General features: G+C 64.9%; 106 protein-coding genes and 2 pseudogenes (1 of these 108 running past the window's edge). 48 read left to right on the top strand and 60 right to left on the bottom strand.

What is annotated here, in order from left to right:
• Positions 1-564, bottom strand: the 5' portion of a protein-coding gene (locus tag HDG37_RS22925; RefSeq protein ID WP_184051551.1) for a sigma-70 family RNA polymerase sigma factor. The gene continues 492 nt to the left of window position 1, outside the view; the window shows 564 of its 1,056 coding nt (coding positions 1-564); its start codon is at positions 562-564; its stop codon lies off the left edge, out of view.
• Positions 565-588: 24 nt separating this feature from the next.
• Between HDG37_RS22925 and HDG37_RS22920 the strand changes: the two genes are divergently transcribed.
• From HDG37_RS22920 to HDG37_RS22910, 3 genes are all read left to right on the top strand, one after another.
• Entirely contained in the window at positions 589-735 is a 147-nt protein-coding gene (locus HDG37_RS22920) for a hypothetical protein (RefSeq protein WP_184051549.1), read from the top strand.
• A gap of 90 nt (positions 736-825) precedes the next feature.
• A complete protein-coding gene (clpP, locus tag HDG37_RS22915) occupies positions 826-1,473 on the top strand; it encodes an ATP-dependent Clp endopeptidase proteolytic subunit ClpP (RefSeq protein WP_184051547.1) in 648 nt (215 codons plus the stop codon).
• Positions 1,474-1,637: 164 nt separating this feature from the next.
• Entirely contained in the window at positions 1,638-3,191 is a 1,554-nt protein-coding gene (locus HDG37_RS22910; RefSeq protein ID WP_184051658.1) for an NYN domain-containing protein, read from the top strand.
• A gap of 121 nt (positions 3,192-3,312) precedes the next feature.
• Here the strand turns inward: HDG37_RS22910 and HDG37_RS22905 are convergent, their stop codons facing one another.
• The 3 genes from HDG37_RS22905 to xseA all read right to left on the bottom strand — a co-directional run bounded on the left by HDG37_RS22905 (position 3,313) and on the right by xseA (position 6,494).
• A complete protein-coding gene (locus HDG37_RS22905; protein ID WP_184051545.1) occupies positions 3,313-3,864 on the bottom strand; it encodes a glycine zipper family protein in 552 nt (183 codons plus the stop codon).
• A 456-nt stretch (positions 3,865-4,320) separates the two neighbouring features.
• Positions 4,321-4,899 (bottom strand): superoxide dismutase [Fe], encoded by a 579-nt coding sequence (gene sodB / locus HDG37_RS22900; protein ID WP_013090345.1) that lies wholly within the window; start codon positions 4,897-4,899, stop codon positions 4,321-4,323.
• Positions 4,900-5,114: 215 nt separating this feature from the next.
• Entirely contained in the window at positions 5,115-6,494 is a 1,380-nt protein-coding gene (xseA, locus tag HDG37_RS22895) for an exodeoxyribonuclease VII large subunit (protein ID WP_184051543.1), read from the bottom strand.
• A gap of 548 nt (positions 6,495-7,042) precedes the next feature.
• Between xseA and lpxK the strand changes: the two genes are divergently transcribed.
• The 5 genes from lpxK (at position 7,043) to HDG37_RS22870 (ending at position 11,137) form a co-directional block, all read left to right on the top strand.
• Complete coding sequence (gene lpxK, locus HDG37_RS22890) at positions 7,043-8,059, top strand: tetraacyldisaccharide 4'-kinase (protein WP_184051541.1); 1,017 nt, start codon at positions 7,043-7,045, stop codon at positions 8,057-8,059.
• Positions 8,040-8,243, top strand: coding sequence for a Trm112 family protein (locus HDG37_RS22885; RefSeq protein ID WP_007180583.1), 204 nt, complete (start codon positions 8,040-8,042; stop codon positions 8,241-8,243). Before lpxK ends, HDG37_RS22885 begins: the two co-directional genes overlap by 20 nt.
• 206 nt (positions 8,244-8,449) lie before the next feature.
• Positions 8,450-9,244 carry a 3-deoxy-manno-octulosonate cytidylyltransferase gene (kdsB, locus tag HDG37_RS22880; RefSeq protein ID WP_184051539.1) on the top strand — a complete coding sequence of 265 codons (795 nt, stop codon included), beginning with the start codon at positions 8,450-8,452 and terminating at the stop codon, positions 9,242-9,244.
• A 211-nt stretch (positions 9,245-9,455) separates the two neighbouring features.
• A complete protein-coding gene (gene adk, locus HDG37_RS22875) occupies positions 9,456-10,121 on the top strand; it encodes an adenylate kinase (RefSeq protein ID WP_184051537.1) in 666 nt (221 codons plus the stop codon).
• Positions 10,122-10,378: 257 nt separating this feature from the next.
• On the top strand, positions 10,379-11,137 hold the full coding sequence (locus HDG37_RS22870) for a 3-hydroxyacyl-CoA dehydrogenase (protein WP_184051535.1): 759 nt from the start codon (positions 10,379-10,381) through the stop codon (positions 11,135-11,137).
• 127 nt (positions 11,138-11,264) lie between these two features.
• On the opposite strand, the gene HDG37_RS22865 is transcribed toward HDG37_RS22870, so the two are convergent.
• Together HDG37_RS22865 and murJ are read right to left on the bottom strand one after the other, a co-directional pair.
• On the bottom strand, positions 11,265-12,107 hold the full coding sequence (locus tag HDG37_RS22865) for a SirB1 family protein (RefSeq protein WP_184051656.1): 843 nt from the start codon (positions 12,105-12,107) through the stop codon (positions 11,265-11,267).
• Between the two features lie 5 nt (positions 12,108-12,112).
• On the bottom strand, positions 12,113-13,663 hold the full coding sequence (gene murJ / locus HDG37_RS22860) for a murein biosynthesis integral membrane protein MurJ (RefSeq protein WP_184023068.1): 1,551 nt from the start codon (positions 13,661-13,663) through the stop codon (positions 12,113-12,115).
• Positions 13,664-14,171: 508 nt separating this feature from the next.
• Here murJ and rpsT point away from each other — a divergent pair.
• Entirely contained in the window at positions 14,172-14,450 is a 279-nt protein-coding gene (rpsT, locus tag HDG37_RS22855) for a 30S ribosomal protein S20 (RefSeq protein WP_027198671.1), read from the top strand.
• Between the two features lie 157 nt (positions 14,451-14,607).
• Here rpsT and HDG37_RS22850 read toward each other — a convergent pair whose 3' ends face one another.
• Positions 14,608-14,955: a DUF3579 domain-containing protein gene (locus HDG37_RS22850; RefSeq protein WP_184051533.1), complete on the bottom strand. Its 348-nt coding sequence runs from the start codon at positions 14,953-14,955 to the stop codon at positions 14,608-14,610.
• Positions 14,956-15,445: 490 nt separating this feature from the next.
• On the opposite strand from HDG37_RS22850, the gene argF reads away from it, so the two are divergent.
• Positions 15,446-16,375, top strand: a complete 930-nt coding sequence (argF, locus tag HDG37_RS22845) for an ornithine carbamoyltransferase (protein ID WP_018421631.1) — start codon at positions 15,446-15,448, stop codon at positions 16,373-16,375.
• A gap of 134 nt (positions 16,376-16,509) precedes the next feature.
• On the opposite strand, the gene murB is transcribed toward argF, so the two are convergent.
• Entirely contained in the window at positions 16,510-17,592 is a 1,083-nt protein-coding gene (murB, locus tag HDG37_RS22840) for a UDP-N-acetylmuramate dehydrogenase (protein WP_311541519.1), read from the bottom strand.
• Between the two features lie 249 nt (positions 17,593-17,841).
• On the opposite strand from murB, the gene HDG37_RS22835 reads away from it, so the two are divergent.
• Positions 17,842-18,327, top strand: a complete 486-nt coding sequence (locus tag HDG37_RS22835; RefSeq protein WP_018421633.1) for a YajQ family cyclic di-GMP-binding protein — start codon at positions 17,842-17,844, stop codon at positions 18,325-18,327.
• 93 nt (positions 18,328-18,420) lie between these two features.
• Here the strand turns inward: HDG37_RS22835 and plsY are convergent, their stop codons facing one another.
• Entirely contained in the window at positions 18,421-19,056 is a 636-nt protein-coding gene (gene plsY / locus HDG37_RS22830; RefSeq protein ID WP_184023064.1) for a glycerol-3-phosphate 1-O-acyltransferase PlsY, read from the bottom strand.
• Positions 19,057-19,198: 142 nt separating this feature from the next.
• Complete coding sequence (ybaK, locus tag HDG37_RS22825) at positions 19,199-19,690, bottom strand: Cys-tRNA(Pro) deacylase (RefSeq protein WP_184051528.1); 492 nt, start codon at positions 19,688-19,690, stop codon at positions 19,199-19,201.
• Positions 19,691-19,841: 151 nt separating this feature from the next.
• On the opposite strand from ybaK, the gene HDG37_RS22820 reads away from it, so the two are divergent.
• Entirely contained in the window at positions 19,842-21,404 is a 1,563-nt protein-coding gene (locus HDG37_RS22820) for a class I adenylate-forming enzyme family protein (RefSeq protein WP_184051526.1), read from the top strand.
• Positions 21,405-21,437: 33 nt separating this feature from the next.
• Here the strand turns inward: HDG37_RS22820 and xerD are convergent, their stop codons facing one another.
• From xerD to queG, 3 genes are all read right to left on the bottom strand, one after another.
• A complete protein-coding gene (xerD, locus tag HDG37_RS22815; protein ID WP_184023062.1) occupies positions 21,438-22,394 on the bottom strand; it encodes a site-specific tyrosine recombinase XerD in 957 nt (318 codons plus the stop codon).
• Positions 22,391-22,861, bottom strand: coding sequence for a methylated-DNA--[protein]-cysteine S-methyltransferase (locus HDG37_RS22810; protein ID WP_184051525.1), 471 nt, complete (start codon positions 22,859-22,861; stop codon positions 22,391-22,393). Before HDG37_RS22810 ends, xerD begins: the two co-directional genes overlap by 4 nt.
• 337 nt (positions 22,862-23,198) lie before the next feature.
• On the bottom strand, positions 23,199-24,509 hold the full coding sequence (gene queG, locus HDG37_RS22805) for a tRNA epoxyqueuosine(34) reductase QueG (protein WP_184051523.1): 1,311 nt from the start codon (positions 24,507-24,509) through the stop codon (positions 23,199-23,201).
• Positions 24,510-24,526: 17 nt separating this feature from the next.
• On the opposite strand from queG, the gene tsaE reads away from it, so the two are divergent.
• Together tsaE and HDG37_RS22795 are read left to right on the top strand one after the other, a co-directional pair.
• Positions 24,527-25,123, top strand: a complete 597-nt coding sequence (gene tsaE / locus HDG37_RS22800) for a tRNA (adenosine(37)-N6)-threonylcarbamoyltransferase complex ATPase subunit type 1 TsaE (protein WP_184051521.1) — start codon at positions 24,527-24,529, stop codon at positions 25,121-25,123.
• Positions 25,105-26,712: an N-acetylmuramoyl-L-alanine amidase gene (locus HDG37_RS22795; protein WP_184023059.1), complete on the top strand. Its 1,608-nt coding sequence runs from the start codon at positions 25,105-25,107 to the stop codon at positions 26,710-26,712. Before tsaE ends, HDG37_RS22795 begins: the two co-directional genes overlap by 19 nt.
• An 82-nt stretch (positions 26,713-26,794) precedes the next feature.
• On the opposite strand, the gene HDG37_RS22790 is transcribed toward HDG37_RS22795, so the two are convergent.
• On the bottom strand, positions 26,795-27,676 hold the full coding sequence (locus HDG37_RS22790; RefSeq protein WP_184051519.1) for an EamA family transporter: 882 nt from the start codon (positions 27,674-27,676) through the stop codon (positions 26,795-26,797).
• Between the two features lie 167 nt (positions 27,677-27,843).
• Here HDG37_RS22790 and HDG37_RS22785 point away from each other — a divergent pair, with 167 nt between their 5' ends.
• Positions 27,844-28,719: a pirin family protein gene (locus HDG37_RS22785; RefSeq protein ID WP_184051517.1), complete on the top strand. Its 876-nt coding sequence runs from the start codon at positions 27,844-27,846 to the stop codon at positions 28,717-28,719.
• A gap of 88 nt (positions 28,720-28,807) precedes the next feature.
• On the top strand, positions 28,808-29,656 hold the full coding sequence (gene trxA / locus HDG37_RS22780) for a thioredoxin (protein ID WP_184051515.1): 849 nt from the start codon (positions 28,808-28,810) through the stop codon (positions 29,654-29,656).
• Between the two features lie 68 nt (positions 29,657-29,724).
• On the opposite strand, the gene tcdA is transcribed toward trxA, so the two are convergent.
• Positions 29,725-30,582: a tRNA cyclic N6-threonylcarbamoyladenosine(37) synthase TcdA gene (gene tcdA / locus HDG37_RS22775; protein ID WP_184051513.1), complete on the bottom strand. Its 858-nt coding sequence runs from the start codon at positions 30,580-30,582 to the stop codon at positions 29,725-29,727.
• Positions 30,583-30,849: 267 nt separating this feature from the next.
• Here tcdA and pdxH point away from each other — a divergent pair, with 267 nt between their 5' ends.
• The 3 genes from pdxH (at position 30,850) to HDG37_RS22760 (ending at position 34,289) form a co-directional block, all read left to right on the top strand.
• Positions 30,850-31,491: a pyridoxamine 5'-phosphate oxidase gene (gene pdxH / locus HDG37_RS22770; protein ID WP_090801646.1), complete on the top strand. Its 642-nt coding sequence runs from the start codon at positions 30,850-30,852 to the stop codon at positions 31,489-31,491.
• A gap of 149 nt (positions 31,492-31,640) precedes the next feature.
• The gene (locus tag HDG37_RS22765; protein ID WP_184051511.1) at positions 31,641-32,855 is read left to right on the top strand and encodes a cyclopropane-fatty-acyl-phospholipid synthase family protein; all 1,215 of its coding nucleotides are present in this window, start codon (positions 31,641-31,643) and stop codon (positions 32,853-32,855) included.
• A gap of 96 nt (positions 32,856-32,951) precedes the next feature.
• Positions 32,952-34,289, top strand: a complete 1,338-nt coding sequence (locus HDG37_RS22760; RefSeq protein ID WP_184051509.1) for a DUF72 domain-containing protein — start codon at positions 32,952-32,954, stop codon at positions 34,287-34,289.
• A 63-nt stretch (positions 34,290-34,352) separates the two neighbouring features.
• Here HDG37_RS22760 and msrA read toward each other — a convergent pair whose 3' ends face one another.
• Complete coding sequence (gene msrA, locus HDG37_RS22755) at positions 34,353-34,892, bottom strand: peptide-methionine (S)-S-oxide reductase MsrA (RefSeq protein WP_184051507.1); 540 nt, start codon at positions 34,890-34,892, stop codon at positions 34,353-34,355.
• 199 nt (positions 34,893-35,091) lie between these two features.
• Between msrA and HDG37_RS22750 the strand changes: the two genes are divergently transcribed.
• Both HDG37_RS22750 and HDG37_RS22745 read left to right on the top strand, forming a co-directional pair.
• A complete protein-coding gene (locus tag HDG37_RS22750; protein WP_184051505.1) occupies positions 35,092-35,340 on the top strand; it encodes a hypothetical protein in 249 nt (82 codons plus the stop codon).
• Positions 35,341-35,391: 51 nt separating this feature from the next.
• Positions 35,392-35,901 carry a flavin reductase family protein gene (locus HDG37_RS22745; protein ID WP_184051503.1) on the top strand — a complete coding sequence of 170 codons (510 nt, stop codon included), beginning with the start codon at positions 35,392-35,394 and terminating at the stop codon, positions 35,899-35,901.
• 73 nt (positions 35,902-35,974) lie between these two features.
• Here HDG37_RS22745 and HDG37_RS22740 read toward each other — a convergent pair whose 3' ends face one another.
• Positions 35,975-36,496 (bottom strand): Lrp/AsnC family transcriptional regulator, encoded by a 522-nt coding sequence (locus HDG37_RS22740; protein ID WP_184051501.1) that lies wholly within the window; start codon positions 36,494-36,496, stop codon positions 35,975-35,977.
• A gap of 130 nt (positions 36,497-36,626) precedes the next feature.
• On the opposite strand from HDG37_RS22740, the gene kynB reads away from it, so the two are divergent.
• The 4 genes from kynB (at position 36,627) to HDG37_RS22720 (ending at position 40,036) form a co-directional block, all read left to right on the top strand.
• A complete protein-coding gene (kynB, locus tag HDG37_RS22735) occupies positions 36,627-37,331 on the top strand; it encodes an arylformamidase (protein WP_184051499.1) in 705 nt (234 codons plus the stop codon).
• A complete protein-coding gene (kynU, locus tag HDG37_RS22730) occupies positions 37,318-38,568 on the top strand; it encodes a kynureninase (RefSeq protein ID WP_184051497.1) in 1,251 nt (416 codons plus the stop codon). The genes kynB and kynU overlap by 14 nt, the downstream gene beginning before the upstream one ends.
• Before the next feature lie 10 nt (positions 38,569-38,578).
• Positions 38,579-39,505 (top strand): tryptophan 2,3-dioxygenase, encoded by a 927-nt coding sequence (kynA, locus tag HDG37_RS22725; protein ID WP_184051495.1) that lies wholly within the window; start codon positions 38,579-38,581, stop codon positions 39,503-39,505.
• A 159-nt stretch (positions 39,506-39,664) separates the two neighbouring features.
• The gene (locus HDG37_RS22720) at positions 39,665-40,036 is read left to right on the top strand and encodes a contact-dependent growth inhibition system immunity protein (protein ID WP_260334964.1); all 372 of its coding nucleotides are present in this window, start codon (positions 39,665-39,667) and stop codon (positions 40,034-40,036) included.
• A 91-nt stretch (positions 40,037-40,127) separates the two neighbouring features.
• Here the strand turns inward: HDG37_RS22720 and HDG37_RS22715 are convergent, their stop codons facing one another.
• The 7 genes from HDG37_RS22715 to HDG37_RS22685 form a co-directional block, all read right to left on the bottom strand.
• Positions 40,128-40,865, bottom strand: coding sequence for an SDR family oxidoreductase (locus HDG37_RS22715; protein ID WP_184051493.1), 738 nt, complete (start codon positions 40,863-40,865; stop codon positions 40,128-40,130).
• The gene (locus HDG37_RS22710; RefSeq protein ID WP_184051491.1) at positions 40,862-42,406 is read right to left on the bottom strand and encodes an FGGY-family carbohydrate kinase; all 1,545 of its coding nucleotides are present in this window, start codon (positions 42,404-42,406) and stop codon (positions 40,862-40,864) included. Before HDG37_RS22710 ends, HDG37_RS22715 begins: the two co-directional genes overlap by 4 nt.
• A gap of 31 nt (positions 42,407-42,437) precedes the next feature.
• A complete protein-coding gene (locus tag HDG37_RS22705; protein ID WP_184023044.1) occupies positions 42,438-43,526 on the bottom strand; it encodes an alcohol dehydrogenase catalytic domain-containing protein in 1,089 nt (362 codons plus the stop codon).
• A gap of 40 nt (positions 43,527-43,566) precedes the next feature.
• A complete protein-coding gene (locus HDG37_RS22700) occupies positions 43,567-44,574 on the bottom strand; it encodes an ABC transporter permease (RefSeq protein WP_184051489.1) in 1,008 nt (335 codons plus the stop codon).
• Positions 44,561-46,081 (bottom strand): sugar ABC transporter ATP-binding protein, encoded by a 1,521-nt coding sequence (locus HDG37_RS22695; protein ID WP_184051487.1) that lies wholly within the window; start codon positions 46,079-46,081, stop codon positions 44,561-44,563. Before HDG37_RS22695 ends, HDG37_RS22700 begins: the two co-directional genes overlap by 14 nt.
• Before the next feature lie 61 nt (positions 46,082-46,142).
• Positions 46,143-47,096: a substrate-binding domain-containing protein gene (locus HDG37_RS22690; RefSeq protein ID WP_184051485.1), complete on the bottom strand. Its 954-nt coding sequence runs from the start codon at positions 47,094-47,096 to the stop codon at positions 46,143-46,145.
• Between the two features lie 111 nt (positions 47,097-47,207).
• Positions 47,208-48,185, bottom strand: coding sequence for an AraC family transcriptional regulator (locus tag HDG37_RS22685; RefSeq protein WP_184051483.1), 978 nt, complete (start codon positions 48,183-48,185; stop codon positions 47,208-47,210).
• A gap of 377 nt (positions 48,186-48,562) precedes the next feature.
• Here HDG37_RS22685 and dalD point away from each other — a divergent pair, with 377 nt between their 5' ends.
• The 3 genes from dalD (at position 48,563) to HDG37_RS22670 (ending at position 52,558) form a co-directional block, all read left to right on the top strand.
• A complete protein-coding gene (dalD, locus tag HDG37_RS22680) occupies positions 48,563-49,984 on the top strand; it encodes a D-arabinitol 4-dehydrogenase (RefSeq protein ID WP_184051481.1) in 1,422 nt (473 codons plus the stop codon).
• A 67-nt stretch (positions 49,985-50,051) separates the two neighbouring features.
• Positions 50,052-51,533, top strand: coding sequence for a xylulokinase (gene xylB / locus HDG37_RS22675; protein WP_184051479.1), 1,482 nt, complete (start codon positions 50,052-50,054; stop codon positions 51,531-51,533).
• A 77-nt stretch (positions 51,534-51,610) separates the two neighbouring features.
• On the top strand, positions 51,611-52,558 hold the full coding sequence (locus tag HDG37_RS22670) for a sugar-binding transcriptional regulator (protein ID WP_184051477.1): 948 nt from the start codon (positions 51,611-51,613) through the stop codon (positions 52,556-52,558).
• A gap of 68 nt (positions 52,559-52,626) precedes the next feature.
• Here the strand turns inward: HDG37_RS22670 and HDG37_RS22665 are convergent, their stop codons facing one another.
• The 3 genes and pseudogenes from HDG37_RS22665 to HDG37_RS22655 all read right to left on the bottom strand — a co-directional run bounded on the left by HDG37_RS22665 (position 52,627) and on the right by HDG37_RS22655 (position 54,196).
• A complete protein-coding gene (locus HDG37_RS22665; RefSeq protein WP_184051475.1) occupies positions 52,627-52,917 on the bottom strand; it encodes a contact-dependent growth inhibition system immunity protein in 291 nt (96 codons plus the stop codon).
• Between the two features lie 21 nt (positions 52,918-52,938).
• A complete protein-coding gene (locus tag HDG37_RS22660; RefSeq protein WP_184051473.1) occupies positions 52,939-53,349 on the bottom strand; it encodes a hypothetical protein in 411 nt (136 codons plus the stop codon).
• 15 nt (positions 53,350-53,364) lie between these two features.
• A pseudogene (locus HDG37_RS22655) lies at positions 53,365-54,196 on the bottom strand (RNase A-like domain-containing protein).
• Between the two features lie 296 nt (positions 54,197-54,492).
• On the opposite strand from HDG37_RS22655, the gene HDG37_RS22650 reads away from it, so the two are divergent.
• Positions 54,493-55,326 carry an RNase A-like domain-containing protein gene (locus HDG37_RS22650; protein ID WP_184051469.1) on the top strand — a complete coding sequence of 278 codons (834 nt, stop codon included), beginning with the start codon at positions 54,493-54,495 and terminating at the stop codon, positions 55,324-55,326.
• 17 nt (positions 55,327-55,343) lie between these two features.
• On the top strand, positions 55,344-55,628 hold the full coding sequence (locus HDG37_RS22645) for a contact-dependent growth inhibition system immunity protein (RefSeq protein ID WP_184051467.1): 285 nt from the start codon (positions 55,344-55,346) through the stop codon (positions 55,626-55,628).
• A gap of 240 nt (positions 55,629-55,868) precedes the next feature.
• On the opposite strand, the gene HDG37_RS22640 is transcribed toward HDG37_RS22645, so the two are convergent.
• The 6 genes from HDG37_RS22640 to HDG37_RS22615 all read right to left on the bottom strand — a co-directional run bounded on the left by HDG37_RS22640 (position 55,869) and on the right by HDG37_RS22615 (position 61,938).
• Positions 55,869-56,978, bottom strand: coding sequence for an ABC transporter ATP-binding protein (locus tag HDG37_RS22640; protein WP_090801678.1), 1,110 nt, complete (start codon positions 56,976-56,978; stop codon positions 55,869-55,871).
• 87 nt (positions 56,979-57,065) lie between these two features.
• Positions 57,066-57,767: an HAD family phosphatase gene (locus HDG37_RS22635; RefSeq protein ID WP_184051465.1), complete on the bottom strand. Its 702-nt coding sequence runs from the start codon at positions 57,765-57,767 to the stop codon at positions 57,066-57,068.
• Positions 57,764-58,639 (bottom strand): carbohydrate ABC transporter permease, encoded by an 876-nt coding sequence (locus HDG37_RS22630; protein WP_090801681.1) that lies wholly within the window; start codon positions 58,637-58,639, stop codon positions 57,764-57,766. Before HDG37_RS22630 ends, HDG37_RS22635 begins: the two co-directional genes overlap by 4 nt.
• Positions 58,636-59,571, bottom strand: coding sequence for a carbohydrate ABC transporter permease (locus HDG37_RS22625; RefSeq protein ID WP_090801682.1), 936 nt, complete (start codon positions 59,569-59,571; stop codon positions 58,636-58,638). The genes HDG37_RS22630 and HDG37_RS22625 overlap by 4 nt, the downstream gene beginning before the upstream one ends.
• Positions 59,572-59,738: 167 nt before the next feature.
• Positions 59,739-61,061, bottom strand: coding sequence for a sugar ABC transporter substrate-binding protein (locus HDG37_RS22620; protein ID WP_184051463.1), 1,323 nt, complete (start codon positions 61,059-61,061; stop codon positions 59,739-59,741).
• Positions 61,062-61,158: 97 nt separating this feature from the next.
• Positions 61,159-61,938, bottom strand: coding sequence for an L-iditol 2-dehydrogenase (locus HDG37_RS22615; RefSeq protein ID WP_184006440.1), 780 nt, complete (start codon positions 61,936-61,938; stop codon positions 61,159-61,161).
• Positions 61,939-62,236: 298 nt separating this feature from the next.
• Here HDG37_RS22615 and HDG37_RS22610 point away from each other — a divergent pair, with 298 nt between their 5' ends.
• The 4 genes from HDG37_RS22610 (at position 62,237) to HDG37_RS22595 (ending at position 65,537) form a co-directional block, all read left to right on the top strand.
• A complete protein-coding gene (locus HDG37_RS22610; protein WP_184051461.1) occupies positions 62,237-62,734 on the top strand; it encodes a Fur family transcriptional regulator in 498 nt (165 codons plus the stop codon).
• Between the two features lie 91 nt (positions 62,735-62,825).
• The gene (locus HDG37_RS22605; protein ID WP_184051459.1) at positions 62,826-63,815 is read left to right on the top strand and encodes a metal ABC transporter solute-binding protein; all 990 of its coding nucleotides are present in this window, start codon (positions 62,826-62,828) and stop codon (positions 63,813-63,815) included.
• Positions 63,812-64,762, top strand: a complete 951-nt coding sequence (locus tag HDG37_RS22600) for an ABC transporter ATP-binding protein (protein ID WP_184051457.1) — start codon at positions 63,812-63,814, stop codon at positions 64,760-64,762. Before HDG37_RS22605 ends, HDG37_RS22600 begins: the two co-directional genes overlap by 4 nt.
• A complete protein-coding gene (locus tag HDG37_RS22595) occupies positions 64,755-65,537 on the top strand; it encodes a metal ABC transporter permease (protein WP_184051455.1) in 783 nt (260 codons plus the stop codon). Before HDG37_RS22600 ends, HDG37_RS22595 begins: the two co-directional genes overlap by 8 nt.
• An 82-nt stretch (positions 65,538-65,619) precedes the next feature.
• On the opposite strand, the gene fghA is transcribed toward HDG37_RS22595, so the two are convergent.
• The 3 genes from fghA to HDG37_RS22580 form a co-directional block, all read right to left on the bottom strand.
• Positions 65,620-66,471, bottom strand: coding sequence for an S-formylglutathione hydrolase (gene fghA / locus HDG37_RS22590; RefSeq protein WP_184051453.1), 852 nt, complete (start codon positions 66,469-66,471; stop codon positions 65,620-65,622).
• Positions 66,472-66,486: 15 nt separating this feature from the next.
• Positions 66,487-67,593, bottom strand: coding sequence for an S-(hydroxymethyl)glutathione dehydrogenase/class III alcohol dehydrogenase (locus HDG37_RS22585; protein ID WP_184023024.1), 1,107 nt, complete (start codon positions 67,591-67,593; stop codon positions 66,487-66,489).
• A gap of 155 nt (positions 67,594-67,748) precedes the next feature.
• On the bottom strand, positions 67,749-69,215 hold the full coding sequence (locus HDG37_RS22580; RefSeq protein ID WP_184051450.1) for a xylulokinase: 1,467 nt from the start codon (positions 69,213-69,215) through the stop codon (positions 67,749-67,751).
• Between the two features lie 466 nt (positions 69,216-69,681).
• On the opposite strand from HDG37_RS22580, the gene HDG37_RS22575 reads away from it, so the two are divergent.
• The gene (locus tag HDG37_RS22575) at positions 69,682-71,091 is read left to right on the top strand and encodes a nucleobase:cation symporter-2 family protein (protein WP_184051448.1); all 1,410 of its coding nucleotides are present in this window, start codon (positions 69,682-69,684) and stop codon (positions 71,089-71,091) included.
• Between the two features lie 115 nt (positions 71,092-71,206).
• Here HDG37_RS22575 and HDG37_RS22570 read toward each other — a convergent pair whose 3' ends face one another.
• The 3 genes from HDG37_RS22570 to HDG37_RS22560 are packed head-to-tail and all read right to left on the bottom strand — an operon-like array spanning position 71,207 to position 77,201.
• Complete coding sequence (locus HDG37_RS22570; RefSeq protein ID WP_184051446.1) at positions 71,207-72,727, bottom strand: efflux transporter outer membrane subunit; 1,521 nt, start codon at positions 72,725-72,727, stop codon at positions 71,207-71,209.
• 1 nt (position 72,728) lies between these two features.
• Positions 72,729-75,959, bottom strand: coding sequence for an efflux RND transporter permease subunit (locus HDG37_RS22565; protein ID WP_184051444.1), 3,231 nt, complete (start codon positions 75,957-75,959; stop codon positions 72,729-72,731).
• Positions 75,960-75,977: 18 nt separating this feature from the next.
• A complete protein-coding gene (locus tag HDG37_RS22560) occupies positions 75,978-77,201 on the bottom strand; it encodes an efflux RND transporter periplasmic adaptor subunit (RefSeq protein ID WP_184051442.1) in 1,224 nt (407 codons plus the stop codon).
• A gap of 428 nt (positions 77,202-77,629) precedes the next feature.
• Here HDG37_RS22560 and HDG37_RS22555 point away from each other — a divergent pair, with 428 nt between their 5' ends.
• Complete coding sequence (locus tag HDG37_RS22555) at positions 77,630-78,271, top strand: TetR family transcriptional regulator (protein WP_184051440.1); 642 nt, start codon at positions 77,630-77,632, stop codon at positions 78,269-78,271.
• Between the two features lie 92 nt (positions 78,272-78,363).
• On the opposite strand, the gene HDG37_RS22550 is transcribed toward HDG37_RS22555, so the two are convergent.
• Positions 78,364-79,002, bottom strand: coding sequence for a cysteine hydrolase family protein (locus tag HDG37_RS22550; protein ID WP_184051438.1), 639 nt, complete (start codon positions 79,000-79,002; stop codon positions 78,364-78,366).
• A gap of 170 nt (positions 79,003-79,172) precedes the next feature.
• Between HDG37_RS22550 and HDG37_RS22545 the strand changes: the two genes are divergently transcribed.
• Positions 79,173-80,168 (top strand): helix-turn-helix domain-containing protein, encoded by a 996-nt coding sequence (locus tag HDG37_RS22545; RefSeq protein ID WP_184051436.1) that lies wholly within the window; start codon positions 79,173-79,175, stop codon positions 80,166-80,168.
• A gap of 108 nt (positions 80,169-80,276) precedes the next feature.
• Here the strand turns inward: HDG37_RS22545 and HDG37_RS22540 are convergent, their stop codons facing one another.
• The 6 genes from HDG37_RS22540 to HDG37_RS22515 all read right to left on the bottom strand — a co-directional run bounded on the left by HDG37_RS22540 (position 80,277) and on the right by HDG37_RS22515 (position 85,990).
• Positions 80,277-80,999 carry a CoxG family protein gene (locus HDG37_RS22540; protein ID WP_018421687.1) on the bottom strand — a complete coding sequence of 241 codons (723 nt, stop codon included), beginning with the start codon at positions 80,997-80,999 and terminating at the stop codon, positions 80,277-80,279.
• A gap of 34 nt (positions 81,000-81,033) precedes the next feature.
• Positions 81,034-81,414, bottom strand: a complete 381-nt coding sequence (locus HDG37_RS22535) for a DUF427 domain-containing protein (RefSeq protein WP_184023015.1) — start codon at positions 81,412-81,414, stop codon at positions 81,034-81,036.
• Positions 81,415-81,565: 151 nt separating this feature from the next.
• A complete protein-coding gene (locus HDG37_RS22530; RefSeq protein ID WP_184051434.1) occupies positions 81,566-82,060 on the bottom strand; it encodes a carboxypeptidase regulatory-like domain-containing protein in 495 nt (164 codons plus the stop codon).
• A 278-nt stretch (positions 82,061-82,338) separates the two neighbouring features.
• A complete protein-coding gene (locus HDG37_RS22525; protein ID WP_184051652.1) occupies positions 82,339-83,856 on the bottom strand; it encodes a DegQ family serine endoprotease in 1,518 nt (505 codons plus the stop codon).
• Between the two features lie 168 nt (positions 83,857-84,024).
• Positions 84,025-85,323, bottom strand: a complete 1,299-nt coding sequence (locus HDG37_RS22520; RefSeq protein ID WP_184051432.1) for an ATP-binding protein — start codon at positions 85,321-85,323, stop codon at positions 84,025-84,027.
• Positions 85,324-85,327: 4 nt separating this feature from the next.
• Positions 85,328-85,990 carry a response regulator gene (locus HDG37_RS22515; RefSeq protein WP_090801714.1) on the bottom strand — a complete coding sequence of 221 codons (663 nt, stop codon included), beginning with the start codon at positions 85,988-85,990 and terminating at the stop codon, positions 85,328-85,330.
• Between the two features lie 342 nt (positions 85,991-86,332).
• On the opposite strand from HDG37_RS22515, the gene dacB reads away from it, so the two are divergent.
• The 3 genes from dacB (at position 86,333) to HDG37_RS22500 (ending at position 90,320) form a co-directional block, all read left to right on the top strand.
• Positions 86,333-87,895, top strand: a complete 1,563-nt coding sequence (gene dacB / locus HDG37_RS22510; RefSeq protein ID WP_409260239.1) for a D-alanyl-D-alanine carboxypeptidase/D-alanyl-D-alanine-endopeptidase — start codon at positions 86,333-86,335, stop codon at positions 87,893-87,895.
• Positions 87,896-88,083: 188 nt separating this feature from the next.
• The gene (locus HDG37_RS22505) at positions 88,084-89,001 is read left to right on the top strand and encodes a sterol desaturase family protein (protein ID WP_184051428.1); all 918 of its coding nucleotides are present in this window, start codon (positions 88,084-88,086) and stop codon (positions 88,999-89,001) included.
• A 95-nt stretch (positions 89,002-89,096) separates the two neighbouring features.
• Complete coding sequence (locus HDG37_RS22500) at positions 89,097-90,320, top strand: SGNH/GDSL hydrolase family protein (protein WP_184051426.1); 1,224 nt, start codon at positions 89,097-89,099, stop codon at positions 90,318-90,320.
• 161 nt (positions 90,321-90,481) lie between these two features.
• On the opposite strand, the gene HDG37_RS22495 is transcribed toward HDG37_RS22500, so the two are convergent.
• The 9 genes from HDG37_RS22495 to HDG37_RS22455 all read right to left on the bottom strand — a co-directional run bounded on the left by HDG37_RS22495 (position 90,482) and on the right by HDG37_RS22455 (position 100,201).
• Positions 90,482-91,531: an L-threonylcarbamoyladenylate synthase gene (locus HDG37_RS22495; RefSeq protein ID WP_184051424.1), complete on the bottom strand. Its 1,050-nt coding sequence runs from the start codon at positions 91,529-91,531 to the stop codon at positions 90,482-90,484.
• 10 nt (positions 91,532-91,541) lie between these two features.
• Complete coding sequence (locus HDG37_RS22490) at positions 91,542-92,738, bottom strand: 5-(carboxyamino)imidazole ribonucleotide synthase (protein ID WP_184023007.1); 1,197 nt, start codon at positions 92,736-92,738, stop codon at positions 91,542-91,544.
• A gap of 104 nt (positions 92,739-92,842) precedes the next feature.
• Positions 92,843-93,361: a 5-(carboxyamino)imidazole ribonucleotide mutase gene (gene purE / locus HDG37_RS22485; protein ID WP_018421699.1), complete on the bottom strand. Its 519-nt coding sequence runs from the start codon at positions 93,359-93,361 to the stop codon at positions 92,843-92,845.
• A 56-nt stretch (positions 93,362-93,417) separates the two neighbouring features.
• Positions 93,418-94,308 carry a phosphoribosylaminoimidazolesuccinocarboxamide synthase gene (locus tag HDG37_RS22480; protein ID WP_184051422.1) on the bottom strand — a complete coding sequence of 297 codons (891 nt, stop codon included), beginning with the start codon at positions 94,306-94,308 and terminating at the stop codon, positions 93,418-93,420.
• A gap of 133 nt (positions 94,309-94,441) precedes the next feature.
• Entirely contained in the window at positions 94,442-95,506 is a 1,065-nt protein-coding gene (gene fba, locus HDG37_RS22475; RefSeq protein WP_184051420.1) for a class II fructose-bisphosphate aldolase, read from the bottom strand.
• A gap of 187 nt (positions 95,507-95,693) precedes the next feature.
• Positions 95,694-97,130 (bottom strand): pyruvate kinase, encoded by a 1,437-nt coding sequence (gene pyk / locus HDG37_RS22470; protein ID WP_184051418.1) that lies wholly within the window; start codon positions 97,128-97,130, stop codon positions 95,694-95,696.
• Positions 97,131-97,653: 523 nt separating this feature from the next.
• Entirely contained in the window at positions 97,654-98,847 is a 1,194-nt protein-coding gene (locus tag HDG37_RS22465; protein ID WP_184023003.1) for a phosphoglycerate kinase, read from the bottom strand.
• 278 nt (positions 98,848-99,125) lie between these two features.
• Positions 99,126-99,449, bottom strand: a complete 324-nt coding sequence (locus HDG37_RS22460) for an AzlD domain-containing protein (protein WP_090801726.1) — start codon at positions 99,447-99,449, stop codon at positions 99,126-99,128.
• On the bottom strand, positions 99,446-100,201 hold the full coding sequence (locus HDG37_RS22455; RefSeq protein WP_184051416.1) for an AzlC family ABC transporter permease: 756 nt from the start codon (positions 100,199-100,201) through the stop codon (positions 99,446-99,448). Before HDG37_RS22455 ends, HDG37_RS22460 begins: the two co-directional genes overlap by 4 nt.
• 226 nt (positions 100,202-100,427) lie before the next feature.
• On the opposite strand from HDG37_RS22455, the gene HDG37_RS22450 reads away from it, so the two are divergent.
• The 6 genes from HDG37_RS22450 to HDG37_RS22425 all read left to right on the top strand — a co-directional run bounded on the left by HDG37_RS22450 (position 100,428) and on the right by HDG37_RS22425 (position 105,177).
• Positions 100,428-101,351, top strand: a complete 924-nt coding sequence (locus HDG37_RS22450) for a branched-chain amino acid transaminase (RefSeq protein ID WP_184051414.1) — start codon at positions 100,428-100,430, stop codon at positions 101,349-101,351.
• 74 nt (positions 101,352-101,425) lie between these two features.
• Positions 101,426-101,620 (top strand): zinc-finger domain-containing protein, encoded by a 195-nt coding sequence (locus HDG37_RS22445; protein WP_008920434.1) that lies wholly within the window; start codon positions 101,426-101,428, stop codon positions 101,618-101,620.
• Positions 101,621-101,866: 246 nt separating this feature from the next.
• Positions 101,867-102,892: a lipopolysaccharide heptosyltransferase II gene (gene waaF / locus HDG37_RS22440; RefSeq protein WP_184051412.1), complete on the top strand. Its 1,026-nt coding sequence runs from the start codon at positions 101,867-101,869 to the stop codon at positions 102,890-102,892.
• Positions 102,893-103,057: 165 nt separating this feature from the next.
• Positions 103,058-103,504: a nuclear transport factor 2 family protein gene (locus HDG37_RS22435; protein WP_184051410.1), complete on the top strand. Its 447-nt coding sequence runs from the start codon at positions 103,058-103,060 to the stop codon at positions 103,502-103,504.
• Between the two features lie 52 nt (positions 103,505-103,556).
• Positions 103,557-104,609 (top strand): hydrolase, encoded by a 1,053-nt coding sequence (locus HDG37_RS22430; protein WP_184051409.1) that lies wholly within the window; start codon positions 103,557-103,559, stop codon positions 104,607-104,609.
• On the top strand, positions 104,602-105,177 hold the full coding sequence (locus tag HDG37_RS22425; RefSeq protein WP_184051407.1) for a DUF2946 family protein: 576 nt from the start codon (positions 104,602-104,604) through the stop codon (positions 105,175-105,177). Before HDG37_RS22430 ends, HDG37_RS22425 begins: the two co-directional genes overlap by 8 nt.
• A gap of 30 nt (positions 105,178-105,207) precedes the next feature.
• On the opposite strand, the gene HDG37_RS22420 is transcribed toward HDG37_RS22425, so the two are convergent.
• On the bottom strand, positions 105,208-106,941 hold the full coding sequence (locus tag HDG37_RS22420; RefSeq protein WP_184051405.1) for a M48 family metalloprotease: 1,734 nt from the start codon (positions 106,939-106,941) through the stop codon (positions 105,208-105,210).
• 187 nt (positions 106,942-107,128) lie between these two features.
• Between HDG37_RS22420 and moaC the strand changes: the two genes are divergently transcribed.
• Both moaC and HDG37_RS22410 read left to right on the top strand, forming a co-directional pair.
• Positions 107,129-107,608, top strand: a complete 480-nt coding sequence (moaC, locus tag HDG37_RS22415) for a cyclic pyranopterin monophosphate synthase MoaC (RefSeq protein WP_184051403.1) — start codon at positions 107,129-107,131, stop codon at positions 107,606-107,608.
• Between the two features lie 31 nt (positions 107,609-107,639).
• Positions 107,640-107,990: a nucleotide pyrophosphohydrolase gene (locus tag HDG37_RS22410; RefSeq protein ID WP_184051401.1), complete on the top strand. Its 351-nt coding sequence runs from the start codon at positions 107,640-107,642 to the stop codon at positions 107,988-107,990.
• Positions 107,991-108,026: 36 nt separating this feature from the next.
• Here HDG37_RS22410 and HDG37_RS22405 read toward each other — a convergent pair whose 3' ends face one another.
• The 4 genes and pseudogenes from HDG37_RS22405 to HDG37_RS22390 all read right to left on the bottom strand — a co-directional run.
• On the bottom strand, positions 108,027-109,811 hold the full coding sequence (locus tag HDG37_RS22405) for a Wzy polymerase domain-containing protein (RefSeq protein ID WP_184051399.1): 1,785 nt from the start codon (positions 109,809-109,811) through the stop codon (positions 108,027-108,029).
• Positions 109,812-109,973: 162 nt separating this feature from the next.
• Complete coding sequence (locus HDG37_RS22400) at positions 109,974-110,597, bottom strand: pilin (protein ID WP_090801738.1); 624 nt, start codon at positions 110,595-110,597, stop codon at positions 109,974-109,976.
• A gap of 157 nt (positions 110,598-110,754) precedes the next feature.
• The gene (locus HDG37_RS22395) at positions 110,755-111,459 is read right to left on the bottom strand and encodes a TerC family protein (protein ID WP_184051651.1); all 705 of its coding nucleotides are present in this window, start codon (positions 111,457-111,459) and stop codon (positions 110,755-110,757) included.
• Between the two features lie 166 nt (positions 111,460-111,625).
• A pseudogene (locus HDG37_RS22390) lies at positions 111,626-111,734 on the bottom strand (succinate--CoA ligase subunit alpha); the annotation flags it as partial.

Here is a 111,734-nt window from a genome sequence, read left to right as displayed (position 1 = left end):
GAGCGCCGCGCGCAAACGCTCGACGATTCGCCCATGCACCGCCGGATCGGGCCGCTCCAACGGCGCCCCCGCACGTCTCAGACGCTCCTTGGCGCGATGAACCATTTGCCGGCAAGCGGCCGGTGTGCGCTCGAGAATCGAGGCGATTTCCGCATAACCGCACTCGAACGCTTCATGCAGGACGAGCGCCGCACGTTCGTCTGGTTTCAGATGTTCGAGAAGCAGCATCACGCCGTACGACATATCTGCCGCTCGCAACGCCAACTCCTCCGCCGATGGTGCGACCTCGTCGAGCCACGGCTCCGGCAACCAGCCGCTAGCCTGTGACGCACGCTCGCGCTGTGCATGCCGCAGACGGTCGATCGCCGTGCGCGTGGTGAGCGTGGTGAGCCAGGCGACCGGCGTTTGCACCGCCTGCGTATCGGCCAGGTGCCATTTGAGCCAGACATCCTGCACCACGTCTTCGGCCTCCGCGCGACTGCCGAGCATCCGATATGCGAGTGCCAGCAGACGGGCGCGCGCGGCCTCGAAACCGGATGCCTTGTCGATTCCCTGTTCCGTCATGCGTAGACCTCCCGATGGTGCGTGGTGAAAAAGTGGCTGCATACCGGTGGCATGGCTCAGGCGCGCGTCATGCTCGGTATTCCTGAGCTTGACGCATGGGCAACCAGTGATGTGACAGCGCGGCGCAAAAAAATTCGCTGTCACAACGCCAGCGGCTGCATCGTCAAATGAGCAACAACCGGCGCGTGTCACGCGGCTTCTGATCCGCGGCGGCCTGCGCATCCCGGAATGCCCGCGCCATCCATCCTGAACGAGGAATCCATGCCTTCCAGTTACCCGTCTGTCTCCGGCCTCGGCCTTGTGCCCACGGTGATCGAACAATCCGGCCGGGGCGAACGTGCCTATGACATCTACTCCCGCCTGCTGCGCGAGCGCATCGTCTTTCTTGTCGGGCCCGTGAACGAGCAGTCAGCCAGTCTGATCGTCGCGCAATTGCTGTTTCTCGAATCGGAGAACCCCGACAAGGATATTTCTTTTTACATCAACTCGCCCGGCGGCTCCGTGTACGACGGCCTCGCGATTTACGACACCATGCAGTTCATCAAGCCGGAGGTCTCGACCTTGTGCACAGGTTTTGCCGCGAGCATGGGCACCTTTCTGCTCACCGCGGGTCAATGCGGCAAACGGTATGCGCTACCCAACGCGCGCATCATGATTCACCAGCCGTCGGGCGGCGGTCAGGGCACCGCGGCGGACATCGAAATCCAGGCCAAGGAGGTGCTGTATGTACGAGCGCGTCTCAATGCGATGATGGCCGAGCGCACCGGACGCAGCGTCGAAGAAATCGCGCGCGACACCGACCGCGACAACTTCATGTCGGCGCTCGAAGCGAGGGAATACGGATTGATCGATGACGTGCTGGAAGCTCGCGCGACATGGAACAACGCAGGCCGTCGCGACACCCTGTAACGGAACTGACATCGAGCCGCCCGCTGGACCACCGGTTGGACCGCAGGCTGCAAATTCCCACCTACCGATCGGTGCGAGTGCACCACAAAAGCTGCTCACCTTCGCTGGAATCGCTATCATGTCGCGATTCGTCGACTTCGACGACCGCTTCAATGGAGATACACATGGCGTCATCCAACGAAAACGTCAGCATGGCGCTGTTCTGCGACTTCGAGAATGTCGCGCTTGGCGTGCGCGACGCGAAGTACGACAAGTTCGACATCAAGCTGGTGCTCGAGCGCCTGCTGCTGAAGGGCAGCATCGTCGTCAAGAAAGCGTATTGCGACTGGGATCGTTACAAGAGCTTCAAAGGCGCGATGCACGAGGCCAATTTCGAGTTGATCGAAATTCCGCACGTGCGCCAATCGGGCAAGAATTCCGCCGACATCCGGCTCGTCGTCGATGCGCTCGATCTCTGTTATACGAAATCGCACGTCAATACGTTCGTCATCATCAGTGGTGATTCGGATTTCTCGCCGCTCGTGTCGAAGCTGCGCGAGAACGCCAAACAGGTGATCGGCGTTGGTGTGCAACAGTCCACCTCGGATCTGCTGATTGCGAATTGCGACGAGTTCTTCTTTTACGACGATCTTGTACGCGAAAGCCAGCGCGCAGTCGCGAGGCCCGAATCGTCGCGTCAGCAGCAGAACACCCAGCAGGCAGCCAAACGTGCGCCTGATGAAGAGAAGGCTCCGCCCAAGGAAGATCTGGAGAAGCGCCGCAGCAAGGCCGTTGAAATTGCGGTGCAGACATTCGACGCGCTCGCTTCCGAACGTGGCGACAGCGGCAAGATCTGGGCGTCCGTGCTGAAGAACGCGATCAAACGGCGCAAACCGGATTTCAACGAGACGTATTACGGGTTTCGTGCTTTCGGCAATCTGCTGGAAGAAGCGCAGGCGCGCGGGCTGCTCGAATTCGGCCGCGATGAAAAGTCAGGCGCGTATGTCTATCGAAGCACAGCCGTGAACGTTGCGAGTGAAGCGGCAAGTGAAACCATCGGCGAAACCGCGGCGAAGTCTGCCGAAACGGGGTCGGCTGAAGCGGTATCGGCCGAACAGGCGGCCGAACATTCGTATGAAGCGCAGGCTGTGCAAGCTGCCGCGTCCGAGTCGGGCGGCAAGCACAAGTCGCGGCGCAAGGAGCGCAACAACCGCAAGCTGGGGCGGGGTCAGCAGGAGGCCGCGCACGGCAAGAGCGGTCACCACGAAACGGCTGATGAAGAGCATGCGGCTACCGCTCCGGCTCTCACCGAACACGCGGAACCCGCCGAAGAGGTCGAGCGGCAGGACTCGCGTGAACACGCGCCGCTCCCGCATGAGTTCGTCACTGAACCGATAACTGAAGAATCCAAAGCTCGCGCTGTAACAGCGAAAGCGGATACAACCGCTGAACAAGTCGTTTTCGGCCAAGGAACCGACCATTCCACCGACAGCGACCAACCCTCGCAGCGTCAAAGCGCCAAAAAGCGCGCATCGCGCAAAACGGCCGCGAAGAAAGTGAAGAAAAGCACGCCAGGCACGATCGAGGAAGTACCTGAGATCGCAGCGCCGGCCGCGCCCCCTGCTCCAGCAATCAACTCGGAAGAAGGGTCTGAGGCCGCCAGGAAGGCAGCAGCCCGTAAAACGGCGTCCCGGAGCCGTCGCCCGCGCAAAGCGGCATCAACCGACGGCGCGGAATAAGTAGCGGCCCGGATTCGACGATCGTCGCTAAAAGCTACCGCCCAACCGTCCTTCGGACCTGAAATGCAGTACCGGCCGACAATGCAAGACAAGCAGGCCGGCCGGCCTCAGCTATCACCGCTCAGTACGCCGGATAAGGCGCGTACATGACGGGCGGAGGCGGCGCGTAATAAGGACGGGGCGCGACGTACACCGGCTGCGTCGAATAGTAAGGCTGCGGCTGAACGATCGTCTCACCCTTCGAGGTCATGCACTGGGCGTAGGCGGTGTCGTAGCGCGCCTGCATGCCGGTCGCCGAATACTGGGCGCCATTCGCGCCGTTCGCGCCCCCGATCAGCAGACCGCTGCCGGCGCCGATCGCCGCGCCCGCGCCGGCGTTGCCCGCCGCGGCGCCGAACAGCGCACCGATCGCCGCGCCGCCGAGCGTGCCGAGCGCCGCGCTGTTCACGCTGTTCGTGGTGGCCGCCTGCGCAGCGCCGGACGGATTCGTCGATTGATTCGCGTAGTCGCGGCACGCGTAGTCGTTCTGCTGGAACTGGCTGAGCGGCTCGCCGCTACGCGGCATCGCGGCTATGCTCGGGCCGCTCGGTGGCGCCACTGCGCAACCGCTTAACGCGAGCGCGATGACGGCGGCGGGAATCGCCAGGCTGATCGTTTTATTGCTGGAAATCATGGCGGTGCACTTCGGAGGATTGGAATTCAAACGTTAGGCTAATCGCGAATTTCCGTGGTTACGGCTCAGTTACAGAAAGTTTTTTGCCCGGCTGGCTGGCCTCGACCTTGCTGCGAGTCGCTGCGGCGATTGGTACGTTATATCAAGTAATGCTTGTAGATGAGCTGGCAATCGATTGATACGACGCCGGCCGCGCCGAACGTCGTACTCCAGCAACCGGACGCGACGACCTTCCCGAGCGCCGCGCCCCGCCAAACCGCAGTTACCGACTGTGACAAACTTCTTTCAGAAGCGCGTAAGAAGGGCATCCCTCGCTGGTAAGCAATACAACCCTCCCCTTCCAATCGCCTCCAGAAAGAAAAAGCCCTCGCGATGGAGGGCTTTCGTCTCTGGCTAACATCTTCAATCGCGACCGCAAGGATCACGACATCGGACGGCGAGCTGCAACCGGCAATCTCAAGCGAAGTTTTTCGCTGCGAAGTCCCAGTTGACGATGTTCCAGTACGCCTCGACGAACTTCGGACGCGCATTGCGATAGTCGATGTAGTAAGCGTGCTCCCACACGTCGATCGTCAGCAGAGCCTTCGCGTCGGTGGTGAGCGGCGTGGCGGCGTTGCTCGTCGACACGAGGTCGAGCGAACCATCAGCCTTCTTCACGAGCCATGCCCAGCCCGAGCCGAACGTGCCGACCGCGGTCTTCGCAAACTCTTCCTTGAACTTGTCGAACGAACCCCACTTCGCGTTGATGGCGTCAGCCAGCGCGCCGGTCGGTGCGCCGCCACCTTGCGGCGACAGGCTGTTCCAGAAGAACGTGTGATTCCACACCTGAGCCGAATTGTTGAAGATACCGCCCGACGACTTCTTGACGATCTCTTCCAGCGACAGGTTCTCGAACTCGGTGCCCTTGATCAGATTGTTCAGGTTGGTCACATAGGTCTGGTGATGCTTGCCATAGTGAAACTCGAGCGTCTCTTCCGACATGTGCGGAGCGAGCGCGTTTTTCGCAAACGGCAGCGGCGGGAGCGTATGTTCCATGGTGCTTTCCTTCTCTGTATCTGTTGTGGGGAGTCTGCGGATGACGCTATCGAGCACTCGATTGTAGGCGAGTTGGAATAACCCCGCAAACCAACGGCCTTTATGTCCGGCATGTCGAACACGCCGTGCGCAAGGCCCTTGAGAAGGGCGCGCATGGCGCGTGCCCGGCTCGTCGGAAGACAGTAAACAGGCGTCACGCGCCCACCGGCGAAACGTCAGAAACCGTCGGTCAGACGCGCCTGCACGTCGGCGAGCGCGACATCGGCCGAGCCTTCGGCGAGATGCATCGTCAGACGACGTCCAGGTTTCAGCGACGACGGCGTGCGAATCGCCCGACCGCTTTGCGCATCGAGCACGGCCGCATAACCGCGCTCGAGCGTGCGCTGTGGACTCAGCACTTCGAGTCGCGCGCTGAGCATGTCGATGCGCGCAACCTGTCGTTCATGCCGGCGCGATAGCGCCGCATCCAGACGCTGCGCCAACACGTTGACGCACGTGCGCTCGGCCGCGAGATCCGGACGCCAGCGTTGCCAGCGCATCTGCAGCAACGAAAATCGCGCACGAGCGTCGCGCACCGGCCGGGCGCCCGCCGACGCGAGCCGAACGCGCAACTGCTGCAGATGCGTGCGCTGCCGAGCGAGCCGCTCGGCGGGCGACACGAGCCGGCGCGCCAGCCAGTCGAGCTGCTGCGCGCGCCGCTCCATCATGCGGCCGAACGCGCGCGCGAGCGTCGCGTGCCGATGATCAAGTTCGCGCAGCAGCATGACGCGCTGTGGACTGACGAGTTCGGCGGCACCGGTCGGCGTCGGTGCCCGTACGTCGGCGGCGAAATCGGCAATCGTGAAATCGGTCTCGTGACCGACGCCGCTCACCACGGGTATGACGCTTTCCGCAATCGCGCGCGCGAGCACTTCTTCGTTGAACGCCCACAGATCTTCGATCGAGCCGCCGCCGCGACACACGATCAGCACGTCGACCTCGCGGCGCGCGCCAGCCGCCTCGATCATCGCCGCGAGCTTCGCGCTAACGCCCGCGCCCTGCACCGGCGCCGGATAAACGATCACCGGAATATGCGGCGCGCGACGCGACAGCGTCGTCAGCACATCGCGCAATGCGGCCGCCTGCAACGACGTGACGATACCGATCGCGCGCGGATGCGTCGGCAGCGCGCGCTTGCGCTCGGCGGCGAACAGCCCCTCGGCCTCGAGTTGCGCCTTCAACCGCAGAAACGCTTCGTACAGACGCCCCTGGCCGGTGCGGCGCACCGCTTCGACATTAAGCTGCAGTTCGCCGCGCGGCTCGTACATCGTGACGAGGGCGCGCACTTCGATGCGATCGCCTTCGCGCGGCATGAATTCGGCGTACTGAGCTCGACCGCGGAACATCACGCAGCGCATCTGCGCCTGCGCGTCCTTGATCGAGAAGTACCAATGGCCGCTCGCGGCGCGCGTGAAGTTCGACACTTCACCCGCGACCCAAACGAGTGGAAACGAGCGTTCGAGCATCGTGCCGATCGCGCGATTGAGCGCGGAGACGGGAACGACGACCTCACCGCCTGGTGCGGCCGCAGAAGCAAAAGGATTTTCGGGGTTCATGCGAGGAATAAATAGCGCTGGCCGGACAGACGATAGACCGAGCGAAGAGCGGCGTCCAGCCGGAATCGCAGGATTGTTAAAAGTGTCCACATGGCGGGAACCGCCTGACGAATTCCGCCAGAACGCCCGCCAACGTCAATAAATTCCTGGCAGAGCCTTGATTTATATGGCGTTTGCATCTCGATAGCGAGCGAGTACTACGATCCAAAGCGCACGGAATGGCCCTTCGGGACGATCGGACGGCAGGTTCTCCACAAAGTTATCCACAGACTGTGAGCAACCGCACATAGCGTGGAGCGGCGTGCGTTGGACCTTACGCGACTTGCCGGGCGGGACGCCCGCGCGCTACAGTGCCGGGTTCGACGGTATGTCGATCGCGCAGCGCGGCGGAGAGCTTGCCGGCCCGAGGCCACTGGCCGCGGGCCCTCTCGCCGCGCCGCTCGCACCTCATTTTTCGACCCGTATTCGCATTCGATTGTCCGGAGAACCGCGTTGATGTTGACCCCGCGTAGTGCGCACGGCGCGCAGTCCGTGCTCGCAACCCGCCCATGAGCGAACTCAGCGACCGTCTCGGAGCGCGCCTCGCGCGCGAATGGCAGCAACGTGGACCGCTCGCCTGGGCGCTGACGCCGCTCGCCTGCGTGTTCGGCGCAGTCGCGGCCGCGCGCCGCGCCGCGTTTTCGCTTAGCTGGCTCAAATCGGTGCGCGTCGGCGTGCCGGTGGTGGTGGTCGGCAACGTGACGGTCGGGGGCTCCGGCAAGACGCCGACCGTCATCGCGCTCGTCGAGGCGTTGCGCGCTGCGGGCTTAACGCCCGGCATCGTCTCGCGCGGCTACGGCGCGCGCGTGAGCACCCCGACCCGGGTCACGCCCGGTTCGTCGGCACGGGTCGGCGGAGACGAGCCGTTGCTGATCGCGCGCCGCACCGGCGCACCCGTGTGGGTCTGTCCGGACCGCGTCGCCGCCGCGCAGGCGTTGTGCGCCGCGCATCGCGACGTCGACGTGATCGTCAGCGACGATGGCTTGCAGCACTATCGCCTCGCGCGCGATGTCGAACTCGTCGTGTTCGATCACCGGCTCGGCGGCAACGGTTTCCTGCTACCGGCCGGGCCGCTGCGCGAGCCGCTGTCGCGCCGCCGCGACGCGACGCTGATCAACGATCCGTATGCGCGCACGCTGCCCGCGTGGCCGAACACGTTCGCACTGCAGCTCGCCCCTGCCGACGCGTGGCATCTCGACAATCCCGCACTGCGCCGCCCGCTTGCGCAATTCGCCGGTCAACGCGTGCTGGCCGCGGCCGGCATCGGCGCGCCGGAACGCTTTTTCGCGACAGTGCGCGCGGCCGGCCTCGCGCCCACGACGCGCGCGCTGCCCGACCACTACGCGTTCGAGCGCAATCCGTTCACCGACGCCGACGCCGACGCGATCCTGATTACGGAAAAGGATGCGGTAAAATTGGGGGCCTGGCACGACGCGCGCATCTGGGTAGTCCCGGTCGAAGCCGCGCTTGATCACCGCCTCACTGCATTAGTTGTGGAGAAAGTCCGTGGACGCTCGCCTGCTTGAAATCCTCGTCTGCCCGATCTGCAAGGGCCCGCTCAGCTACGACCGCGCCGCGCAGGAACTGATCTGCAACGCGGACAAGCTCGCCTATCCGATCCGCGACGGCATTCCCGTGATGCTCGTCGACGAAGCGAGGCAGACCGTCGAAGGCACGCCGGTCGATCTGAATCCAGGCTCGGTCGCCTGACCCGCCGCGTCGCGGCGCCGAGGCGCCGCGACGTCTCGCTCGCGCGCGGGTCAAGGCAGGCTTCATCGATGCCACCGCCCCCTCCCCGCATGCGCTCCAATATCGATCCGCAGCCGTTTTCGCCGCTCCGGCTCATGTCCGACCCTGCGTGAGCGTCGCGCGCGCAGCCTCTTCCTCCGGCCTGATCGCCGCCCGTTCCTGATCCGATGATCCACACCACCCCTCATCCGTTTATTGCCGTCGTGCCGGCCCGCCTCGCGTCGACGCGCCTGCCCAACAAGCCGCTCGCGGACATCGGCGGCAAACCGATGGTCGTGCGCGTCGCGCAGCGCGCGCGCGAATCGGGCGCGCAGCAGGTGCTGGTCGCGTCGGACGCGCAGGAAGTGCTCGACGCGGCGCGAGACCACGGCTTCGACGCGGTACTCACGCGCGCCGACCATCCGTCGGGCACCGACCGTCTCGCGGAAGTGGCGACGCGTTTCGGCTGGAGCGACGACACGATCGTCGTCAACGTGCAGGGCGACGAGCCGCTGATCGACCCGGCGCTCGTGCGCGGCGTCGCCGCGCATCTGGCAACGACGAGCGACTGCGCGATCGCGACGGCCGCGCATCCGATCACCGATCCCGCCGAAATTTTCAATCCGAACGTCGTCAAGGTCGTGCCCGATGCGCGCGGCGTCGCGCTGTATTTCTCGCGCGCGCCGATCCCGTGGGCGCGCGACGCATGGCAACCGCACTGGCCCAACGTCGCGTCGATGCCGACGCCGGCCGCGCCCGCCGTCGTATACCGGCACATCGGCCTGTACGCGTATCGCGCGAAATTTCTGCGCACGTACCCGAGCCTCGCGATCTCGCCGATCGAGCAGGTCGAAGCACTCGAACAACTGCGTGCAATGTGGCATGGCGAGCGCATCGCGGTCCTCGTCACGCAAGACGTACCGTTGCCGGGGGTCGATACCCCCGCCGACCTCGCGCGCGTACGGGCCTTATTCGGGTCTTGAGCGCGGGAAGCCGTGGCATAATCGAACGGTTATGCGCGCCTCCCAGCGCAGGCGACACTCGGGTTATCCCGGTCGCGCCGTGCGGATCTTGCAGCGCCGTCGTATTCGACGTGCAGCGCGAGGTAGCCAACGGTAGCCGATGCGGAACCTGCGAGAATCGCCGGGAAGCATCCCGCGTCAACAAAGAATTCACATAGATCTGGAGATATCCATGCGTTTGATCCTGTTGGGTGCACCGGGTGCCGGCAAAGGCACTCAGGCCAACTTCATCAAGGAAAAGTTCGGCATCCCGCAAATTTCGACCGGCGACATGCTGCGCGCGGCCGTCAAGGCTGGCACGCCGCTCGGCGTCGAAGCAAAGCGCTTCATGGACGCCGGCGAACTCGTCACGGATGAGCTGATCATCAACCTCGTGAAGGAACGTCTGCAGCAGCCGGACTGCGCGAACGGCTATCTGTTCGACGGCTTCCCGCGCACGATTCCGCAAGCCGAAGCAATGAAGCAGGCCGGTGTCGCGATCGACTACGTGCTCGAAATCGACGTGCCGTTCGACGAGATCATCGTGCGCATGAGCGGCCGTCGCTCGCACCCCGCGTCGGGCCGCACCTATCACGTGACGTTCAATCCGCCGAAGGTCGAGGGCATCGACGACGTGACCGGCGAGCCGCTGATCCAGCGCGACGACGACAAGGAAGAAACGGTCAAGAAGCGTCTGGAAGTGTACGAATCGCAAACCAAGCCGCTGATCGAGTACTACAACGGCTGGGCGAAGAACGGCGATACGTCGAGCTCGGTGAAGGCGCCCCAATATCGCCGCATTTCGGGCCTCGGCAGCGTCGATGAAATTCGCGCCCGCGCGTTCGACGCGCTGAAGTAAGCCGGCTTGGTCCAAACATTAGCGCTGTTTTCGTTTGACCAAAACCCGCCCACATTGGGCGGGTTTTTTATTTGGCTCGGTGCGCAAACCAAAAGCGGCAAGCGGCGGGGAACGCCCAGCGGAACCAGTTAGTTTTCCATAGCGCCCGCATGCCGCCGCCCGCTTCGCTTTCCGCAGCGCAGCACAGCCGCTACAATCGATCGTCGAAAAAAGCTTCGCTCGAGACCGCACTGAACAACCGTAGCAAAGGAGAAGACATGGAGATTCGTGACAACATGTTCCTGATCACCGGCGGCGCATCAGGACTCGGCGCTGCCACCGCGCGCCTGCTCGTCGAGAACGGCGGCAAAGTCGTCCTTGCCGACCTGAATCTGGACGCGGGCGAGGCGCTTGCAAAGGAACTCGGCGGCGCTTTCGTCAAATGCGACGTGAGCCGGGAAGAGGACGCGCAACAGGCCGTCGAAGCCGCGACGAAGCTCGGTACGCTGCGCGGTCTCGTCAACTGCGCGGGCGTCGCGCCGGCCGCGAAGACCGTCGGCAAGGATGGCCCCCATTCGCTCGATCTGTTCACGCGCACGATCTCGATCAATCTGATCGGCACGTTCAACATGATCCGGCTCGCCGCGGTGCAAATGTCGAAGAACGAGCCGAACGCCAACGGCGAGCGCGGCGTGATCATCAACACCGCATCGGTCGCCGCGTTCGACGGCCAGATCGGCCAGGCGGCCTACTCCGCGTCGAAGGCCGGCGTGGTCGGTATGACGCTGCCGATCGCGCGAGACCTGTCGCGCAACGCGATCCGCGTGATGACGATCGCCCCCGGCCTCTTCGAAACGCCGATGCTGCTCGGCATGCCGCAGGAAGTGCAGGACGCGCTCGGTGCGATGGTGCCGTTCCCGCCGCGCCTCGGCAAACCGGCCGAATACGCGATGCTCGCCAAGCAGATCTTCGACAATCCGATGCTGAACGGCGAGGTGATCCGGCTGGACGGCGCGATCCGCATGCAGCCGAAGTGAGGATCGCTTAGCGATCGCTCCGGTCGCCGATGCTTGGCCAAGGCCTGCATACGGCGATAAAAAAACGCCTGTGCATGTGCGACATGTGCAGGCGTTTGTGTTTTATGCAGCGTGAAAATGCGCGTCGCTATTCGCCGCCATCATGCCGCGTGCGCTGCCGCAATTCATGCAACTGCGACTCGACCACGGTGGCATCTTCCGCATCGGGGCGATCGCCGAGATAGCTTTCGAGGTCCTCGAGCGCGGGCCGCAGATAATCGAGCCGCGCATACGCGAAACCGCGATCCCGCACTTCCTCGATATTGTCCGGCAGCAGAATGACGAGCCGTTGCTGCACCGCGAGCAGACGTTGCCAACGCTCGGTCTGCAGATAGATCGCCTTCAGGTTGCGCAACGTCCGCGCGACGATCTCGCGATGCGTGGCCGGTTGCAGCAGCATGCGTAGCGCGCGCCCGACCGAATCGCCAGCCGACGCGACGTACGGCTCGAGCATCTCGACCATCTGCGCTTCGGACAGCGAATGACCGGTGGTCGGATCGAGCATCACGTCGCCGTCGGGCATCGTCACGCGCAGCAGGAAGTGGCCTGGAAACGACACTCCACGCACCGGAACGCCGAATTGCTCGGCCATCTCCAGATAGAGCACCGCGAGCGAAATCGGAATGCCGCGGCGACGTTTGAGTACGACGTTCAGATGGCTGTTGTCGGGGTCGTAGTAATCGTTCAGGTTGCTCGCGAAACCGAGTTCGCGGAAAAAGAAACGATTGAGGATGCCAACCTTCTGACGGATGTCGGCATCGTCGGGCATGCGGCGCCGCAGCCGCAGCACCAGCTCGTCGATCTCGGCGAGCACCGACTGCAGATCGAGGTCGGGATAGGCATCCTGCGCGATCGAGAGCGCCGTCTCGGTCAGCGGCAGGCTCTCGTCTTCGGCGACGAGCGTACTGAAATAATCGAGAACCCGCGACATGGTGATCACTTCACTCGCCTTCTGAAATACGCGTACTTGAAGCCCATCAGCCAAAGCATACCGAAATACAGCGCGGCGAACAGCACGAGACACGCACCGAGCAACACCATGCGGCTGACCGGCTGGGTATGCATGCCGATCCAGTCGAAGCTGATCGCGAGCCAGCGCATCACGCCGGCGAGCACGAGGCACGCCCCGAGCAACTGCACGAAAAACTTGAGCCAGCCGCTCGACGGCATATAAATGCCACGTTTGCGCAGACCAATGAATAGCAGCAACGCATTGACGCAAGCGCCGAGCCCGACGCTCAGCGTGAGACCCGCATGCGCGAACACCGGCACGAACACGTAGTTGCTCAACTGCGTGACGACCAGCACGCCGATGCCGATCTTCACTGGCGTCTTGATGTCCTGCTTCGCGTAAAAGCCCGGCGCGAGGATCTTGATCAGGATCAGGCCGATCAGGCCGACTCCGTAGGCGGCGAGCGCGCGGCTCACCATCACGACCGCATTGCCGTCGAACTTGCCGTAGTTGAACAGCACCGCTGTCAGCGGCTGGGCGAAAAAGAACAGCGCGATCGCGCTCGGCGCGGCGAGCAGGAACGTGACGCGCAGTCCCCAGTCGAGCAGCGACGAATACTCATGCGAGTCGGCATCGACGTGCGCCTTCGACAGGCTCGGCAGCAGGATCGTGCCCAGCGCGACGCCGAGCAGCGCGGTCGGAAACTCCATCAGCCGGTCGGCGTAGTTGATCCACGACACCGCGCCGGGGCCGATGTGCGACGCGATGTTGGTGTTGATGATCAGGCTGATCTGCGCGACCGACACCGCGAACATCGCCGGCACCATCTTCGCGAGCACCCGCTTTACGCCGCGATGCGCGAGCGCGCGCAGCGGGTTCAGGCCGATGAGCGGCACCATGTCGATCTTCTTGAGGCCCGGCAGCTGCACGACGAATTGCAGCACGCCGCCGACGATCACTGCCCAGGCGAGCGCATAGACCGGCGTTTGCAGGCGCGGCGCGAGGAATACGGCGGAGACGATGAACGCGACGTTCAGCAGCACGGGCGCGAACGCGGGCAACGAAAAGTTCTTGTACGTATTCAGCACGCCCGACGCCAGCGACGTCAGCGAGATGAAAATGATGTATGGGAACATGATGCGCGTCATCGCGACCGCAAGCTGGTACGCGTGGCCCTCGTGCGCGAGGCCCGACGCGACGACGAACACGACGCCCGACGCGCCGACCACGCCGATCACTGACAGCACGGCGAGCGCCCACGCGAGCACGGTCGAGGTCGCGTCGACGAGCGCCTTGGTGGCGTCGTGGCCTTGCTGGTTCTTGAACTCCGCGAGGATCGGCACGAAGGCCTGCGAGAACGCGCCTTCGGCGGAAATGCGACGCAGCAGGTTCGGAATGCGAAAGGCGACGTAGAAAGCGTCAGTGTATTGACTGGCGCCGAACGCACGGGCGATCAACGTTTCACGGGCCAGTCCGGTCACGCGCGACAGCAGCGTGAAGCCGCTGACCGTCAGCAGGGCTCGTAATAGATTCATGGGGCGCTTATTATACGGGTCCCGCCAATGCGGGCGACGAGCCAGAACGCGATTCGGACCGATTTGCCACGCGGACGTTCGCCGCGATCGGCTGGAAAGCGCGATTTTTTGTGTTTTCTGCGGTCTTCCCGGCAGCGCCCCCGCCTTCCATCGGCGCCCTCGCAGGAGGGCCAGCAGATACGCGCCGACATGACGCCGCTCCGGTCATTGTGGCGCCGGCGCGTGTTTTCCGTTGTAACGTGCCTGATTTTGTTGCTATAATCGTCGGTTTCGAAGCTTGCTCAGTTTTCGAATGGTCTTCGGACGCGGTTCTCAGGTTGGCGCAGCGCCGCCTGTCAATACATCCGGATGCCTTGAAACACGAGCCCGCCTTCGCGTAGTTCGATCGATTTTTTCGACACTTTTGCGCCCTTGGGCAATCGCTTCCAAGGGTTCGGATCGAGAAGCAGCACCTCGCCTCATCATTGAAGGCCGGGTACTGGAAACAGGAACAGGATAAGGAACCGTCATGGCTAACTCCGCACAAGCACGCAAGCGCGCCCGCCAGGCCGCGAAGGCAAACTCGCACAACTCGGCACTGCGCTCGAAGTTCCGCACGGCTATCAAGGCTGTCCGCAAGGCAATCGACGCAGGCGATCACGCTAAGGCCGCCGAAATCTTCAAGGCATCGTCGAAGACCATCGACATCATCGCCGACAAGAACATCGTTCACAAGAACAAGGCAGCTCGCAACAAGAGCCGCCTCGCTGCAGCCGTCAAGGGTCTGCAAGCGCCCGCAGCGCAGTAATTCCGGCGGCCCGCTTCGGCGGGCTACCTCCTGTTTCCGCTGCACAAGAAGCCCGCTTTGGCGGGCTTTTTTTGTTTTGGTTGAATTGCCAGCCACAAAAAAACCCGCTGCTTGCGGGTTTTTGTTTTTTTGCTTTTGCCGATCCGGTCGGCTTACATCAGATGACGTGCCGTTTGGCTTGCGACGCAGGCGCATGCTCGAGTTCCAGTTCACACGCCTCGGTGACCAGCAGGTCGTTGTCTTTCGCGAAGTTCATAACGAAATCGAAGGCCATTGGTTCGATGTCGCGCAGCCGCGAATCGAGAATCACGCATTTGAGGTCGCCGATCATGGTCGGCCGCACGTACAGCGAGTACTGCATATAGGCGTTCGGCCCCTTCCTCACGCCGGGCCCGAACGAAGACATGACGCCCGCGAGCCGCTCCGACCAGTCGCTCGGCCGAAATCTTTTTCCGGTCGACGTAATGCCCTGAATGAAATATTCGATTGGAGCTGCTTCGGCCATGTAGAAATACCTGTGTGACTGCCCAGCGGAATGACGACCAACCGGCGACGCCAGTTGTACGCCCGACCTCACCGCAAGCGCTTGCAGCCACCTGCGACGTGCGTGGGATCTGGCGCTAACGCAACAATGACTAACCGCACCACGAGAACCGCTGCGGCGAACCGGCTGAACCGCTCTGGCGTCTGTCATGACGGCCATGCCTTGACAGGCTTTCCGCGCCGCGCGAGCCGCGTTTCTTCATGCGAAACGCCGGCCTGCTGGGCTTTGGGATAACCCGCAGATTATAGCGCAGCGGGCCCTTTTCCGCAGCGCACACAAGCGCCTTCCGATGGACCCCGCGAAGCCCGATACGACGCTTTCGAATCGCTTGCGGCGCCTTCCCGCCGACTCGTCAAACGAGGCGAAATCCTTTATGCTGCATGGAGTTACCACCATACCGACGGCGGCGCAGTCCGGCAACCCTGCCGGGTGAGACCGCCGTATTTGTTTCATGACCGCCAAGAAAATTCGCCACTACCTGCAGTTCAAGGACTTCTCGCTGGAAGACTACGAGTACGTGCTGGAGCGCGCGCGCATCCTGAAACGCAAATTCAAGAACTACGAGACCTATCACCCGCTGCATGACCGCACGCTGGCGATGATCTTCGAAAAGAATTCGACACGCACGCGCCTGTCGTTCGAAGCCGGCATCTTCCAGCTGGGCGGCCACGCCGTGTTCATGAGCACGCGCGACACGCAGCTCGGCCGCGGCGAGCCGATCGAAGACGCCGCGCAGGTCATCTCGCGCATGGTCGACATCATCATGATCCGCACGTTCGGCCAGGACATCATCCAGCGCTTCGCCGAGAATTCGCGCGTGCCGGTGATCAACGGGCTCACGAACGAATACCACCCGTGTCAGGTGCTCGCAGACATCTTCACGTACTTCGAGCATCGCGGTCCAATTCGCGACAAGACGGTCGCGTGGGTCGGCGACGCGAATAACATGCTGTACACGTGGATCGAAGCCGCGCAGATTCTCGGGTTCAGGCTGCGCCTGTCCACGCCGCCCGGCTATAAGCTCGACCGCGCGCTCGTCGCGGCGGAAAGCGCGTCGTTCTACGAGGAATTCGACGACCCGAACGAAGCCTGCACGGGCGCCGATCTCGTCACCACCGACGTGTGGACCAGCATGGGCTTCGAGGCCGAGAACGAAGCGCGCAAGAAGGCCTTCGCAGACTGGTGCGTCGACGCCGACATGATGGCGCGCGCGAATCCCGACGCGCTCTTCATGCACTGCCTGCCCGCGCATCGCGGCGAAGAAGTCAGCGCGGAAGTGATCGACGGACCGCAAAGCGTCGTGTGGGATGAGGCGGAAAACCGTCTGCACGTGCAGAAGGCGTTGATGGAATACCTGCTGCTCGGCAAGCTCAATCACTGAGCGAGCCGCCGGTCCATACACGCGCCGGAACCGCGGGCACAAAAAAGGCGCCGGGGGGAAACTCCCGGCGCCTTTTGCATTCGTCGGCGGCGACGCTCCGCGGGCAACTCAGCGCGAAAAGAGAGAACTGCCGCTCACAGGCAAACTGGCTCCGCCTCCAGTTCCACGCCAAATCGCTCGAAGACGTCGTGCTGGATCGCCCGTGCCAGCGCCAACACTTCCGTGCCGCTCGCGCCACCGCGATTCACCAGCACCAGCGCCTGCCGCTCATGCACGGCCGCCGCGCCCATCACGCGGCCCTTCCAGCCGCATCGGTCGATCAGCCAGCCGGCCGCGAGCTTCACCCGCCCATCCGCTTGCACATACGACACGACTTCCAGCTCGCGACGCTTCAGCGCCTCGAACTGGGCGGCATCGATTACCGGATTCTTGAAGAAGCTCCCCGCGTTGCCCAGTTCGAGCGGATCGGGCAGCTTCGCACGCCGCACGGCGACGACCGCATCGAAAATGGCTTGCGCGGTCGGCTGCGTGGCCGCACCCTCGGCTTGGCCAGCGCTCGCCGCATGACCGCGCGCCGCCAGCTCGCGCGCGAGATCCGCGTAGCCCGCGCGCGGCTGCCACGCCTTCGGCAAACGGAACGTCACCGACGCAATCACGAAGCGCTCGCGCCCTTCCCGCTTGAAAAAGCTGTCGCGATAGCCGAACCGGCACGCATCGCCGTCGAGTTCGACGGCCTCGCCGGTCACGAGCTCGATCGCCCGCAGCGACGCGAAGCGTTCGCACATTTCGAGCCCGTACGCGCCGATGTTCTGGATTGGCGCCGCGCCGACCGTGCCAGGTATCAGCGCGAGATTCTCGAGGCCGGGCATGCCCTGCGCCAACGTCCACGCGACGAACTCGTGCCACGGCTCGCCGCCAGCCGCCTCGACATACCACGCATCCTGATCCTCGCGCACCACGCGGCGCCCGCGCAGCGCCACCAGCAGCACGAGCCCGGCGAAGTCGCCGGTCAGCATGACGTTGCTGCCACCGCCCAGCACGAGGCGCGGCAGGCCCTCGACGCGCGGATCGCGCATCGCGGCGAGCAACTGCTCCTCACGCTCGATCAGGCACGCGAACTGCGCGCGCACGTCGAAGCCGAACGTGTTGTGGGCCTTCAGCGGATAGCCGGCCATGAGGGACGCGACGGCGGGAGCGGCAAGAGCGGATTGGGACATCGGAATGGCAACAAAGCAACAGGGCAACGACGGGAAGCGACAGGAAACGACAAAAACCACCAACGACGCGCCTGACGACACGAGCGGCGCCGCCCGACGCGGGATCGCCCGCCGTCGCGACGCCGCGCGGCGGCCTTGGGCAAAAGAGAGCGGCGTCGGTAAAATGACGTCCGGTCCGTGATTATAGCGAGTGCCTCACGCTCAGCCGACCGGCTGTGCCGCGCACTGCCGCACTATTGGGAGAAAGCAATGCCATCGTTTGACGTCGTCTGCGAAGCGAACATGATCGAAGTCAAGAACGCGATCGAGCAGTCCAACAAGGAAATTTCGACGCGTTTCGACTTCAAGGGGTCCGACGCGCGCGTCGAACACAAGGAAAACGAAATTACCGCGTACGCCGACGACGACTTCAAGCTCGGCCAGGTGAAGGACGTGCTGCTGTCGAAAATGGCCAAGCGCAACGTCGACGTGCGCTTCCTCGACTACGGCAAGATCGAGAAGATCGGCGGCGACAAGGTCAAGCAGGTCATCAAGATCAAGAAGGGCGTCTCGGGCGATCTGTCGAAGAAAATCGTGCGTCTGGTGAAGGACAGCAAGATCAAGGTGCAGGCGAGCATTCAGGGCGACGCGGTGCGCATCACCGGTGCGAAGCGCGATGATCTGCAAAGCGTGATCGCGATGCTGCGCAAGGACGTGACCGACACGCCGCTCGACTTCAACAACTTCCGCGACTAAGCGGCACGGCGCGCCTGGCTTGCAACGAGCCTCCCGCGGACCCGGAAGCGCTTCGCATCGGGCCATCTGGCCGGGCGAAGCGCTCAACCCACTTCAAAGATCGTTGCCCGCAGCCGGACCGGCTGCCTTCTTTTTGTCGCCGATACGGCTCTCCTGCCCCCGCATCAGCTTCGCAATATTGCCGCGATGCCGCCACACGAGCAGCAGGCTCATCACCAGAACCGCGAGCGCGACGATGCGCGGCCCGAACAGAAACACGTAGAACAGCGGCGCGAACAGCGCCGAGCACAGCGCCGCGAGCGACGAGTAGCGCGTAAAGAACGCGACGATCAGCCAGGTTAGCAAGGTCGCGACGCCGAGCGTCGGGTTGATCGCGAGCAGCACGCCCGCGGCGGTCGCGACGCCTTTGCCGCCCTTGAAGCGGAAGAAAATCGGATACAGGTGACCGAGAAACACCGCAAGCGACGCAATCGCGATCGCGCGCTCATCGAGCCCGTAACGCGCGCCGAAATGCACGACCAGCCATACGGGCAGCCAGCCCTTGAAGGCGTCGCCGATCAGCGTCAGAATCGCGGCCTTCTTGCTGCCGCTGCGCAGCACGTTGGTGGCGCCCGGGTTGCCCGAGCCGTACGAGCGCGGGTCGTCGAGACCCATCGCGGCGCTCACGATCACGGCAAACGACAACGAACCGATCAGATAGGCAACGACAGCAACGATCAGGTTTTGCATCTGGGACTCTTATAAGGATCGCGGTCTGACATTCGATACCCCAACCGCAACAGGGCATGCCCGTCGAATCAGGGCGGCGGACATTTTACCGAACGCGTCCGCGCGAAAAACATTCAGGCAAACGTCAACCCGCTCATCGGCGTCAGTCCACGCTCGCGCATTGCACCGGCTTTGCCGCGAGCAGATCGGTGAGCACCTTCGGCTCGATGCTGACGAGAAAGCCGCGCCGCCCGCCGTTCAACCAGATTTTGTCCATCTCGAGAATGGTCGACTCGACATACACCGGCATCTGCTTGCGCGTGCCGAACGGCGACGTGCCGCCGATCAGATAACCCGAATGCCGGTTCGCGACCTCGGGCTTGCACGGCTCGACGCGCTTCGCGCCGATCTGCCGCGCGAGGTTCTTGGTGCTGACGGTGCGATCGCCGTGCATCAGCACGATCAACGGCTTCGCGTGCTCGTCTTCCATCACCAGCGTCTTCACGACGTGATGCTCGTCGACGCCGAGCTGGCACGACGATTCCGCGGTGCCGCCATGCTCGACGTAGTCGTAAGGATGCTCGCCGAACGCGACGCCGTGACGGCGCAGCAGCTGCGTGGCGGGTGTTTCCGACACATGTCTGGATTTGCTCATCGGCGCATTGTAATGGCGAGTTTGCACAACGGCTATTTGCCGGATGGCTAATTGTGCGGGTTCGACACTTGTGGCACGATCGTTCGAAAATATGCCGGCGTGGTGCGAGATACTGCGCGCAGGGCCACGAATTGGTAAAGAGGAGACAGTGTTGAAGCAGGCTTCATCCATCCGTTCCACGATCGATATCCCCGCGCTGCTCGCCGCCCTGCCCGCGCGCATCGGCGACATTCCGGCGCTCGCCGCCGCACGCGATCCGCGGCATGTCGCGCTGATCGAAGATGCGCGCCGCCTGACCAACGCGCAACTGCGCGAGGCCGTCGATGCGGCCGCCGCGCTGCTGCGCGACTGGGGCGTGCGCGGCGGCGATCGCGTGATGATCGTCGCGGAGAACAGCATCGCGCAAATCGTGCTGCTGTTCGCGACCGCGAAGCTCGATGCGTGGGCGCTCGTGTCGAACGCCCGACTGTCGGCCGCCGAACTCGATTCGATCCGCGCGCATGCGCAACCGCGCGTCGTCGCGTATGCGCTCGAAAGCTCGCCCGACGCACGCCAGCATGCTGAGCGGCATCGAGCGACGCACGCACCCACGATGTCGGCGGACATCGGCGCATGGTCGTATGTGGTGGACAGCAGCGTGCAAGCCGAAGCCGTCGAAGCCGCCAGCGACCGCCAATGCGCGGCGCTGATCTACACGACCGGCACCACCGGCACGCCGAAAGGCGTGATGCTGTCGCATCGCAATCTGCTGTACATCGCGGCCGTGTCGAGCCGGCTGCGCCAGGTCGGGCCCGACGACGTCGTCTATGCGGTGCTGCCGATCTCGCATGTGTACGGCTTCGCGTCGGTGTGTCTCGGCAGCCTGCATGCGGGCGCGACGTTGCGGCTCGCGCCGCGCTTCGTGCCGGAAGCGGTGCGCCTCGCCCTCGCCGCCGAGCACGTGTCGATCTTCCAGGGCGTGCCGGCGATGCACGCGAAGCTGCTCGAACATCTGCACACGCACGGCCACGCATGGTCCGCGCCGCGACTGCGCTTCGCGTACTCGGGCGGCTCGCCGCTCGACGCCGCGCTGAAGGCGCAGGTCGAAGCCCTGTACGGTCTGCCGCTGCACAACGGCTACGGCATGACCGAAAGCAGCCCGACCGTGTCGCAGACGATGGTCGACGCACCGCGCGCCGATTGCTCGGTCGGCGAGGTCATTCCGGGCGTCGAAGTGAAGTTCGTCGGGCTCGACGGCGTCGAAGCCGCGCCGGGCGAGATCGGCGAGCTATGGGTGCGCGGGCCGAACGTGATGCTCGGCTATTACCGCAACCCCGAGCAGACCCGCGCGAGCGTCACCGAGGATGGCTGGCTGAAAACCGGCGACCTCGCGCGGCAGGCCGCGGACGGCGCGTTGCATATCGTCGGGCGCAGCAAGGAGCTGATCATCCGCTCGGGCTTCAACGTGTATCCGGCCGAGGTCGAGCACGTGCTGAACGCGCATCCGCAGGTCGTGCAGTCGGCGGTGATCGGACGCGCGGTCGAGGGCAACGAGGAGGTGATCGCGTTCGTCGAACTGGTTTCCGGCGCGACGGTCACGCCCGCGGAGTTGATCGCGTGGTGCGGCGAGCGGCTCGCGCCGTATAAGCGGCCAGCCGAGCTGAAGGTGCTCGCGGCGCTGCCGGCCGCATCGACCGGCAAGATTCTCAAGCACCGGTTACGCGAGTTCGTGTGAAGCGCGCGGGCACCCACGCGCTTCACGTCATGCTCACCCGCGCGGATGATGCTGCGCATGCAGCGATTTCAGCCGCTCTCGCGCGACGTGCGTGTAGATCTGCGTCGTCGAAATATCGGTGTGACCGAGCAGCAATTGCACGACGCGCAGATCCGCGCCGTGATTGAGCAGATGGGTCGCGAACGCGTGCCGCAGCGTGTGCGGCGACAACGGCGCATGGACGCCCGCGGCCTGCGCGTGTCGCTTGATGATGTTCCAGAACTGCTGGCGCGTCATGCCTTCCGCGCGTGTCGTCACGAATAGCGCATCGGCCGCGCGCGGGCCGAGGAGCGCCGGGCGCGCCTCGCGCAGATAGCGCTCGATCCACGCGTGCGCCTCTTCGCCGAACGGAACCAGCCGCTCCTTCGAGCCCTTGCCAGTGACGCGCACGACGCCTTCGTTGAGTCCCACCTCGACGGTTTTCAGTGTGACCAGTTCGGTCACGCGCAAGCCGCTCGCGTACATCAACTCGAGCATCGTGCGATCGCGCAAGCCGAGCGGCGTGTCGATGTCGGGTGCGCCGAGCAACGCTTCGACCTGGACCTCGCTCAACGTCGAAGGAAATCGCGGCGGCTGCTTCGCCGAGCGGATGCGCAAGGTCGGATCGGCGGCCGCGCGATGCTCGCGCACCGCCCATGCGTAATAGCGGCGAAACACCGACAGCCGGCGGTTCGCCGAAGTCGCCTTGTCCTTTTGCCGCGCCGCGCTGTAGGCGCTCAGGTCAGCTTCGCTCGCGGTGTCGAGCGAAGCATTGCGCGCGTGCGCGAGCCATTCGCAGAAGAGCCGCAAGTCGCGGCGATACGCGTCGAGCGTGTTGCGCGACAGGCCATGTTCTAGCCACAGCGCGTCGCAGAAGGCGTCGATCGATGCGGAGCTGGTCAGCAGCAGCGGTGACGCGGCGGCTGTGTCTTCGACGTGTACAGCGGTATTGGTGGTGGTGCTCGTGCTCATACGTACGGCACACCTTCATGCGCGAGCAACCAGCGCTTCACGTTGCGGAAGAAGCCGTCGCCGCCATCGTGCGCGAAGCCGCCGATGCCGCTCGAACTCACCACGCGGTGACACGGAATCACGATCGGAAAGAAATTGGCGCCGCACGCCTGGCCGACCGCGCGCGGCACGCTGCCGAGCTGCTTGGCGAGTTGTCCGTAAGTCAGCACGACGCCGGGCGGGATGTCGCTGATCGCCTGCCACACGCGCCGCTGGAACGCGGTGCCGCACTCGGCGAGCGGCAGCTCGAATCTCGCTGACGCGTGCTCGAGATAACGCTCGATCTGTTCGGCCACCTCGCGTGCGAGCTGCGTGTCGGGCGCGACGTTGGGCGTCGAGTCGGGCAGATAGACGATCTCGCGCACGGCTTCGCCTTCGAGCCGGATGCCGATCTTGCCGAACGGCGCATCGATCACTGCGTTGAACATGATTGCCTGCTCCTCTAGGGTCTGTTTACATATGGAACGCACGTGCGAATGCCCGCTATCGGCCGCAGGGCAAGGAGTAAGGAGCGCTGCGTGGCCGCGCCACGTGAGCGACGCACGACGCCGCCATGCGGCCGATAGCGGGCATTCCCCTGGAATGAAATTCAGAACTGGGGTTGCCGCGAGAAGGGCCGCTCGCTGCGTCATGCTCCTTGCGAATACGTCGAGTATTCGCGGCGTCGCAATCCTTGCGAGCGGCCCTTCTCGCGGCAACGCACGTGCGTTCCATATGTAAACAGACCCTAGCGTGCCAGATTGCCGGCACCGAATTGCCACGACTTTACGCCGCTTCGAGCGCCCACTCCACATGCTCGCGCACGACCGCCGACTGATCGTCGGCTCGCTGCCTCAAAGCCAGCACGATCGCGCCACGGGCATCGAGGTCGAGACTTCCTGGCGCGGCGCGCAACGCGTTACCCATGCCGACCGCGAGATTGCGCAGCCAGCTCTCGTAGCCGATGCGGCGAATCGCGCTGCCCTGCATGCGCGTATCGAACTCCTCGGCGCTCCACGCGAACAGTTCGACCAGCGACGCGCGATCGAGCCCGTGCCGCACGTCGAAATCGGCGACCGGTGCGGCCTGCGCGAACTTGTTCCAGGGACACACGAGCTGGCAATCGTCACAGCCGTACACCCGATTGCCGATCAGCGGCCGCAGGTCGAGCGGAATACTGCCCTTCAACTCGATCGTCAGATACGAGATGCAACGCCGCGCGTCAACCTTGTACGGCGCGACGATCGCGCCGGTCGGACAGGCGCCGATGCAGCGCGCGCAGCTGCCGCAATGCGAGCCCGGCGTTTCGGGCGCGGCCTCGGGCGAGGTTTCGGCGTCGGTCGGCAGCGGCACGTCGACATAGATCTCGCCGAGGAAAAACAGCGAGCCGGCGTCGCGCTGCAGCAGCAATGTGTGCTTGCCGCGCCAGCCGATGCCGGCCTTCTGCGCAAGCTCGACTTCGAGCACCGGCGCCGAATCGGTGAACACGCGATAGCCGAACGGCCCGATCACCGCTTCGATCCGGTCGGCCAGTTGTTGCAGGCGCTGGCGCATCACCTTGTGATAGTCGCGGCCGCGCGCGTAGATCGACACGACCGCCGTCGACGGGTCCGCGAGCCGCGCGTGCTCGGCCGCGCGCCAGTCGCGCGCGCGGGGTGTCGCGCGTGAGGCGGATTGCGTTACGTCTTGCGGCATGCTTTCAGGCGCGCTTTCATGGCCCCCTTCATGCGCCCCTTCAGCCGCCTCTGCTTCCAGCGTCTGCGCAGGCAAATAGGCGATGCGCGCGGTGATCACGCGTCGCGTGCCGGCCACAAGCTCGGCCGGCCGCGCGCGTTTCATGCCGTGTTTGGCCATATAATCCATCTCGCCATGGCAACCCGCTTCGAGCCACGCTGCAAGCGGCGCTTCGGCGGCCGACAGATCGGTGTCGCTAATGCCGATCGCCCCGAAACCGAGTTCACGGCCCCACGTCTTGATGTCGAGCGCGAGCGCACGAAGCGCCGCCTCGTCGAAACGGGACGTTGCGCCAGAAGCTCGCGCGGCATCATCGGCCGATGCGGGCGTGCAGAAAACAGGGGACTTCGGACTTCGGTTCATCACGCCATTTTACGAGAATGCCTGTCAATCCCGATCACGCGCCCCTACCGTCCGCTCCCGTGCTGCTCGAACGCTCTGTCGCGCTCGCGGACGAAGCCGCCACGCAGGCGTTCGGCGCGCGCTTCGCACAGGCGATCGAAAGCGTGCGCGCGGCCTCGCATCAGGCACAGCCAGCCCAGCCTGGCGCTGAAAGCGGCCTCGCGTTCCACGGCCTGCAAGTCCAACTGGTCGGCGACCTCGGCGCCGGCAAAACCACGCTCGTGCGCGCGACCTTGCGCGGCCTCGGCCACACCGGCCGCGTGCGCAGTCCGACCTACACGCTCGTCGAACCGTATGTGCTCGAGCGGCCCGCCGGGGAACTCGCGCTCTATCACTTCGATCTGTATAGATTCACCGATCCGGCCGAATGGGCCGACGCGGGCTTTCGCGAATATTTCGACAGCGGCGCGGTCTGCCTCGTCGAATGGCCGCAACGCGCGGGAGCGCTGCTCGGCGTGCCGGATCTCGTCTTCTCGCTCGGGCTCGTCGGCAACACAGACGCAAACGCGGACGCACGCGTACTCGTCGCACGCGCTTATAGCGAATCAGGAAAGGCATGTCTCGAAAGATGTTAATCAAACCATTCCATTCGATCGAATCGGCGGCAGGCGCAACGCATAACTGGCGGCGCCGGCAGATCCTGCGCGCGGGAGCGTCGACGCTGGTGCTCGGCCTCGTCGCCCCGCGTCTCGCGTTTGCGAGCTCGGTGCTCGGCGTGCGCGTGTGGCCCGCGCGCGACTACACGCGCGTGACGATCGAATCCGATCAGCCGCTCCAGAACACGCAGCAGTTGTTGCAGGGACCGGACCGGCTCGTCGTCGATCTGAACGGCCTCGACCTCGATCAGGCGCTGAAGGAGCTGGTCTCGAAGATCACACCGAACGATCCGCAGATTTCGTCGGTGCGGGTCGGGCAGTATCAGCCGCACGTCGTGCGCATGGTGTTCGACCTGAAGGGCTCGGTGAAGCCGCAGGTGTTCGCGCTGCCGCCGGTCGGCGCGTACAAGTACCGGCTCGTGTTCGACCTGTATCCGGCTGTCGCGCCCGATCCGTTGATGGACCTGCTCGCGCAGACCGAGCGCAAGCAGCAGGCGCTCAACGAAGAAAACAGCGCGCCGCCCGCGACGCTTGCCGGCCCCGGCACGGCGCCGCCGGTCGACAACAGCGAAGCGTTCTTCGAGCACTACGCGCAGAACGGTGGCGCGGGCAATGGCGCCGCGGGCGTACCGCATCCGCCCACACATGGCACGACGGCGCCGTCCGCGCCGGTCATTGCCGGCAGGCAGGCGGCGCCGTCCGCGCCCTCCGCGCCGCCTGCCGCACTGGCGCGCAACAAGGGTGGCAACGCCAACAGCAACAGCACCGCACGCGGTCTCGACAGCAACAACGACAACCTCGGCGACAGCGGCGACACCTACGCATTCACCACACCGAAGTCGAGCCGCAGCAACACCGTGCGACTGCTCACCGTCGCAATCGATCCGGGTCATGGCGGCGAGGACCCGGGCGCGATCGGCGGCGCAGGCACCTACGAGAAGCACGTCGCGCTCGACATCGCGAAGAAGCTGCGCGCGAAGATCGACGCGCAGCCGAACATGCGCGCGATGATGACGCGCGACGCCGACTTCTTCGTGCCGCTGAACGTGCGCGTGCAGAAAGCGCGCCGCGTCGGCGCGGACCTGTTCGTGTCGATCCACGCGGACGCGTTCACGACGCCCGAGGCGAAGGGCTCCTCGGTGTTCGCGCTGTCGGAGCACGGCGCGTCGAGCGCGGCCGCGCGCTGGATGGCGAACAAGGAGAACTCGTCGGATCTGATCGGCGGCATCAACATCAAGTCCGCCGACGCCACCGTGAATCGCGCACTGTTCGACATGTCGACCACCGCGCAGATTCGCGACTCGATGCGCTACGGCAACTTCGTGCTCAAAGAGATCGGCGACATCAACAAGCTGCACAAGGGCTCGGTCGAGCAGGCCGGCTTCGCGGTGCTGAAGGCGCCGGACATTCCGTCGATCCTCGTCGAGACCGCGTTCATCAGCAATCCGGACGAAGAGCGCCGCCTGAACGACGACGCGTATCGCGACAAGATGGCCAGCGCGATCCTGACCGGCATCAAGCGCTATTTCGCGGCGAATCCGCCGCTCGCAAAGGGCCGCATGACGTGATGTCGGCACGCACGAGCCAATCACAAAACGGCCCTCCGGCCGTTTTGTTTTTCACGCTCGCAAGCCGGGGCGCAACGGTTGCTCAGCGTGCCGGTATCAAGCGCTGCACGACCCAGCCGCCGAACACGTTGACCGCGAGCCCCGCCATCACGAGCAACGCGCCCGCCACCTGCATCGCAGACAGTTGCTCGCCGAGCAGCAGCGACGCCGACGCGAGTCCGACGATTGGCACCAGCAGCGAGAACGGCGCGACCTGGCTCGCCGGATAGCGCGACAGCAGACGGCTCCACAAGCCATAGCCGAGCAGCGTCGCGACAAACGCCAGATAGACGATCGCGAAGATCGACAGCGCGCTGATACCGGTCAACGCGGCGGCGATCTCGCGCGGCCCTTCGAACACGAACGACGCCGCGAAAAACGGCAGCGGCGGAATCAGGCTCCCCCACACGACGAGTCCGACCAGATCGACCTTGCCGACCTTCTTCGTAACGATGTTGCCGAGTGCCCACATGCACGCGGCGCACAGCGTCAGCAGGAAACCAGCGACGGACATCGTGTGGCCGCCTTGCAGGCCGATCACCGCGAGCCCCGCCGCGGCGATCAGCAGACCCGCGACGTTCGCCAAACGGAAGCGCTCGTGCAGAAACAGCGCCGCGAAGATCAGCGTGAAAAACGCCTGCGCCTGAAGCACCAGCGATGCAAGCCCCGCCGGCATGCCGACGTACATCGCCGAGAACAGGAACGCGAATTGCCCGAACGAGATCGTCGCGCCGTAGGCGAACAGCCACCGCCACGGCATCTGCGGCCGCTTGACGAAAAACACCGCCGGGACCGCAGCGAGCGTAAAGCGCAGCGCGCCGAGCAGCATCGGCGGCACGCCGTGCAGGCCGACCTTGATCACGACGAAATTGACGCCCCACGCGAGCACGACGATCAGCGCGAGCAGCAAGTCCCTGGGCGACATCCGGGTCTCCAAAGAAATGGTTCGATCTGGCAGTGTAACGGAGGCTGCAAATTCGCTTCGTTGCGCCCGCTCATGGCGAGCGTGCGCCGATGCCGTCGGCAGCGCGCGACGCGCAGTAGAATCGACCATTCGAGCCTTCTCCCTCCATTTTCCCGTCGAGCCTGCCCATGACTTCCTCGATCAAAGCCGTCCTCAAACCGCACTTACGCGACATCGGCAATCTGACCGTGCGGCGTGTCCTGCCTGCGATGGCGGCGCGCCTCGTCGGCCCGTTCATTTTCTTCGACCACATGGGCCCCGCGACCCTCGAACCCGGCAGCGGCCTCGACGTGCGCCCGCATCCGCATATCGGCCTCGCGACCGTCACCTATCTGTTCGACGGCGCGATCATGCATCGCGACAGCCTCGGCTCCGAGCAGAAGATCGTCCCCGGCGACGTCAACTGGATGACGGCCGGGCGCGGCATCGTCCATTCGGAGCGAACGCCGCCGGAAGACCGCGCGCGCGGCCAGACGATTCACGGCATCCAGACCTGGGTCGCGCTGCCGCTCGCCGATGAAGACGCCGAGCCGTCGTTCGCGCATCACGCGGCGGCGACCTTGCCGGTCGTCGAGCGCAACGGCGTGACGCTGCGCGTGATCGCGGGCACCGCGTTCGGCGCGGTGTCGCCGGTCGCGACGTTTTCGGGCACGCTGTACGTCGCCGCCGACTTCACGCCGGGCAGCGCGTTCGCGCTCGAACCGGAGCACGAGGAGCGCGGTGTATATCTGGTCGAAGGCGATCTGGAGATCGACGGCACGCCGCTCGAAGCGGGCCAGATGGCCGTGCTCGCGCTCGACGAAACCGTCACGCTCGCGAGCACGCACGGCGCGCGCGCGATGCTGCTCGGCGGCGAGAAGCTCGACGGCGAGCGCTTCATCGAATGGAATTTGGCCGCGAGCTCGCGCGAGAAGATCGAAGCCGCGAAGCTCGCGTGGACCAATCAGGAAATGGGCCACGTGCCCGGCGAAACCGAATGGATTCCGCTGCCGCAGCGCAAGTGACGGCGCCGGGCCGCGCGCCAGGGTGGGCATTGAATTCGTGCGATTCGGCCCCAGCTAGCCACAAACCGTTTCTATCGACGAGGACGCAATGGACACCACTCTGGCCACTTTCGAACAGGACGTCATCAAGGCGTCGATGCTGGCCCCCGTGCTGGTCGATTTCTGGGCGCCGTGGTGCGGCCCCTGCAAGAGTCTCGGCCCGATGCTCGAAAAGCTCGAAGCCGAAGCCGCCGGCAAATGGAAGCTCGTGAAGGTCAACGTGGACGAGAACCATGAGCTGGCCGCGCACTTCCAGGTGCGCAGCATTCCGCACGTGATCGCGTTCGCCGACGGCCAGGCCGTCGATCAGTTCGTCGGCGTGCTGACGGAAGGACAACTGCGCGAGTTCCTCGACCGGCTCGTGCCGCAAGGGGCGCCGGCCGCGCGCATCGAAGCGCAGACCGCGCTCGCCGAAGGCCGCCGCGACGACGCCTACGACCTGCTGCAAGCGGCGCTCGCTTACGACCCGGGCTTCGACGACGCGCGCATGGACCGCATCGAGTTACTGCTCGAAGACAACCGCATCGATGAGGCCCGCAACGAAGTCGATCTGCTGTCGCCGAAAACCACGCAAGGCATCGACGCTCGTTTCAACGCGATCAAGACGCGGCTCGACGCGGTGGACGCCGCCGCGGACCTGCCGCCCACCGATGCGCTCGAAGCGCGTGTCGCCGGCAACCCCGACGATCTCGAAGCACGCTTCGATCTCGCGAATGCGTTTATCGCGCGACGCAAATACGCGCAGGCGCTCGAACATCTGCTCGCGATCGTGCAACGCGACCGCGCGTTCCGCGACGATATCGGCCGCAAGACGATGTTGTCGGTGTTTGATCTGGCCGCGCATCAGCCGGAGCTGGTGTCGCAGTGGCGGCGCAGGCTGAGCGCGTCGTTGTATTGATCGATTGTGATGTTTTGCCCGATGGCAGCCTGGGTCAGCGCGGTTGAAACCGCCGCCCGGGCTGCCACCTAAACCGTCGCCTTCTTCGCCAGCTCCCGCAACACGTACGCCGCGGCCGCAAAACCAAAGCTCGCGGTCACGCACACGCTGGAGCCAAACCCCGCGCAGTTCAAGCCGACCGGCCCCGTATGCCCCGGCGACGTGCTCACGTGCTCGGCTTCTTCATCGATATCGCAGACGGCCGCTTCCGGATAGATCAGCGGCTCGTCGGAATACACGGCGTTCACCTTGAACTTCGCCTTAGGCCCGCGCGGAAAGCCATGCTGCTTGCGCAACTGCCCGCGCACCTTCGACAGCAGCGGGTCCTGGATCGTCAGCGCGAGATCGTCGATGCGGATCCGCGTCGGGTCGAGCTGACCGCCCGCGCCGCCGACCGTGATCAGCGGCTGCTTGCGCTCGACGCACCATGCGATCAGCGCGGTCTTCGTGCGCACGCTGTCGATCGCGTCGATCACATAGTCGAAGCCGCCGCCGAGCGTGGCCGCGAAATTGTCCGGCTCGACGAAGTCCTCGATCAGCCGCACCTCGCAGTACGGATTGATTGCCGAGATGCGTTCGGCCATCGCTTCGACCTTCGGTTTTCCGTAGTTGCCGTCGAGCGCGTGAATCTGCCGGTTCGTGTTGCTTTCCGCGACGTTGTCGAGATCGATCAGCGTCAGCGTGCCGAGCGCGCTGCGCGCAAGCGCCTCCGCGACCCACGACCCCACCCCGCCGATGCCGATCACCGCGACGTGCGCACCCTCGAATGCGGCGAGCGCAGGCGCGCCATACAGACGGGCGATGCCGCCGAAACGGCGCGCGCGGTCGGCGGTTTCGTTCGCGTCGAGGCTGGTAGTAAGATCGGATTGCGCGGCGGTGCTGGACATGATGGCAGGGGCTCGAAAACACAGGCGGAACAAAGCAGGCGGCGGCGCTTTGGCAAATCGCCTGGGCAAATTGCTTTGGCAAATTGGGCGCGCAGCCCGTATTTTGCCTGAACACGTGAAAACAGCCGCGCAGGACCACGAGCAGCGACGCAATGTTGCAGGCTTGCGCTGGCGCAACATGCGCCGCGCCATCCGTTGCTCCGCTCGCGCGCAAAAACCTGACGCCTTAGCTATACTTGGCCCACACTGTAGCGTTCGCATAAGAACATGATCTCACTCGCCGAGCTTCGAAAAAACTACTCGCTGGGTTCACTGGACGTTGCCGACGTCAACCACGATCCGTTCCGTCAATTCGACACGTGGTTCCAGCAGGCCATCGACGCCAAGCTGCCCGAGCCGAATGCAATGACGCTGGCCACGGTCGACGCGCGCGGCCGGCCTTCGGCACGCATCGTGCTCATCAAGGGTGTCGACGAGCGCGGTTTCGTATTCTTCACCAACTATGAAAGCCGCAAGGGCCGCGAACTGAACGTGAACCCCTACGCGAGCCTGCTGTTTCACTGGATCGAACTCGAACGCCAGGTGCGCATCGAGGGCCGCGTCGTCAAAACGAGCGAGGCAGACAGTGACGCGTATTTCGCGTCTCGTCCGCTCGGCTCGCGGATCGGCGCATGGGCATCGAATCAGAGTCAGGTGATTGAAAGCCGTTCGCAGCTCGAAGTACGCGAACGCGAAATCAGCCTGCAATACGGCGAAAATCCTCCGCGTCCGCCGCACTGGGGTGGCTACCGTCTGGTGCCCGACGCGATTGAATTCTGGCAGGGGCGGCCGTCTCGGCTGCACGATCGTCTGCTTTACACGCGCGCGGAAGAAAGCGCCAACTGGCTGATCGCACGCCTGTCGCCCTGACCGGTCGATGACCGGACGAATGAGGCCGGCGGCGGCGCCAGCGTAGCGGCGCGCGTCGGCGGGATTGCGTTGCGCGGCCCGCGGAATGCGCCGCGCCATGTCGCGATCCACATAGCTTTGCTTTAAATCAACGAACACGGAGAGATCACATGTTCTGGGAGAAAAAGCTGGCGCAGTGGGTTGAAGATGTCAAAACCACCGCTAACCTGCCCGCACGCCTCGTGCTGTGGGACGGTCAGCAACACGACTTCGGGCAGTTCGCCGCGCCCCGGGTCACGCTACACGTGAAGAGCGCAACCGCGCTGCCCTATCTGCTCGAACCGAGCCTCGACAATCTTGGCGAAGCCTATGTCAAAGGCAAGATCGACATCGAGGGCAAGCTATCGGACATCATCAATATCGGCTATCAGCTCGCGCGCAGCACCGTGACGAGCGCCGGCAAGCTCGCGCGCGTGCGGCGCTACTTCAATCATTCGAAGACGTCGGATAAGAAAGCGATCCAGTATCACTACGACGTGTCGAACGAGTTCTACAGGTTGTGGCTCGACGAGAACATGGTCTACTCGTGCGCGTACTTCGAGACCGGCAGCGAAGACCTCGCGACCGCGCAGCTGAAGAAAATCGATCACATTCTGACCAAAATCCAGCTGCAGCCCGGGCAGCGTCTGCTCGACATCGGCTGCGGCTGGGGCGCGCTCGTGCTGCGCGCCGCGCAGAAGTTCGGCGCGAAGTGCGTCGGCGTCACGCTGTCGCAGAACCAGTTCGATCTCGCCACCGCGCGCGTGAAAGCGGCGGGCCTCGAAAACCAGATCGAAATCCGCCTGCAGGACTATCGCGACATCAAGGGGCAGTTCGACCGCATCACGAGCGTCGGCATGTTCGAGCACGTCGGCCGCAAAAACCTGCCCGGCTATTTCCGGAAGATGCACGATCTGCTCGCCGACGACGGCATCGCGATGAACCACGGCATCACGTCGAGCGACGCCGATAGCGGCGAAACCGCGCTCGGCGGCGGTGAGTTCATCGACCGCTTCGTGTTCCCGGACGGCGAGCTGCCGCACATCAGCCTCGCGCTCGAAGCGATGCAGCGCGGCGGGCTCGAAGCGGTTGACGTCGAAAGCCTGCGCCGTCACTATGCGCACACGCTCGACATCTGGGCGGAAAATTTCGAAGCCCACGCGGACCAGGCGCGCAAGCTCGTCGACGACGAAAAATTCCGCATCTGGCGCGTGTATCTGGCCGGCTGCGCGTATGCGTTCGAAAACGACGACGTGTCGATTTTCCAGGTGGTGTGCCGCAAAGCCGGCCGCAGCGCGAAAACCCTGCCGTGGTCGCGCCGCTACATGTACGAAAAACCGCTGTGACCCGGCTGTGACCCGGTTTGTGACCGGTCGCGCCGCGGCGGCGTGCATGGAGCGCGCGCCGCGGCGCAATTCTGATGAACAGCAGGCCGGACATTGATGGACCAGAGCAGGACGAGTGACGTCGAAGAGCCGTCGGACGGCAAGGACGGCAGCGCGGACGATGCGGCGCATCAGGCCGCGCAGCAGTTCGATCTGTTCGGGATGCCGGTGGAGGCTGCGGCAGAAGCGCCGGCCATGTCCGCACGTGAGGCCGATTCGGCCGCCAGCGCTGCCGCGCAGCCAGAGCACAAGCGCACGCCGAAGACCGCAATATCCAACGCCCCCGCGTCGCTGTTCGAAGCCGACACCCCGCCCGACAGCCCCGCTCCTGAACCAGACTCCACCCCGGCCTCCGCCGACGCCCCGAAAAAGCGCCGCAGCCGCGACGTGCTCGCTGCACCGCCCTCGCCGGAGCTGCTCGCGCTCGCGGCGCAATTGCCGCCGCAGATCCACCTCGGCACGTCGACATGGTCGTTCCCGGGTTGGACAGGCATCGTCTACGGCAATGACTACAGCAACAGCAAACTGTCGCGCGAGGGCTTGAGTGCGTACGGCGCACATCCGCTGCTGAAGACGGTCAGCATCGACCGCTCGTTCTACCAGGCGTTGACGGTCACCGAATACCTGCGCTACGCGCAGCAGGTGCCCGAGCACTTCCGCTTCATCGTCAAGGCGCCGATGACGATCACCGACGCCACCGTGCGCGCCGAGCGCGGCGAGCCGGTGTCGCTGAACCCGTGCTTCCTGAACGCGCGGATGGCGATCGACGATTTCGTCACGCCCTGCCTCGAAGGCCTCGGCGCAAAGGCCGGCGCGCTGGTGTTCCAGTTCTCGCCGCTGCCGGATCAGATGCTCGCGCAGCCGGCGGTATTCATCGAACGACTGGGGGAGTTTTTCGACGCGCTGCCCGGGCTGCCCGACGGCAGTTGCTACGCGGTCGAGATTCGCGACGCGAGCCTGCTCACGCCGCGCTTCATCCGCATGCTGAAGACGGCTGGCGTGCGCTACTGCGTCGGCGTTCATGCGCGGATGCCCGATCCGCTGCGCCAGGCCGCGGCGCTCGCGCTGCTCGACGGCGAGCCGGCCGGTCCGCTGATCGTGCGCTGGAGCCTGCACGGCGGTTTCAAGTACGAACAGGCGAAGGCGAAGTACGAGCCGTTCAACCGGCTCGTCGACGAAGATCCGGCGACGCGCGCGTCGCTCGCCGAGCTGGCCGCGCGCTACGCGCTCGCTGGTCAGCCGGTCGTGATCGCGGTCAACAACAAGGCGGAGGGATCGGCGCCGCTCAGCTGCGTGAAACTGGCCGAAGAAATCGTCGAAGCCTGCGTGCGTGTCACGCAGGGACGCGGCGATAACGGCGACGAGGTGCCATCGCGAGCACAGGAACCGCAGTGACGAACAGCAGCGGGCGGTCTCACGCATCCGCCCGTTGCCGACTCCAATCCCCGCGCTGCGCCGTTAACCCGCCTTGATCCGATGCGCGAACTTCTGGCGGAATTTCGCGACTTTCGGCGCTACCACGAACGAGCAATAGCCCTGATTCGGATGCTGCGCGAAATAGTTCTGGTGGTAGGCCTCGGCGGGCCAGTAGTTGTCGCCGAGCGGCAGCACCTCGGTCACGAGCCTGCCGTCGTAGATGCGCTGTTCGCCGATCTCGCGAATCGCCTGCAGCGCGGTTTCGCGCTGCGCGTCGGAATGCGTGAAGATCACCGAGCGGTATTGCGTGCCGACGTCGTTGCCCTGCCGGTTCAGCTGGGTCGGATCGTGGATCGCGAAAAAGATGTCGAGAATCTCGCGATAGCTGATCTTGGCCGGATCGAAGTCGACCTTGACCACTTCCGCGTGACCGGTGTCGCCGTCACAGATCTGCTCGTAGCTCGGATGGCGCGTGTGACCGCCCGCATAACCCGACTCCACCGCATTGACGCCCTCGACGCCCAGATACACCGCTTCGAGGCACCAGAAACATCCACCGCCGAGCGTTGCTGTCTCGTTCATAAGCTTCACCCCAGGATCAGATTCACACAATGATCGGCAGCCGGCCTGCGTAGCGCCGCCGTATCTGCCACCGCATCCGAATATATGGCCGAACACGCGTTCCGAAAGGCGCAGCCAGGCACGAGTCAGGCACCCGTCGCGCAATGACCGCAAATCCGGCCGTGCAGATATCGAGTATAGAAACGCCGGCACGCGACGTGTGAATAACCGTGCCTCACTCACGCAAGCGCCGCGCCCGCGCCTCGATCCAGCACGATCGGCAAATTTTCGGGTGCAGCCTTTCGAGGCGATCGTCGATGCAATCGCCCGGTTGCCACGCGCCGCACGCATCGTGGTGCGGCGCGCGCGGCGATTGCAGTTAAAATTGGCGGAAATCAACGATTTTCACCATGACTTTCGAAACATCCGCTTCCCGCCGCGCGGGTATACGCTTCAATTCGCGCCTTGATTCGCGCTGCAGTCGTTCTTTCACACGGCGCGCGACGGGGGCCTCGCCCCAATGAAGCGCGCGAGCCCACCCAACTTCGACCCGTCCGCGTTCAAACAGGCGCTCAGCCAGTTCGCGACCGGCGTCACCGTGATCACGACGCGCGCCGCGTCCGGCCAACTGATCGGCATCACGGCCAGTTCGTTCAACTCGGTGTCGCTTTCTCCGCCGCTCGTGCTGTGGAGTCTCGCGACGCGCTCCGCGTCGATGCCGGTGTTCCGCGCCAACAGTCACTATGTGATCAATGTGTTGGCCTCGACGCAGCTCGATCTGTGCAAGCGCTTCGCGACCGTGAAGGGCGACCGCTTCGAGGGCGTGTCGCACGCGGCGGGCGACACCGGCATGCCGGTGCTCGACGGCGCACTCGCGTGGTTCGAATGCCATAACCGCAGCCGCTACGAGGAAGGCGACCACGTGATTTTCGTCGGCGAAGTGGAGCGCTGCGGTGTGCATGAAAATGCCGCGGACATGCTGCCGCTCGTGTTCCAGAGCGCGCAGTTCCACGGCCTGAAGCCGCTTTGAGCGGCGCGGCGCTTCCCTGGCGTCTGTAGCGCCTGTCGGTCGGACGCGTCGAAAACGGCGCGCCCCGCCCTCATCATCCTGAACGGTCGCTATGCGTGGCTCCGTGCCCGCTGTTCTTCTTCACGAGCGACACCGGCACGCCCGAATCTTCCTTCAGCGTTTCGAGCACGATGTTCGAGCGGATGTCCATCACCCCTGGCGCCTTGTACAGGCGATTGAGCACGAAGTCCGAATAGTGCTTGAGGTTGTGCGCGAGCACGCGCAGCAGATAGTGGGTTTCGCCGGTCACGACGAAAGCGCCGACCACTTCGGGCCAGTCGCGCAGCGCTTCGGCAAAGCGCTCGTGCCAGTTCTGCTGGTCGTTGCGCATCGATACCTGCACGAACGCTTCCAGCTCGAACCCCAAAACTTCGCGGTTCAGGCACGCTCGGTAGTGTTCGATGACGCCCTGCTCTTCCAGCAGACGCAGGCGTCGCAGACAGGCCGACGGCGAGAGCGAGATGCGCTCCGCCAGGTCGAGATTGCTGATCCGTCCTTCCTGCTGAAGCACCGTCAAGATACGGCAATCGGTGGCGTCGAGCGAGATCGCGTTCATATTCGGTCTCCCTTTCCTGTTTGACTCAAATTATGTTCCAAGACACGGCTGGTAAGGAGATTTTTTCGCAATCACATTTCACAGCTTGACCTCTATCATTTAGAGATAGTTACCAACCGTCGATACCGTCATGCGAGCACTCTGGGACATCACCCCCGCCGTCGATACCGCCACGCCCGTCTGGCCGGGCGACACGCCGGTCGGCATCGAGCGCGTCTGGCGCATGGAGGCTGGCTCGCCGGTCAATGTCGCGCGTCTGACGATCTCGCCGCACACCGGCGCGCATACCGACGCGCCGCTGCACTACGACGCCGACGGCGCCGCGATCGGCAACGTGCCGCTCGACGCATATCTCGGTTTATGCAGAGTGATTGACTGTATCGGCGCGTCGCCTGTTGTGACGCCACAACATCTGGCCGGCTCGCTCGACGATTTGCCGCCGCGAGTCTTACTGCGCACTTACAGAAAAGCGCCGACGCGCGAGTGGGATAGTGCGTTCTGCGCGGTCGCGCCCGAGACCGTCGACCTGCTCGCCGCGCGCGGCGTGACGCTGCTCGGCATCGACACGCCGTCGCTCGATCCGCAGGAATCGAAGACCATGGATGCGCATCACCGCATTCGCGCGCACCGGATGGCGATTCTCGAGGGCATCGTGCTCGACGCGGTCGAACCCGGCGACTACGAACTGATCGCGCTGCCGCTGAAGCTGACCACGCTCGACGCGAGCCCGGTGCGCGCGGTGCTGCGTGCACTGCCCGGCTCGCGCTCAGCCACGCTCCCCGGCGAGCGATCAACCCGACAACCCAACCCATCGAACCAACATGAACCATCGTGATGAAGCCGTGGCGCTCGACAGCGCCGAACCGCTCGCAGCGCTGCGCGAACAGTTCGCGCTGTCGCCGACGACCATCTATCTCGACGGCAACTCGCTCGGCGTGCCGCCGGCCGCCGCCGCGCAGCGCGCGCAGACCGTGATCGCCGCCGAATGGGGCGAAGGACTGATCCGCAGCTGGAACAATGCCGGCTGGTTCGCGCTGCCGCGCCGACTCGGCAACAAGCTCGCGCCGCTGATCGGCGCGGCCGAAGACGAAGTCGTGATTACCGACACGATCTCGATCAACCTGTTCAAGCTGCTGTCGGCCGCCGTGCGGCTCGCCAATGCGCGCGATCCGAAGCGTCGCGTGATCGTGTCCGAGCGCTCGAACTTCCCGAGCGATCTGTATATCGCGCAGGGCCTGATCGAGCAGCTCGATCGCGGCTACGAGCTGCGCCTCGTCGACGATCCGTCCGAACTGCCCGAAGCGATCGGCGAGGACACCGCGATCGCGATGATCACGCACGTGAACTACCGCACCGGCTACATGCACGACATGGCCGCGCTGACGAAGCTGATTCACGACAGGGGCGCGCTCGCGCTGTGGGATCTCGCGCATTCGGCGGGCGCGGTGCCGGTCGATCTGAACGGCGTCGGTGCCGACTATGCGGTCGGCTGCACTTACAAGTATCTGAACGGCGGTCCCGGTTCGCCCGCGTTCGTGTGGGTGCCCAGACGTCACCAGAACGAGTTTGCGCAACCGCTGTCGGGCTGGTGGGGGCATCGCGCGCCGTTCGAGATGAACCCGACGTATCAGCCCGACAACGGCGTGGGCCGCTACCTGTGCGGCACGCAGCCGATGGTGTCGATGGCGCTCGTCGAATGCGGGCTCGACGTGTTCCTGCAAACGTCTATGCAGGCGGTCCGCCAGAAGTCGCTCGCGCTGACCGATCTGTTCATCGAACTCGTCGAGACACGTTGCAGCGAATTTCCAATGAAGCTCGTGACGCCGCGTGAGCATGCGCAGCGCGGCTCGCACGCGAGCTTCGAACATCCGCACGGCTACGAGGTGATGCAGGCGCTGATCTCGCACGGCGTGATCGGCGACTATCGCGAGCCGCACGTGCTGCGCTTCGGCTTCACGCCGCTGTACACGCGCTTCGTCGACGTATGGGACGCCGTCGAAATCTTGCGCGACGTGCTCACCCGCGAGGCCTGGCGGGCCCCTGAATTCGCCCAGCGCGGCGCCGTTACCTGAGGACGACAGAATGACCGATCACATGCACACGCCGGGCTTGCCAGAAGAACCGGCGGCACAAGGCTGCCCGTTCGGGCACGGACGGACGGCGTCGGCGCCGTCCGCGAGCGCGGCCGACAGCGGCTGGCACGACGCGCAGCTCGACTTCTCGGAGTCGATGAGCTACGGCGATTATCTGTCGCTCGGCACGGTGCTGGACGCGCAGCATCCGTTGTCGCCGGATCACAACGAGATGCTGTTCATCATCCAGCATCAGACGAGCGAGCTATGGATGAAGCTCGCGCTGTACGAACTGCGCGCGGCGCTCGCGGCCGTGCATCGCGACGACCTGCCGCCCGCGTTCAAGATGCTTGCGCGCGTGTCGCGAATCATGGAGCAGCTGGTGCAGGCGTGGAGCGTGCTCGCGACGATGACGCCGTCCGAATACACGGCGATGCGGCCGTACCTCGGCAGTTCGTCGGGCTTTCAGTCGTATCAGTACCGGCAGATCGAATTCCTGCTCGGCAACAAGAACGAGCAGATGCTGAAGCCGCACGCGCATCGCGCCGACGTGTACGCGCAAGTGAAGGCATCACTCGAAGCGCCGTCGTTCTACGACGAAGTGGTGAGGCTGCTCGCGCGCCGCGGCTTCAGGATTTCGCCCGCGCGGCTCGAACGCGACTGGACGAAGCCGACCGAACATGACGCATCGGTCGAAGCGGCGTGGCTCGAGGTGTATCGCAATCCGTCCGAGCATTGGGATCTGTACGAGATGGCCGAGGAACTCGTCGATCTGGAAGATGCGTTTCGCCAGTGGCGCTTCCGCCACGTGACGACGGTCGAGCGCATCATCGGCTTCAAGCAGGGCACCGGCGGCACGAGCGGCGCGCAGTATCTGCGCAAGATGCTCGACGTGGTGCTGTTTCCCGAGCTTTGGCACGTGCGGACGATGCTGTAGCGGTTAGCGCATGTAAGGCACTTCCCGGGCAAACCTGACCTCCTGGCGGGGAACAAAGAGCAAGCCAACACTATTACGCAAGTTCGGAGTTATCCGAATCTTGAGAGATGGTCAGCATGGCAGCATCGGAACCCCATAAAAACATCAGAGGGTTTCGATATGCCCGGTGCCGCCGACGACGAAGGACTGAAGGTTGTGCTGAGTGCTCAGCAACTAGCGGCTGTGCTATCCGGCCAGTCGATCAATCTGAGATACGAAAATTTGTATCAATTGATTGGTGGCCGCTTCCATGAAGATTTCGACTTGTTCGGAAACACAATTGAGGAATTGGTTTTGTCTTTTACATGCGAATGCACACCGGAAGAGATTAGCGCGACGGTGGCCGAGATAGACCGATTCAAGAGCGATCATGCGGGGAACCTTGACGCAGCATTTGAGGAAAATTTTGGCTACCAGTGCGATCCGACAGCGTGGGAGCAGACCACCGAGGCTTTCCTTGACAAGCTTAAGCGTCTTCTTCTGAGTGAGTAGCCCGCACTTCCTCCCACCGGACGGCCCCACCGTCTGGTAGGGCTTGCGCGTACTTCCATTTCACCCGGCAACCGACAGTGCCTGACACCCGCTAGCGCGCGGTATAACCACCATCGATCGGCAAACACACCCCGCTGATCATCGACGCCGCGTCGCTCAACAGAAACAGAATCGGCGCGGCAACTTCCGCCGATTCGGCAAAGCGCCTGAGCGGAATCGCCTGCAAAGCGGGATCGCGTTTGACAGGATCGCTCCACGCCAGCACCGCCATCGGCGTCAGCGTGACCGTCGGGTTCACGCTGTTCACGCGAATTCCGTACGGCCCCAGCTCGATGCACAACGCGCGCGTGACTGCATCGAGCGCGGCCTTCGACGCCGAATAGCTCAGATGATCGTCGAGCGCGACGAGCGCGGCCTGGCTCGACACGTTGACGATGCTGCCCGCGCGCCCCGCGTCGAGCATGCCACGCGCGACGTGCTTCGCGACCAGCACCGCCCCGCGCGCATTCACCGCCATCACGCGATCGAAGCTTGCGGCCGTCGTTTCCACCGCGCGTTCGAGCAACGCGATGCCCGCGCAATTCACCAGACCGTCGAACGGTTCGAGCGAGGCCATTGCTTCGTCGATCGCGGCTTCGTCGCTGATGTCGAGCCTCAACGGCTCGCAGCCGGTTCCCTCGGCGAGCCGCGCGAGCTCGTTCACGTTGCGCGCGGCCGCGACGACCGACGCGCCGCTCGCGCACAGCACCTCGACCGTCGCGCGGCCGATGCCGCTGGAGGCGCCCGTCACCAGAATCGAGCGGCCGGAAAAATCGAAAGTAGCGTTCATGACGATTGCAAGCGATGCATGACCGGCTTCAACGCCGGATAGAGGTCCGTGTACACGCCGAAGCGCTCTTCGTATAGCGCCATGCGCCTTGCGTCGGGCTGCGCGCGCTCGATCAGCGTGACCCAGCCGCCTTGCGCCGCTTCGCGCGACACGAGGCCGACGCCGAGCGCGGCAAGCAGCGCGGCGCCCATCGCGGCTTCGACGTCCTGCTCGATCGTGTAGACCGGATAGCCGGTGACGTCGGCGATGATCTGCATCCACAGGTCCGAATGCGCGGCACCGCCGACCACGATCAGCTTGTCGTCGAGCGATTGCGCGCCTTCGCGCCCCGCCTCGATGTTGTGCTTCAGCGCGAACGACACGCCTTCGAGCACGGCGCGATACAGATGCGCGCGCGTATGAAACAGCGACAACCCGACGAACGCGCCGCTCGCTTTCGCATCCCACACCGGGCTGCGCTCGCCCATCAGATACGGCAGGAACAGCACGCCGTCGGCGCCGGCCGGCACTTGCGCGGCGCTCTCTTCGAGTAGCCGATGCGGATCGCCATGCGGTGTCGCGCGCGCGGCCTCGATCTCCGCATGACAGAACTGCTCGCGATACCAGGTGACCGACGCGCCCGCGGTAATCGCGCCACCGAATACGTAGATGTCGTGCTGCCCGTTGAAAACGTGCGGCATGCTGATCAAACCGTGCCGTGCGTCGACACGCTGATTGATGTAACCCCAGCACATGCTGGTGCCGATCATCGCGACGTGCTGCCCCGCGCGCGTGACGCCGGCCGCGAACGTCGCCATCGCCGCATCGACGCCGCCCGCGACGATCGCGGTGCCCGCGTCGAGCCCGAGCTGCGCGGTCCATTGCGACAACAGCCCGCCCACCACCTCCGACGATTCGACGAGCCGCTCCGGCATCATCGTCGCGGGAATGCCGAGCATGTCGAGGGCTTCGTCCGACCAGTCGCGCCGCGCGATATCGTAGACGCCGCCGATATTGCCGGCCGAGCTGTGATCGACGGCGACCTCGCCGGTCAGCATGTAGATCACGTATGCGTTCGGCGGCAAAAAATAGCGCGTATGCGCCCACACGTCCGGCTCGTTCTCGCGCAGCCACAGCATCTTCGTGTAACCGTAGTAGCTGTCCACCCCGTTGCCGGTGATCGTATAGAGCCGTTCGAGATCGACGTTCTCGCGCACCCAGTCGACCTGCGCGGTCGCGCGCCGGTCCATCCAGATCAGGCACGGCGCGAGCGGCCGCATGTCGTTGTCGACCGCAATGCCCGAGCCGCCGTACAGGCTACTCACGCACAGTGCCTTGATCGCGCCCGGCGCGACGCCGGCCGCCTTCGCCTCGCCGACGCACGCGGCCACGCATTCGACCACGGCCTTCAGCCACACCGCGGGCCACTGCTCGGCCCACAATGGCTTCGGCGTATCGGGCTGATAGCTCGACGCATGCTGCGCGACGATCGCGCCGTGCTCGTCGACCAGCAGCGCCTTCGTGCTCTGCGTGCCGATATCGACGCCGATGACGTAGTTCATAGAGTCTCCGTTGAAACGCCGCGCCCCAGATTCACGCGCGCGGCTTCATCAGCACCTTGATCGAATCGAGCGAGTTCGCGATCCTGATCGCTTCGTCCCATTCTTCCAACGAAAAGCCGTGCGTGACGATGCCCTTCGACGTAACGAGTCCGCGCGCGAGCAGATCGATTGCGATCGGATAGCAATAGGGCCCAAGATGCGCGCCGCGCACGTCGAGTTCCTTGCGATCGCCGATCACCGACCAGTCGAGCGTCGTATCCGCGCCGAACACCGAGAATTCGACGAAGCGCCCGAGCTTGCGGATCAGGTCCATCCCCTGATTCACCCCGATCGGCGCACCCGTCGTTTCGATATAGACGTCGCAGCCGTAGCCGTCCGTCAGTGAATGGATGATCGCGAGCGCGTCGTCCTTCCGAGGATTGATCGTCACGTCCGCGCCATATTCGCGCGCGAGTGCGAGCCGTTCTTCGACGAGATCGATCACGACGAGCTGCTTCGGCGTCTTCAGATGCGCGACCTGCGTCATCATCAGACCGAGCGGCCCCGCGCCCGCGATCACGACCACGTCGTCGAGTTGCAGATCGCCGCGATTGACCGTGTGAATCGCACACGCGAGCGGCTCGATGATCGCGGCGTCTTCGAGCGAGATGCCGTCGGGAATCTTGTGGACGATCGCGGTCGGCGGAATGCGCATGTACTCGGCCATGCCGCCGTCCGCCACCTCGCGCTGAAAGCCGAAGATGTTGTGCACTTCGCACATCCAGTACTGGCCGGATTTGCAGTAGCGGCACTTGCCGCACGGCACGATCTGCTCGGCGATCACGCGCTCGCCCTTCTGCACGCCGAAATGCTCGGCCGCGCCCTCGCCCAGTTCCTCGACATAGCCGAAGAACTCATGACCCGGAATCACCGGTGCCTTGACCCATGGGCTCGGGCCGCCCCAGAACATCTTCGCGCCCGAATGGCATTTGCAGTCGCTCGCGCAGATGCCGCACGCGGCGATGCGGATCACGAGTTCGTGCGCGCGCGCGCGTGGTTTCTGTACCTGCTCGACTCGATAGTCTTTCGGTGCATGACAGACGATGGCGGTCATGTTCTGCTGGTCGGATTGAGTCGTCATTGCATGGTCCTGCGAAAAGAGGGATGTGGGGAAGCGAGCGTTACTTTCTGCGCTCGCGGCTGATGTAGATTGCGAGCAGAATGATTCCGCCCTTGATCACGTTCTGCACGTACGGATTCACGCCGACCATGTTCAGGCCGTTATTCAGGACGCCGAGTAACAGCGCGCCGATCAGCGTGCCAATGATCGAGCCGCGCCCACCGGAGATCGACGTGCCGCCCATCACGACGGCGGCGATCGCGTCGAGTTCGAAACCGACGCCCGCGTTCGGCTGGCCGCTCATCAGGCGCGCGGTCAGCACGATCGCCGCGAACGCGGACGTCAAACCCGCGATCGTGTAGACGATCAGCTTCACGCGCGCCACACGTACGCCGGACAATCGCGTCGCCTGCTCGTTACCGCCGATCGCATACACATAGCGGCCAAACGGCATCCGTTCGAGCAGCACCCACGCGATCAGATAGATCACCGCCATGATCACGACCGGCGCCTGGACGCCGAGAATCTTGCCGCTGCCGAAGAAGCTGACCCAGTCGGGCAGACCATCGATCGGATAGCCGCCCGTGTAGATCAGTGCGAGGCCGCGCGCGATACCCATCGTCGCGAGTGTGACGATGATCGGCGGCATGCCGGCGAACGCGACGAAAAAGCCGTTGGCCGCGCCGAAGCCGAGACCGACCGCGAGGCCGACCGCAAGCGCGGCCACCCCATTCATGCCGGCGACCATCAGCCCGGCCGACAGCGTGCCCGAGAGCGCCATCACCGAGCCGACCGACAGATCGATGCCGCCCGTCAGGATCACGCAGGTCATGCCGACCGCGATGATCGCGTTAATCGACACCTGGCGCAGCACGTTCTCGATGTTCGCGGCCGACAGAAAGCTGTCGCTCGCGAACACCATTACGATGCACACGACCAGCAGACCGATGAACGGATAGAACAGCGTCGAGCGTTTCAGCGCGGCCCACGTGAAGCGCGCAGGCGCGCCCGGCGTGTCGCTGTTGACACTCGATGTTTTCGGCGAAGAGAAAGGATTAGGCATGTTCATGAGAGGCTCCAGCCGAACCGGCGGTCGCATAGGTCATCACGGCATTCGATTCGATCGCGTCGCCTTCGAGCAGCGCTTCGATGCGGCCCTGCCGGAATACGGCGACGCGGTCGCACATGCCGACGATCTCCGGCAACTCGGACGAGATCATGATGATCGAGTAGCCGCGCGCGGTCAGTTCGCGCATCAGCAGATAGATTTCGGCCTTCGCGCCGACGTCGATGCCGCGCGTCGGTTCGTCGAAGATCAGGATGTTGGTGTGGTGATTGAGCCAGCGCGCGATCACGACCTTCTGCTGATTGCCGCCCGACAGCGTCGCGACTTCGGTGTGCATGGTTGGGGCCTTCACGCCGACGCGCTTCATGATGTCGGCGGTCGCGCGCGCCTCGCTACGTTGGTCGATGAACAAACGTAGCGACCGGTACTTGCCGAGGTTGTTGATCGAGATGTTCTGTTTGATCGAGAACTCGGTAATGAGCCCATCGGTCTTGCGGCTCTCGGGCAGAATGCCGACGCCCGCGCGCAGCGCATCGGCCGGATCGGCGAGCTTTGCGGCCGCGCCGTTGACGCGAATTTCCTTCACATATGCGCGCTCCGCGCCGATCACCGCGAGCGCGGTCTCGGTGCGCCCCGAACCGACGAGTCCCGCGAAGCCGAGAATCTCGCCCTCGCGCAGCGTGAAGCTCAGCTCGGGGCTGTCTTTGAACAGCTGCAAGCGCACGACGTCGAGCACGACCTTCGCGTCGGCGCGCGGCGGCGGCTTCGGCGGAAAGCTGCTTTCGATGCGACGTCCCACCATCATCTGCACGAGCCGGCTCACGTCGGATTGCGCGACCTCGGTCGTGCCGACGTACTGGCCGTCGCGCAGCACCGTGATGCGGTCGCACACCTCGAAAATCTCTTCGAGGTGGTGCGAGATGAAGATCATCGCGACGCCCTGCTGCTTCAACTCGCGCATGATCGTGAACAGATGCGCGGCCTCGGCAGGCGTGAGCGTCGCGGTCGGTTCGTCGAGAATCAGCACGCGCGCATCGAGCGACAACGCCTTGCCGATTTCGACGAACTGCTGCTGCGCTACCGACAGTTCCCGGATCGGCACCGATAGATCGATCGCTACGCCAAGCCGCTCAAAAATTCGCGCCGCCGCGCGCCGCATTCTGCCGCGTTCGAGCAGACCGAAGCGGTTGCGCAATTCACGGCCGAGAAACATGTTCTCCACCGCGTTCAGATACGGAATCAGGCTGAACTCCTGAAACACGATACCGACGCCCGCGGCCACCGCGTCGTGATAGTTCGCGAAGTGGCGTTGCTCGCCGTCGAGCGTGATCGTGCCTTCGTCCGGCTGGTAGATGCCGCACAGAATCTTCATCAGCGTCGACTTGCCCGCGCCGTTCTCGCCGAGCAGCGCGTGAATCTCGCCGCGCGCGATCTCTAGGTGAATGCCTTGCAGCGCCTTCACGCCGGGAAAGCTCTTGCTGATGTTGTCGAGCTTCAGAATCGTGTCCATCGCGTGTTCCTCTGCCGCGGCCGCCGCGTGTGATCTCCATACGCGGCGGCCTGCGCTTGCATTACCAGCTGAAGCCCTTAGCGTTGCTCTTGTCGATCATCTTCACGTCGACCGGAATCGCTTTCGGCACATTGGCGCCCCACTTCTTCGCGAGCGCGATGCCGAGCGCGATGCGCACCTGGTCGGCCGGGAATTGCGCGGACGTCTCGACGAATTTCGAATTCGGCTTCTGGATCGCGGCGATCGCTTCCGGTGCGCCGTCGACGCTCGTCAGCTTGATGTCCTTGCCCGACGATTCGATCGCCGACAGCGCGCCCATCGAGCCGCCGTCGTTCACGCTGAACACGCCCTTCAGGTTCGGGTGCGCCTGAATCATGTTCTCGGTGACGGACAACGCGGTCGCGCGTTCCTGCTTGCCGTTCTGCGTATCGACGAGCTTCACGCCCGGCGACTTCGCGAGCGCCGCCTTGCAGCCGCGCACGCGTTCGAGAATCGGCACGACCGGAATGCCGTCGAGAATCGCCACTTCGCCGCTGCCGCCGATCGACTTCGCGAGGTAGTCGCACGCCATCACGCCCGCGTCGTAGTTCTTCGAGCCGACGAACGAATCGACCGGACCGTTCGCGTTCGCATCGACCGCGACCACGACGACGCCCGCCTTCTTCGCCGACATGACCGCCGACTGGATGCCGGTCGAGTCGGTCGGATTGACGAGCAGGATGTCGATCTTCTTTTGCAGCATGTCTTCGACGTCGCTGACCTGCTTGCTGACGTCGTGATGCGCGTCGGTCACGATGACCGTCGCGCCGGTCGACGCGGCCGCGTCGTTCAGCGCTTTCTGCATCGTCACGAAGTACGGGTTGTTCAGTTCCTGGAACGTCATGCCGATTTTGAGCGGCGCGGCCTGCGCGGTCTGCGCGGCCGACACAGCGACTAGCGACAAACCGAACGCGAGCGCGGCGACACGGCGCGCGAACATCATCGAAGGGTTAAGCGAAAGAGTAGACGGCTTCATGGTTGTCTCCATTTTTTGAAGTGAGCACGCCCCGTCGCGCTGTGGGCGCACAGCGCGATCGATGCGTGTTGAAACGCGAGTGGAATAAAGCTGTGAACTACCGGGCGGGCACTATGTGACCGGGTACGCGACGCCGCTACGCGACAAGCCCGGCGCAAGCACGATCGCCGGCGCGTTGTCGATGCCCCTGCCATGCGCGGCCGCCTGCTCGGAAGCATCGCGGCTCGCATCGTTCAGCTGCTGATAACGGCGAAACGTCGACGGCGCCATGCCCTTCATCGCTAGAAACTGCCGGTTGAAATTCGACAGGTTGTTGAAGCCCGCCTTGAAGCAGATGTCGGTCACGCTCAGTTCGCCGTCGGTCAGCAACTGGCACGCGAGATTGATGCGCATGCGGTTCACGTACTGCACGAACGGCAGCCCGGTATGGCGGCGGAAATAACGCGAAAACGCGCTGACGCTCTGGCCGGCGAGTTGCGCAAGCTCCGACTCGCGCAACTCGTTCGCGAGGTTCTTGCCGATATACGCGAGCACGTGATTGATGCGGGTCGCCGCGAAGCTGGTCGGATCGGCCTGATAAGCGGGACTCGCGAGCGTGTCGCGATCCGGCGCGTTGATCAGGATCTCGAGCATCGACATGAACAGCACGAGCCGGCGCAGCCCGCGCGCCGCGAGCAGTTCGAGAAAGAGCGGCTTGATCTGCGCGGATGTCTCCAGACCGAACGACAGGCCGCGACGCGCGTCGGCGAGCAGCGCCTCGACCTGACGCCACTCCGGAAAACTCTCGAGACAGTTCGATACGAACTCCTGGCCAAACTGCACGACGAGATTGCGCTGCGCGACGCTCTCGCCTTCGGGCACGTCGCTGATCCAGTTGTGCGGCAGGTTCGGCCCCATCAACACGAGGTTGCCGGGCGCGAAGCTGCCGATGTGATCGCCGACGAACATCTTGCCGGTCGTCGCGACGATCAGATGGATTTCGTACTCCGGATGAAAGTGCCAGCGCACCGTGCGATACGGATAGCCATGCGACCACACTTTGAACGATTCGTCGTGGCGTACGGCCACGATTTCGAGATCAGGTTGCACTGTCTGCCTCCATGAAGCGGCGCGCGGGAGGCACCGCCGATCTTGATCTTGTAAAGCGAAAAGTAACCGCCAAACGCGTTGGCGACCACTTTAAAAGAAACCGCGGACCGATACTTTTTTGTATTCGGGTTAGCCCCGACGCGTGCGCGGTCAAATTTGATGCAATGCAATATGAGCGGCGCGACTCGTTTTCTCGCCTCGGGCGCTCGTCGCTGCCGCCGGCGCATCGCCCATGCCGCGCTGCGCCATCAAAAGCCCGCCCCTTGCCTTGACTTTCGTTTCTCCGGGTACGATCATTCGCTCACATACAGAGCAAATGCTCTACACGCACAGAACGCGCGCCGCGAGCGCCGCGGACAAGTTTTTGGAGACACAACATGAACAGCGGGCAAGGCAGCGGCGCGGCCGCACACGTGATCCTGCACATCGGCGCGGGATCGTTTCATCGCGCGCATCAGGCGTGGTATCTGCACCGGCTGAACGAAGCGAGCACGGCCGGCGAACCGCGCTGGTCGCTGAGCGTGGGCAATATCCGCGGCGACATGAATCCGGTGCTCGAAGCGCTCGCCGCGCAGAACGGCGTCTACACGCTCGAAACCGTCACGCCGCAAGGCGAGCGCGCCTACGAGACGATCCGCTCGATCGAGCGCGTGCTGCCGTGGAGCGAAAGCCTCGACGGACTGATCGACGCGGGCGCCGATCCAGCTTGCAAGATCATCGCGTTCACCGTGACCGAAGGCGGCTATTACCTCGACGAACACGACCGGCTCGACACCGCGAATGCCGATCTCGCCGCCGACCTCGCCGGCGGCCACACGACGATCTACGGCGCGCTCGCGGCGATTCTCGACGCGCGCGTGAAGCGCGGCGCGGGACCCGTCACGCTGCAGACCTGCGACAACCTGCGCAGCAACGGCGAGCGCTTTCATGCGGGCATGAGCGAGTTTCTCGAACGACGCGGCGCGAACGAACTCGCGCAATGGTTCGACGACAACACGTCATGCCCGTGTTCGATGGTCGATCGCATCACGCCGCGTCCGACGCCCGACGTGCGCGAGCGCGTCAAGGCCGCGACCGGCGTCGACGACGCGAGTCCGGTGATGGGCGAGGCGTTCATCCAGTGGGTGATCGAAGACCGCTTCATCGCGGGACGGCCCGCCTGGGAGAAGGTCGGCGCGGAACTCGTCGATTCGGTGCTGCCGTACGAGGAAGCGAAGATCCGCATTCTCAACGCGACGCATAGCTGCATCGCGTGGGCGGGCACGCTGGTCGGCCTGAACTACATTCACGAAGGCACGCTCGACGCCGACATCCGCCAGTTCGCGTACGACTACGTGACCGAGGACGTGATCCCGTGTCTGACGCCGAGTCCGCTCGATCTCGAACGCTATCGCGACGTCGTGCTCGAGCGCTTCAGCAACCCGCATATCCTCGACACGAACCAGCGCGTCGCCGCCGATGGCTTCTCGAAGTTGCCCGGCTTCATCGCGCCGACACTCGCCGAATGCTTCGAGCGCGGCGTCACGCCGGCGGCGAGCGCGATGCTGCCCGCGTTGTTCTTCCGCTTTCTGGAACGCTGGCACACGGGCAAGCTACCCTACGCGTATCAGGACGGCGTGATGGACGAGCGCGTCGCGCACGCCTTTTTCACGGCGCCCGATCCGCTGCGCGCGTTCGCGGCCGACCGGCTGCTGTGGGGCGGCATGGCGCAGACGCCCGAGCTCGAAGCGGCGCTCGCTGGCGCGCTCGCGCGGGTCGACGCATGGCTCGCCGAACGCGGCGCGACTAGCCAGGCTTAATGCGCATGACAGCGCGCGCGATGAACCGCTAAAGTAGCGCATCCCCAACGACGAAGGTTTCGCTCCCATGTACCTTGGCATCGACCTCGGCACGTCCGAAGTGAAAGTTCTGCTGCTCGCCTCCGACGGCCGCGTGATCGGCACCGCCGGCTCGCCGTTCACCGTTTCGCGTCCGCACCAGCGCTGGGCCGAGCAGAATCCCGAAGACTGGTGGGCCGGCACGCGCACGGCGCTCGCCGCGTTGCGCGCGCGTCATCCCGACGAATTCGCGCGGATTCGCGGCATCGGCCTGTCGGGGCAGATGCACGGCGCGGTGCTGCTCGACGCGGAAAACCGCGTGCTGCGGCCCGCGATCCTGTGGAACGACATGCGCAGCGACAAGGAGTGCGCGGAGCTGACCGAGCGCGCGCCGGAACTGCACAGCGTCGCCGGCAATCTGGCGATGCCCGGTTTCACGGCGCCGAAGCTGCTGTGGGTCGCGCGTCACGAGCCGGAGATTTTCGCGAGGACTGCCTGCGTGCTGCTGCCGAAAGACTATCTGCGCCTGCAACTGACGGGCGGCAAGGTGTCCGATCCATCGGACGCGGCCGGCACATTGTGGCTCGACGTCGCGAAACGCGATTGGTCCGATTCGCTGCTCGCTGCCTGCAACATGACGCGCGCGCAGATGCCGGCGCTGCGCGAAGGCAGCGCGCCGGCCGGCACGTTGCTGCCGGAACTCGCGCGCGAATTCGGCCTGCGCGACGACGTGATCGTCGCGGCCGGCGGCGGCGACAACGCGACCAGCGCGATCGGCATCGGCGCGACGCAACCGGGCGACGGCTTCGTGTCGTTGGGCACCTCGGGCGTGCTGTGCGTGGTCGGCGACAGCTTCCGCCCGAACCCGGCCTCCGCCGTGCACGCGTTCTGTCATGCGATCCCGGACCGCTGGCATCAGATGAGCGTGGTGCTGTCGGCGGCGAGCTGTTTGCGCTGGGTCTGCAAGCTGACGTCGACCGACGAGCCGACGCTGCTCGCCGAAATCGAGGCGCTGCCCGCCGAGGCCTTGACCACCGCGCCGCTCTTTTTGCCGTATCTGTCGGGCGAGCGCACGCCGCACAACGACCCCTATGCGCAAGGCGTATTCTTCGGCATGACTCACGCAACCGACCGCGCGCTGCTCGGCTACGCGGTGCTCGAAGGCGTGACGCTCGCGCTGACCGACGGCCTCGACGCCCTGCGCGCGGCCGGCACCGAGGCGAAGGTGTTGTCGCTGCTCGGCGGCGGCGCACGCAGCGACTACTGGGCCCAGTTGCTCGCCGATGCGCTCGACACCGTCACCGTCAAGCACGGCGGCGGCGAAACCGGCGCGGCGCTCGGCGCGGCGCGTCTCGGCTGGCTCGCCGCCGGTGGCGAGCCGGCCACCGTGCTGACCAAGCCGCCTGTCGAAAAGGAGTTCACGCCGAATCCGCGCCGCCACGCGCAATTGCGCACCCGGCTCGAAGCGTATCGCGCGCTGTATCGCCACGTACGGCCGCTGTTCGATCCCGCGCGCGCACCGCTCGCCTGAGCGTCAACCGCGGCCGGCCCGCGCGACAGACGCGCCGCCGGCCGCTATCATCGGCGCACTTCAACCGAAACCTCATCGTGCCCAGGTCCACAGAAAAACTCGATCTCGCCACACGCGCCGCGTGGCTTTATTACGTCGCGGGCAATACCCAGAACGAAATCGCCGAGAAGCTGCAGGTATCGCGGCCGGTCGCGCAGCGGCTCGTCGCGTTCGCGGTCGAAAAGAACCTGATCCGCGTGCGGGTCGATCACAAGCTCGCTGATTGCCTGTCGCTCGCCGATCAGCTGTCGAAGCGCTATGGCCTCAGCATGTGCGAGATCGTGCCGATCGACGGCGATACGCCCGAGGAAGTCGACCGTAAGCTCGCGGTGGCCGGCGCGCAGGTGATGGAGCGCTATCTGAGCGAGGAAAAGCCGATGGTCGTCGCGGTCAGCAGCGGCCGCACGCTGAAGGCCGCGGTCGATCAGATCGCGCAGCTAGACCGTCCGCAGCATCGGTTGGTATCGATGGTCGGCGCGATCGCGCAGGACGGCTCCTCGAACCGTTACGACGTCGCGCTGCACATTTCGGAAAAGACCGGGGGCAAGTATTTTCTGCTGCCCGCGCCGCTGCTCGCCGACAGCGAGGCCGAGCGCGCGCAGTGGTGCAATCACCGTCTCTATCGGATCGTCGAATCGCTGTCGGCGCAGGCCGATGTCGCGTTCGTCGGCATCGGCAACATTGGGATGAGTTGTCCGTTGCACGAGGACGGCTTCATCACGGAAGGCGAGGTGAACGAGTTGATGCACAACGGCGCGGTCGCCGAAATGCTCGGCCTGCCAATCGATGCGGCCGGCGCGCACGTCGAATCGCCGACCGGCCGACGCGTGACGAGCATTGCGCTCGACACGCCGCCGCGCCGGCCGACCATCGGCTTCGCGGGCGGGCTGCGCAAGCGCGAGGCGCTGATCGCGGTGCTCAAGGGGGGGTGGTTGTCGGGGCTCGTGACCGACGAGGTGTGCGCGCGGGCAGCGTTGGAGGCGTGAAACGGTGCCCGCAGAAGAAGCGGGCGCGATCGGTGTAGACGCGCCGTAAGTTGGCGTAGCCGAGAGTGTTACTCGCTCAGGATCTGCTTCAACTCCATAAGAAGCGAGGCGGTCGTGTGACCCCACAGGTCTGGCGAACAATCTTGGCCGTAAGCCTCGTCAAATGCCTTGTCCAGATCTGGATGTTCGCCCTTGAATCGCTCTATCTCGGACAGCACCCTTTCATGCGCGTCCACAGGCGTCCCCTGTTTGTAGCATTCAACGACCTCCGCGAGTGTGTCTCCTGAAAGGTCGTAATCCTGATTGAGGTAGGCTCGGAAGAAATGACCAAGCTCTGGATAAGTTGACTGGTTTTTCATGACTTAACCGAAGACGTCAAATCAATCTTCATCTTCAAGCCAGATACAGAAATATCGCCCATCCCCACTACTTATAACAATACCTGAGTCAAAGGTCGAGCCCGTAAGACCATTCCACGAATCCGATGATGGTGATTCCTTGTTCGAAAAATACCTACTTTCTTTTGATTCATTTTCAGAAATTATTTTTTCAGCAAGCTCTTCCGCTTTACTCCTGCCCATGCATTCACAATCATAAGCCTGCCCTTTCCATAGCAGGTTCGTGAGAATAGCAACGGCCCCGGCTCTATCATGGCGCACAAGCATCGCCTCATCTTGAGTCAGGCCGAATTTGGACAGTACCAGGGACAGGTCATTTGAATAGTCCAGTACATTGGAAATTCTAACCATCGTTGGGCCTCTCGCCGCGAGGATATCTGCGATTAGACTCATTTTCACTTCCCTAAATTAGGCATCCAGATAAGCGGTGAGAATATAGTATGGCATTCCATTGTATGCCTGATGTCGAAGAATAACAGTGACCTTGCTCGAACTTATCAAGTTTTTTGATTTTTTGAACAAGGTGTAGCCAACATTTTTCCCGACATCTTTCTTTAAAGCCAAATCTCGTGATGGTGAAGCAACCCACGACTTTATCGCAATGGCGTTCGCCTGCATCGTCTCCGAGATGGCCCATTCCGCCGCAGCAATATTCGCAAATGACGAGACCCGATCTCGCCACGGTTCCTTCAACAATCTCTCTGAGAATTGTGCCTCAGTGCGCCCCACATGTTTCAGCAGCGTGTGCCCGCCAATCCCGCTGCCCGCCTTCGCTTCGTGCATCATCAAGTTGATCCGGCCCAATGTGATCTCGGACGCCCGCACTGCCTTGATCGATCCCGCCACGCCTGCCGACACTGCGATATCGAGCGACAGGCCGATATTGTTGGCCATGTCGGGGCTGGCCTTTATAGTTTCGGCCAACTTCGCTGTACCGCGTTGGATCAGCGTGGAGGAATCTCGCCCGGTCCAAACCTGTCGCAGACCTGCTGCTGCGGTATCCGAGCCATGCACGCCAAACACAATGCACCCGGCCTTGCTTGCCATCGTCGGCTCTGGCAGCACGCATAACGCACCCGCGCCGACCATTTCCAATACTCCGCCGACAACCTGCAAACCGCCCCATAAACGGTTCGAAAGCATCTCAGTCTGGCTAATCGACTGACGGGCCCAGAACGGCCGCCATTTGCGGGGCGCTCAGTACGACGCGGACGCCGTCTGACTCATTCACCTGTGACATGCAAAATTCCTCTTCTTTTTTTCTCGGACTTTCACATTAACCGGTGGATTCACTGTCCGGCTATGGGCGAAGGATGATTCGGAGAGAAGGGGAAAGTCTGGTGTAGCGGCCCGCTGTAGTGATGCAGGACAGGATATGACCGGAAAATCGCGGCGTGCGTGATGTTGCGCCTGGTCCCGCCCGATGCAGAACAGGCACCGTGCATCGGGCTACGGAAAATTCGGAGTCGTCCGAATCTTGAGAGACGGTCAGCACGGCAGCATCGGAACCCCATAAAGACATAAGAGGGTTTCGATATGCCCGGTGCTGATAACGCCGAGGGAGTGAAGGTCGTACTGAGTGCTCCGCAACTTGCGGCCGTGCTATCCCGCCAGTCGATCAGCCAGACGGAGATGCTTTCCAACCGGCTTTGGGGCGGGTTGCAGGTCGTCGGCGGCGTGCTGGAAATGGTTGGTGCGGGTGCGTTGTGCGTCTTGCCCGACCCGACGATGGCGAGCAAAGCCGGGTGTGTCGTGTTCGGGGTACATGGTTCGGACTCGGCGGCGGCGGGCCTGCGGCAGGTCTGGACTGGTCAGGACACGGTCACGCTGACCCAGCAGGGCACGACGAAACTCGCTGAAGCGATGAAGGCGAGCCCCGACATGGCGAACAATATCGGCCTGTACCTCGATATCGCCGTGCCATTCGGCTTTGCTGGCTCGATCAGGGCGGCACGCGCTGCGCGCGTCACGATGGGCCGGGTTAACCTGCAAATGCACGAGGCAAAAGCGGGCAGCCGGATCGGTGGACATACGCTTTTGAAACATGTCGGGAGGACTGAAGCGCAGTTGCGGGAGAGGCTCAGGCTGGAGCCGGAAAAGAAAGTAGTTTCGTCTTTCGTAAATCTTGAGGAGGCGGAGTGGGCTATATCGGAAACAATGCGCGCAAATGCCTTGCAGATTCACGCATGGACAAAAGCAGCACCAAACCGGGTTTTGACGCTGAGAAAGGACGTTGCAAGAAAAGTTGGATACGCATTGGTCAGGAAGACCGACAGGTTGGTAGATAGCAGTAAAGTGGAGGTTGTCTTGAAGTACGGGGCGTATAACGGGATGCCGTACTACATCCTCACAGCTATGCTCGATAAGTGATTGGTGGGTATTGATGCATGAAATATTACGATCTGGGGCAATTGATCCTTGGCTACTTCAATGAAGATTTCGACTACTGGGGAAACACAATTGAAGAGTTGGTCCGGGCTTGTGCAAGCGGATGCACGCCAGACATGATCAACGCGACGGTGGCCGACATAGACCGGTTCAAGAGAGATCATGCTGGAAATCTTGACGCGGCCTTCGAGGAGGAATTTGGCTACCAGTGCGATCCGACAGCGTGGGAGCAGACCACTGAGGCTTTCCTTGACAAGCTTAAGCGTCTTCTTCTGAGTGAGTAGCCTGCGCTTCCTCGCACCAGAGGGCTCCCCGCCGTCCGGTAGGTTTTCCGCGCTTTTCATTTCACCTGGCAACCCAAAGCGCGTAACGCCCTCTAGCGACAGCGCTTTGCGTGCGCCTCACGCACCGCCAAGGCGCGCCAACGCGCGTGCGGGCTCGCCGCCCTCCATCCTGAAAGCGCAAACCTTGCCCGCAACAGACGGCGCGTGCGCCTCCTGCTTATGCAATCCGTCATCGCGCGATCACGCCGCCAGCACCTCAACAATCTTGCGCTGGAACGCCTTGCCTTCGCTATCAAACAGATGGCAATGCTCGGGCGTCGCGCCCAGCTTCTGCGTATTGCCCTTCGCATGCCGTTCGAGCGGCGGAATCCGCGCGATCAAACCCTCGGGCGCGACGCTCGACTCCGCGTACAGATATGCGGCATCGCCGAGCGATTCGACCGTCATCGTGCGTGCCTCGATACCATCCTCGGTCGTGCTGACGTGCAGATGCTCGGGGCGGATGCCGACCGTCACCTTGTCGCCCTGCTTGGCCGCGCCCGGCTCGACCAACACGCGCTGCGTCTCGCCGGTCTCGTAACGCACCGAGACGCCGTCATGCGACACCGACTGCACGACGCCTTCCATGAAGTTCATCTTCGGCGAGCCGATGAAGCCGGCGACGAAGCGGTTCGCCGGCGCGTGATACAGCATCGTCGGACTGCCAACCTGCTCCAGATTGCCCGCCGACAACACGACGATCTTGTCGGCCAAAGTCATCGCCTCGACCTGGTCGTGCGTCACGTAGATCATCGTCGTCTTCAGCTCGTCGTGCAGGCGCGCGAACTCGAGGCGCATCTTCACGCGCAGCGCGGCGTCGAGATTCGACAGCGGCTCGTCGAACAGAAACACCTTCGGCTTGCGCGTGATCGCGCGGCCGATCGCGACGCGCTGACGCTGGCCACCCGACAGCTGCTTCGGCTTGCGATCGAGCAGATGGTCGATGTGCAGGATCTTCGCCGCGTTGCGCACGGCTGAGTCGATCTCCGGTTTTTTCGCGCCGGCGAGCTTCAGGCCGAACGCCATGTTGTCGTACAGCGTCATGTGCGGATACAGCGCGTACGACTGGAACACCATTGCGATGCCGCGCTTGGCCGGCGGCACGTCGTTCATGCGCACGGCGTCGATGTTCAGATCGCCGCCCGTGATGTCCTCGAGGCCCGCGATCATCCGCATCAGGGTCGATTTGCCGCAACCGCTCGGCCCGACGAACACGACGAACTCGCCATCGGCGATGTCGAGATTGATGTCGCGCATCACTTCGTTTTCGTCGTAGGCCTTTCTGATGTTGCGCAAGGTTACGCTTGCCATGATGTGTCTCCGTGTAATGCCGTTCGATGCTGCTCGTTACTTCATGCTGCTACCTGATGCCGTGTCACGTCGCGTGCATTCGTGCGCTCATGGCGCCGCGGCCGTCGCGCAGAGCGTCCATTGCGCGACGAGGTCGGGCAACTGCCGCATGTCCTCGAACACGTGACGCGCGCCCGCCGCGTGCAATCGATCGATCTGCGCATCGCTCGCATGACCGCCGCCGATAAAGCCCAACACCGCCATGCCCGCCGTGGCCGCCGCCGTGACGCCGGTCACGCTGTCCTCGACGACGAGGCACGCACCCGGCGCGAGCCCGAAGCCTTGCGCCGCCGCCAGGTACACGTCCGGCGCGGGCTTCGGATTCGGCACCGCGTCGGCGCAGAACAGCCGCTCGCCGAAGAAACGCTTCAGGCCCGTGCGCGCCAGCACCGTCTCGACGTAGGGCCGGAAGCTATTGCTCGCGCAGCCTTTGACGAGCGGCACCTGGGTCAGCGCCATCTCGATGCCGTCGACGGCGGGCGCCTCGATCGCCGCCGCTTCGACCGCGCGGCGGATCGCATCGATATCGTCGGCGCCGAGCTGTTTGCCGAGCTGAGTCGCGGTGTCCTGCAACACGCGCTCGATGCGCAGCCCGAGCAGCGGCAGCACGACCGGCGCGGCGTCGATGCCGGGCCAGCGCGCCTCGAGTTCGCGCACCAGCATGCGCGCGGCCACCGCTTCGCTGTCGATCAGCACGCCGTCGCAATCGCAGATCAACGCATAGCGCACGACGCCCGGGCCAACCGTCATTTGACGGCCCCGAACGTGAGCCCGCGCACCAACTGCTTCTGCGACAGCCAGCCGACGATCAGGATCGGCGCGACCGCCAGCAGCGAAGCGGCCGACAACTTGGCCCAGAACAAACCTTCAGGACTCGAATACGACGCGATGAACACGGTCAGCGGCGCCGCGTTCGAGCTCGACAGGTTGATGCTCCAGAACGCCTCGTTCCACGACAGGATCACGAGCAGCAGCGCGGTCGACGCGAGCCCGGGCAGCGCCATCGGCATCAGCAGATAGACGATCTCCTGCCACGTCGCCGCGCCGTCGATGCGCCCGGCTTCGAGAATGTCGCGCGGAATCTCGGCGAAGTACGTGAACGCCATCCAGACCGCGATCGGCAGATTGATCAGCGTGTAGACGATGATCAGGCCCGACACGGTATCCAGAAGGCCGGTGTTTTTCCACAGCAGATAGATCGGCACCAGCACGCCGACCGACGGCATCATCTTCGTCGACAGCATCCACAGCAGCACTTTCTGCGTGCGGCGCGTCGGGAAAAACGCCATCGCGTACGCGCACGGCACCGCGAGGATCAGGCACAGCAGTGTGACGCCGACCGAGATCAGTATCGAGTTCCACGCGAACGCGAAGTAGTTGCTGCGCGCGAACACCTCGCGGAAGCTGTCGAGCGTCGGCACGAAAAACAGCGACGACGCATAGGCCTGCTGCTCGGTCTTGAACGCGGTGATCGTCATCCAGAAGATCGGGAAGAACAGCAGCAGCGCGACGAGCCACGCGATCACGCCGGGAATGCCGCGACGAATCGTGTCGAACGGCGATTTGGTCGGCACCGCGACCGGCTGCGTCGTCGATGCCGTAGTGGAGGCAACGTGGCTCATTTTTCGTACTCCCCTTTCAGGTTCTTCGCGAGCATCCGCACGAGGAAGATCGACACGATGTTGGCCAGCACGACCGCGAGAATACCGCCCGCCGAGGCGAGACCGACGTCGAACTGTTGCAGGCCCAGCGCGAAGATCAGGTACGACAGGGTGGTGGTCGCGTTGCCCGGACCGCCGCCCGTGGTCGTATAGATCTCGGCGAAGATCGACAGCAGAAAAATCGTCTCCATCATCACGACGACCGCGATCGCACGTCGCAGGTGCGGCAGCGTGATGTAGAAGAACATCGAGAACGGACCGGCGCCGTCGATCTTCGCGGCTTCCTTCTGCTCCTGGTCGAGCGACTGGATCGACGTGAACAGGATCAGGAACGCGAACGGCAGCCACTGCCACGCGACGATCATGATCACCGCGGTGAGCGGATAGTCGGCGAACCAGTCGATCGGCTGCATGCCGAGCGCCCGCATGCCCTGCGCGACGAGGCCGTACACCGGGTGCAGGATCATGTTCTTCCAGATCAGCGCGCTGACCGTCGGCATCACGAAGAACGGGCCGATCGCGAGCAGGCGGGCCACACCCTGCCCGTAGAACTTGCGGTCGAACAGGATCGCCATCAGCACGCCGCCGCCCACGGTGATCACGAGCACCCATACGATCAGCTCGATCGTATGCGCGATCGACGGACCGAACGACGGATCGGTCGCGAGATAGCGGTAGTTGTCGAGACCGGCGAAGCCGCGCAGATCGGGATTGAGCAGGTTGTAGTGCGAGAACGAGAACCAGATCGTCATCGCGAGCGGAATGACCATCCACAGCACGAGCACGCCGACCGACGGCGCCACGAGCCAGCGGGCCGAATTGGCCTTACGCTCCTCGCGTTCTTTTTCTGTCTGGGGATGGGTTTGCATCAGAGGTAGGCGCAAAGGACGCATGATGGACCACCTGTTCGGTAATGCGCGGAGCGTTCGCCGGAGCCGCGTATGTGCGACGCGGCGTGCCGTGCCTGAATGGCGCACGACACGCGCCGCATCGCATGGGCGCAGACGAACGGCCGCCCTGCTGCATGAGCCGCATCGGTCGATGCGGCGGGCCTGCCGGGTTACTTCTGATAACCCGCCTGCTTGACCGCGCGATTCGCGGCCGCGTTGCCGGCCGCGAGTGCCTGGTCGACCGTCATCTGACCGGCGATCGCGCCGGAGATGCTCTGCCCAACCACCGTGCCGAACGACTGGAATTCGGGAATTCCGACGAACTGCACACCCGTGTACGGGACCGGCTTCAAGGTCGGATGATCCGGGTCGGCGGTCTGGATCGCCTTTAGCACGAAGTCGCCGAACGGCGCGGCCTGCTTGTACTCGGGGCGCGCGTAGGTGGACTCGCGCGTGCCCGGCGGCACCGAGGCCCAGCCCTCATCCTTCGCGACCATGTCAATGTACTCCTTCGAGGTCGCCCACTCGATGAACTTCTTCGCCGCATCTTGCTGCTTCGACGACTTCGGAATCGCGAGCGCCCACGCCCACAGCCAGTGCGAGCCCTTCGGCGTGACCTCGATCGGCGCAGCCGCGAAGCCGACCTTGTCGGCGATCTGCGACTGCTGCTTGTTGTAGAGCATGCCGGCCGCGACCGTCGCGTCGATCCACATCGCGCACTTGCCCGACGACATCAGCGTCAGGTTTTCGTTGAAGCCGTTCGAGCTCGCTCCCGGAGGACCGTCCTTCCTCAGCAGATCGACGTAGAACGTTATCGCCTTCTTCCATTCCGGCGAGGTCAGCTGCGCGTGCCACTTCTCGTCGAACCAGCGGCCGCCGAAGGTGTTCACGACCGTCGTGGCGTACGCCATATTCTCGCCCCAGCCCGCCTTGCCGCGCAGGCAGATGCCGTATTGCTCCTTGGACTTGTCGGTGAGCTTGTCGGCGAATTGGGCGATCTGGTCGTAGGTCGGCTGGTCGGGCATCTTCAGACCGGCCTTGTCGAACAGATCCTTGCGGTAATAGGTCATCGAGCTTTCGACGTAAAACGGCAGCGCGTACAGCTGGCCGTTCGCGGACAGGCCGTCGCGGGCCGTCTTCACGACGTCGTTGAGGTCATAGCTCGCCGGCAGGTTGGTGATCGGCGCGAGCCAGCCGCGCTTGCCCCATTGCGGGGTTTCATACGCGCCGATCGTCATTACGTCGAACTGGCCGCTGCCGGTCGTGATGTCGGTCGTCGCGCGCTGACGCAGCACGTTTTCCTCGAGGATCACCCAGTTCAGCTTGATGTCCGGATTCGCTTTTTCGAACGCGGGCGACAGCTTCTTCAACTCGATCATGTCCGGATTGTTCAGCGTCGCGATCGTCACCGTCGCCGCCGATGCGCTCAGCGCGAAGCAGGTGGCCGCGCCGGCACCGGCTGCCTTCAGCGCGAATTTGAAAGCTGGTTTCATCGTTGTCTCCTTTCTCGTACGTTATGTGATGCTGCGTTCGTTTGACGGAATGACGCGCCGCTCAGAGCAGTCAACGTGCCCGCTCCCTGCTCTTGATTCAGCTCATCCAGTTGCCGCCGTCGACGTTCAGCGTCTGCGCGGTGATGTAGTCGGCATCGGCCGACGCGAGGAACAGCGCGGCGCCGGTCAGGTCGTCGGGCACGCCCATGCGGCCGAGCGGCACGGCCTCGCCGACGAGGCGCTTCTTCTCGCCGAGCGGCCGGTTCTCGTAGCGCGCGAACAGCGCGTCGACCTCGTTCCACATCGGCGTGTCGACGACGCCCGGCGCGATGCCGTTCACATTGATCTTATGCGGCGCGAGCGCGAGCGCCGCGGACTGCGTATAGCTCAACACCGCCGCCTTGGTCGCGCAGTAGTGCGACACGAGCGCCTCGCCGCGCCGCCCGGCCTGCGACGACATATTGATGATCTTGCCGCCACGGCCCTGCTCGACCATCTGCCGCGCGACCGCCTGCATCAGGAAGAACATGCCCTTCACGTTGACCGCGAACAGGCGGTCGAACACGTCCCAGGATTCGTCGAGAAGCGGGCGCATGTCGAACAGCGCCGCATTGTTGAACAGGATGTCGATCTGGCCGAAGCAGCCGAGCGTGCTCGTGACGATGCGCTCGATGTCCTCGCGGCGCCGGACGTCGGCGCTGACGCTCAACACGCGCTCGCCGTAGATGCCGCGCAGCGCGCCGCCGAGGCTGTCGGTCGGCTTCACGTCGACCAGCACGCAGCGCGCGCCCTCGTCGAGATAGCGCAGGGCTACCGCTTCACCGATACCGCTGGCCGCGCCCGTCAGAATGGCGACTTTGTCCTGCAATCGTGCCACTGCCTGTCTCCGCTTCGTTTTTACATGTTGGCGCGCGGTGAGCGAACGCTCATCACGCGAACAATTGCTCGGCTAGTGATCGAATGATCGGATACGGACCGAATCATGTCAAGGCACGCGGACGAATTTCGATGGTGCAGCGCGGCAGGAGCAAGCCCATTGCGCCATGGGTCGCCACGACGCGTTCGCTGCGTGCCGCCGAGCGAAGATTCGCGCCGCTGACAAAAAATCGCGCTACGTTATATCATTTCGACTTTGCAGCCCGCTCGGGGGCCGCCTTGTCAGGAGATTCACGCCGATGACTACCTCGCTCGCCGAACAGCACGCCTTGCGGCTTGCACATGCGGACGCGCACGCCGCGGCGCAGGGGCTCGCGCTGACGCCGCTGCGCCGCCAGGTGTACGCGGCGATCGTCGCGAGCGAGCGGCCGGTCGGCGCGTACGAGTTGCTCGACGCGCTCGCGCCCGAGCGCGGTCGCATGCCGCCGACCACCGTCTATCGCGCGCTCGACTTCCTCGTCGCGCACGGCTTCGTGCACCGGATCGAATCGAAGAACGCGTTCGTCGCCTGCTGCGAAATCGGCGTGCCGCATCGCAGCCAGTTCCTGATGTGCGACGGTTGCGGCGCGACCGTCGAGATTCCCGGCGACGAGCTCGCCGACCGCCTGTCGCACAGCGCACCCGCGCATGGCTTCGAGGTGCATCGTCAGGTGATCGAGCTAAGTGGACTGTGCGGGCCATGTGCGCGGGCGGCGAAGCCTGGCGGCGCCGGCGGCGCAGCAGGCAATTCGTCGTGATCAGATGCGCGGCGCCGCGCCAAGCGCCACCCCATATTTGGCCTTGCCACCGCGAGTGGCTGATTCAACTCTCACCCAGCAGGAAACAACGATGAAAACAACCGGCTTGATGTTGTCCAGAGCGCACCGCGCGCTGAAGCGTTCGACGTCTGTGCGCACCCATCTGTGCACCTGCCTGCTCGCGATCGCGGCGCTCGGCTTCGGCCACAACGCGTTCGCCGCCGACGCGAAAATTCCGGTCGTCGCCGCGGAGAACTTTTATGGCGACGTGGTCCGGCAACTCGGCGGCGATCGCGTCGACGTGACCAGCATCCTCAGCAACCCGGACCAGGACCCGCATCTGTTCGAAGCGAGCCCGGCCACCGCGCGCGCGTTGCAGCACGCGAGCCTCGTCGTCTACAACGGCGCCGACTACGATCCGTGGATGGCGAAGCTGCTGGCCGCGTCGAAAGGCGCGCATCGCACGGTGATCATCGCGGCCGACCTCGTCGGCAAAAAAGGCGGCGACAATCCGCACCTGTGGTACGACCCGGCGACGATGCCGAAAGTCGCGCGCGCGGTCTGCGACGCACTCAGCGCTGCTGACCCGGCGCACAAGCCGGCGTACGATGCGAACCTCGCGCAGTTTCTCGATTCGCTGAAGCCGATCGACGCGAAGGTCGCCGAGCTGCACGGCCGCTATGCGGGCTTGCCGGTCACGGCGACGGAGCCGGTGTTCGGCTATATGTCTGACGCGATTGGCCTCGCCATGCGCAACCAGCGCTTCCAGCTCGCCACGATGAACGACACCGAAGCGAGCGCGGCCGATATCGCCGCGTTCGAACGCGATCTGCGTGAGCGGCGCGTGCGCGTGCTGATCTATAACAGCCAGGCCACCGAGGCGCTGACCAAACGCATGCTGAAGCTCGCGCAACAATCGAAGGTACCGACGATGAGCGTCACCGAAACCCTGCCGGCCGGCAAGACCTATCAGACGTGGATGCTGACGCAGCTCGATGCATTGCAGAAAGCGCTCGCGGCGGGTGACACGAACGGCGCGATCGGCGCGACCAGCGCGGGCGCGAAAGGAAAGGCTCCATGATTCCGACTGGCCATCAAACGCCAGCAGGTGCGCAATCAGGCGCACCCACCGCGCGCGGCGACCGGCCCGTGCTCGAACTCGACAACGCGACGCTCGATCTGGGCGGCCGCACGATCCTGCGCGACACCAGCTTCGTCGTGAACCAGGGCGAGTTCATCGGCGTGCTCGGGCCCAACGGCGCGGGCAAGACGACGCTGATACGCGCGGTGCTCGGCCTCGTGCCGGCCGCGGGCGGCGCGATCCGCGTGCTCGGGCAGACGGTCGAGCGCGGCAACGCGTCGATCGGCTATATGCCGCAGACGCGCAGCGCGCTCGCCGGCCGTCGCGTGCGCGGCCGCGATCTGGTCGCGATGGCAGCCGATGGTCATCGCTGGGGCTTGCCGCATGCGGATGCAAAAACGCGCGCGGACGTCGATCGGGTGCTAGAGCTCGTCGGCGGGACGAATCTGTCGAAGCGGCCACTGTCGGAGTTGTCGGGCGGCGAACGGCAGCGGCTCCTGCTCGCGCAATGTCTGCTCGGCAATCCGAAACTGCTGCTGCTCGATGAACCGTTGATCAGTCTCGATCCGCATCACCAGAAGAGCGTCGTCGAACTGGTGCGGCGCGTGCAGCAGGAGCTCGGCATCGCGGTGCTGTTCTCCGCGCACGAACTCAATCCGCTGCTGAACTCGATCGATCGCGTGCTGTATCTCGGCAACGGCGTCGCGGCGCTCGGCACCGTCGACGAAGTGATCACGCGGCCGGTGCTGTCGCGTCTGTACGGCTCGCCGATCGACGTGATGCGCGTGAACGGCCGCATCTTCGTGATGTCGGGCGGCGTCGAAGTCGAGAAGCACGATCACGAGCACGAACACGACGAGGACGGCGGACATACGCATTCGCACAGCCACTCGCACAGTCACCCAGACCCGCACGACTCACGCGACGGACACACGCACGATGTTTGAATACGATTTCATGGTGAATGCATTCGCGGCCTCGGGGATCGTCGCGGTGCTGGCCGGCGTGGTCGGCTATTTTCTGGTGATGCGCGGACAGACGTTCGCGGGCCACGCGCTGTCGCACGTCGGCTTCACCGGCGCGACCGGCGCGGTGCTGATCGGCATCTCGCCTCTCTGGGGGATGATCGGCTTCACGCTCGCGGCCGGTGTGGGCATGGGCGCGCTCGGCGAACGGCTCGCCGGCCGCGACGTCGCGATCGGCGTAATCCTTTCCTTGTCGCTCGGCTTTGGGCTGCTGTTTCTGCATTTCTTCACCGCCTACGCGACGCAGGTGACGGCGCTGCTGTTCGGCAACGTGCTCGGCGTCAATGCAGCGACGCTCGGTGTGCTCGCGGCGTTGGGCGTCGTCAGTCTGGCCGCGCTCGCGGCCATCATGCGGCCGCTGCTGTTCGCGTCGCTGCAACCGGAGCTGGCCGAAGCGAAAGGCGTGTCGCTGCGCCGCGTGTCGGTGCTGTTTCTCGCGATCGCCGCGCTAGCCGTCGCCGCTTGCACGCAGATCGTCGGCGTGCTGCTCGTGTTCACGCTGATGGTGGGGCCGGCCGCCGCCGCGCAGAACCTGAGCACGCGGCTGTCGACGGGTCTCGTGCTCGCGGCCGGGTTCGCGCTCGCTCAGGCGTGGCTCGGGCTGACGCTCGCGTTCTATACCGATTGCCCGACGAGCTTCTGGATCACCGCGCTGTCGGCGGTGGTGTATGGCGGGAGTCTGTTGAAGCGGCATTGAGCGGCGCTTACGCCGATCAAATGAAAAAACGGCGGCACATGAAGTGCCGCCGTTTTTTTTGCCCCGCGTTTTACGACGTTGTTCAGCCGAGCAACACCTTCGCGTGATGCGCGAGATGATCCTCGACGAACGTCGAGATGAAGTAGTAGCCGTGGTCGTAACCCGCATGCCGGCGCAACGCCAGTGGCTGACCCGCGGCCTTGCACGCCGCTTCGAATACGTCGGGATTGAGCTGCGTGGGCAGGAACTGATCCGCGAGCCCCTGATCGACGAGAATCCCTTCCGCGAACTTGTGCGTCGCTTGCGAAACCAGCTCGCTCGCGTCGTACTGCTTCCACGCTTCACGGTTCTCGCCGAGATAACCGCTAAACGCCTTCTCGCCCCACGGACAACGCATCGGCGCCGCGATCGGCGCGAACGCCGACACCGACCGATAAATGTCCGGATTGCGCAGCGCGAGCATCAGCGCGCCGTGGCCGCCCATCGAATGACCGAAGATGCCGAGACGCGCGCCATCGATCGGCAGGTTCGCAAGCGCCGTTTCGCGCAGCTCGTCGCGCACGTACGAGTACATGCGGTAGTTCCGCGCCCACGGCTCCTCGGTCGCGTCGACATAAAAGCCCGCGCCGACGCCGAAGTCCCACGCATCGCTCTCGCCTGGCACGCCCGCGCCGCGAGGGCTCGTATCCGGCGCGATCAGCGCGACGCCGTGCCGGGCCGCGAAGCGCTGCGCGCCGGCCTTGATCGCGAACGTCTCTTCTGTGCAGGTCAGCCCCGCGAGGTAGAACAGCGCGGGCACCTTCGCATTGCCCCGCAACGTCTGCGCCGGCAGATAGACCGAGAAGCGCATCGGCAGACCGATGGTGCGCGACTCGTGCCGGTAAAAGCGCTGCTCGCCGCCGTGGCAGGCGTGCGACGATAGTAGTTCGAGCATCGCGACGCTCCTCGCTTAGTAGAGCACGACCGAGCGGATCGACTCGCCCTTCTTCATCAGCTCGAAGCCCTCGTTGATGCGCTCGAGCGGCAGACGGTGCGTAATCAGATCGTCGATATTGATCTTTCCTTCCATGTACCAGTCGACGATCTTCGGCACGTCGGTGCGGCCTCGCGCGCCGCCGAACGCCGAGCCCTTCCACTCGCGGCCCGTCACCAGCTGGAACGGCCGCGTGCTGATCTCTTCGCCCGCCGCCGCGACGCCGATGATGAACGACTGCCCCCAACCCTTGTGCGTGCATTCGAGCGCCTGGCGCATCACCTTCACGTTGCCGATGCATTCGAACGAGTAGTCGGCGCCGCCGTCGGTCAACTGCACGATGTGATCGACGACGTTCTCGACTTCGTTCGGGTTGATGAAGTGCGTCATGCCGAACTTCTTCGCGAGTTCGACGCGGCCCGGGTTGAGATCGACACCGATGATCTTGTCCGCGCCGACCATCTTCGCGCCTTGAATCACGTTCAGCCCGATACCGCCGAGCCCGAACACCACCACGTTGGCACCCGCCTCGACCTTCGCCGAATACACGACCGCGCCGACGCCGGTCGTCACGCCGCAGCCGATGTAGCAGATCTTGTCGAACGGCGCGTCTTCACGCACCTTAGCGACCGCGATCTCCGGCACGACGATGTAGTTCGAGAACGTCGACGTCCCCATGTAGTGGAACAGCGGCTTGCCATCGAGCGAGAAGCGCGAGGTCGCGTCGGGCATCAGGCCCTTGCCCTGCGTCGCGCGGATCGCCTGGCAGAGATTCGTTTTGCGCGACAGGCAGAACTTGCACTGACGGCATTCGGGCGTGTAGAGCGGAATCACGTGATCGCCCTTCTTCAGCGTGCCGACGCCCGGCCCGACATCGACGATCACGCCCGCGCCTTCGTGGCCGAGAATCGCCGGGAAGATGCCTTCGGGATCGGCGCCCGACAGCGTGTAGTAGTCGGTGTGGCAGATGCCCGTCGCCTTCACTTCGATCAGGACTTCACCGGCGCGCGGACCTTCGAGATCGACTTCCTCGATCGTCAACGGGGCGCCGGCTTTCCATGCGATTGCTGCTTTGGTCTTCATCGTCAATGCTCCTGTGAGTCCGTGAGTGCGTGAATGCGAAATGGCATCGCGTGCCGGCGACTACGTGACACGCGAAAAGCGTCATGGTATTGCATAGTGCGTGAAGGCTGCGGCGCCGATGGCTGCGCTCGGCACCGTGTTCAACGCCGTCGCTGTCACTTCGCTTCGCCCGGCGCGCTACCACCGAACCACGGCTCGACCCGGCCATACAGATCGACGAAGCGCGCATAGCGTTCAGCAAGCGCCGCATCGCCTCGTGGACCCGCGACGCGCGTCGCGCCCGGCGCGAGCGCGGCGAGATCGCGCGTCTGCCAGTGGCCGCACGCGAGACCGCCGAGGATCGCCGCGCCGCGCGGCGCCGCGTTCGGGCAATCGACCGCATGCAGGTCGACGTCGAGCGCATCGGCGAGCAGTTGTCGCCAGCGCGCGTCGACGGAGCCGCCGCCCGCGAGCTTGAGCGCCGTCACCGGCGCGCCGCTCGCGCGAATCGCATCGAGCCCCGCGCGCAACGAGAACGCGACGCCCTCGAACGCGGCACGCATCATCGCGCCGCGCGTATGCTCGAGCGACAAACCGAGCCAGCCGCCGCGCGCCTGCGGGTTCAGCCACGGCGTGCGCTCGCCGGTCAGGTACGGCAGGAAGCTCAGCGTCGACGCCACTTCAGCGGCGGCATGAGCCCTCGCATCAGCCGCATCGTCAAATGCCTCTCGGTAAGCCTCCGCCCACCCAAACGACAGCCACCCGCGCACCCGCTCCAGCGCGATGCCGACGTTCTGCATCGCCGCCATCCGATACCAGTGATCGCTCGCCGCGCGATAGCGATGCAAGCCCTTCAGCGGCGCAGGCTCGTCGTTCGCGAGCACGACGATCTGTCCGCCGGTGCCGGTCGTCAGCAGCGCGTCGCCGTCACGCACGAGTCCGCTGCCGAGCGCCGCGCACGGCGTATCCGCGGCGCCGGTGGCGAGCACGATACCGGCCCGTAAGCCAAGTGCCTGTGCTGCCTGCGGCGACAGCGCGCCCGCCGCCGCATACGACGGCGCCACAGGCGCGAACCACTCAGACGGAATCTCGAGGCGTTGCAGCAGCGCCGTGTCCCACGCGCCGGCGGGATCGGCGAGCGCGGTCGCGCACGCGTCGGACGCATCGGTCACGCACGCGCCGCCGAGCGCGACGCGCAGCCAGTCCTTCGGCTGCAGCGCCCAGCGCGTGCGGCGCGCGGCATCCGGTTCTTGCAGCACGAGCCAGCGCAGCAGCGGTCCGGCCATGCCGGGCGCGACCGGATTCGGTTGCGGCTCGGGCCACGCGTCGAGCATGGCGAGCGCGCGCGAGTCCGGCCACAGCATGGCGCGCCGCACCGCTGCGCCGTTTGCATCGAGCAGCACGACGCCGTGCATCTGGCCAGAGAAGCCAATCGCGCGCACGCCGTCACGCAGCTCGCGCGGCAGGCCCGCCATCGCATGGACGAGCGCGTTCCACCAGGTCTCGACGTCGATTTCGGCCCAACCCGCGTGCGGCGTAACGAGCGCATAAGCGACGCTCGATACCGCCTGCTCGCGTCCATGTTCGTCGACGATTGCCGCTTTCAGGGAGCCGGTGCCGAGATCGATGCCGAGAAAACTCATGAGCGCAGGGACGTTGAAACGAGGTGAAGAAGGAGCCAGCGAGACTGGCGACGAAGTGGGAAAGCGAAGCTCAAAGGCGAAGCTGCACAGACGCCGCGAACGTTGAACAAACGGCTCGGAAAACACGCGAAAAAAAACCATTCGCGGGTTAACCCCGTCGTGCTGCGAGCGTCATCAAAACAGGACTATGCGCGAAGCGTGATACACGTCATTGATTCTCACACATATCCCCTCGCGCGACGAACCCGCGCCGCGCACGCCATGCACCGCCCGCGGCCCCCACTGCATAGGGCTCTCTGGCGTCCGACGGCCGATCCGTCCCACTCGTGGCTTTAATTTGCCTTTCAAAACAGGTCTCTGCATATCGCCGCCGGGAATGCCGGAATAGCCACGTATGGTCTTGTTGCGACTTTTCGTCCCCGATACCTTGGAGTCATCCCAAAACGAGATGGTGGAGACAGACGATATGCAAGCGAACACGGTTCACCCGTGCGACGAGCGCCTACCGGCGGGCCAGTTGCTCACTCTCGGCATCCAGCACGTGCTGGTCATGTACGCTGGCGCTGTCGCGGTGCCGCTGATCATCGGCGCGGCGCTGAAGCTGCCGAAAGACCAGGTCGCCTTCCTGATCAGCGCCGATCTGTTTTCCTGCGGCATCGCCACGCTGATCCAGACGCTCGGACTGTGGATCTTCGGCATCCGCCTGCCCGTCATCATGGGCTGCACGTTCGCGGCCGTCGGCCCGATGGTCGCGATCGGCACCAATCCTTCGCTCGGCATCCTCGACATCTTCGGCTCGACGATCGCGGCCGGCGTGATCGGCATTCTGCTCGCGCCCGCGGTCGGCAAGCTGTTGCGCTTCTTCCCGCCGGTCGTGATCGGCGTCGTGATTTCGGTGATCGGCCTGTCGCTGATGGAGGTCGGCATCAACTGGGCGGCCGGCGGTGTCGGCAATCCCGACTATGGCAATCCGGTCTATCTCGGCCTGTCGCTGCTCGTGCTGACGCTGATCCTGCTGATCAACAGGTTTGCCAGGGGGTTCGTCGCCAATATCTCGGTGCTGCTCGGCATCGTCGCGGGCTTCGCGATCGCGCTGATGCTCGGCCGGGTCAACCTGGACGGCGTCATGCACGCGCCGTGGGTCGGCTTCGTGATGCCGTTCCACTTCGGTCTGCCGCACTTCGATGCGCTGTCGATCGCGACGATGGTCACCGTGATGTTCGTCACGTTCATCGAATCGACCGGCATGTTTCTCGCGGTCGGCGACATGGTCGATCGTCCGGTCGATCAGAAAACGCTGGTGCGCGGCTTGCGCGTCGACGGTCTCGGCACGCTGATCGGTGGCATCTTCAACTCGTTCCCGCATACGTCGTTCTCGCAGAACGTCGGGTTGATCGGCGTGACCGGCGTGAAGAGCCGCTTCGTCTGCGCGATGGGCGGCGTGATCCTCGTGCTGCTCGGCCTCTTCCCGAAGATGGCGCAGGTGGTCGCGTCGGTGCCGGCGTTCGTGCTCGGCGGCGCGGGCATCGTGATGTTCGGCATGGTCGCGGCGAACGGCATCAAGGTGCTGTCGCGCGTCGACTTCGTGAGGAATCAGCACAACCTCTTCATCGTCGCGGTCAGCATCGGGCTCGGCCTCGTGCCGGTCGTCTCGCCGCACTTCTTCTCGCAACTGCCGCCGGCGTTGTCGCCGCTGCTACATAGCGGGATTCTGCTCGCGTCGGTGTCGGCGGTCGCGCTGAACCTGATCTTCAACGGCGTGAAGGGCGAGAAGATGGCGAAGAGCGAGCTTCGCCGCGCCGGGCACGATCTCGACGCCAGCGCGGGCGGCGCACCGCAGAGCAACGAGATGCTGCGAGCGGCGGATCTGCATTGAGCTTTTGATGCATCGGTGATGCGGCGAGCGGCACCGAACGCCGCGAATCAACAAAAACGCCACGGCATGCCGTGGCGTTTTTGCTTTACTTCTGCGGTTCGTCGAGCCGCAGCGCTTACCCTGCCGTCGCCGCCGAAGCCGCGACCGGTGCGCTCGCCGCACCGTAGTCGACCGGCGCGTCGGCGGGACGCGGCTGCTCGCCGTTGTGCTCGATCCAGCCGCCGCCGAGCGCCTGGTACAGCGTGACCAGGTTCTGCAGACGTTCCATGCGCGCGGTGACCAGCGCCTGCTGAGCCACGTACAACGAGGTCTGCGCGGTCAGCACCGAAAGATAGCTGTCGACACCGCTCGTATAACGGAGGGTCGACAGATCCAGCCGGCGCTGCTCGGCCGCGACATCCCGCTCGAGCGCCGCGATCTGCTCGTCGTACGTGCCGCGCGCGGCCAGTCCGTCCGCCACTTCGCGGAAGGCCGTCTGGATCGCCTTTTCATACGTGGCGATCTGCACGTTCTTCTCGATGTTGGCGAGATCGAGGTTGGCCATGTTCTGACCGCCCTCGAAGATCGGCAGCGTGATCGACGGCGCGAAGCTCCACGCCGCCGAACCCGGCTTGAACAGCCCGCCGAGCGTCGGGCTCAGCGTGCCGGCGCTGCCGGTCAGCGTGACCTTCGGGAAGAACGCCGCGCGCGCCGCGCCGATGTTCGCGTTGGCCGCGAGCAGATTTTCCTCGGCCTCCATGATGTCGGGACGGCGCGTCAGCAGATCGGACGGCAGGCCCGCCGGAATATCCGTGAGCAGGCTCTGGTCGTTCAGCGGCAGGCCGCCCGGCAGATCAGCCGGCAACGGCTCGCCGATCAGCAGCACCAGCGCGTTGTCAGCCTGAGCCCGCAAACGCGTCTGCGCCTGCAGGTCCGCGCTCGCGGTTTCGACAACCGTTTGCGACTGGCGCAGATCGAGTTCCGAACCGGTGCCGTTCTCGAACTGCAGCTTCGTGATCCGAAACGACTCCTGCGCCGTCTTCAGCGTGTTCTGCGTGACCTTCAGCAGATCGTCCAGTTCGAGCACCGTCATGTACTGGTTCGCCACCTGCGACACCAGCGCGATTTCCGCGGACTTGCGCGCCTGCGCGGTGCCGAGGTACGTGGCCAACGCCTGATCCCTCAAGCTTTGCACGCGCCCGAAGAAGTCGATTTCCCACGACGCGTTCAAGCCCACCGAATACGTGTTGGTAATCGTCGGGCCGTTGGGCGACGCCAGCAGATCGCGCGGCGTGCGCTGCCGGCTTTGCGAAGCCGCGGCGTCGAGCGTCGGGAACAGGCCCGCGCGCACGATACGGTACTGCGCCGCCGACGCCTGCATGTTCAGCACCGACACACGCAGATCACGGTTGTTCTTCAGCGCGATTTCGATCAGCTGCTGCAGACGCGGATCGACGAAGAAGTCGCGCCAGCCGATGTCGGCGGCAGCCAGGCCGTTCGCGCCGCGCGCGCCCTGCGCGCCCGGCTGCTGGTCGTACACGCCGCCCGTCGGGAAAGTCGCCGTCACGGGCGCGGCGGGCCGCTGGTAGTGCGGCGCCAGCGTGCAACCCGTGGCGAGCAGCGCGACCGCCACTGCGATCAAAGAGTGTTTTTGCATCTCAATGCCCATCCTTGCCCGAGCCATTGCCATCCGACCCGTCGGTCGTGCCACCCGCCGCGCCGCCTTGCGGATCGTGCGGATGGTGCTGTTCATAGTGGCGCAGCGCCTCATCCGGGTCTTCCTTCTCACCGCCGAACTTCGCGCGAATCACGACGAAGAACATCGGGATCATGAAGATCGCGAGGAAGGTCGCCGTCAACATGCCGCCGATCACGCCGGTACCGATCGCGTGCTGGCTGGCCGACCCCGCGCCGTTACTGATCGCGAGCGGCAGCACGCCGAGAATGAACGCGAGCGAGGTCATCAGGATCGGACGCAAGCGCAGACGCGCCGCTTCGAGCGCGGCTTCGATCGGTCCCATGCCTCCACCCTGCTGCAGTTCTCGCGCGAATTCCACGATCAGAATCGCGTTCTTCGCCGACAGACCCACGGTGGTCAGCAGACCCACCTGGAAGAACACGTCGTTCTCGAGCCCGCGCAGCGTCGCGGCCAGCAGTGCGCCGATCACGCCGAGCGGCACCACCATGATCACCGAGAACGGGATCGACCAGCTTTCATACAGCGCCGCGAGACACAGGAACACGACGAGAATCGAGATGCCGTACAGGATCGGCGCCTGCGAACCCGACTGACGCTCTTGCAGCGACAGACCCGTCCACTCGTAGCCGACTCCCGCCGGCAGCTTGGTGACGATCTGTTCCATCGCCGCCATCGCCTGACCGGTCGACTTGCCCGGCGCGGCCGCACCCTGGATTTCCACCGACGAAATACCGTTATAGCGCTCGAGCTTCGGCGAACCGTAGGTCCACTCGGTGCTCGCGAAGGCCGAGAACGGCACCATCGCGCCCGCGCCGTTGCGCACGAACCAGGCATTCACGTCTTCCGGTTTCATCCGGAACGGTGCGTCGCCCTGCAGGTAAACCTTCTTGATCCGGCCGTCCGTGTCGAGGAAGTTGTTCACGTACGACGAGGCCCAAGCGATCGAGAACGTCTGGTCGATCGAGGCAAGCGACACGCCGAGCGCCGAAGCCTTCTCGTGGTCGATGCTCACCTTGAACTGCGGCGTATCGTTCAGGCCGTTCGGACGCACCTGCGCGAGCGTCGGATCTTTCGCCGCCAGACCGAGCAGCATGTTGCGCGCTTCCATCAGCTTCGCGTGACCGAGACCCCCGCGGTCCTGCAGCTGGAAGTCGAAGCCCGCCGCGGTGCCGAGTTCAGGAATCGACGGCGGATTGACCGGATACACGACCGCGTTCTTGTAGCTGCTGAAGTGCATGAACAGACGCCCAACGAGTGCCTGCACTTTCTGGTCCGCGTGCTGACGCTGCGAGTAGTCCTTCATCCGCACAAACACGAGACCCGCGTTCTGGCCGCGACCCGCGAAGCTGAAGCCGTTCACCGTGAAGGTCGATTCGACGATCGCTTTCTCGTCGTTCAGCAGATAGTCCGACACGTCCTTCAGCGCGCGGGCGGTGGTTTCCTGCGTCGAGCCCGATGGCGTTTGCACGAGCACGAACATCGTGCCCTGGTCTTCGTCAGGCAGGAACGACTTCGGCAGACGCACGAACAACAGCCCCACCGCGAAGATCACCACCATGTAGATGATGAGCCAGCGGCCCGAGCGCTTGATCACGTGGTGCACGCCAGAGTGGTATTTGTCGCGGCTGGTGTTGAAGGTACGGTTGAACCAGCCGAAGAAGCCGGTGGCTTTTTCGTGATGACCCTTCGGAATCGGCTTCAGGATCGTCGCGCACAGCGCCGGCGTCAGAACCAGCGCGACGAGCACGGACAGCACCATCGCCGCGACGATCGTCAGCGAGAACTGCCGGTAAATCGCACCCACCGAGCCGCCCGAGAACGCCACCGGCACGAACACCGCCGACAGCACGAGCGCCACGCCAACGAGCGCGCCGGTGATCTGGTCCATCGCCTTGCGGGTTGCTTCGCGAGGCGATAAGCCCTCCTCCTGCATCACCCGCTCGACGTTTTCCACCACCACGATCGCGTCGTCCACCAAAAGGCCGATCGCGAGCACGAGACCGAACATCGACAGCACGTTGATCGAGAAACCGACCACGCTCATGATCGCGAAGGTACCGAGCAGAACCACCGGCACCGCGATCGTCGGGATCAGCGTGGCGCGCAGGTTCTGCAGGAACAGGTACATGACGAGGAACACCAGCACGATACCTTCGAGCAGCGTCTTGACCACTTCCTCGATCGACAGGCGCACGAACGGCGTCGTGTCGTACGGGTACTGCACCACCAGACCGTGCGGGAAGTACTTCGACAGTTCGGCGATCTTCGTGCGCACCGCCTTCGCGGTGGCGAGCGCGTTCGCGCCCGTGGCCAGCTGGATACCGAAGCCTGCCGTCGGCTGACCGTTGTACTTGGTGTCGAAGTTGTAGTTTTCGCCGCCCAGTTCGACGCGCGCCACGTCGCGCAGACGCACCTGCGAGCCGTCCTGGTTCACTTTCAGCAGGATGTTGCCGAACTGCTCGGGCGTATTGAGCAGCGTGGCCTGCGTGATCGTGGCCTGCAGCACCTGCCCCGGCACCGACGGCGTACCGCCGAGCGAGCCGCCCGCGACCTGCACGTTCTGCGCCTGCAGCGCGGAGGAGACGTCGAGCGGCGTCAGGCCGAAGTTGTTCAGCTTGTTCGCGTCGAGCCAGATCCGCATCGCGTACTGCGAGCCGAACAGCGTCACCGTGCCCACGCCGTCGATACGGCTGATCGGATCCTGAATGTTCGACGCCACGTAGTTCGCGAGGTCGTACTTGTTCATGCTGCCGTCGGTCGACACGAACGCCATCACCATCAGGAAGCTGCTGCTCGACTTCGTGACCCTGGTGCCGAGCTGCTGCACCGCTTGCGGCAGCAACGGCGTGGCGAGCTGCAGCTTGTTTTGCACCTGCACCTGCGCGATGTCAGGATTGGTGCCGGCCGCGAACGTCAGCGTGATGGTGGCCGTGCCCGAGTCGTCCGAGGTCGACGCGAGGTACAGCAGGTGGTCCAGACCACTCATCTGCTGCTCGATCACCTGCGTAACGGTGTTTTCCACCGTCTTCGCCGAAGCACCCGGATAGGTTGCGCTGATCTGGATGGACGGCGGCGCGATGGTCGGGTATTGCGCGATCGGCAACGTGAACACCGACGCGATACCCGCGAGCATCAGGATGATGGCGATCACCCATGCAAAAATCGGGCGATCAATAAAGAACTTTGCCATGAGGCGGGCTCCCTGTTATTACGCGCCCGAGGCGGCGGAGGCAGGCTGAGCCGCGGGTTGACCTGTCTGGGCGCCGTTTGCGGCGGCCTCGGAAGCCGGGTTGCCGGGCAACTGCGCCGGCACGGGCTTGACCTGCTGGCCGGGACGCGCCTTGTCGGTGCCCTGGACGATCACGCGGTCGCCCGGCTTGAGGCCGTTCGACACCACCCAGTACGAGCCGAAGGTGCCCGAGGTGACGAGCTGACGCAGCTCGACCTTGTTGTCGTTGCCGACGACGAGCGCGGTGGGCTGACCCTTCTGGTCATGCGTGACGCCGACTTGCGGCACGATCAGCGCGTTCTGGTTGACGCCCTCGTCGATCTTCGCGCGCACGAACATGCCCGGCAGCAGCACGTGGTTCGGGTTCTTGAAGATCGCGCGCACCGTGACCGAGCCGGTGCCCTGGTCGACGGTCACGTCGGTGAACTGCAGCTTGCCCTTCTCGGAGTAGACGCGGCCGTCTTCCAGCACCAACGTCACCTGCGCGGCGCCCGGACCGGTCGTCTTCAGACGCCCTTCCTGGACCTCGCGGCGCAGCTTCAGACCATCGAGGCTCGATTGCGTGAGGTCGGCGTAGACCGGATCGAGTTGCTGGACCGTGGCCATCAGCGTGGCCGCACTCTGCTGCACGAATGCGCCCGGCGTGACCTGCGACACGCCGATCCGGCCGGTCACGGGCGAGGTCACGTCGGTATAGCCGAGGTTGATCTGCGCGGTATCGACCGCGGCCTTGCCCGCGGCGACGTCGGCGGCGGCCTGGCCTTCGGCGGCGACCGCGTTGTCGTAGTCCTGCTTGCTGACCGCGTTCGCCGCGACCAACACCTTGTAGCGATTGGCCTGCGCGGTGGTCGTCACCAGGTTCGCCTGCGCCTTCGCGAGCGATGCCTTCGCGTTGTTCAACGACGCGATGTACGGCGCCGGATCGATCTTGTACAGACGCTGGCCGGCCTTGACCTCACTACCCTCGGTGAACTCACGGCGCAGCACGATGCCGTCGACCCGCGCGCGCACCTGCGCGACGAGGAAGGCACTGGTACGGCCGGGAAGTTCGGTGACGACGGGCACGGTCGTCGGCTGGAGGGTGACGACGCCGACTTCGGGCGTCTGTGGCGGCGGGGCAGATTGTTTTGGTCCGCACGCCGCCAGCAAGATGGCAGCCGTCGCGGCACTGATTAAGCGGAATGGAACCCGTTCGACGCGCATGGAGCGACCTCTGTCAAAGACTGAGTAATGAAAAAGTGCGCGCATCCCTACCCCGGGGACGACAGCGCACACAAGCGTCTGGCGACGCTCGACCGGAAGCCTATGGATGCAAACCTGCGCCTGCAGGGCACCCTGCTACGAATGCGCCATACCGGGGAATGCCGCACGGCGCCGCCGTTTGGCGGCCGCGAAAGCGCTTTCGAAAGGCAACAGTGACGGATATTAACTGCTCGTCACGGCTTGGGCTATCCGATCGTGGGGTGCTATTATATATACATTCGTGAATGCATGTAAAAGCGCATTCATATCTTCCGAGGCTGGGGTACCGCAGATTCGCGTCGCAATTCGCTTCAGAAGTAGTCAAAGTGTCATCAGACCGACTTAAAACTGTCCGCATAAACCCCAGGATCAGCGCAGGCTACACCAATATGGTCAGAAGAACCAAAGAAGAGGCGCTGGAGACGCGCAACCGGATTCTCGACGCGGCCGAACTGGTCTTCTTCGAGAAGGGTGTATCGCGCACGTCGCTGGCCGATATCGCCCAGGCCGCGGGTGTCACGCGCGGCGCCATTTATTGGCATTTCGCGCATAAGAGTGAGCTGTTCACCGAAATGTTCGACCGCGTGCTGCTGCCGCTCGACGAACTGAAGGCGGCGTCGCTCGATCCCAACGAAGGCGATCCGCTCGGGCGCCTGATTGAAATCTGCGTGGTCTGCCTGCGCGACACTGCCAACGATCCCCGCCGCCGCCGCGTGTTCGACATTCTGTTTCTGAAGTGCGAGCTGGTCGAAGATATGGGGCCGGTGATGGAACGGTATCAGACCAATATGCGCGAGGGGCTCGCGAAGATCGAGGGCGGTCTGCGCAATGCGATCTCCAAAGGCCAGATGCCCGCCGACCTCGACACGAAGCTTGCCGCGGCGATGGTCCACGCGTTCGTCGGCGGCTCGTTGCGCGACATGCTGTTTTTGCCCGACGCGACCGACTTCGGCGCGCAAGCGCAGCAGATGGTGGAAGCGATGTTCGACGCCTTGCGCCTGAGTCCGGCGTTGCGCAGGAAGGCGGCGTAGAAGGCGCGCGAGGGTGACGGATTGGAACAGCGGGCGGTTCGGTGAACCGCCCGTTTCTGTTTTTGGACCGGGCCACCGCCCCTGCGCCGGGTTCAGGCAACCGCCCGGCGCGCTCGCGCCGCCTGATTCGACGCATAGATGTTGCCGCGCTCGAGCGGCGCGCCGCTCTTTAGCGCCGCGATCCATTGATCGGTGCTCGCGACCGCCGCGAAGCGCGACTGCAGCACCACGCTGAACACGCGATGGATCTCCTCCGCGCTCGCGAAGCCCGCGCTGTTTTCATACGGCACCGAGCCGGTTGCGTCGTGCAGGAACTCGACGGCGAGGCCAGCATGCACCGCGTGGTTGATCGTCGAGGCATCGCAATTGTGGGTCATGTAGCCGGTGACGCTCAGCGTATCGATCTGCCGGGCGGCGAGCCAATCGGCCAGATCGGTCCCAGCGAATGCGCTCGGCAGCGACTTCTCGACGAAATGATCATGAGCGCGCGAGCTGACGACCGTGTGCAGTTCCGCGCCCGCGCTGCCGCGCGCGAACAGCGGCGAGGTGGCGGGCGCGAGGTTCTGCACGATCACGACCGGCACGCTGGCGGCGCGCGCTGCATCGATCGCGCGACCGATGTTGGCGAGCGACGTGCGCACGTCCGGAAATTCGATCGGCAGGTCGCCGCTCACGTATTCGTTCTGCACGTCGATGACGATCAGCGCACGGCGCGGCGCGGGTGTGCTCATGGCAAGGCTCCTTGTCAGAAAAAGCGGTCGATGGCGCGCGCCCAGCGCGGTGGCCGCGGCGCAACGGCAATGACGGCATTGTTGCTCCGCTGCCCGCCCGTCGACAGCGGCCCGAATGACAACCTTCGCTAGAATCGGGCCATACTTATGGCTTTCATGAGGCGCCCGGCATGACCACCCTCGCATCTTCCGACGACGTCTCCGATCAGGCGCCGCGCCACGTCGTCGCCGTCGTCGCGTTCGACCGCATCAGCCCGTTCCATCTGTCGGTGCCGTGCGTCGTGTTCGGCGAGGACCGTCGCGCCGGCGGCGTTCCCGACTTCGACTTCCGCGTCTGCGCCGCGGAGACAGGCGCGCTCGCGACGACCGCGGGCTTCTCGATCGCGGTCATACACGGACTCGAAGCGCTTGCCGACGCACAGACGATCATCGTGCCGAGCTGGCGCGATCCCGCCGAAATCCCGCCCGCCGCGCTGCTCGACGCGCTGAGGGCCGCGCATGCGCGCGGCGCGCTGCTCGTCGGCCTGTGCCTTGGCGCTTTCGTGCTGGCCGCCGCGGGCATCCTCGATGGACGGCCCGCTTCGACGCACTGGGCCTGGGCCGACGACTTCGCGCGCCGCTACCCGCGCGTGCGACTCGACGCCGACGTGCTGTATGTCGACGACGGCAACGTGCTGACCTCGGCCGGCACCGCCGCCGGCCTCGACTGCTGCCTGCACGTGCTGCGCAAGATCTGCGGCGCGCGGGTGGCGAACCACGTCGCGCGCCGGCTGGTCGTGTCGCCGCATCGCCAGGGCGGCCAGGCGCAATACGTGCAGCAGCCGATGCCGCCGAAGCCGCGCGGCGATCGCCTGTCCGGCCTGCTCGACTGGGTGAGCGGCAACCTGGCCGCGCCGCATACGCTCGACACGCTCGCCGCGCGCGCGTTGATGAGCCGCCGCACCTTCACGCGGCGCTTCCGGCTCGCGACCGGCACCACCGTCGGCGCGTGGCTGCTCGCGCAGCGGCTCGCGCGTGCGCAACAGCTGCTGGAAAGCACCGACGAGTCGGTCGAAGCGATCGCGGCGAGCGCCGGATTCGGCTCGGCAGCATCGCTGCGGCAGCATTTCGCGGACGCGTTTCGTACGTCGCCGAGCGCGTGGCGGCGGGAGTTTCGCGGGGATTAGATGAAGGCGGCGGGAGCACCGCTATTTCGTAGTGCGTCACCGGGATTTCGTAGTCGCGCGGGGATGTCTGTCGCACGTTCCATCAGGGGCCGCGCGCGGCTCGCGGCCTCAATGCTCGCTGAACCAGCGCGCGACATACAATAATAGTGCGACCAGAAAGATCATCCCGGCCCACGCCCAGTACGGCACGACATGCTGACCGGGCTCGTGATGCGACCAGCTATGCGACGCGCTCGCCGCGCGCCCCGACAGCGCATGGCTGTGCTCGATGCGCGCTCGCCGCGCGATGCCGCCGAGGGTGATCGGCCGCAAAAACACGTACTGGCGACGCGGCGCCGTGCCACGCGCGCGGTTCGGCCCTTTGCCGTGCTTGGCGCGCACGACGGCGTCGAACTCGGCGAAAAAATCGTCGGCGATCTGACGCAAGGCGTTCTCGAGCTGGCGCGTCGGCAGCTCGGCGAGCGGTCCCGACGACGTCGCCCACAGTGTGTAGTCGATGCGCGTGCCGCGCTCCCGCCCCTCGTCCGCGCGCAAACGCACTTCGATCTGACCGCGCAACGCGCCGATGCCCTCGGCCAGGGCCTTGAAGTTGATAGTGCGGCGCTGCGCGTCAGCCGGGCCGGAATCCTGACCGGCGACGTGCGCGCGCGCCTGATAATGCGCGCGCAACGGGCCGAGCGGCACGGTCATCGTCAGCGCGTATTCGCCGTGAGCGAGACGCACGAACGACTCGCAGTTGTCGAGGCTGGCACGCAACAGCGCGAGGTCCTGCAACGCGTCCCAGACCTCGGACGGCGCCAGCGGAATCCGTAACGCGTCGTTCAGTTCCATGACAACCTCCCCGATGAACGCGCCGACTGCGGGATCAGGACGTCTGATCGATGCGGTCGACGCGCGATGCGTAAAAAGCGAGATAGCCCTTGATGCGACTGACCTGCTCAAACGGCGCCTCGTAGCACCACACCGCGTTCTCGATCACGCCATCTTCGGTGCGCAGATGGAAGTACGACGCGTCGCCCTTGAACGGACAATGCGACGTGTGCGTCGAGCGTTCGAGCCGGGCCATGTTCACGTGCTCGCGCGGGAAATAGAACACGTCGGCGAGGCCGGTCTCCGATAGCGTCAGCGCGGCCTGGGTGTCGGCCATCGTCACGCCGCCGTGAATCACGCGCACGCGGTGACCGTTGTCGCGGATCACGATGGTATGGCCGTCCAGCCGTCCCGCAGATGTCGACGCATCGCTCATGTCCAGGCTCCGTGATGGGGTGGGTGCTGCACTGCCGGCTGTTGCCGCCCGCCGGAACGGCAAAGCCACGGGAGCTGCCCGTGGCTTCATTATCGGCCAAACTTCGGCCGATTGCGCAAGCTTGCTGCGCGGCGGCGGACCGATCGACCCGTTACTTCGCGTTCCAGATGAACGCGGATTTGACGTTGCCGTGCGCCGGCACGCTAACCGAGCGGGTTTGCTCGCTGTCGTTGTATTTCGCGTGCACCGTATAGCGGCCGGGGCTCAAGCGCACCAGCATGAACGGTCCGCGCGACGTCGTGTTCAGCACTTCGCCGTTATGGGCATCGACGATACGCACGTGCACATCCGCGAGAAACTCGGCGTTGGGTCCGGTGAAGCGCAACGTCAGTGGCCACTGGCTTTGCGCTTGTCGCAACGCCCGCGATTCGTCGAGGCCGACGCCGCCCGACACGTACGACACGTCGCCCTGCTGCTGGACTTGCGGCAGACCACCGCCGTTGGTGTTGCCCGCGCTGGTGTTGTCGGTCGTCGAGCCACCGGTCACGCCCGCCTGCTGCGCGTACGCACCGCCCGCCAATCCGAGCGCGAGCGCCGCGCTCAGCGCGACGGCTACGATCCTTTGCTGATTGCGTTGGGTTTTCATCGGTTCGCTCTCCTTGTTGCAGTCCTTGCCCAGTCCCCGAACAGGCCCAAATCAAGCTCGAAGCAACCTGCGTGCCAACCATCCGGTTGCGTCGACTGGACATGCGCGACCGTGACGACAAGCCGCGTGGCGCGTTTCGCCCTGTCCGCGCTGCTCGCCATAGCACGGTGCGGACAGGCGAAAAAAAACCGGTCCTTGCAGTAAATGCAAAGGACCGGCAATCGCTACTACAGCTCAAACTGGGATGGGCGATCCGTTCGAACCGCCCGGATACTGGATCAGCCGAGATCTACGGGCACGAAAATCTGCGCGTTGTCCCGCTGGATCAGCAGCGCAATGCTGTTGCCTGCGCCCGAAATCATCTGCTTCAACTGATCGATGTTCGTGACCGGACGGCCATTGACCGCGAGAATCACGTCGCCCGCCTGGATGCCGGCACTCGCCGCCGCGCCGCCTGCCTGCTGTACGAGCAGACCGTGCGACACCGACGCGCTGCTCTTCTCTTCCGGCGTCAGCGGCCGCACCGCGACACCGAGACGGCCTTGCAACTGGGTCTGCTGATCGGTCTTGTTCGCCGACGCAACCTTTGCGTCCGAGAACGAGCCGATCGTCACCTTCACGTCCTTGCTGGCCTTATCACGCCACACTTTCAGCGTCGCCGAGCTGCCCGGCGCGAGACCTGCGATCTTCGCCGGCAGATCCGTCGAATCGCTCACTTCGTCGCCATTCACCGACAGGATCACGTCGCCCGGCTGCAAGCCAGCCTTGGCCGCTGGCCCGTTGGCGTCAACCGAGCTGACCAGCGCGCCTTGCGGCTTCTGCATGCCGAACGACTCGGCGAGCGTCTGGTTCAAGCCCTGTACTGCGACGCCGAGGCGGCCGCGGCTCACGTGACCGGTCTTGACGAGATCGTCTTTGACCTTGATCGCCTCGCTGATCGGGATCGCGAACGACAGACCCTGGAAGCCGCCCGTCTGCGAGTAGATCATCGAGTTGATGCCGATCACTTCGCCTTGCAGATTAAAGAGCGGACCGCCCGAGTTGCCAGGGTTCACCGGCACATCGGTCTGGATGAACGGCGTGTAGTTCTCATTGGGCAGCGAACGCGACTTCGCGCTGATGATGCCCGAGGTCACGGTGTTGTCGAAGCCGTACGGTGAGCCGATCGCGACGACCCACTGACCAACCTTGCTTTGGCGCGGATCGCCAATCTTCACCGTCGGCAGATCGCTCGCGTTGATCTTCAGCACGGCGACGTCGGACTGCTTGTCGGCACCGACCACCTTCGCCTTGAATTCGCGCTTGTCGGTGAGCTTCACGGTGACGACGTTCGCGCCATCGACCACGTGCGCGTTCGTCAGAATGTAGCCGTCATTGCTGATGATGAAGCCCGAGCCGAGGCTCACGCTCGGCTGGTCGGGCGCGTCTCCGCCATCGCCGCCCTGCATGCCGGGCACACCGCCGAAGAACCGCTTGTAGAACTGATAGAACGGATCGTTCGGATCGATCGGCAGCTGGTTGCCGTTGAGGTTGCCGCCATTACCACGCATCGCGGTTTGCTTGACCACGTGCTTCGCGCTGATGTTGACGACGGCCGGACCGTAGGTTTCGACGAGACCGGAGAAATCGGGGATACCGGTTTTGGCGGCTGCTTCGGCTGGCATCATCGCGGCGGCTTGCGCCGGCGAGATGATCTGCGGTGCTGGCACATCGCGATGGCCCGCCACATAGCCGGCTGAAAGCGCAGCGGCCACAGCTACCGCAACGGCGCCGCGGGACAAGGTTTTCGCGTTCATCATGAGCTCCTGACTGGAGAAAGTGACTTTGGATGTCGACGAGCGTAAAGGGCATCACTTAAAAGAGTCTTAAGCAGCGCCAGATCATGGGAACCTTATCGGACCGGCCGCTACGGACCGCCGCACCAGCACGAACGCCGGCGTTGGCCGAACAGTAAATCACCATGATCAAAAGCGTACGATGACCTGCAAACCACCGGCCGGCGAGTCATCGAGCGACACTTGCGCATGATGTTGGGTGGCGATCCGACGCACGATCGCGAGACCGAGGCCGCTGCCCGCCACGTCGGTGCGCGCGCGATTCGCGCCCGCTCCCGCGCGATAGAACCGGTCGAACACGCGCTCGCGATCGGCGGGATCGATACCGGGGCCGCTATCGGCGATCCGCACGACCGGATGGCCGTCCTCGACACGCAGGCTGACGTCGACGCGGCCGCCACGCGGCGTGTACTTGGTCGCGTTGTCGACGAGGTTGTTGAACATCACGCGCAGCGCTTCGGCGTCGCCGGTCACGCTGGCGGCCTCGCTCGCCTCGATGCCGAGGTCGACGCCGCGATTCATCGCGAGCGGCGCGTAGGTCGCGACGCACTCCTGCAGCAGCTCGCGCAGATCGAGCATCACTGCGCCGGCGGCGCCGTCCGGCTCGGCGCGCGCGAGCGCGAGCAGTTGCTCGGCGAGGCGCGTCGCGCGCGTGACACCCGCCTGCAGGTCTGCGAGCGCCTCGCTGCGGGCTGTGTCGTCCTTCGCGCGCGCGACCAGTTGCGCCTGAATCTGTACCGCGGCAAGCGGCGTGCGCAATTCGTGCGCGGCATCGGCGACGAACGCCTTCTGGATATCGAGCGCGGTCGCGAGCCGCTGCAGCAGCCCGTTCAGCGCACGCACGAGCGGCCGCACTTCGAGCGGCAGGCGCTGATCAGGCAATGGATCCAGTGCTTCGGGATGACGGGTGTCGAGCGCGCTCGTCACGCGCCGCAGCGGCCGCAGCCCGCGACCGACGATCACCCATACCGCGAGTCCGAGCAGCGGCAGCAGCACGATCAGCGGCCACAGCGTGCGCAGCGCGACATTGGCGGCGAGCCGGTTGCGCACCGACAGCGGCTGCGCGAGCTGCACGACGTTGTCGCCGACGATCGCGCCATATACGCGCCATTCGCCGCGGTCGGTGCGCTCGGTCGAAAAACCGAGTTCGGCGCGCGGCGCGAGCGGCGCACGCGGCCGCGAGTAATACATCAGCATGCCGTTGCGGTTCCAGATCTGCAGCACGATGCCCTCGTCGCCGGTATCGCGGCCGAGCACCTGCGAGAACGGTTCCGCCGGCAGCGCCGCGGCGATCTGCTCGAGCTGGTAGTCGAACAGCTCGTTCGCTTCGGCGAGTGCCTGCCGGTAGATCAGCCAGCCCGCGATGCCGACGCCGAGCAGCACGAGCGCGAGCAGCCAGAACAACAGTTGTCGGCGAATCGAGCGCATCGGCTCAGGCGTCCTTCGCAATCATGTAGCCAAGCCCGCGGACGTTACGGATCAGATCGGCGCCGAGCTTCTTGCGCAGCGCGTGAATATAGACCTCGACGGTATTGCTGCCGATCTCCTCGCCCCAGCCATACATCTTTTCCTCTAGCTGGCTCTTGGACAGCACCGCGCCGGGTCGCGCGAGCAGCGCCTCGAGCAGCGCGAATTCGCGCGCGGATAGCGCGACCAGGGCGCCATCGAGCGTCACCTGGTGCGACGCGGGATCGAGGGTCAAATTGCCGTGGCGAATCGTCGAATCGCTGCGGCCGGACTGGCGCCGGATCAGCGCGCGCATCCGCGCAGCGAGTTCGTCGAGATCGAAAGGTTTGACAAGGTAATCGTCAGCGCCGGCGTCGAGACCCTTGACACGATCGGCGACCGCGTCGCGCGCGGTGACGATCAGCACCGGCAGCGCATGGCCGCGCGCACGCAGTGCGCGCAGCACCTCGAGACCGTCGCGCTTGGGCAGACCGAGGTCGAGCAACGCGAGGTCGTAAGGCTGGGCCGCCGCCGCTCGCAGCGCGGCTTCGCCGTCCTCGACCCAATCGACGGCGAAGCCTTCGCCGCGCAGCGCCTTGCGCACGCCTTCGGCGATCATCCGGTCATCTTCGACTAGCAGGATGCGCATGGTTGTCCGTTCCAAAACATTCGATGATGCCGCATTCTAGCGCCCGCTTCCGGCCCGTGCGGCGTGTGGCGCTTTTTTCACCGCAGCCTCGCGGGATGTCACTACAATGGGCGCTTTGCGTCGCGCGACGGCCGTCGGGTAGACCGCGGCGCGCTACCGCGCCGTCAAGGCGCCCAGCTTGCCGTTCCATCGTCCCGCGCACGGCGCACGCCGCTCGCCGCACACCTTGAAATCCTGCTCGTCCGTTTGCCCGTTCACCTTTTCATGACGCACGCTTTTCTGTCTTCCGTCGCACGCCGTATGGCGCTGCGCTCGCGCCGTATGTTCGATCGCGCAGCCTTCATGCCTGACCGTGTCGTGCCGCGCGCGGCCGTCTGGCTCTGCGCCGCCGCGCTCGGCGCAGGCACGCTGCTGCCGCTGACCGGGGAGGCCCGCGTCAAGGCCACGCATCCGAGCGTCAACGTCACGACGGTACTGCCGCAGCCGGTGATGGTCGGTCTGCAGCGCGCGCACGTGCCGTTGTCGTCGATCAGCGTGGTCGTCGAAAAGGTCGGCGATCGCACGCCGATCCTCGCGCTGAACGCCGGCAAGCCGATGATGCCCGCCTCGACCATGAAGCTCGTCACCACCTACTCGGGCCTGTCGATCCTTGGTCCCGGTTACCGCTGGCGCACCAGCGCGTACGCGGACGGCCCGCTCGACGCGAGCGGCGTGCTGCACGGCAATCTGTACATCCAGGGCACCGGCGACCCGAAGCTCGTGCCCGAAGAACTGATCGACCTCGTGCAGAAGATTCACAAGGCGGGCATCAACGGTATCGACGGCGCGCTGGTGCTCGACAAGCGCTACTTCGATCCGTCGACTCGCGACCTGCCCGCGTTCGACGACGACGTGAACGCGCCGTACAACGTCGGCCCCGATCCGCTGCTGTACGCGTTCAAATCGCTGTCTTTTACGCTGATGCCGTCGCCCGATGGCACGGTGGCGATCGACGTGCTGCCCGCGCTCGCGCAACTGCGCATCGACAACCAGTTGCGTGCGACGAGCGGCCCATGCCGGGGCGAGTTGCCGACGCCGACCGTCACGCCGGAGCCTGACGGCACGCTCGTCGCGTCGTTTATCGGCGACTTTCCGGTGCGCTGCGACGCGCGCACGATCAACGTCGCCGTGCTCGATCACTCGACGTTCTTCGCGCGCGGCTTCCTCGCGCTGTGGCAGCAAACCGGCGGCACATTCACGGGCGCGACCCGCGAAGGCGCAGTGCCCGCCGGCGCGAAGCTCGTCGCCAGGCACGAGGGGCCAATGCTGTCGGACATCGTTCGCGACATCAACAAGTTCAGCAACAACACGATGGCGCGCAACCTGTTCCTGACAATCGGCGCCGCCGAGGAAGGGCCGCCCGCCACGCCCGCGAAAGCCGCGCACGCGGTCGAAGCTTTCCTGACGCGCGACAGCCTGAACACCGAATACCTGTCGCTCGATAACGGCTCGGGCCTGTCGCGCGACGAACACATCACCGCGCTCGCGCTCGCCGATGTTCTGCAACGCGCGAACGCGAGCCCAGTCGCGCAGGTGTTCGTCGACTCGCTGCCGATCGCCGGTGTCGACGGCACGATGCGCAATCGCCTGACCAGCCAGGGCGCGGGCGGCAACGCGCACATCAAGACCGGCACGCTGCGCGACGTACGCGCGATCGCCGGCTACGTCGCGTCGGCCGACGGCAACAGCTATGTCGTCGTCAGCCTGATCAACGACCCGCATTCGGAAGCGGCGCGCGCCGCGCACGACGCGCTGCTCGAATGGGTGTACGAAGGCCCGTCGCAGGGCTTCACGAAGATCTCCGCGCCCATCGCGGAAGCGCGCGAGAAGCCCAGGAAAAACCCGCGCAAACGCGGCGGCCACTGAGTATTCCTTCTAGCGATGCCGCGCGCGGCAAGCTCCTAACCGTGTACGCTGTCGGGCAGCATGCGGCGCGCGACATCACGGGCTTGCCGCGCAGGGCCCCGGTCGTGCAGACCGCGCGACCTCACGAACGATAACGACACCACCCGCTGCGTACCGCGCGGCGGTCAGGGACCAGGAAGGGAGACAAGATGCAATTCGATGCCGAATTGCTGCTGCTCGCCATGGCGCCCGTCTTTCTTGCCTGCATCGGCTGGGAGGCGTGGCACGTGCGCCGCACGCGCCCGGCCGAACGGCTCTACAGCTGGCGCGACACGCTGTGCAACGCCGCGCTCGCGCTGCTGCAGCAGGCCGCCGACAAGCTCGCGTGGCTCGCGATCATCCCTGTCTACGCGTTTTTCTACGAGCATTACCGCATTCATACATGGCCGGCGACGTGGCTGTCGTTCGTCGTGCTGTTCGTCGCGCAGGACCTGCTCTATTACGTCTTTCATCGCTGCAGTCATCGCGTGCGCTGGCTGTGGGCCGCGCACGTCGTGCATCACTCGTCGGAGCGAATGAATTTTTCCACCGCGTTCCGCCAGAGCCTGATGTACCCGATCGCCGGCATGTGGGTGTTCTGGATTCCGCTCGCCATTCCTGGCTTTGCTCCGAAGCAGATCGTCGCGATCGTGCTGATCAATCTCGGCTTCCAGTTCTTCGTGCACACGCAGGCGATCGGCAAGCTCGGCTGGCTCGAATACGTGTTCAATACGCCGTCGATCCATCGCGTGCATCATGCGCGCAACGATCGCTACATCGATCGCAATTCCGCAGGTGTACTGGTGATCTGGGATCGCCTGCTCGGCAGCTACGTCGAAGAAGATCCGCACGAGGCGCCGCGGTACGGCATCGTCGAGCCGCTGCACACGTACAACCCGCTGAAGGCGACGTTTCACGAATGGGCATCGATGGCCGCCGACTTCGCGAGCGTGCGCGGCTGGCGCAACAAATGGCGTGCGCTGTTCGCGCCGCCCGCCTGGGCCGCCGCTTGTCATGCGCAGCACGCGAAGGGAGCCGGCTTGAACTCAAACCATACGGTCGCGCTTCGGACATCGCGCAGGCCGTAGAAGATTCTGTAAGCTGTCGTCACGCCGCCAACGCGGTGGACGCCGCCTGCAACACATGGCATCAAGAGCCACACATACGAGGAGATGCAGTCAACATGAATCAAACCGCTTCGAAGAAACAGCAATGGTTGCGCGTCACGCAGATCGCAGTGGCGAGCGCAGCGTTCGCCGCGCTCGCGGCATGCGGCGGTGGCAGCGACAACAATAGTTCGAGCAGCAGCAACACGCCGCCGGGGGGCGTCACGCTGCAGGTCGTGTCATTCGGCGACAGCCTGTCGGATGTCGGCACATACATGCCGACGGTCCAGGCGAACGTCGGCACGGGCGGCGGCCGCTTCACGACGAATCCGGGTGAGGTCTGGACGCAGAAGGTCGCCGAGTACTACGGCGGCACGCTCACCGCCGCGTACGTCGGCGGCTTCGGCATGCCGCTCACCGCGACGGGCGGCCTCGGTTACGCGCAGGGCGGCTCGCGTGTCGATCTGCAGCCGGGCGAAGGCTACGCGCCGAACAACATGGCCGCGACGACGGAGCCGGTCACGACGCAGGTCGCCCACTATCTGGCCGGGCACAATAACAGCTTCAATTCCAACCAGCTCGTGCTGATGAACGGCGGCGCGAACGACATCTTCGTCGCGGTGCAAGCGGTCTCGGCTGCCGGTACGGCAGCGGCGACGCAGGCGCTCCTGAACGGCGGTACCCCGGCCGACGCGCAGACGGCGGCAGCCGCCGCGTCGCAGACAGCCACGCTGGCGGCGCTAAAGGACATTACCACCGCGGCGACCACGTTCGTCGGCACGGTGCAGAAGGTCGTCGCGTCGGGCGCGACGCACGTGGTGGTGTCGGACGTGCCGGACATCGCGCAGACGCCGCAAGGTCTCGCGGCGGGCGCGCAAGGCCAGGCGCTCATCAACGCGCTCGTCAAGACCTACAACGGCACGCTGCAGCAAGGCCTCGCGTCGACCAAGCAGGTCATCTACGTGAGCGCATTCGCGTGGATCGACCAGACGTTGCAGAACTATCAGTCGCTCGGTTTCACCGTGTCGAATACGGGTACCGCGTGTAACCTGGCGTCGATGGCCCAAAGCGCGACCACGTACGCGACGAACAATCCGAGCGTGCTCGCATCCGGCCAGACGGCGGCGGACTTCGGCAGCGCGATTGCATCGTCGCTGTTCTGCTCGCCGCAAACCTACACGGTGGCCGGCGCGGACCAGACCTACATGTTCGCCGACCTCGTGCATCCGACCACGCATCTGCAAGCGCTGTTCGCACAGCAGGTCGAGACGCAGATCGCTGCTAGCGGGCTTGGCAAGTAACGCAGCGTTGGCCGTGGGGTTAGCGGTATTCACATGACAGCTAACCGGCGTCGCTAAGGCTGGCTAGATGGCAAAAGGCCCGGCTCGTTGAACGAGCCGGGCCTTTGCCTTTTCCGGTGGCCACGCCATGCAGCGCAGCGCAGCGCAGGGATCCGATTGCGTCAGTGCTGCGCTTCGAATGCTGCCGCCGCGCGCCCGAGCCGATCGTTGACCGCAATCCATTCGATCGTATCGGGCAGCTTCTCGATCAGAATCCGCGTGACGTTCGCGCGATCGAGCGCGCGCAGCAAGCCATAGAGCTCGCGTGCATAGACATGCGGATCTTCCGGCGCGGCGACGAAATGCACGCCGTCGACATCGGCCCACTGTCCCGCACGCGACGCGCGCGCGACCAGTGCTACGCGCTCGCCCGGCTCGCGCACCGCGAGCAGCGGCTCGAGCTCGCCGAGTGGCAGCAGCACGAGCGGCGTGCGCGGCGCGTAATGCGCTTTCAACGTGCCCGACGCGCGCGGCGCGGTCGCGTCCGACCCGTCGGGCAGACGCGGCGCCTCACCGAGCACGTCGGCAATATCCTGCGGCGTCACGCGACCGGGCCTCAGCAGCGCCGGAAAGCCGCGCGACAGATCGAGAATCGTCGACTCGATACCGACATCCGACGCGCCGCCATCGAGCACATGAATCGCGCTGCCGAACTCGTCGCGCACATGCTGCGCGGTGGTCGGGCTCACATGCCCGAAGCGGTTCGCCGACGGCGCGGCGACGCCGCCATGCCCGCCGCGCAACGCGCTGAATGCATCGAGCAACGCCTGCGCAACCGGATGCGACGGGCAGCGCAGTCCCACCGAGTCCTGCCCGCCGCTGACCGCCGCCGGAATGCGCGCAGCGCGCTTGAGGATCAACGTGAGCGGTCCCGGCCAGAACGCATCGATCAGGCGCTGCGCATCCGCCGGCAAATACTCGACCCAGTAGTTCGGATCGCCATGCGGCGCGAGATGCACGATCACCGGATGATTGGCCGGCCGCCCCTTCGCCGCGTAAATGCGCGCGACCGCGTCCGGGTTCTCGGCATCGCCGCCGAGGCCGTACACGGTTTCCGTCGGAAACGCGACCAGGCCCCCCGCGTCGAGCAAGGCCGCCGCGTGCTCGATCTGCGCGGCGCTGACCGGCAACGCGTTGGTAGCGTCCTCGGCGGGTTTCTGTTGATCCGGCATGGTGCGCGCGTCAGCTGGTAGCGATGTGCAGCAGCCGCGCGCAATCGCGCGCCGCGGTGCGGGCTTCTTCGAGGGTCGGCGCGGTGAAGTTCACGTGGCCCATCTTGCGGCCGCAACGCGCCTCTTCCTTGCCGTACAGATGCAGGCGCGCTGACGGCATCGCGGCGACTTCCTGCCACGGCGGCGTGACCGCCGCGCGCTTTGGACCGTCCGGAAACCACACGTCGCCGAGGATGTTCAGCATCACCGCCGGCGAATGCTGGCGCGTGTCGCCGAGCGGCATGCTGGTCATCGCGCGCACCTGCTGCTCGAACTGGCTCGTCGCGCACGCGTCGACCGTGTAGTGGCCGGAGTTATGCGGGCGCGGCGCCATTTCGTTGGCGACTAGCGAGCCGTCTTCGAGAATGAAGAATTCGACGCACAGCACGCCGACGTAGCCGAGCTTCTCGGCGATCTGCAGCGCGGCCTGTTGAGCCTGCTGCACGAGCGCCGGCGACGCGTCCGGCGCGGGGACGATGGTGTGCGACAGCACGCCGTCGCGATGCGTATTCTGCGCGAGCGGATAGACCACCGACGCCCCGCTCGCCGCGCGCGCGATCAGCGCCGACACCTCGAACTTCAGCGGCAGGCGCTTCTCGAGCACACACGGCACGCCGCCGAGCGACGCATGCGCCTCGCGCACTTCCTCGGCGTTGCGCACGCGGATCTGGCCTTTGCCGTCGTAACCCATGCGCGCCGTTTTCAGGATGCCGGGCAGCACCGCTTCGAGCTCGCCATCGCCCAGCGCCGCAAGCGCATCCGACGACTCGATCACGACGTGCGGCGCAACCGTCACACCCGACGACGCGATAAAGCGCTTCTCGGCGATTCGGTCCTGCGCGACGGCGACGCAACGCCCCGCCGGGCTCACGAAGGTGGTCTTGCCGAGAAAGTCGAGGCTCGCGGACGGCACGTTCTCGAATTCGGTCGACACCGCCGCGCACAACCGCGCGAGTTCGGTCAGCGCCGCTTCGTCGCCGTAGGCCGCGCGCAGGTGGCGGTCGGCGACCGCGCCCGCCGGGCTGGTTTCGTCCGGGTCGAGCACGGCGACGCGATAGCCCATCGCCTGGGCGGCAAAACAGAACATGCGGCCGAGCTGGCCGCCACCGACCATGCCAAGCCATGCGCCGGGCAGAATCGGTGAAACCGGTGTGTTGTCAGGGTTCATCTTGGTGGTCGGTCGCGGCCGGATACGCGTCGCGCTCGCACAGCGAGCGGCGGGCATCCGGCCGGGGGTCGGACAGGAGACGTCTTATAAAACAACCAGCGCGCTTACAGCGCCGGCAATACCATCGCGTGAGCCGCTTCGTTCTGGCGCACACGGAATGCAGCGAGCTTGTCCGCATATTCGGCGCTGGTGCCGGAGAGCAGGGACACCGCAAACAGCGCCGCGTTCGCGGCACCCGCCTCGCCGATCGCAAACGTCGCGACCGGCACACCCTTGGGCATCTGCACGATCGAATGCAGCGAATCGACGCCCTTCAGATACTTGCTCGCGACCGGCACGCCGAGCACCGGCACCGTGGTCTTCGCGGCCAGCATGCCCGGCAGATGCGCGGCGCCGCCCGCACCCGCGATGATCGCGCGAATGCCGCGCTCGCGCGCGCTTTCAGCATAGGCGAACATTTCGTCGGGCATGCGGTGCGCGGACACGACCTTCGCTTCGTACGGCACGCCGAATTCCTGCAGAATCGCGACGGCGTTTTTCATCACTTCCCAGTCGGAACTGGAGCCCATCAATACGCCGACGACCGGCGCATCATGCGTATGGGCGGTTTGTGCTTCACTCATCTTACGGCTTCCTTGTTTCCCGGCGATGCGCGCCTGACACGGCGCGCGCGATCAGATCAGTCGAGCTTGTGGCCGGTCAGGCGCTCGAGCGCTTCCTGGTACTTCTCGCCCGTTTTCGCGACCACGTCGTCCGGCAGCTTCGGCGCCGGCGGCTCTTTCTTCCACGGCTGGGTTTCGAGCCAGTCGCGCACGAACTGCTTGTCGAACGACGGCGGGTTCGTGCCGACCTGGTACTGGTCCGCCGGCCAGAAGCGCGACGAATCGGCGGTCAGCGCCTCGTCCATCAGATACAGCTTGCCGTGGTTGTCCAGACCGAATTCGAACTTCGTGTCCGCAATGATGATGCCGCGCGTGGCCGCGTAATCTGCGGCTTCCTTATACAGACGGATCGAAATGTCGCGGATCGTGGCCGACAGTTCGGTGCCGATGCGGCGCTCCATCTCGTCGTAGGTGATGTTTTCGTCGTGGTGGCCCATCTCGGCCTTGGCGGCCGGCGTGAAGATCGGCTCGGGCAGCTTCTGCGCGTTCTGCAGACCCGGCGGCAGTTGCACGCCGCAGACCGAACCGGTGGCCTGGTAATCTTTCCAGCCACTGCCGGCCAGATACCCGCGCACCACCGCTTCGACGAGGATCGGCTCGAGACGCTTGACGACCACCGCGCGCCCCTTGACCTGCTCGACTTCGTCCGGCGCGACCACCGACTCCGGCGCGACGCCCGTCAGGTGGTTCGGCACCACGTGCTGCAGTTTCTCGAACCAGAAGTTCGCCATCGCGTTGAGCACGCGGCCCTTGTTCGGAATCGGCTCGCCCATGATCACGTCGAACGCCGACAGACGGTCGGTCGTGACGATCAGCAACTGGTCGTTGCCCACGGCATAGTTGTCGCGGACTTTGCCGCGGCCGAGCAGCGGCAGCGAGCGGAGCGTGGATTCGTAGAGGGTAGACATCGTCGTGGTTCGCTAAAAGTGGTGCAAAAAATGTGACCGGAACAAAAGGGAAACGCCGTTCCCCCGATGATGCGGGAACGGCGATCGAACGACAACCTGGCCAAACGGCCAGGCGCGGAGCCAAAACTACAGCTTAACGGACGACTTGCGCGAGCTCGCCCGACTTGTACTTCTGCGCAATTTTATCAAGCGAAACCGGCTTGATCTTGCCAGCCTGGCCTTCGCAGCCGAATTGCATGTAACGGTCGATACAGATCTTCATCGCCGCTTCGCGCGCCGGCTTCAGGTAATCGCGCGGATCGAACTTGCCCGGGTTGGTCGCCATGTGGCGACGGATCGCGCCCGTGATCGCCAGACGCAGGTCGGTATCGATGTTGACCTTGCGCACGCCGTGACGGATGCCTTCCTGGATTTCTTCGACCGGCACGCCGTAGGTTTCCTTCATGTCGCCGCCGAATTCGCGGATTTCCGCGAGCAGCTCCTGCGGCACCGACGACGAGCCGTGCATCACGAGGTGCGTGTTCGGAATGCGCTGATGGATTTCCTTGATGCGCTGGATCGAGAGAATATCTCCAGTCGGCTTCTTGCTGAACTTGTAGGCGCCGTGCGAGGTGCCGATCGCGATGGCCAGCGCGTCGCACTGGGTCAGCTTGACGAAGTCGGCGGCCTGCTCCGGATCGGTCAGCAGTTGTTCACGCGTCATCGTGCCTTCGGCGCCGTGGCCGTCTTCCTTGTCGCCCTTCATCGTTTCGAGCGAACCGAGCACGCCCAGCTCCGCTTCCACGGTGACGCCGATCGAGTGCGCCGCCTCGACGACCTTGCGCGACACTTCGACGTTGTACTCGTACGATGCGACCGTCTTGCCGTCGGCTTCGAGCGAACCGTCCATCATCACGCTGGTGAAGCCGCTGCGAATCGCCGCCATGCACACCGCCGGCGACTGACCGTGGTCCTGGTGCATCACGACCGGAATGTGCGGATACGACTCGACCGCCGCTTCGATCAGATGACGCAGGAACGGCTCGCCCGCGTACTTACGCGCACCGGCCGACGCCTGCATGATGACCGGGGCGTTGACCTTGTCGGCCGCGGCCATGATCGCCTGCACCTGCTCCAGGTTGTTCACGTTGAATGCCGGAAGGCCATAGCCGTTTTCCGCAGCATGGTCCAGCAGTTGACGCATTGATACGAGAGGCATGCTGAAACTCCTTAGATTGAAACGAATTCTTTTGCCGTCGGCATCTTTTGCGGCGATTTTATCGCGAAGCAGGGGGCGTTCCCGCGATGACACCGGCGCTTTGGTGCGCCGTCGCACATGGACCGTGCGGGTTTCGCCGCCCTGCTTCGCTCAATCGAACCTGTGCCGATCGAGCAGTCCTGCCTGATCAGTACGGTTCACCTACCCGCACGATCTTCAACGTGTTGGTGCCGCCCGCCTGACCCATCGGCTCGCCGACCGTCAGCACGACCATGTCGCCGTGCGACGCGTAGCCCTTGCCGACCACCGTTTCGAGCGCCTGCTGCAGCGCCGTGTCGCGGTCGGTGTTGGTGTCCAGATGCAGCGACGTCACGTTGCGGTACAGCGCCATCGCCCGTTCGCTGCCGACGCGCGGCGTCAGCGCGAAGATCGGCACGTGGGTCCAGTGACGCGACATCCACAACGCGGTCGAGCCCGATTCGGTCAGCGCGACGATGGCCTTGGCGCCGAGGTGATAGGCGGTGAACAGCGCGCCCATCGCGATCGACTGGTCGATCCGCGTGAACGTGCGGTCGAGGAAGTCCTTGTCGAGCTCCGACTGCTCGGACTTTTCCGCTTCGACGCAAATCGCGGCCATCGTCTCGATGGTCTGCACCGGGTACTTGCCCGCCGCCGATTCCGCCGACAGCATCACCGCGTCCGTGCCGTCGAGCACCGCGTTGGCGACGTCCGACACTTCCGCGCGGGTCGGCACCGGCGCGTGGATCATCGACTCCATCATCTGCGTCGCGGTGATCACGAACTTGTTCGATTCGCGCGCCATCCGGATCATGCGCTTTTGCAGCGCCGGCACCGCGGCATTGCCCACTTCCACAGCCAGATCGCCACGCGCGACCATGATGCCGTCCGACGCGTCGAGGATGCCTTGCAGCGCCGGAATCGCTTCCGCGCGCTCGATCTTCGCGATCATCTTCGGCTTGATGCCGTACGGCGCGCCGGCGATGTTCGCGAGCTGGCGGGCCATTTCCATGTCGGTCGCGTTTTTCGGGAACGACACCGCGACGAAATCGACGCCGAGCGACATCGCCGTGCGGATGTCCTCCATGTCTTTGGCGGTCAGCGCGGGCGCCGACAGACCGCCTCCCTGGCGGTTGATGCCCTTGTTGTTCGACAGCTCGCCGCCGATCTTCACGACCGTGTGGATCTCCTGGCCGATCACGCGTTGCACGCTGAGCACGATCAGACCGTCGTTGAGCAGCAGCACGTCGCCCGGCTTCAGGTCGCGCGGCAGATCCTTGTAGTCGAGGCCGACGCGCTCGTCGTTGCCGAGCTCGCATTCCCCGTCGAGAATGAACGGATTGCCGGTGACGAGCGTCGTGCGGCCGCTCTCGAATTTGCCGACGCGGATCTTCGGGCCTTGCAGGTCAGCCATGATGGCGACTTCGCGGCCGGCCTGACGGGCCGCCTCGCGCACGAATTCGGCGCGCTGGCGATGGTCGTCCGCGGTGCCGTGTGAGAAATTGAGCCGCACCACGTCCAATCCCGCCTGAATCATTTGCAGCAGGATTTCCGGCGTGCTGGAAGCCGGACCGATAGTAGCGACAATCTTGGTGGCGCGATGCATGAGTCTCCTCGTCTGGATAGGATCGCTGGTAAGAGCGCTGCGGGGCTGCTGCGGAGTTCGCGCATCGAAAGATGCTGCCTGGGGTCGCGCGCCGGTTGTGGCCGGTGTCGCTTTGTGGAGTGATGCGGGTGATGCGGTATTCGAGAGCGGCGCCTCGCGCGCCGGAGATTGGCTGCCCTGCTTGCCGGAAGGCTGTTCCGGCCGGGCCGAATCGTGTTGAGCAGCTTCGACCTGTGCCGTTGGGGGCTGCTCCGCGTCGCCGGTCGGAGCTGGCGGTGCAACCGGTTCCGCGGGCGCTCCGGCGGCTAGCGCCGGTTCGGTGGCCGCGGGCGCTCCGGCGGCTAGCGCCGGTTCGGTGGCCGCGGGCGCTATCGGCGCTTCGGCCGCCTCGTCCTGTCCGGCCGCTGCCGACGCAGCGGCCGCGCGTGTCGCGCGCTCCCCTGCCGGCGTTGCCGCGTTACCGCGCTGCGCTTTCACGCCACGCGCCTTGGTCGACTTCGCCGCTGGGGAGCGCGTCGCCACGTTAAGCCCGCGATTCCAGAACTTCTACCGCCGGCAGCTTCTTGCCCTCGAGGAACTCGAGGAATGCGCCGCCGCCCGTCGAAATGTAGCTGACCTGGTCGTGGATGCCGTACTTGGCGATTGCCGCGAGCGTATCGCCGCCGCCTGCGATCGAGAACGCCGCCGAGCGCGCGATCGCGTCCGCGAGCGTCTTCGTGCCGTTGCCGAACTGGTCGAACTCGAACACGCCGACCGGGCCGTTCCACACGATCGTGCCGGCCTTCTCGAGTTGCGCGGCGAGCACCTTGGCGGTTTCCGGGCCGATGTCGAGGATCATGTCGTCGTCCTGCACATCGGCGACGGCCTTTACTTCTGCCTTCGCGGTCGGCGAGAACTCCCTGGCCGTGACGACGTCGGTCGGGATCGGCACCGAGGCGCCCCGGGCCTTGGCCGCGTCGATGATCGCCTTCGCTTCGTCGACGAGATCGGCTTCGGCGAGCGACTTGCCGATCTTCAGGCCGGCCGCGAGCATGAACGTATTGGCGATGCCGCCGCCAACGATCAGCTGGTCGACCTTCTCCGCGAGCGACTTCAGGATGGTCAGCTTGGTCGACACCTTGGAGCCCGCGACGATCGCCACGAGCGGACGCTTCGGTGCGCCGAGCGCCTTGCCGAGCGCTTCGAGCTCAGCGGCGAGCAGCGGACCCGCACAGGCAACCGGCGCGTACTTCGCGATGCCGTGCGTAGTCGCTTCGGCGCGGTGGGCGGTGCCGAATGCGTCGTTCACGTAGATATCGCAGAGCTTGGCCATTTTCTGCGCGAGCTCGTCGGAATCTTTCTTTTCGCCCTTGTTGACGCGGCAGTTTTCGAGCAGCACGACCGAGCCCGGCGCGACGTTCACGCCGTTTTCGACCCAATTCGCGACGAGGGGCACGTCGCGGCCGAGCAGCTCCGCGAGACGCTTCGCCACCGGCGCGAGCGAATCTTCCGGCTTGAAGTCGCCTTCGGTCGGACGGCCGAGGTGCGAGGTGACCATCACCGCGGCGCCGGCGTCGAGCGCGGCCTTGATGGCCGGCACGGAAGCGCGGATGCGGGTGTCTTCGGTGATGTTGCCTTGATCGTCCTGCGGCACGTTCAGATCGGCGCGGATGAACACGCGTTTGCCGGACAGCTTGCCTTCGGCGATCAGGTCGGAGAGACGCAATACCTTGTTCATGGGCTTGAGTATGCGAGTTGATGAGAAGGCGGTGACGGACAGCGCGCGGGGACGAGGCGCAGCGAACTCCAGCGCTTCGGCCCAACGGCTCCGCGGGATCGGGCGCCGGCGGCCGGCCGCGACACCAGGCGCCTTGCCGCGGCGCGCTCAACCCGGAAAAGGCATTTTAACTGATCCCAACGGCCTTCTGATCCGTGACACGGCGAATGTCGCGCATTTGATCGCAAGGCCGCAGATGCCGCGGCGTAGCAATCATCGCCGCACCCCGGGCCCGGCCCTCACAGGAAGACGCGCATCAGCGTGAATACGACCATTCCGGTCACGATCGTGCCGAGCATGGTGCGCCGCCACAAAAACCAGCCGAGGCCGGCGAGCGTCGCGTAGAGCTCATGATTGGAAGGCGCGAACGACAGCCCGTCGGACGTCGTCAGCACGTCGGGCACCACCACCGCGGCGAGCGCGGCGGCCGGCGCGTAGCGCAGCATCTTCTGCACGCGCGCCGGCAGTACCGTGCGCTCGCCGCCGATCAGGAACATCGCGCGCGTGAGCGCGGTGACGAAGGTCATGCCGAAAATGGCGAGCCAGATTTGCGTGGAGGTCATCGGGAGTCTCCGGCGCGATCGTTCACGCCACGAATGCGGCGCAGGTCGGCGCGCTCGATCATCAGGTCGGCCGCGCTGCCGGCCGCGATCGCCGCGATCACCGCGAGCAGCAACGCCAGCCGGTACGGCAGATCGAGCGCGAGCAGCGACACGATGCCGGCCACGCTGACCGCGACCAGCGTCGAGCGGGTGGCGATCGCCGACACCATCACCGGCAGCAGCGCGAGCGTGCCGGCCAGCGCGAGCCCCCAGTTGTCCGGAATCAGGCTCGCGAGCAGGATGCCGATGATCGACGACACCTGCCACGACAGCCAGCTCGATACCGCCATGCCCCAGAAGTACGCCTCCTTGCCCGGCACGTAGCCGGTCGGAAAGCTCTTCTTGACGAATAGCAGATAGATCACGTCGCCGTTGAAATAGCCCAGCACGATGCGCCGCCACATCGACAGATACGAGAAGTGCGGCGCGAGGCCGGCGCTGAAGATCACGAAGCGGGTGTTGACCATCGCCGCGGTCAGCAACACGGTCCACACCGGCAGCTTCGCCGCGAGGAGCGGCAACACCGCCAGCTGCGACGAACCGGCGTAGCACAGCAGCGACATCGTGAGCGCCTGCGGCAGCGTCAGCACGGACTTGCTCATCGCGATGCCGGTCACGAGGCCCCAGGAAAAAATCGCCATCAGCGTGGGGGCGTAGGCGCGCGCGCCTTCACGAAAAGCGCGGCGATCGGTGTCGGACAGTCGAGCGAGCATCGGGCGAAGGGTGCGGGCGCAGGAAACGCCGTCAAGAAGGCCAGGTCGGCGCCAGCTTGCGAGACCACCCGCTGGCGCATCCGGATTTGATTTATGCGTGCGCTGGATTATAGCGTCCGGGGTGCGCCCAAATGCCCGTGGTGTGTGCAAAAGACGCTAAAATAGCGCTCCCGGCTATGTCCTGCGCTCATGGCCGCACCTCATAACGCACCTGCTGGAGAACCGTATGTCAATGGCCGACCGCGACGGCAAGATCTGGATGGATGGCAAGCTCATCGAGTGGCGTGATGCCAAAATCCACGTGCTCACCCATACGCTGCACTACGGCATGGGCGTGTTCGAGGGCGTGCGCGCTTACAAGACGGCCGACGGCGCCACCGCGATTTTCCGCCTGCAGGAGCACACCAAGCGCCTGCTGAACTCGGCGAAGATCTTCCAGATGAACGTGCCGTTCGACCATGAAACGCTCGCCGCCGCGCAGCGCGAAGTGGTCCGCGAGAACAAGCTCGATTCGTGCTATCTGCGCCCGATCATCTGGGTCGGCTCGGAAAAGCTCGGCGTGTCGGCCAAGGGCAACACGATTCACGTCGCGATCGCCGCGTGGCCTTGGGGCGCATACCTTGGCGAAGACGGCATCACCAAGGGCATCCGCGTAAAGACGTCGTCGTTCACGCGCCATCACGTGAACGTGTCGATGGTGCGCGCGAAGGCGTCGGGCTGGTACGTGAACTCGATCCTCGCGAACCAGGAAGCGATCACCGACGGCTACGACGAAGCGCTGTTGCTCGACGTCGACGGCTACGTGTCGGAAGGCTCGGGCGAGAACTTCTTCCTCGTCAACAACGGCAAGCTGTACACGCCTGATCTGTCGTCGTGCCTCGACGGCATCACGCGCGACACCGTCATCACGCTCGCGCGCGACATGGGCCTGCAGGTGATCGAAAAGCGCATCACGCGCGACGAAGTCTATACCTGCGACGAAGCGTTCTTCACCGGCACGGCGGCCGAAGTCACGCCGATCCGCGAGCTCGACAACCGCACGATCGGCGCTGGCGCGCGCGGCCCGATCACCGAAAAGCTGCAGTCGGCTTTCTTCGACGTCGTGAACGGCAGGAGCGCGAAATACGCGCACTGGCTCACGAAGATCTGAGCGACGTTTCGAGATGCCCCGCGCAGCCCAACGGCGGCGCACTGCAAGCACCCCGCATACAACGAGAAAGTCTCATGAGCGAAATCAAGGAAATGCCGCTGGTCGAACTGTCGGCAAAAGATCTGCCGGCGTATTGTCCGAACCCAGCCATGCCGCGCTGGAGCGCGCATCCGCGCGTCTTCATCGACGTGTCGCACGGCGAAGCGCGTTGCCCGTATTGCAGCACGCGTTACAAGCTGCGCGACGGCGAAGTGATCAAGGGCCATTGATCCAACGCATCGAGCGGTTCTGAGCCAGCTTGCACGGCACGAGGCGTGCGTCTTGAATCACGCGCTCGCCGCGCCGCAGGCTCGACCGCACGACCCGTGCGGCCGCACCGCCGCCGCGCCGCCATCGCGGCGCGTGTGGCCAAACGGCATCGCGCCGTGCGGCTCTCCGCTTTCCCCATTTACCTATCCGAGTGCCGCGCGCATCGCGCGCGCGGCGCTTGTTATCGACACCGGACACTCACTCTGATGCGTCGCGCGTTGGTTATCGCACCGAACTGGATCGGTGACGCATTGATGGCGCAGCCGCTGTTTGCGCGCCTCGTGAAATTGCATCCGCGCATCGTCATCGACGCGGTCGCGCCCAGCTGGGTCGCACCCGTGCTCGAACGCATGCCGGAAATCCGCGACGTCTACGCGACCGATCTCGCCCACGGCAAGCTGCAGATGCTGCGCCGCTGGCAGTTGTCGAGCGATCTGCGCGACGTCGGCTACGACGCGGCCTACGTGCTGCCGAATTCGTTCAAGTCGGCGCTGATTCCGTGGCTGGCGGGCATTCCGCTGCGCATCGGCTACACCGGCGAGAGTCGCTACGGCGTGCTGAACGTGCGTCACGCGAATCCGCGCAAGGACGCCCGCCCGCCGATGGTCGGCCACTACGCCGCCCTCGCCTATGCGCCAGGCGCCAAGGTCCCCGAAGATCTGCCGATGCCGCGCCTCGACACGGACCTGAACGAGGCCTCGCGCGTGTCGGCGCGCTTCAATCTCGATACGCGCGTGCCGCTGCTGGTGTTCTGCCCCGGCGCCGAATACGGTCCCGCGAAGCGCTGGCCGCCCGAGCACTTCGCGTCGCTCGCGCAGATGATTGGCCAGTCGTTCCCGTACACGCAAATCGTCGCGCTCGGCTCGCCGAAAGACGCGCCGCTCGCGCAGGCGATCGCCGAAAAAGCGCCGAACGTGCGCAACCTGTGCGGCCAGACCGCACTCGGCGAGGCTTGCGCGCTGATCTCGCGGGCCAACGCGGTCGTCACCAACGACTCCGGACTGATGCACGTCGCCGCCGCGCTGCGCCGCCCGCTCGTGGCCGTCTACGGTTCGACCGATCCGCGCCACACCCCGCCCTTGTCCGAGCTCGCGAAGGTACAATGGCTTCATCTCGAATGCAGCCCCTGTTTTGAGCGCGAGTGCCCGCTCGGTCATCTGAACTGTCTGAAGCAGCTGAGCGCCGAGCAGGTTTTCGGCGATTTGCGCGGCATGCTGCTCGCGCAGCGCTGAGCCGACCGGTACTTGCACGCAACACCGCACGCCCCGAGCGCGTCGCGTCATGTTCGCGCCTTGCGGCACGGGCAAGCTGACGCCGGGGGCGATGGTCCGGCGCTCTGGACCGTCCCGCTACCGCTGACCCGCAACCGCGCGCCGCGCACAAGAGACTGACAAGCCATGCCACGTTTTGCCCATATCTTCGAAGCCGCCGCCGATACCCTGAGCGCCTACTATCAGGCCGTCGCCGAGGTCAATATCGACAGCTTGATGGGCTTGTGGATCGACGAGGAGTTCGTCAGCTGCATCTGCGCGGACGGCTCGCATCTGCACGGCCTCGAGAGCATCCGCAATGGCTTGCAGGTCCAGCTCGAAGCGCTGCCGGTGTCGATCGAGCCGCTCGACATCCGCGTCTACGACAGCCTCGGCACCGTCGTCTATGCGATTGCCGAAGCACATCGTCCGGCCGACCCGACCGCCACGCCCGCGATGGTTTTCACCACCTACGTGATGGTCCATGAACGCGGCGAATGGCGCATTGCGCATATTCACGCAAGCCCGATGCCGAACGAGACCGCCAGCCAGTTCGCAACGAAGATGCGGCATGGCCAGGGCCCGCTGCACTGACGCGCGGCACCACGACAGATTCAGAATCACGTTTTCTCGCTCTTCCGCCGGTATGAGTTCGACGCCACATAAACCCGCTTCCTCCGGTACGGCCCCCGCCAAGGTGGCGGCCGCCGTCGAGGTGGCCGTCGAGCTGCTGTACCGCGCGCCGCTCTGGCTGCCGAACCGGCATGTGCAGACGATCGTCCCGTCGCTGTTCGCGCGCCGCCCCGCAGTATCGTTTCGCCGTGAGCGCTGGGACACCCCGGACGGCGATTTCATCGATCTCGACTGGGTCGCGCACGACACTCCGCCCACCGACGCCGCGCCGCTCTTCGTGCTGTTTCACGGCCTGGAAGGCAGTTCGTCGTCGCACTACGCGGTCGCGCTGATGGCCGCCGCGCGCGAATACGGCTGGCACGGCGTGGTGCCGCACTTTCGCAGTTGCAGCGGCCCGCTGAACCGGCTGCCGCGCTTCTACCATCTCGCCGACAGCAACGAGGTCGACTGGATCCTGCGCCGCCTGCGCGCCGCGCATCGCGGGCCGGTGGTCGCGGCGGGCGTGTCGCTCGGCGGCAACGTGCTGCTGCGCTGGCTCGGTGAGCGGCAGGCCGATGCGGCGCGGGTGGTAGCCGCCGCTGCCGCGATTTCGACACCGATCGACGTCCATGCGGGCGGCCGTGCGCTGTCGCAGGGCTTCGGCCTCGTCTACACGCGCAGCTTCCTGAAGACGCTGAAACACAAGGCCAACCAGAAGCTCGAGCAGTTCCCGGGCCTGTTCGATCGCGACGCGATGCTCGCGAGCCGCACGATGTACGAGTTCGACAACGTCGTGACCGCGCCGCTGCACGGCTTTCGCGATACCGACGACTACTGGAGCACCGCAACCACCCGCCCGCTGCTGCCGCACATTCAGGTGCCGACGCTCGTGCTCAACGCGCGCAACGACCCGTTCCTGCCGGCCGAAGCGCTGCCGTCGCGGCACGAGGTGTCGGCGGCGGTCGAGCTTTATCAGCCTGAGCACGGCGGCCACGCGGGCTTCATGACCGGGCCGTTCCCGGGCCGCATCGACTGGCTGTCGCGGCGCGTGTTCGGCTATCTGGAGCGACACGTCGATCATGGATGACATCGTCAAACAGGCGCTCGCCAAATGGCCGAACGTGCCGAGCTGCACCGGCTGGCTGATGCTCGACCGGCGCGGCAACTGGCGCATGCGCGACGAAGCGGCCCAGACGAGCGGCGCGCCCGGCGTGCCGATCCGGCATGAGGCGCTGCTTGGCTTCATCAACCGGAACTATGAGGCCGATGAGCGCGGACAGTGGTTTTTTCAGAACGGACCACAGCGCGTGTATGTCGAGCTGGCTTATACGCCGTGGGTGGTCAGATTGTCCGCGCACGCGGATGGAACGCTTGCGCTGCACGACCAGGGCGGCGGCGCGTTCGAGCCGGCGGCGGTGTTCGCGGATGAAGACGGCGGCATTCTGTTTGCCGATCGCTCGCAGCCAGCACGTATCGCGGTGCTGCACGACCACGACCTCGAGATCTTCTCCGATCACGCGACGCTCGCCGACGATGGCTCATTGAGCGGTGCGCTCCACTGGAGTGTTCAGCGCACCTTGCCGCTGCAAAGCGTGCGACGCGATCAGGTGGCCGCGCGCTTTGGCTTCGTTGCGAGCCCGGCGGCGCAGGTCTGACGCGCGCAGCGGCGCGCGCTCACGTCCACCCTACCCTTTCTCGTCGAGCCGCTCCTCCTTGTAGCGGCTCTCCATCTCGTGCAGGCGCGCGTCGACGGTCGCGAGGTCGTAATAGCCGATCGTCTTCAGGTCGCGCGCGTCCTTCAGCTGCCGGATCGCCGATGGCCACGCGCCCTCCAGCGCGAACTTCTCCGCCATCGCGCGATGCTGCGTCAATGCATCGCCACTGCCCGCGCTCGCCTGCGCGAGATAGAGCCACCACGCGGGTTGATCGGGATGCGCCCGGGTCTCCTGCTTCGCGAGCGCCTGCGCGTCGGTGAAGCGATGCAGCGTCAACAGCGTGCGGATATGCATGTCGATCGCCGCGTTCGACTGCGGCCAGCGCTTCTGCGCGAACTCGGCGAGACGCGCGGCTTCGTCGGCGTGACCGGCACTCCGTGCGATGTCGGTCGCGAGCACGTCGAGGCTCGGCGAATCGCGCTCGGGCTCGCCTTGCGCACACGCGCCCGAGACGAACGTCGCGCGCGCGTTCGCGAGCGAGGCCGCCGCGTCGTCGTAGCGCTCGAGCAGCAGCTGCCCGTAAGCGATGCCGTACCAGTTCGCCGCGACGTTCAACGCGGTGCGGTCCTCGATTTCCGAGCGCAATCGCGAAATCTCGTCCGCGTATTCGCTGCGCGAATGGTCCTGCAACAGACGCGAGCGCGCCCGCACGAAGCCGTACTCGGGGTCCTGATGCGGCTGCCGGTACGGCGCGCGGCGCGCGCGGTCCTCCATGTCGGCGATCCGCTCGACGGTCAGCGGGTGCGTACGCGCGTAGGCCGGAACGCCGTTTTCGTTCATCGCCGCGCGGTCGAGCCGGTGGAAGAACGTGGGCATCGCGTAGGGATCGTAACCGGCGCCGGCGAGCAGCAGAAACCCGACGCGGTCCGCCTCCTGCTCGGCCGATCGCGAGAAGCGCAGTTGGCTGTCGACCGCATACGCCTCGCTGCCGAGCGCGATCGCGCTGCCGAGGTCGCCGCTATGCGCGAGTACGCCTGCCAGCACGCCGAACAGCACACCGACGAGCGCCGCGTAGCCGCCGCGCTCGCCGTTCGAGATCATCCGCGAGATGTGCCGCTGCAGCACGTGCCCCATCTCGTGACCTAGCACCGACGCGAGCTCGGACTCCGTCTGCGTCGTCACGATCAGCCCCGTGTTCACGCCGATGAAACCGCCCGGCAGCGAAAACGCGTTGATCTGCGCGTCGCGCACCGCGAACAGCTCGAAATCCGGACGATAGCCGCCGATGTACAGCGCGCTGGCCGCTGCCGCTAGCTTGGCGGCAACCGAATTAAGATAGTCGCGCACGAGCCAGTCGTCGAGATAGTCGGGGTCGCGGCGTATCTCACGCATCACGCGCTCGCCGAGCTTGCGTTCGGCCTGTGGACTCAGCGAGCCGGCGCCGCCGCTGCCGAGATCGGGCAACTGCTGCGCGACGATCGGCGCGCGCCAGTCGTTGCTGCCGGTTTTGCCGCCAGTGCCACCGCTACCGCCGCCATTGGAAAAGCGGCTCTGCGCGCCGCCGTAGGTGCCGAACACGCCGCGCGCGATGTCGGGCGGCAGGATCGGATCGGCATGCGCGTCGCTCGGGCCGCTCACGAGCGGCGCCTCGGACGATGACGTTCCCGGCACGGTGGCCGCCCCGCCCGTCGATTGCCCGAGCGCGCCCGGCGGCATCGCGAGCGCGACGGATAGCAACGCAGCGAGGAATCGTTTTGAATGCATCGCGAAGCCGGCCTGACGAAGTCGAAAAACGCCGCCCGTGGCCTGGACTAAGATAGCGGGCAAGGGCGTCGCAGGACGCGCACGAGGCAAAACTCAGAGCACGACACAGCGCAAATGTAATCAGTCGCCGCGACGATTCGAGACCGCGCCGCACTGCTATGATAGGCGCCCTCTGAAGGAGTCAACCATGCCTGAACTCACTCATTTCGATGCGGCCGGTGACGCGCATATGGTGGACGTCGGCGGCAAGCAGGAGACCAGGCGCATCGCGATCGCGCGTGGCTCGATCCGCATGCTGCCCGACACGTTCGCGCTGATCCGCGACGGCAAGGCCAAAAAGGGCGACGTGATCGGCATCGCGCGGATCGCGGCGATCCAGGCCTCGAAGCGCACCGCCGATCTGATTCCGCTCTGTCATCCGCTCGCGCTGACACGCGTGAAGGCCGATTTCGAACTCGACGAGCAGATGCCCGGCGTGCATTGCACGGTCCAGGTCGAGACGTTTGGACGCACGGGCGTCGAAATGGAGGCGCTTACCGCCGTGCAGATCGGGCTGCTGACCGTGTACGACATGTGCAAGGCGGTGGATCGCGGCATGACCATCACCGATGTGAAGGTGATGGAAAAGCATGGCGGGAAATCGGGGGATTGGGTGGCGCAAGCTTGACGTGCGGTTCGACAACTATCCGGATAGCAACATGACCATCGACGAACTGCTCGAGCAGCTACTGGCGTTTCGCGACGCGCGCGACTGGCGGCAGTTTCACACGCTGCGCAACCTGATCGTCTCCACCGGCATCGAAGCCGGCGAGCTGTTGGAGACGATTCAGTGGAAGACCGATGCGCAGATCGACGCGCTGCTCGGCGATCCCGCGCAATCGACGAACCTCAGGCACGAGTGCGCCGACGTGTTCATGTATCTGCTGCTGGTCGCCCATACCGCCGGCTTCGATCTCGTCGACGCGGCAGCGGAAAAACTGAAGCTGAACGAAGCGCGCTACCCCGTCGACAAGGCAAAAGGCACGGCCGCGAAGTATTCCGAGCTTTGAAGTTGACGCGAGCATGCCCAAGCCTGCGCGGCACGATCAATCTTCGTCACTGTCGTCATCCGGCGTCGCATCGGCCGCCGGTGTGCCGTAGCGCTTCACCAACTGCTGCCTGAAGCCCGCGAGCGACTTCTGCTCGTCGACGAGCTGGTAGAGATAGCCGAGCTGCGCCGGCCAGTCTTTCAATTCCTCGGCGAAGATCCGCAAGCGTTCGACCGTATCGAGCGCCGCCGCGGTATCGCCGGTCAGCGCCTGCAGCACCGCGTAGCGACGCAGCACCGTCTCGCCCGGCAACAGCGCGATCGCCTGCTTGTGCATCGCGAGCTTGCGCTGCAGGTTCAGCGGACTCATCGGCTGCAGCGTCGCGAGACCGTATTCGCCCCACGCGCCGAACAGGAACGACGGATCGGCGCTGTACTGCTCGGCCGGACGCGCGCCGTAGTAGAGCACCTCGGCGCGCGCATAGTCGCGATACACCGGATACAGCGCGGCGAGTCCGCCGAACACCACCACCGCGAACGCACCGAGCGACAGATTCGCCGGCACCGCGCGCAACGGCCGCGTTTCGAGCAGGCCGAACACGAACATCGCGGGCAACAGGAAGAACATGTACTGCTGCGGATACTCGACGAGCGCATGCATCGTCAGCACGCCGATCAGCGCGATGCCGAACACGCGCGCGGCGCTTTGCGGCGCACGCACGACGCGCACGAGCCACGCGACGAGACCCACGAGCACGATCGCGAGACCGATCAGACCGGTTTTCGCGAGCAGGTCGACGAAAATGTCGTGCGAGTTGTTGGCGATTTCGACGCCGCCCAGCTGCTTGACGAGCTCGAACTGATAGCTCGGAAATTCGCCCCAGCCGACGCCGAGCAGCGGATGCTGCTTGAACATCGTCCAGCCGTATTTCAACAGCGCGAGGCGCGGCGCGATCTGGCCGGCATCCTGGAAGCGCTCGGCCGCCGACTGCCCGAGTTCGAGGTGAAAGCGCACGTTGGCCCAGCGGATCAGCGCATTGACCACGAAAAACAGCACCGCGAGCGCGATCGGCACCAGCCAATCACGGTTGCTACGGCGCAATTGCAGTTCGTTGCGAGTCTGCGCGAAGGCCATCCAGAAGCCGGCCACGACGATCACGCCCATCTGCAGCCATGGACCCCGCGACACGGTCAGCGCGAGGCCGACCGAGAAAATCGTCGACACGAGCAGCCAGATGGGCACCGCGATGCGGCGCGTCTGCACGAGGTACAGCGCGCCCGCCATCGCGAACGCGATATACGTCGCGAGGTGGTTCGCCTGCGCCATGTTGCCGAACGGCCGGCGCTCGACGGTTATGTTGTACGCGACGACGAGCGGAGCCACGCGCGCCTCGAGGTGAAACAGCTGGATCACCTGACTGAACACCGCGAACAGACCGCCGACGATCAACGCGCCCGCCGCCCAGCGCAACGCGGTCTCGTCGAGCTTCACGCGCGTGAAGCCGTAGCCCACATGCACGGCCATCCACGCAGCGAGCAGGAAGCCCGCGCCGAGCCAGTTCATCGATGGCTCCGCGACCGGCAGCACCAGCGTCTGCACGACCAGCACGAGGCCGAACAGCAGGGGTACGAGCGCGACCGCGGGCGACGCGAAGCTCACGCGCGGCCGGGTGGTCGCGACCAGCAGCACGACGGCCGCCCCGGTCAGCAGAAACAGCGCGAGCGAGGTGAATTCGGCGTAGAAGGTTGGGATCGGATACGTATGGTTGGCAACCGCGTAGGGCAGGATCAACGCAAGAGCCAGCAGTACGAGAGACAGGTAGCGTGCGAAAGGGGTGGGCATCGAATCAACGGTGGGCGTCAGCAACCGGCGCACTATACAAAAATTTCGTTGCACTGTGCGCCGGTCCGGCCGAAATAGGCTGAAAATCAGCCCTTTACGTTGTGGCTTCGACTCATCCAGTCAGCACTCGGCTGCTGTCTCGTTCACTTACTCATTTGCCCCTTATGAACGGCATTCGGGCGGCGCCAGATTCGCGGCGAGCGTCGGCGCCTCGCTTGGCATCGGCCCCGAACCCGGCGCCGGCAACGACGACGCGCTCTTGCCGCTCGCAAAGCATTCCCACGTCAGCGCGCCGGTCTGCACCGCGTCCTTGCTCAACGCGACGCGCGCGCTCGGCGCATCGACGTTGTCCGGGACCGACGGCACCAGCGTCATGGTGTTTGCGCCGGCCTGCGCGACACGCGTCGAGTACGTGATCGTGATCTGACCAGTGTCGTCGTCGATCTGGATGGACTCGACGTTGCGCGTGGCGGGCGGCGACGCATAACCGCCGCTGAACGCGTTGCCGCTCGCGGCGTTTTCGGCCACCGCGAGCCGCGCCGACGCCGCGAGCGACAAGCCCTCGCCGACTCGGCTGCGCGCCAGATAGTCCTGATACGCGGGAATCGCGTAGGCCGCGATCACGCCGACGATCGCGAGCACGATCATCAACTCGATCAGCGTGAAGCCGACGCCGCAGCGGCGGCAGATGCGCGCGAACCAGCTCGCGCGCCAGCGTGCGCGGCGCGACCTACGCGAGGATTGCGTCGATTGAGAGTATGGGGAATATGGCAGGGTAACGATCATCGGCAGACTCCTGATACGAGAAACGCCTGGCCCGTGGATCGGGAACAGGCGTTTTAATCGTAGCGAGCGAAGCTCGCGCGTCACAGTCAGCCGGATGGCCAGGCTTGCATTCGGACGGCATCACGAATCAGGCAGCGATGCACCGTCAGCACCATGCTCACACCGCCGCGCGTTTCGCGTTACGGCGCTTCAACAGATAACCGACGATCACGACGAACAGCGCGCCCGCGATGCTCATCCCGTATTCGGCGACTGGCATGTCGAGGATCGGCCAGCGGTCGCCGGCCGGGTCGTTGACCATCAGACCACCCGCGATCCAGCCGAGCAGGCCCGCGCCGAACAGTACGATGCCCGGAAAGCGATCGAGCAGCTTCAGAATCAGCTGGCTGCCCCACACGATCAGCGGAATGCTCACGACGAGGCCAAAGATCACCAAAGCCAACCGGTGCTCGTGCTCCGCGGCTTCGGCCGCGCCCGCGATCGCGATCACGTTGTCGACGCTCATCACCGCATCCGCGACGATGATCGTCTTCACCGCCGAGATCAGCTTGTCGGCCGGCTTCACGTTGTCGTGAGCGTCGTGCGCCGGCGCGAGCAGGCGCACGCCGATCCACAGCAGCAGCAAGCCGCCCGCGAACTTCAGGAACGGCACGTCGAGCAGCACGACCGCGAACGCGATCAGCACGACGCGCAGCGCGATCGCGCCGGCGGTCCCCCAAACGATCCCACGCACGCGCTGCGACTGCGGCAGGTTGCGGCAGGCGAGCGCAATCACGACCGCGTTGTCGCCGCCGAGCAGAACGTCGATGACGATGATCTGAAAGACCGAGCCCCAATGGAGGGTCGTGAAGAATTCGAGCATGGAAAAAAGCATAAGAAAAAATCGACCGCGCGGGCAGAACCGCGGCGCAAGCGCGGACAAAAAAAAAGCGGGGGAGTCTGCACTCCCCCGCTTTTTGGGACCGCCCGCTCACGAAAGGAGTTCGTAAGCGTATCAAAATCGCGCGCCAACGGCACGCGAATTCGATTTACAGCATCGCCTTCAGAAGACGCGCCATTTCCGACGGGTTCTTCGTGACCTTGATACCGCACGCGTCCATGATTTCCAGCTTCGCTTCGGCGGTGTCCGCACCGCCC

This window comes from Paraburkholderia sp. MM5384-R2 (assembly GCF_014201025.1).
Classification (GTDB): domain Bacteria; phylum Pseudomonadota; class Gammaproteobacteria; order Burkholderiales; family Burkholderiaceae; genus Paraburkholderia; species Paraburkholderia tuberum.
Note: the sequence above shows the minus strand (reverse complement) of the source record. Positions and strands in the feature narration are given on the sequence as shown.

Excerpts from the sequence above, each read along its gene's own strand:
- HDG37_RS22585 (WP_184023024.1), bottom strand. The coding sequence starts at position 67,593 with ATGAAGACCAAAGCAGCAATCGCATGGAAAGCCGGCGCCCCGTTGACG.
- purE (WP_018421699.1), bottom strand. The coding sequence starts at position 93,361 with ATGAGTGAAGCACAAACCGCCCATACGCATGATGCGCCGGTCGTCGGC.
- HDG37_RS22545 (WP_184051436.1), top strand. The coding sequence starts at position 79,173 with ATGACCACCCTCGCATCTTCCGACGACGTCTCCGATCAGGCGCCGCGC.
- HDG37_RS22745 (WP_184051503.1), top strand. The coding sequence starts at position 35,392 with ATGAAGCGCGCGAGCCCACCCAACTTCGACCCGTCCGCGTTCAAACAG.
- fghA (WP_184051453.1), bottom strand. The coding sequence starts at position 66,471 with ATGCTCGAACTACTATCGTCGCACGCCTGCCACGGCGGCGAGCAGCGC.
- waaF (WP_184051412.1), top strand. The coding sequence starts at position 101,867 with ATGCGTCGCGCGTTGGTTATCGCACCGAACTGGATCGGTGACGCATTG.
- kdsB (WP_184051539.1), top strand. The coding sequence starts at position 8,450 with ATGATCCACACCACCCCTCATCCGTTTATTGCCGTCGTGCCGGCCCGC.
- HDG37_RS22455 (WP_184051416.1), bottom strand. The coding sequence starts at position 100,201 with ATGCTCGCTCGACTGTCCGACACCGATCGCCGCGCTTTTCGTGAAGGC.
- HDG37_RS22630 (WP_090801681.1), bottom strand. The coding sequence starts at position 58,639 with ATGAGCCACGTTGCCTCCACTACGGCATCGACGACGCAGCCGGTCGCG.
- HDG37_RS22445 (WP_008920434.1), top strand. The coding sequence starts at position 101,426 with ATGAGCGAAATCAAGGAAATGCCGCTGGTCGAACTGTCGGCAAAAGAT.
- HDG37_RS22535 (WP_184023015.1), bottom strand. The coding sequence starts at position 81,414 with ATGAGCGATGCGTCGACATCTGCGGGACGGCTGGACGGCCATACCATC.
- moaC (WP_184051403.1), top strand. The coding sequence starts at position 107,129 with ATGCCTGAACTCACTCATTTCGATGCGGCCGGTGACGCGCATATGGTG.
- HDG37_RS22785 (WP_184051517.1), top strand. The coding sequence starts at position 27,844 with ATGACTTCCTCGATCAAAGCCGTCCTCAAACCGCACTTACGCGACATC.
- HDG37_RS22400 (WP_090801738.1), bottom strand. The coding sequence starts at position 110,597 with ATGATCGTTACCCTGCCATATTCCCCATACTCTCAATCGACGCAATCC.
- pdxH (WP_090801646.1), top strand. The coding sequence starts at position 30,850 with ATGATCTCACTCGCCGAGCTTCGAAAAAACTACTCGCTGGGTTCACTG.
- kynA (WP_184051495.1), top strand. The coding sequence starts at position 38,579 with ATGACCGATCACATGCACACGCCGGGCTTGCCAGAAGAACCGGCGGCA.
- xseA (WP_184051543.1), bottom strand. The coding sequence starts at position 6,494 with ATGAACCCCGAAAATCCTTTTGCTTCTGCGGCCGCACCAGGCGGTGAG.
- kynB (WP_184051499.1), top strand. The coding sequence starts at position 36,627 with ATGCGAGCACTCTGGGACATCACCCCCGCCGTCGATACCGCCACGCCC.
- HDG37_RS22640 (WP_090801678.1), bottom strand. The coding sequence starts at position 56,978 with ATGGCAAGCGTAACCTTGCGCAACATCAGAAAGGCCTACGACGAAAAC.
- rpsT (WP_027198671.1), top strand. The coding sequence starts at position 14,172 with ATGGCTAACTCCGCACAAGCACGCAAGCGCGCCCGCCAGGCCGCGAAG.
- dalD (WP_184051481.1), top strand. The coding sequence starts at position 48,563 with ATGAACAGCGGGCAAGGCAGCGGCGCGGCCGCACACGTGATCCTGCAC.
- HDG37_RS22450 (WP_184051414.1), top strand. The coding sequence starts at position 100,428 with ATGTCAATGGCCGACCGCGACGGCAAGATCTGGATGGATGGCAAGCTC.
- HDG37_RS22430 (WP_184051409.1), top strand. The coding sequence starts at position 103,557 with ATGAGTTCGACGCCACATAAACCCGCTTCCTCCGGTACGGCCCCCGCC.
- HDG37_RS22405 (WP_184051399.1), bottom strand. The coding sequence starts at position 109,811 with ATGCCCACCCCTTTCGCACGCTACCTGTCTCTCGTACTGCTGGCTCTT.
- HDG37_RS22635 (WP_184051465.1), bottom strand. The coding sequence starts at position 57,767 with ATGACGGTTGGCCCGGGCGTCGTGCGCTATGCGTTGATCTGCGATTGC.
- HDG37_RS22575 (WP_184051448.1), top strand. The coding sequence starts at position 69,682 with ATGCAAGCGAACACGGTTCACCCGTGCGACGAGCGCCTACCGGCGGGC.
- HDG37_RS22740 (WP_184051501.1), bottom strand. The coding sequence starts at position 36,496 with ATGAACGCGATCTCGCTCGACGCCACCGATTGCCGTATCTTGACGGTG.
- HDG37_RS22865 (WP_184051656.1), bottom strand. The coding sequence starts at position 12,107 with ATGTCGCGGGTTCTCGATTATTTCAGTACGCTCGTCGCCGAAGACGAG.
- HDG37_RS22555 (WP_184051440.1), top strand. The coding sequence starts at position 77,630 with ATGGTCAGAAGAACCAAAGAAGAGGCGCTGGAGACGCGCAACCGGATT.
- HDG37_RS22490 (WP_184023007.1), bottom strand. The coding sequence starts at position 92,738 with ATGAACCCTGACAACACACCGGTTTCACCGATTCTGCCCGGCGCATGG.
- pyk (WP_184051418.1), bottom strand. The coding sequence starts at position 97,130 with ATGCATCGCGCCACCAAGATTGTCGCTACTATCGGTCCGGCTTCCAGC.
- HDG37_RS22835 (WP_018421633.1), top strand. The coding sequence starts at position 17,842 with ATGCCATCGTTTGACGTCGTCTGCGAAGCGAACATGATCGAAGTCAAG.
- HDG37_RS22505 (WP_184051428.1), top strand. The coding sequence starts at position 88,084 with ATGCAATTCGATGCCGAATTGCTGCTGCTCGCCATGGCGCCCGTCTTT.
- lpxK (WP_184051541.1), top strand. The coding sequence starts at position 7,043 with ATGAGCGAACTCAGCGACCGTCTCGGAGCGCGCCTCGCGCGCGAATGG.
- HDG37_RS22700 (WP_184051489.1), bottom strand. The coding sequence starts at position 44,574 with ATGAACATGCCTAATCCTTTCTCTTCGCCGAAAACATCGAGTGTCAAC.
- HDG37_RS22480 (WP_184051422.1), bottom strand. The coding sequence starts at position 94,308 with ATGTCTACCCTCTACGAATCCACGCTCCGCTCGCTGCCGCTGCTCGGC.
- kynU (WP_184051497.1), top strand. The coding sequence starts at position 37,318 with ATGAACCATCGTGATGAAGCCGTGGCGCTCGACAGCGCCGAACCGCTC.
- HDG37_RS22695 (WP_184051487.1), bottom strand. The coding sequence starts at position 46,081 with ATGGACACGATTCTGAAGCTCGACAACATCAGCAAGAGCTTTCCCGGC.
- HDG37_RS22720 (WP_260334964.1), top strand. The coding sequence starts at position 39,665 with ATGCCCGGTGCCGCCGACGACGAAGGACTGAAGGTTGTGCTGAGTGCT.
- adk (WP_184051537.1), top strand. The coding sequence starts at position 9,456 with ATGCGTTTGATCCTGTTGGGTGCACCGGGTGCCGGCAAAGGCACTCAG.
- tsaE (WP_184051521.1), top strand. The coding sequence starts at position 24,527 with ATGCCTGTCAATCCCGATCACGCGCCCCTACCGTCCGCTCCCGTGCTG.
- HDG37_RS22665 (WP_184051475.1), bottom strand. The coding sequence starts at position 52,917 with ATGAAAAACCAGTCAACTTATCCAGAGCTTGGTCATTTCTTCCGAGCC.
- HDG37_RS22610 (WP_184051461.1), top strand. The coding sequence starts at position 62,237 with ATGACTACCTCGCTCGCCGAACAGCACGCCTTGCGGCTTGCACATGCG.
- plsY (WP_184023064.1), bottom strand. The coding sequence starts at position 19,056 with ATGCAAAACCTGATCGTTGCTGTCGTTGCCTATCTGATCGGTTCGTTG.
- HDG37_RS22625 (WP_090801682.1), bottom strand. The coding sequence starts at position 59,571 with ATGCGTCCTTTGCGCCTACCTCTGATGCAAACCCATCCCCAGACAGAA.
- tcdA (WP_184051513.1), bottom strand. The coding sequence starts at position 30,582 with ATGTCCAGCACCGCCGCGCAATCCGATCTTACTACCAGCCTCGACGCG.
- ybaK (WP_184051528.1), bottom strand. The coding sequence starts at position 19,690 with ATGAGCAAATCCAGACATGTGTCGGAAACACCCGCCACGCAGCTGCTG.
- HDG37_RS22850 (WP_184051533.1), bottom strand. The coding sequence starts at position 14,955 with ATGGCCGAAGCAGCTCCAATCGAATATTTCATTCAGGGCATTACGTCG.
- queG (WP_184051523.1), bottom strand. The coding sequence starts at position 24,509 with ATGAACCGAAGTCCGAAGTCCCCTGTTTTCTGCACGCCCGCATCGGCC.
- clpP (WP_184051547.1), top strand. The coding sequence starts at position 826 with ATGCCTTCCAGTTACCCGTCTGTCTCCGGCCTCGGCCTTGTGCCCACG.
- HDG37_RS22705 (WP_184023044.1), bottom strand. The coding sequence starts at position 43,526 with ATGACGACTCAATCCGACCAGCAGAACATGACCGCCATCGTCTGTCAT.
- HDG37_RS22410 (WP_184051401.1), top strand. The coding sequence starts at position 107,640 with ATGACCATCGACGAACTGCTCGAGCAGCTACTGGCGTTTCGCGACGCG.
- HDG37_RS22460 (WP_090801726.1), bottom strand. The coding sequence starts at position 99,449 with ATGACCTCCACGCAAATCTGGCTCGCCATTTTCGGCATGACCTTCGTC.
- HDG37_RS22795 (WP_184023059.1), top strand. The coding sequence starts at position 25,105 with ATGTCTCGAAAGATGTTAATCAAACCATTCCATTCGATCGAATCGGCG.
- xylB (WP_184051479.1), top strand. The coding sequence starts at position 50,052 with ATGTACCTTGGCATCGACCTCGGCACGTCCGAAGTGAAAGTTCTGCTG.
- HDG37_RS22550 (WP_184051438.1), bottom strand. The coding sequence starts at position 79,002 with ATGAGCACACCCGCGCCGCGCCGTGCGCTGATCGTCATCGACGTGCAG.
- HDG37_RS22870 (WP_184051535.1), top strand. The coding sequence starts at position 10,379 with ATGGAGATTCGTGACAACATGTTCCTGATCACCGGCGGCGCATCAGGA.
- fba (WP_184051420.1), bottom strand. The coding sequence starts at position 95,506 with ATGCCTCTCGTATCAATGCGTCAACTGCTGGACCATGCTGCGGAAAAC.
- HDG37_RS22600 (WP_184051457.1), top strand. The coding sequence starts at position 63,812 with ATGATTCCGACTGGCCATCAAACGCCAGCAGGTGCGCAATCAGGCGCA.
- HDG37_RS22520 (WP_184051432.1), bottom strand. The coding sequence starts at position 85,323 with ATGCGCTCGATTCGCCGACAACTGTTGTTCTGGCTGCTCGCGCTCGTG.
- dacB (WP_409260239.1), top strand. The coding sequence starts at position 86,333 with ATGCCTGACCGTGTCGTGCCGCGCGCGGCCGTCTGGCTCTGCGCCGCC.
- HDG37_RS22465 (WP_184023003.1), bottom strand. The coding sequence starts at position 98,847 with ATGAACAAGGTATTGCGTCTCTCCGACCTGATCGCCGAAGGCAAGCTG.
- HDG37_RS22435 (WP_184051410.1), top strand. The coding sequence starts at position 103,058 with ATGCCACGTTTTGCCCATATCTTCGAAGCCGCCGCCGATACCCTGAGC.
- argF (WP_018421631.1), top strand. The coding sequence starts at position 15,446 with ATGACCGCCAAGAAAATTCGCCACTACCTGCAGTTCAAGGACTTCTCG.
- HDG37_RS22650 (WP_184051469.1), top strand. The coding sequence starts at position 54,493 with ATGCCCGGTGCTGATAACGCCGAGGGAGTGAAGGTCGTACTGAGTGCT.
- HDG37_RS22570 (WP_184051446.1), bottom strand. The coding sequence starts at position 72,727 with ATGCAAAAACACTCTTTGATCGCAGTGGCGGTCGCGCTGCTCGCCACG.
- msrA (WP_184051507.1), bottom strand. The coding sequence starts at position 34,892 with ATGAACGAGACAGCAACGCTCGGCGGTGGATGTTTCTGGTGCCTCGAA.
- HDG37_RS22560 (WP_184051442.1), bottom strand. The coding sequence starts at position 77,201 with ATGCGCGTCGAACGGGTTCCATTCCGCTTAATCAGTGCCGCGACGGCT.
- murB (WP_311541519.1), bottom strand. The coding sequence starts at position 17,592 with ATGTCCCAATCCGCTCTTGCCGCTCCCGCCGTCGCGTCCCTCATGGCC.
- HDG37_RS22525 (WP_184051652.1), bottom strand. The coding sequence starts at position 83,856 with ATGAACGCGAAAACCTTGTCCCGCGGCGCCGTTGCGGTAGCTGTGGCC.
- HDG37_RS22645 (WP_184051467.1), top strand. The coding sequence starts at position 55,344 with ATGAAATATTACGATCTGGGGCAATTGATCCTTGGCTACTTCAATGAA.
- HDG37_RS22420 (WP_184051405.1), bottom strand. The coding sequence starts at position 106,941 with ATGCATTCAAAACGATTCCTCGCTGCGTTGCTATCCGTCGCGCTCGCG.
- trxA (WP_184051515.1), top strand. The coding sequence starts at position 28,808 with ATGGACACCACTCTGGCCACTTTCGAACAGGACGTCATCAAGGCGTCG.
- HDG37_RS22660 (WP_184051473.1), bottom strand. The coding sequence starts at position 53,349 with ATGAGTCTAATCGCAGATATCCTCGCGGCGAGAGGCCCAACGATGGTT.
- HDG37_RS22595 (WP_184051455.1), top strand. The coding sequence starts at position 64,755 with ATGTTTGAATACGATTTCATGGTGAATGCATTCGCGGCCTCGGGGATC.
- HDG37_RS22715 (WP_184051493.1), bottom strand. The coding sequence starts at position 40,865 with ATGAACGCTACTTTCGATTTTTCCGGCCGCTCGATTCTGGTGACGGGC.
- HDG37_RS22690 (WP_184051485.1), bottom strand. The coding sequence starts at position 47,096 with ATGAAGCCGTCTACTCTTTCGCTTAACCCTTCGATGATGTTCGCGCGC.
- HDG37_RS22910 (WP_184051658.1), top strand. The coding sequence starts at position 1,638 with ATGGCGTCATCCAACGAAAACGTCAGCATGGCGCTGTTCTGCGACTTC.
- HDG37_RS22425 (WP_184051407.1), top strand. The coding sequence starts at position 104,602 with ATGGATGACATCGTCAAACAGGCGCTCGCCAAATGGCCGAACGTGCCG.
- HDG37_RS22500 (WP_184051426.1), top strand. The coding sequence starts at position 89,097 with ATGAATCAAACCGCTTCGAAGAAACAGCAATGGTTGCGCGTCACGCAG.
- HDG37_RS22810 (WP_184051525.1), bottom strand. The coding sequence starts at position 22,861 with ATGTTCAACGCAGTGATCGATGCGCCGTTCGGCAAGATCGGCATCCGG.
- murJ (WP_184023068.1), bottom strand. The coding sequence starts at position 13,663 with ATGAATCTATTACGAGCCCTGCTGACGGTCAGCGGCTTCACGCTGCTG.
- HDG37_RS22790 (WP_184051519.1), bottom strand. The coding sequence starts at position 27,676 with ATGTCGCCCAGGGACTTGCTGCTCGCGCTGATCGTCGTGCTCGCGTGG.
- sodB (WP_013090345.1), bottom strand. The coding sequence starts at position 4,899 with ATGGAACATACGCTCCCGCCGCTGCCGTTTGCGAAAAACGCGCTCGCT.
- HDG37_RS22760 (WP_184051509.1), top strand. The coding sequence starts at position 32,952 with ATGGACCAGAGCAGGACGAGTGACGTCGAAGAGCCGTCGGACGGCAAG.
- HDG37_RS22565 (WP_184051444.1), bottom strand. The coding sequence starts at position 75,959 with ATGGCAAAGTTCTTTATTGATCGCCCGATTTTTGCATGGGTGATCGCC.
- HDG37_RS22580 (WP_184051450.1), bottom strand. The coding sequence starts at position 69,215 with ATGAGTTTTCTCGGCATCGATCTCGGCACCGGCTCCCTGAAAGCGGCA.
- HDG37_RS22495 (WP_184051424.1), bottom strand. The coding sequence starts at position 91,531 with ATGCCGGATCAACAGAAACCCGCCGAGGACGCTACCAACGCGTTGCCG.
- xerD (WP_184023062.1), bottom strand. The coding sequence starts at position 22,394 with ATGAGCACGAGCACCACCACCAATACCGCTGTACACGTCGAAGACACA.
- HDG37_RS22540 (WP_018421687.1), bottom strand. The coding sequence starts at position 80,999 with ATGGAACTGAACGACGCGTTACGGATTCCGCTGGCGCCGTCCGAGGTC.
- HDG37_RS22765 (WP_184051511.1), top strand. The coding sequence starts at position 31,641 with ATGTTCTGGGAGAAAAAGCTGGCGCAGTGGGTTGAAGATGTCAAAACC.
- HDG37_RS22710 (WP_184051491.1), bottom strand. The coding sequence starts at position 42,406 with ATGAACTACGTCATCGGCGTCGATATCGGCACGCAGAGCACGAAGGCG.
- HDG37_RS22905 (WP_184051545.1), bottom strand. The coding sequence starts at position 3,864 with ATGATTTCCAGCAATAAAACGATCAGCCTGGCGATTCCCGCCGCCGTC.
- HDG37_RS22530 (WP_184051434.1), bottom strand. The coding sequence starts at position 82,060 with ATGAAAACCCAACGCAATCAGCAAAGGATCGTAGCCGTCGCGCTGAGC.
- HDG37_RS22515 (WP_090801714.1), bottom strand. The coding sequence starts at position 85,990 with ATGCGCATCCTGCTAGTCGAAGATGACCGGATGATCGCCGAAGGCGTG.
- HDG37_RS22620 (WP_184051463.1), bottom strand. The coding sequence starts at position 61,061 with ATGAAACCAGCTTTCAAATTCGCGCTGAAGGCAGCCGGTGCCGGCGCG.
- HDG37_RS22395 (WP_184051651.1), bottom strand. The coding sequence starts at position 111,459 with ATGCTCGAATTCTTCACGACCCTCCATTGGGGCTCGGTCTTTCAGATC.
- HDG37_RS22605 (WP_184051459.1), top strand. The coding sequence starts at position 62,826 with ATGAAAACAACCGGCTTGATGTTGTCCAGAGCGCACCGCGCGCTGAAG.